At 73.5% G+C, this 112,534-nt stretch carries 99 protein-coding genes and 6 tRNA genes; 37 read left to right on the top strand and 68 right to left on the bottom strand.

Annotated features, from left to right (window positions below; all coding sequences use genetic code 11):
- Positions 1-42 precede the first annotated feature (42 nt).
- Positions 43-114 (bottom strand) — tRNA-Val (locus AB0O07_RS25255).
- 299 nt (positions 115-413) lie between these two features.
- On the opposite strand from AB0O07_RS25255, the gene AB0O07_RS25250 reads away from it, so the two are divergent.
- Together AB0O07_RS25250 and AB0O07_RS25245 are read left to right on the top strand one after the other, a co-directional pair.
- Complete coding sequence (locus AB0O07_RS25250) at positions 414-827, top strand: SsgA family sporulation/cell division regulator (RefSeq protein WP_003959770.1); 414 nt, start codon at positions 414-416, stop codon at positions 825-827.
- Between the two features lie 223 nt (positions 828-1,050).
- Positions 1,051-1,620 (top strand): CGNR zinc finger domain-containing protein, encoded by a 570-nt coding sequence (locus AB0O07_RS25245; protein ID WP_365637039.1) that lies wholly within the window; start codon positions 1,051-1,053, stop codon positions 1,618-1,620.
- Positions 1,621-1,623: 3 nt separating this feature from the next.
- Here the strand turns inward: AB0O07_RS25245 and AB0O07_RS25240 are convergent, their stop codons facing one another.
- The gene (locus tag AB0O07_RS25240; protein ID WP_329821645.1) at positions 1,624-1,776 is read right to left on the bottom strand and encodes a hypothetical protein; all 153 of its coding nucleotides are present in this window, start codon (positions 1,774-1,776) and stop codon (positions 1,624-1,626) included.
- 181 nt (positions 1,777-1,957) lie between these two features.
- Positions 1,958-2,401 (bottom strand): hypothetical protein, encoded by a 444-nt coding sequence (locus tag AB0O07_RS25235; protein WP_365637037.1) that lies wholly within the window; start codon positions 2,399-2,401, stop codon positions 1,958-1,960.
- 149 nt (positions 2,402-2,550) lie between these two features.
- On the opposite strand from AB0O07_RS25235, the gene AB0O07_RS25230 reads away from it, so the two are divergent.
- Positions 2,551-3,072, top strand: coding sequence for a DsbA family protein (locus AB0O07_RS25230; RefSeq protein WP_365637035.1), 522 nt, complete (start codon positions 2,551-2,553; stop codon positions 3,070-3,072).
- A gap of 50 nt (positions 3,073-3,122) precedes the next feature.
- On the opposite strand, the gene AB0O07_RS25225 is transcribed toward AB0O07_RS25230, so the two are convergent.
- Positions 3,123-3,980, bottom strand: coding sequence for a GNAT family N-acetyltransferase (locus tag AB0O07_RS25225; protein WP_365637033.1), 858 nt, complete (start codon positions 3,978-3,980; stop codon positions 3,123-3,125).
- A gap of 206 nt (positions 3,981-4,186) precedes the next feature.
- Between AB0O07_RS25225 and AB0O07_RS25220 the strand changes: the two genes are divergently transcribed.
- The 5 genes from AB0O07_RS25220 (at position 4,187) to AB0O07_RS25200 (ending at position 4,637) form a co-directional block, all read left to right on the top strand.
- Positions 4,187-4,259 (top strand) — tRNA-Gly (locus AB0O07_RS25220).
- Between the two features lie 35 nt (positions 4,260-4,294).
- A tRNA-Cys gene (locus tag AB0O07_RS25215) sits at positions 4,295-4,368 on the top strand.
- Between the two features lies 1 nt (position 4,369).
- Positions 4,370-4,441: transfer RNA gene (locus AB0O07_RS25210), tRNA-Val, on the top strand.
- 27 nt (positions 4,442-4,468) lie between these two features.
- Positions 4,469-4,540 (top strand) — tRNA-Val (locus tag AB0O07_RS25205).
- A 25-nt stretch (positions 4,541-4,565) separates the two neighbouring features.
- A tRNA-Val gene (locus AB0O07_RS25200) sits at positions 4,566-4,637 on the top strand.
- A 225-nt stretch (positions 4,638-4,862) separates the two neighbouring features.
- On the opposite strand, the gene AB0O07_RS25195 is transcribed toward AB0O07_RS25200, so the two are convergent.
- The gene (locus AB0O07_RS25195; RefSeq protein ID WP_365637032.1) at positions 4,863-5,069 is read right to left on the bottom strand and encodes a hypothetical protein; all 207 of its coding nucleotides are present in this window, start codon (positions 5,067-5,069) and stop codon (positions 4,863-4,865) included.
- Between the two features lie 539 nt (positions 5,070-5,608).
- Between AB0O07_RS25195 and AB0O07_RS25190 the strand changes: the two genes are divergently transcribed.
- Complete coding sequence (locus AB0O07_RS25190) at positions 5,609-6,862, top strand: serine/threonine-protein kinase (RefSeq protein ID WP_365637313.1); 1,254 nt, start codon at positions 5,609-5,611, stop codon at positions 6,860-6,862.
- 22 nt (positions 6,863-6,884) lie between these two features.
- Here AB0O07_RS25190 and AB0O07_RS25185 read toward each other — a convergent pair whose 3' ends face one another.
- From AB0O07_RS25185 to AB0O07_RS25150, 8 genes are all read right to left on the bottom strand, one after another.
- A complete protein-coding gene (locus tag AB0O07_RS25185) occupies positions 6,885-7,703 on the bottom strand; it encodes an RNA methyltransferase (RefSeq protein WP_365637030.1) in 819 nt (272 codons plus the stop codon).
- Positions 7,704-7,797: 94 nt separating this feature from the next.
- Positions 7,798-9,027: a uroporphyrinogen-III C-methyltransferase gene (gene cobA / locus AB0O07_RS25180; protein ID WP_365637027.1), complete on the bottom strand. Its 1,230-nt coding sequence runs from the start codon at positions 9,025-9,027 to the stop codon at positions 7,798-7,800.
- Between the two features lie 455 nt (positions 9,028-9,482).
- Positions 9,483-13,433 (bottom strand): nicotinate-nucleotide--dimethylbenzimidazole phosphoribosyltransferase, encoded by a 3,951-nt coding sequence (cobT, locus tag AB0O07_RS25175; protein WP_365637025.1) that lies wholly within the window; start codon positions 13,431-13,433, stop codon positions 9,483-9,485.
- A 348-nt stretch (positions 13,434-13,781) separates the two neighbouring features.
- Positions 13,782-15,002 (bottom strand): precorrin-6y C5,15-methyltransferase (decarboxylating) subunit CbiE, encoded by a 1,221-nt coding sequence (cbiE, locus tag AB0O07_RS25170; RefSeq protein ID WP_365637023.1) that lies wholly within the window; start codon positions 15,000-15,002, stop codon positions 13,782-13,784.
- Positions 15,003-15,180: 178 nt separating this feature from the next.
- Entirely contained in the window at positions 15,181-15,819 is a 639-nt protein-coding gene (locus tag AB0O07_RS25165; RefSeq protein WP_365637020.1) for a GNAT family N-acetyltransferase, read from the bottom strand.
- A 158-nt stretch (positions 15,820-15,977) separates the two neighbouring features.
- Complete coding sequence (locus AB0O07_RS25160; protein WP_365637018.1) at positions 15,978-16,841, bottom strand: MetQ/NlpA family ABC transporter substrate-binding protein; 864 nt, start codon at positions 16,839-16,841, stop codon at positions 15,978-15,980.
- 118 nt (positions 16,842-16,959) lie between these two features.
- Positions 16,960-17,631 carry a methionine ABC transporter permease gene (locus AB0O07_RS25155; protein WP_365637014.1) on the bottom strand — a complete coding sequence of 224 codons (672 nt, stop codon included), beginning with the start codon at positions 17,629-17,631 and terminating at the stop codon, positions 16,960-16,962.
- A complete protein-coding gene (locus tag AB0O07_RS25150) occupies positions 17,628-18,755 on the bottom strand; it encodes an ATP-binding cassette domain-containing protein (RefSeq protein ID WP_365637012.1) in 1,128 nt (375 codons plus the stop codon). Before AB0O07_RS25150 ends, AB0O07_RS25155 begins: the two co-directional genes overlap by 4 nt.
- A gap of 632 nt (positions 18,756-19,387) precedes the next feature.
- Here AB0O07_RS25150 and AB0O07_RS25145 point away from each other — a divergent pair.
- Both AB0O07_RS25145 and AB0O07_RS25140 read left to right on the top strand, forming a co-directional pair.
- Entirely contained in the window at positions 19,388-19,747 is a 360-nt protein-coding gene (locus tag AB0O07_RS25145; protein ID WP_365637010.1) for a hypothetical protein, read from the top strand.
- Positions 19,748-19,752: 5 nt separating this feature from the next.
- Positions 19,753-20,211, top strand: coding sequence for a hypothetical protein (locus AB0O07_RS25140; RefSeq protein WP_365637008.1), 459 nt, complete (start codon positions 19,753-19,755; stop codon positions 20,209-20,211).
- A 105-nt stretch (positions 20,212-20,316) separates the two neighbouring features.
- Here AB0O07_RS25140 and AB0O07_RS25135 read toward each other — a convergent pair whose 3' ends face one another.
- The 3 genes from AB0O07_RS25135 to AB0O07_RS25125 all read right to left on the bottom strand — a co-directional run bounded on the left by AB0O07_RS25135 (position 20,317) and on the right by AB0O07_RS25125 (position 22,677).
- A complete protein-coding gene (locus AB0O07_RS25135; protein ID WP_365637006.1) occupies positions 20,317-20,820 on the bottom strand; it encodes a GNAT family N-acetyltransferase in 504 nt (167 codons plus the stop codon).
- Between the two features lie 36 nt (positions 20,821-20,856).
- Entirely contained in the window at positions 20,857-21,435 is a 579-nt protein-coding gene (locus tag AB0O07_RS25130; RefSeq protein ID WP_365637003.1) for a sigma-70 family RNA polymerase sigma factor, read from the bottom strand.
- Between the two features lie 75 nt (positions 21,436-21,510).
- Positions 21,511-22,677: a glycerophosphodiester phosphodiesterase gene (locus AB0O07_RS25125; RefSeq protein ID WP_365637001.1), complete on the bottom strand. Its 1,167-nt coding sequence runs from the start codon at positions 22,675-22,677 to the stop codon at positions 21,511-21,513.
- 295 nt (positions 22,678-22,972) lie between these two features.
- Here AB0O07_RS25125 and AB0O07_RS25120 point away from each other — a divergent pair, with 295 nt between their 5' ends.
- Positions 22,973-23,602: a lysophospholipid acyltransferase family protein gene (locus AB0O07_RS25120; RefSeq protein ID WP_365637310.1), complete on the top strand. Its 630-nt coding sequence runs from the start codon at positions 22,973-22,975 to the stop codon at positions 23,600-23,602.
- 52 nt (positions 23,603-23,654) lie between these two features.
- On the opposite strand, the gene AB0O07_RS25115 is transcribed toward AB0O07_RS25120, so the two are convergent.
- A complete protein-coding gene (locus AB0O07_RS25115; protein ID WP_365636999.1) occupies positions 23,655-25,214 on the bottom strand; it encodes an MFS transporter in 1,560 nt (519 codons plus the stop codon).
- On the bottom strand, positions 25,211-25,759 hold the full coding sequence (locus AB0O07_RS25110; RefSeq protein WP_365636997.1) for a helix-turn-helix domain-containing protein: 549 nt from the start codon (positions 25,757-25,759) through the stop codon (positions 25,211-25,213). The genes AB0O07_RS25115 and AB0O07_RS25110 overlap by 4 nt, the downstream gene beginning before the upstream one ends.
- Positions 25,760-25,962: 203 nt before the next feature.
- On the opposite strand from AB0O07_RS25110, the gene AB0O07_RS25105 reads away from it, so the two are divergent.
- The gene (locus AB0O07_RS25105) at positions 25,963-26,481 is read left to right on the top strand and encodes a hypothetical protein (protein WP_365636995.1); all 519 of its coding nucleotides are present in this window, start codon (positions 25,963-25,965) and stop codon (positions 26,479-26,481) included.
- Positions 26,482-26,517: 36 nt separating this feature from the next.
- On the opposite strand, the gene argH is transcribed toward AB0O07_RS25105, so the two are convergent.
- Both argH and AB0O07_RS25095 read right to left on the bottom strand, forming a co-directional pair.
- A complete protein-coding gene (gene argH / locus AB0O07_RS25100; RefSeq protein ID WP_365636992.1) occupies positions 26,518-27,945 on the bottom strand; it encodes an argininosuccinate lyase in 1,428 nt (475 codons plus the stop codon).
- 121 nt (positions 27,946-28,066) lie between these two features.
- Positions 28,067-29,260 carry an argininosuccinate synthase gene (locus AB0O07_RS25095; protein ID WP_365636990.1) on the bottom strand — a complete coding sequence of 398 codons (1,194 nt, stop codon included), beginning with the start codon at positions 29,258-29,260 and terminating at the stop codon, positions 28,067-28,069.
- 241 nt (positions 29,261-29,501) lie between these two features.
- Here AB0O07_RS25095 and AB0O07_RS25090 point away from each other — a divergent pair, with 241 nt between their 5' ends.
- The 5 genes from AB0O07_RS25090 to AB0O07_RS25070 all read left to right on the top strand — a co-directional run bounded on the left by AB0O07_RS25090 (position 29,502) and on the right by AB0O07_RS25070 (position 34,597).
- The gene (locus AB0O07_RS25090) at positions 29,502-30,413 is read left to right on the top strand and encodes a hypothetical protein (protein WP_365636988.1); all 912 of its coding nucleotides are present in this window, start codon (positions 29,502-29,504) and stop codon (positions 30,411-30,413) included.
- Positions 30,414-30,633: 220 nt separating this feature from the next.
- Positions 30,634-31,416: a L,D-transpeptidase family protein gene (locus AB0O07_RS25085; RefSeq protein WP_365636987.1), complete on the top strand. Its 783-nt coding sequence runs from the start codon at positions 30,634-30,636 to the stop codon at positions 31,414-31,416.
- A gap of 138 nt (positions 31,417-31,554) precedes the next feature.
- Positions 31,555-32,922, top strand: a complete 1,368-nt coding sequence (locus AB0O07_RS25080) for a ferredoxin reductase family protein (protein ID WP_365637307.1) — start codon at positions 31,555-31,557, stop codon at positions 32,920-32,922.
- Positions 32,923-32,930: 8 nt separating this feature from the next.
- The gene (locus tag AB0O07_RS25075; protein WP_365636985.1) at positions 32,931-33,824 is read left to right on the top strand and encodes an FMN-binding protein; all 894 of its coding nucleotides are present in this window, start codon (positions 32,931-32,933) and stop codon (positions 33,822-33,824) included.
- Complete coding sequence (locus AB0O07_RS25070; protein WP_365636983.1) at positions 33,824-34,597, top strand: FAD:protein FMN transferase; 774 nt, start codon at positions 33,824-33,826, stop codon at positions 34,595-34,597. The genes AB0O07_RS25075 and AB0O07_RS25070 overlap by 1 nt, the downstream gene beginning before the upstream one ends.
- A gap of 99 nt (positions 34,598-34,696) precedes the next feature.
- Here the strand turns inward: AB0O07_RS25070 and AB0O07_RS25065 are convergent, their stop codons facing one another.
- Genes AB0O07_RS25065 through argC form a run of 5 tightly spaced genes read right to left on the bottom strand, consistent with a single transcriptional unit; the run spans position 34,697 to position 39,585 of the window.
- Positions 34,697-35,233 carry an arginine repressor gene (locus AB0O07_RS25065; protein ID WP_365636981.1) on the bottom strand — a complete coding sequence of 179 codons (537 nt, stop codon included), beginning with the start codon at positions 35,231-35,233 and terminating at the stop codon, positions 34,697-34,699.
- 17 nt (positions 35,234-35,250) lie between these two features.
- A complete protein-coding gene (locus AB0O07_RS25060) occupies positions 35,251-36,444 on the bottom strand; it encodes an acetylornithine transaminase (RefSeq protein ID WP_365636978.1) in 1,194 nt (397 codons plus the stop codon).
- The gene (gene argB, locus AB0O07_RS25055) at positions 36,441-37,409 is read right to left on the bottom strand and encodes an acetylglutamate kinase (protein WP_365636976.1); all 969 of its coding nucleotides are present in this window, start codon (positions 37,407-37,409) and stop codon (positions 36,441-36,443) included. The genes AB0O07_RS25060 and argB overlap by 4 nt, the downstream gene beginning before the upstream one ends.
- Positions 37,406-38,560 carry a bifunctional glutamate N-acetyltransferase/amino-acid acetyltransferase ArgJ gene (argJ, locus tag AB0O07_RS25050; protein ID WP_365636974.1) on the bottom strand — a complete coding sequence of 385 codons (1,155 nt, stop codon included), beginning with the start codon at positions 38,558-38,560 and terminating at the stop codon, positions 37,406-37,408. Before argJ ends, argB begins: the two co-directional genes overlap by 4 nt.
- Positions 38,557-39,585: an N-acetyl-gamma-glutamyl-phosphate reductase gene (argC, locus tag AB0O07_RS25045; protein ID WP_365636972.1), complete on the bottom strand. Its 1,029-nt coding sequence runs from the start codon at positions 39,583-39,585 to the stop codon at positions 38,557-38,559. Before argC ends, argJ begins: the two co-directional genes overlap by 4 nt.
- Before the next feature lie 204 nt (positions 39,586-39,789).
- Between argC and AB0O07_RS25040 the strand changes: the two genes are divergently transcribed.
- Together AB0O07_RS25040 and AB0O07_RS25035 are read left to right on the top strand one after the other, a co-directional pair.
- Entirely contained in the window at positions 39,790-42,009 is a 2,220-nt protein-coding gene (locus tag AB0O07_RS25040; protein WP_365636970.1) for an NADP-dependent isocitrate dehydrogenase, read from the top strand.
- Positions 42,010-42,198: 189 nt separating this feature from the next.
- Entirely contained in the window at positions 42,199-42,390 is a 192-nt protein-coding gene (locus AB0O07_RS25035) for a DUF1059 domain-containing protein (protein ID WP_365636968.1), read from the top strand.
- Positions 42,391-42,457: 67 nt separating this feature from the next.
- Here AB0O07_RS25035 and AB0O07_RS25030 read toward each other — a convergent pair whose 3' ends face one another.
- Positions 42,458-43,234, bottom strand: a complete 777-nt coding sequence (locus AB0O07_RS25030) for a VOC family protein (protein ID WP_365636967.1) — start codon at positions 43,232-43,234, stop codon at positions 42,458-42,460.
- A 262-nt stretch (positions 43,235-43,496) separates the two neighbouring features.
- Here AB0O07_RS25030 and recQ point away from each other — a divergent pair, with 262 nt between their 5' ends.
- The gene (gene recQ / locus AB0O07_RS25025; RefSeq protein ID WP_365636965.1) at positions 43,497-45,542 is read left to right on the top strand and encodes a DNA helicase RecQ; all 2,046 of its coding nucleotides are present in this window, start codon (positions 43,497-43,499) and stop codon (positions 45,540-45,542) included.
- A gap of 49 nt (positions 45,543-45,591) precedes the next feature.
- On the opposite strand, the gene AB0O07_RS25020 is transcribed toward recQ, so the two are convergent.
- Both AB0O07_RS25020 and AB0O07_RS25015 read right to left on the bottom strand, forming a co-directional pair.
- Complete coding sequence (locus tag AB0O07_RS25020) at positions 45,592-46,167, bottom strand: histidine phosphatase family protein (protein WP_365636963.1); 576 nt, start codon at positions 46,165-46,167, stop codon at positions 45,592-45,594.
- 130 nt (positions 46,168-46,297) lie between these two features.
- Positions 46,298-47,755, bottom strand: coding sequence for a PLP-dependent aminotransferase family protein (locus tag AB0O07_RS25015; protein WP_365636961.1), 1,458 nt, complete (start codon positions 47,753-47,755; stop codon positions 46,298-46,300).
- Here AB0O07_RS25015 and AB0O07_RS25010 point away from each other — a divergent pair.
- Positions 47,754-48,755 (top strand): EamA family transporter, encoded by a 1,002-nt coding sequence (locus AB0O07_RS25010; RefSeq protein ID WP_365636958.1) that lies wholly within the window; start codon positions 47,754-47,756, stop codon positions 48,753-48,755. The genes AB0O07_RS25015 and AB0O07_RS25010 overlap by 2 nt on opposite strands.
- Before the next feature lie 193 nt (positions 48,756-48,948).
- Here AB0O07_RS25010 and AB0O07_RS25005 read toward each other — a convergent pair whose 3' ends face one another.
- On the bottom strand, positions 48,949-50,487 hold the full coding sequence (locus AB0O07_RS25005; protein WP_365636955.1) for a family 10 glycosylhydrolase: 1,539 nt from the start codon (positions 50,485-50,487) through the stop codon (positions 48,949-48,951).
- A 204-nt stretch (positions 50,488-50,691) separates the two neighbouring features.
- On the opposite strand from AB0O07_RS25005, the gene AB0O07_RS25000 reads away from it, so the two are divergent.
- The gene (locus tag AB0O07_RS25000) at positions 50,692-51,552 is read left to right on the top strand and encodes a 3-hydroxybutyryl-CoA dehydrogenase (protein ID WP_365637304.1); all 861 of its coding nucleotides are present in this window, start codon (positions 50,692-50,694) and stop codon (positions 51,550-51,552) included.
- 138 nt (positions 51,553-51,690) lie between these two features.
- On the opposite strand, the gene AB0O07_RS24995 is transcribed toward AB0O07_RS25000, so the two are convergent.
- Positions 51,691-52,377: a PASTA domain-containing protein gene (locus tag AB0O07_RS24995; RefSeq protein ID WP_365636953.1), complete on the bottom strand. Its 687-nt coding sequence runs from the start codon at positions 52,375-52,377 to the stop codon at positions 51,691-51,693.
- A gap of 90 nt (positions 52,378-52,467) precedes the next feature.
- Here AB0O07_RS24995 and AB0O07_RS24990 point away from each other — a divergent pair, with 90 nt between their 5' ends.
- Both AB0O07_RS24990 and AB0O07_RS24985 read left to right on the top strand, forming a co-directional pair.
- The gene (locus AB0O07_RS24990; RefSeq protein ID WP_365636950.1) at positions 52,468-52,848 is read left to right on the top strand and encodes an HIT domain-containing protein; all 381 of its coding nucleotides are present in this window, start codon (positions 52,468-52,470) and stop codon (positions 52,846-52,848) included.
- 230 nt (positions 52,849-53,078) lie between these two features.
- The gene (locus AB0O07_RS24985) at positions 53,079-53,336 is read left to right on the top strand and encodes a hypothetical protein (protein WP_365636948.1); all 258 of its coding nucleotides are present in this window, start codon (positions 53,079-53,081) and stop codon (positions 53,334-53,336) included.
- Here the strand turns inward: AB0O07_RS24985 and AB0O07_RS24980 are convergent.
- The 24 genes from AB0O07_RS24980 to infC all read right to left on the bottom strand — a co-directional run bounded on the left by AB0O07_RS24980 (position 53,333) and on the right by infC (position 81,378).
- Entirely contained in the window at positions 53,333-55,084 is a 1,752-nt protein-coding gene (locus tag AB0O07_RS24980; RefSeq protein WP_365636947.1) for a CoA-transferase, read from the bottom strand. The genes AB0O07_RS24985 and AB0O07_RS24980 overlap by 4 nt on opposite strands.
- Positions 55,085-55,160: 76 nt before the next feature.
- Positions 55,161-55,994, bottom strand: coding sequence for an SDR family NAD(P)-dependent oxidoreductase (locus tag AB0O07_RS24975; RefSeq protein WP_365636944.1), 834 nt, complete (start codon positions 55,992-55,994; stop codon positions 55,161-55,163).
- Positions 55,991-56,848, bottom strand: coding sequence for an enoyl-CoA hydratase/isomerase family protein (locus AB0O07_RS24970; protein ID WP_365636942.1), 858 nt, complete (start codon positions 56,846-56,848; stop codon positions 55,991-55,993). Before AB0O07_RS24970 ends, AB0O07_RS24975 begins: the two co-directional genes overlap by 4 nt.
- Positions 56,845-58,212: an MFS transporter gene (locus AB0O07_RS24965; protein WP_365636940.1), complete on the bottom strand. Its 1,368-nt coding sequence runs from the start codon at positions 58,210-58,212 to the stop codon at positions 56,845-56,847. Before AB0O07_RS24965 ends, AB0O07_RS24970 begins: the two co-directional genes overlap by 4 nt.
- A 280-nt stretch (positions 58,213-58,492) precedes the next feature.
- Positions 58,493-59,626 (bottom strand): LacI family DNA-binding transcriptional regulator, encoded by a 1,134-nt coding sequence (locus AB0O07_RS24960; protein ID WP_365636938.1) that lies wholly within the window; start codon positions 59,624-59,626, stop codon positions 58,493-58,495.
- A gap of 174 nt (positions 59,627-59,800) precedes the next feature.
- Positions 59,801-60,619, bottom strand: a complete 819-nt coding sequence (locus AB0O07_RS24955; protein ID WP_365636936.1) for a response regulator transcription factor — start codon at positions 60,617-60,619, stop codon at positions 59,801-59,803.
- A 110-nt stretch (positions 60,620-60,729) separates the two neighbouring features.
- Positions 60,730-61,266 carry a MarR family transcriptional regulator gene (locus AB0O07_RS24950; RefSeq protein WP_365636933.1) on the bottom strand — a complete coding sequence of 179 codons (537 nt, stop codon included), beginning with the start codon at positions 61,264-61,266 and terminating at the stop codon, positions 60,730-60,732.
- Positions 61,267-61,481: 215 nt separating this feature from the next.
- Complete coding sequence (locus tag AB0O07_RS24945; RefSeq protein WP_365636932.1) at positions 61,482-62,183, bottom strand: TetR family transcriptional regulator; 702 nt, start codon at positions 62,181-62,183, stop codon at positions 61,482-61,484.
- Positions 62,184-62,191: 8 nt separating this feature from the next.
- Positions 62,192-63,415 carry a cytochrome P450 gene (locus AB0O07_RS24940; protein WP_365636929.1) on the bottom strand — a complete coding sequence of 408 codons (1,224 nt, stop codon included), beginning with the start codon at positions 63,413-63,415 and terminating at the stop codon, positions 62,192-62,194.
- Between the two features lie 133 nt (positions 63,416-63,548).
- Positions 63,549-64,790, bottom strand: a complete 1,242-nt coding sequence (locus tag AB0O07_RS24935; RefSeq protein ID WP_365636927.1) for a cytochrome P450 — start codon at positions 64,788-64,790, stop codon at positions 63,549-63,551.
- Between the two features lie 169 nt (positions 64,791-64,959).
- The gene (locus AB0O07_RS24930; RefSeq protein WP_365636925.1) at positions 64,960-66,450 is read right to left on the bottom strand and encodes an MFS transporter; all 1,491 of its coding nucleotides are present in this window, start codon (positions 66,448-66,450) and stop codon (positions 64,960-64,962) included.
- Positions 66,451-66,627: 177 nt separating this feature from the next.
- Complete coding sequence (locus AB0O07_RS24925; protein ID WP_365636922.1) at positions 66,628-67,800, bottom strand: FAD-dependent oxidoreductase; 1,173 nt, start codon at positions 67,798-67,800, stop codon at positions 66,628-66,630.
- Positions 67,797-67,994, bottom strand: coding sequence for a ferredoxin (locus tag AB0O07_RS24920; protein ID WP_365636919.1), 198 nt, complete (start codon positions 67,992-67,994; stop codon positions 67,797-67,799). Before AB0O07_RS24920 ends, AB0O07_RS24925 begins: the two co-directional genes overlap by 4 nt.
- A gap of 128 nt (positions 67,995-68,122) precedes the next feature.
- Positions 68,123-69,349 (bottom strand): cytochrome P450, encoded by a 1,227-nt coding sequence (locus tag AB0O07_RS24915; RefSeq protein ID WP_365637301.1) that lies wholly within the window; start codon positions 69,347-69,349, stop codon positions 68,123-68,125.
- Positions 69,350-69,581: 232 nt separating this feature from the next.
- Positions 69,582-70,112, bottom strand: a complete 531-nt coding sequence (locus AB0O07_RS24910; protein ID WP_365636916.1) for an NUDIX hydrolase — start codon at positions 70,110-70,112, stop codon at positions 69,582-69,584.
- Positions 70,113-70,198: 86 nt separating this feature from the next.
- Positions 70,199-71,539 (bottom strand): transcriptional regulator, encoded by a 1,341-nt coding sequence (locus tag AB0O07_RS24905; protein ID WP_365636913.1) that lies wholly within the window; start codon positions 71,537-71,539, stop codon positions 70,199-70,201.
- Positions 71,540-71,967: 428 nt separating this feature from the next.
- Positions 71,968-73,401, bottom strand: a complete 1,434-nt coding sequence (locus tag AB0O07_RS24900) for a PP2C family protein-serine/threonine phosphatase (RefSeq protein WP_365636910.1) — start codon at positions 73,399-73,401, stop codon at positions 71,968-71,970.
- Between the two features lie 215 nt (positions 73,402-73,616).
- Positions 73,617-76,145 carry a phenylalanine--tRNA ligase subunit beta gene (gene pheT / locus AB0O07_RS24895; protein ID WP_365636907.1) on the bottom strand — a complete coding sequence of 843 codons (2,529 nt, stop codon included), beginning with the start codon at positions 76,143-76,145 and terminating at the stop codon, positions 73,617-73,619.
- Positions 76,145-77,272: a phenylalanine--tRNA ligase subunit alpha gene (pheS, locus tag AB0O07_RS24890; protein ID WP_365636905.1), complete on the bottom strand. Its 1,128-nt coding sequence runs from the start codon at positions 77,270-77,272 to the stop codon at positions 76,145-76,147. Before pheS ends, pheT begins: the two co-directional genes overlap by 1 nt.
- Before the next feature lie 181 nt (positions 77,273-77,453).
- A complete protein-coding gene (locus AB0O07_RS24885) occupies positions 77,454-78,593 on the bottom strand; it encodes an ATP-binding protein (protein ID WP_365636902.1) in 1,140 nt (379 codons plus the stop codon).
- Between the two features lie 164 nt (positions 78,594-78,757).
- Positions 78,758-79,597 (bottom strand): RNA methyltransferase, encoded by an 840-nt coding sequence (locus AB0O07_RS24880; RefSeq protein ID WP_365636899.1) that lies wholly within the window; start codon positions 79,595-79,597, stop codon positions 78,758-78,760.
- 318 nt (positions 79,598-79,915) lie between these two features.
- Positions 79,916-80,302 carry a 50S ribosomal protein L20 gene (gene rplT / locus AB0O07_RS24875; protein WP_114626556.1) on the bottom strand — a complete coding sequence of 129 codons (387 nt, stop codon included), beginning with the start codon at positions 80,300-80,302 and terminating at the stop codon, positions 79,916-79,918.
- Between the two features lie 102 nt (positions 80,303-80,404).
- Positions 80,405-80,599, bottom strand: coding sequence for a 50S ribosomal protein L35 (gene rpmI, locus AB0O07_RS24870; protein ID WP_003947156.1), 195 nt, complete (start codon positions 80,597-80,599; stop codon positions 80,405-80,407).
- Between the two features lie 128 nt (positions 80,600-80,727).
- Positions 80,728-81,378, bottom strand: coding sequence for a translation initiation factor IF-3 (gene infC, locus AB0O07_RS24865; protein WP_365636896.1), 651 nt, complete (start codon positions 81,376-81,378; stop codon positions 80,728-80,730).
- Positions 81,379-81,843: 465 nt separating this feature from the next.
- Here infC and AB0O07_RS24860 point away from each other — a divergent pair, with 465 nt between their 5' ends.
- Entirely contained in the window at positions 81,844-82,161 is a 318-nt protein-coding gene (locus AB0O07_RS24860; protein WP_365637299.1) for a DUF1844 domain-containing protein, read from the top strand.
- Positions 82,162-82,212: 51 nt separating this feature from the next.
- On the opposite strand, the gene AB0O07_RS24855 is transcribed toward AB0O07_RS24860, so the two are convergent.
- A complete protein-coding gene (locus AB0O07_RS24855; protein WP_365636893.1) occupies positions 82,213-82,950 on the bottom strand; it encodes an SseB family protein in 738 nt (245 codons plus the stop codon).
- Positions 82,951-83,018: 68 nt separating this feature from the next.
- Here AB0O07_RS24855 and AB0O07_RS24850 point away from each other — a divergent pair, with 68 nt between their 5' ends.
- Positions 83,019-83,705: a serine hydrolase gene (locus AB0O07_RS24850; protein WP_365636890.1), complete on the top strand. Its 687-nt coding sequence runs from the start codon at positions 83,019-83,021 to the stop codon at positions 83,703-83,705.
- A gap of 219 nt (positions 83,706-83,924) precedes the next feature.
- The gene (gene helR, locus AB0O07_RS24845) at positions 83,925-86,141 is read left to right on the top strand and encodes an RNA polymerase recycling motor ATPase HelR (protein WP_365636887.1); all 2,217 of its coding nucleotides are present in this window, start codon (positions 83,925-83,927) and stop codon (positions 86,139-86,141) included.
- Positions 86,142-86,192: 51 nt separating this feature from the next.
- Here helR and mycP read toward each other — a convergent pair whose 3' ends face one another.
- Both mycP and AB0O07_RS24835 read right to left on the bottom strand, forming a co-directional pair.
- Positions 86,193-87,599 carry a type VII secretion-associated serine protease mycosin gene (mycP, locus tag AB0O07_RS24840; protein ID WP_365636885.1) on the bottom strand — a complete coding sequence of 469 codons (1,407 nt, stop codon included), beginning with the start codon at positions 87,597-87,599 and terminating at the stop codon, positions 86,193-86,195.
- 59 nt (positions 87,600-87,658) lie between these two features.
- A complete protein-coding gene (locus tag AB0O07_RS24835; RefSeq protein ID WP_365636882.1) occupies positions 87,659-89,734 on the bottom strand; it encodes a hypothetical protein in 2,076 nt (691 codons plus the stop codon).
- A 249-nt stretch (positions 89,735-89,983) separates the two neighbouring features.
- Between AB0O07_RS24835 and AB0O07_RS24830 the strand changes: the two genes are divergently transcribed.
- Complete coding sequence (locus tag AB0O07_RS24830) at positions 89,984-91,198, top strand: amino acid deaminase/aldolase (protein ID WP_365636879.1); 1,215 nt, start codon at positions 89,984-89,986, stop codon at positions 91,196-91,198.
- Positions 91,199-91,243: 45 nt separating this feature from the next.
- Here the strand turns inward: AB0O07_RS24830 and AB0O07_RS24825 are convergent, their stop codons facing one another.
- The 3 genes from AB0O07_RS24825 to AB0O07_RS24815 all read right to left on the bottom strand — a co-directional run bounded on the left by AB0O07_RS24825 (position 91,244) and on the right by AB0O07_RS24815 (position 94,940).
- On the bottom strand, positions 91,244-92,056 hold the full coding sequence (locus AB0O07_RS24825; RefSeq protein WP_365636877.1) for a 3-oxoacyl-ACP reductase: 813 nt from the start codon (positions 92,054-92,056) through the stop codon (positions 91,244-91,246).
- A gap of 5 nt (positions 92,057-92,061) precedes the next feature.
- The gene (locus tag AB0O07_RS24820) at positions 92,062-93,417 is read right to left on the bottom strand and encodes an aldehyde dehydrogenase family protein (protein WP_365637297.1); all 1,356 of its coding nucleotides are present in this window, start codon (positions 93,415-93,417) and stop codon (positions 92,062-92,064) included.
- A gap of 158 nt (positions 93,418-93,575) precedes the next feature.
- Positions 93,576-94,940, bottom strand: coding sequence for a glutamine synthetase family protein (locus AB0O07_RS24815; protein ID WP_365636874.1), 1,365 nt, complete (start codon positions 94,938-94,940; stop codon positions 93,576-93,578).
- Between the two features lie 85 nt (positions 94,941-95,025).
- On the opposite strand from AB0O07_RS24815, the gene AB0O07_RS24810 reads away from it, so the two are divergent.
- From AB0O07_RS24810 to AB0O07_RS24800, 3 genes are all read left to right on the top strand, one after another.
- On the top strand, positions 95,026-95,784 hold the full coding sequence (locus AB0O07_RS24810) for an FCD domain-containing protein (protein ID WP_365636871.1): 759 nt from the start codon (positions 95,026-95,028) through the stop codon (positions 95,782-95,784).
- Between the two features lie 253 nt (positions 95,785-96,037).
- Entirely contained in the window at positions 96,038-97,432 is a 1,395-nt protein-coding gene (gene eat / locus AB0O07_RS24805; RefSeq protein WP_365637295.1) for an ethanolamine permease, read from the top strand.
- A 112-nt stretch (positions 97,433-97,544) separates the two neighbouring features.
- Positions 97,545-98,267, top strand: coding sequence for a gamma-glutamyl-gamma-aminobutyrate hydrolase family protein (locus tag AB0O07_RS24800; protein WP_365636868.1), 723 nt, complete (start codon positions 97,545-97,547; stop codon positions 98,265-98,267).
- Positions 98,268-98,296: 29 nt separating this feature from the next.
- Here the strand turns inward: AB0O07_RS24800 and AB0O07_RS24795 are convergent, their stop codons facing one another.
- Positions 98,297-99,205 carry a LysR family transcriptional regulator gene (locus AB0O07_RS24795; protein ID WP_365636865.1) on the bottom strand — a complete coding sequence of 303 codons (909 nt, stop codon included), beginning with the start codon at positions 99,203-99,205 and terminating at the stop codon, positions 98,297-98,299.
- 208 nt (positions 99,206-99,413) lie between these two features.
- Here AB0O07_RS24795 and AB0O07_RS24790 point away from each other — a divergent pair, with 208 nt between their 5' ends.
- Positions 99,414-100,589 carry a TDT family transporter gene (locus AB0O07_RS24790; protein ID WP_365636862.1) on the top strand — a complete coding sequence of 392 codons (1,176 nt, stop codon included), beginning with the start codon at positions 99,414-99,416 and terminating at the stop codon, positions 100,587-100,589.
- Here AB0O07_RS24790 and AB0O07_RS24785 read toward each other — a convergent pair.
- The 4 genes from AB0O07_RS24785 to AB0O07_RS24770 all read right to left on the bottom strand — a co-directional run bounded on the left by AB0O07_RS24785 (position 100,528) and on the right by AB0O07_RS24770 (position 105,794).
- The gene (locus tag AB0O07_RS24785) at positions 100,528-101,244 is read right to left on the bottom strand and encodes a helical backbone metal receptor (protein WP_365637293.1); all 717 of its coding nucleotides are present in this window, start codon (positions 101,242-101,244) and stop codon (positions 100,528-100,530) included. The genes AB0O07_RS24790 and AB0O07_RS24785 overlap by 62 nt on opposite strands.
- Before the next feature lie 19 nt (positions 101,245-101,263).
- Positions 101,264-101,812 (bottom strand): helix-turn-helix domain-containing protein, encoded by a 549-nt coding sequence (locus AB0O07_RS24780; protein ID WP_365636859.1) that lies wholly within the window; start codon positions 101,810-101,812, stop codon positions 101,264-101,266.
- A gap of 165 nt (positions 101,813-101,977) precedes the next feature.
- Entirely contained in the window at positions 101,978-104,629 is a 2,652-nt protein-coding gene (locus tag AB0O07_RS24775; protein WP_365636857.1) for an ABC transporter permease/substrate binding protein, read from the bottom strand.
- On the bottom strand, positions 104,622-105,794 hold the full coding sequence (locus AB0O07_RS24770; protein WP_365636854.1) for a glycine betaine/L-proline ABC transporter ATP-binding protein: 1,173 nt from the start codon (positions 105,792-105,794) through the stop codon (positions 104,622-104,624). The genes AB0O07_RS24775 and AB0O07_RS24770 overlap by 8 nt, the downstream gene beginning before the upstream one ends.
- Before the next feature lie 282 nt (positions 105,795-106,076).
- Here AB0O07_RS24770 and AB0O07_RS24765 point away from each other — a divergent pair, with 282 nt between their 5' ends.
- Both AB0O07_RS24765 and AB0O07_RS24760 read left to right on the top strand, forming a co-directional pair.
- On the top strand, positions 106,077-106,982 hold the full coding sequence (locus tag AB0O07_RS24765) for a 5'-3' exonuclease (protein ID WP_365637290.1): 906 nt from the start codon (positions 106,077-106,079) through the stop codon (positions 106,980-106,982).
- 52 nt (positions 106,983-107,034) lie between these two features.
- A complete protein-coding gene (locus AB0O07_RS24760; RefSeq protein ID WP_365636851.1) occupies positions 107,035-107,883 on the top strand; it encodes a siderophore-interacting protein in 849 nt (282 codons plus the stop codon).
- Positions 107,884-107,954: 71 nt separating this feature from the next.
- Here the strand turns inward: AB0O07_RS24760 and AB0O07_RS24755 are convergent, their stop codons facing one another.
- From AB0O07_RS24755 to AB0O07_RS24745, 3 genes are all read right to left on the bottom strand, one after another.
- Positions 107,955-108,734, bottom strand: a complete 780-nt coding sequence (locus tag AB0O07_RS24755; RefSeq protein WP_365636849.1) for an ABC transporter permease — start codon at positions 108,732-108,734, stop codon at positions 107,955-107,957.
- On the bottom strand, positions 108,731-109,759 hold the full coding sequence (locus tag AB0O07_RS24750) for an ATP-binding cassette domain-containing protein (RefSeq protein ID WP_365636847.1): 1,029 nt from the start codon (positions 109,757-109,759) through the stop codon (positions 108,731-108,733). The genes AB0O07_RS24755 and AB0O07_RS24750 overlap by 4 nt, the downstream gene beginning before the upstream one ends.
- Positions 109,760-110,075: 316 nt before the next feature.
- Entirely contained in the window at positions 110,076-110,774 is a 699-nt protein-coding gene (locus AB0O07_RS24745; RefSeq protein ID WP_365636844.1) for a PadR family transcriptional regulator, read from the bottom strand.
- A 271-nt stretch (positions 110,775-111,045) separates the two neighbouring features.
- Between AB0O07_RS24745 and AB0O07_RS24740 the strand changes: the two genes are divergently transcribed.
- Positions 111,046-111,630: a sigma-70 family RNA polymerase sigma factor gene (locus tag AB0O07_RS24740; RefSeq protein WP_365636843.1), complete on the top strand. Its 585-nt coding sequence runs from the start codon at positions 111,046-111,048 to the stop codon at positions 111,628-111,630.
- A complete protein-coding gene (locus AB0O07_RS24735) occupies positions 111,627-112,388 on the top strand; it encodes an anti-sigma factor (protein WP_365636841.1) in 762 nt (253 codons plus the stop codon). The genes AB0O07_RS24740 and AB0O07_RS24735 overlap by 4 nt, the downstream gene beginning before the upstream one ends.
- The last annotated feature ends 146 nt before the right edge of the window (positions 112,389-112,534 follow it).

The following is a 112,534-nucleotide window of genomic DNA, read 5'->3' as shown; positions in this document are numbered from 1 at the left end:
GGTCCCGACGGCGTTTCCGGCGTCGGGACCTCGGTTCCGGGGTGGGCGATACTGGGTTCGAACCAGTGACCTCTTCGGTGTGAACGAAGCGCTCTCCCACTGAGCTAATCGCCCGGGTGCAGGGAGTACGTTACCCCATGTCAGGGCCGCCCCCCGACGCGTCGTCGGCCGGGCGTCACCCGCGCGCCTCCCGCCGGCCCGCTCCGTGACGCTCCGCGGTCGTGGATCCGTACGTACCGGAATCGCCCGGTTCACCGGATTGGCGGTATGACTCGAAGTAGCACACCGCCGTACGAGCTACCCGAAGGATCACAAAACAGACAGAGGGGTTTACAACGGCACCGTAGGTGGCATGTCGATTTCGCCGACGTGCGAATCCCCGAGCGCACACTGAGCGAAAGGCCCTGGCGCTTATGAACACCACGGTCAGCTGCGAGCTGCACCTGCGCCTCGTTGTATCGAGCGAGTCCTCACTGCCTGTACCCGCGGGCCTGCGGTATGACACGGCCGATCCCTATGCCGTGCATGCCACCTTCCACACCGGAGCCGAGGAGACGGTCGAGTGGGTGTTCGCCCGCGACCTTCTCGCCGAGGGGCTGCACCGGCCCACCGGCACCGGCGACGTCCGCGTCTGGCCGTCCCGCAGCCACGGTCAGGGCGTCGTCTGCATCGCGCTCAGCTCCCCGGAGGGCGAAGCCCTCCTGGAAGCCCCGGCGCGGGCCCTGGAGTCGTTCCTCAAGCGGACCGACGCCGCGGTGCCGCCCGGCACCGAGCACCGCCACTTCGACCTCGACACGGAGCTTTCCCACATCCTGGCCGAGAGCTGAGCCAGGGCACGGGCCGCCCGCCGCCGTCCCACTCGGGGAGACGGCGCCGGGCGGACAACCGCACAAGGGCAGGGAGACCGGCGCCGGCGCCGCGGACCACCGCGGCGGCGGCGCCGGTCCCGTACGCGCCGGGCCCCGCGTCGGCGCCGTCCGGGGCCCGGACCGTCTAAAGTCGTCCGGGTTCGGCGGGCACGAGCCCGCGCGGCAGGCCAGGGAGCGGACCGTGCTGATTCCACACGACACCCGGATCGCCCTCGACACCGTCGTCGATCTGGTGAACACCGCGCCGGAGGCCGACACGGGCGAGGACGCGGCGGACGGGCTCGCGGACGTCGAGGCGCTCTACGACTTCGCCCGGCGCCACCGGGTCAGCGGCGTCGGCGCGCTGGGCGAGCGCGACCTGCGGGCCGTACGGGAGGTGCGGACCCGCTTCACGGAGGTGTTCGCGACGCCGGACGCCCGGACGGCCGCCGCGCTGATCAACCAGCTCGTGGCCGCCGCGGGGACGACGCCGCAGCTCACCGACCACGACGGCTACGACTGGCACGTGCACTACTTCGCGCCCGGCGCCTCCGTCGCCGACCATCTCGCCGCCGACTGCGGCATGGCGCTGGCCTTCATGGTCGTCGCGGGCGAGCACGACCGGCTGCGCCGCTGCGAGGCGCCGGACTGCCGGCGCGCCTTCGTCGACCTCTCGCGCAACCGGTCCCGGCGCTACTGCGACAGCCGTACGTGCGGAAACCGGCTCCATGTGGCCGCGTACCGGGCACGCCGCAAGGAAGCGGCCGGCTGAGCCTCACAGCAGGAACAGATCGTGCACCGCCGCCATCAGCAGCAGCGCGCCGATCACCGTCAGGAAGATCATCAGCGGTGGTTGGGAGAGCGCGAACAGACAGCCGCGCGGTTCTTCGGTGGGGGCGGGGTTCTCTCCCCGTGAGCTATCGAGCATCTCGGGGTGATCATGACGCACCGTGAACCCGGCCGATGACCAATACGCTTGATCGGCCCGGGAGTTCATCATATTCCGTGGAAAAAAGCCCGGAATGACCACGGGATCCGCGCGCACCTGTCATGCTGCCGGGCTCACCGTACGGAGTCGGAGCGTGAGCGCTCCGTGCTCCCCGCCGGGGTCAGATGCCGTGCTTCTTGAGGATCGCCTCGATGTCGCTGAAGTCCTCGCCCGCGCCGGCCTGCGGCGTGGACCTGGCCGGGGCCGGGGTCCTGGCGCCTGCGCCCAGGGAGGGCGCGGAGGCGGCCGGCTCGACCGCCTGGCCCCGGCCCGCGCGCTCGGCCGCCCTGCGCTCCTTGCGCGTACCCCCGGTACGCCGCTCCACCATGCGGGTCGTCAGGAAGAGCAGCCACGCGAGGCCGAGCACGCCGAAGCCCACCCAGGCGACCGGGCTGAAGGCCGTGCTCGCGGCCCACTTCACGGCGCCCACCATGACCAGGCCGACCGGCACCAGCGCGTACGCGGCGATCCGCGTCGCCGCGAGGAACCGCTTGCGGTACGCCGTGATCATGGCGACGCCCAGCCCCGCCGCTGACACCGCGGAGCAAATGGTCTCGGCAATCATCGGGGTCCTCCAGGCATAGCGCGTCAACGGCCGAAAACGTCTCCTCTCCATCCTGCACCGTGGCCCCTGCCCCGGGCCACGGTGCGGGGCCCCCGGGGGCGGATCTGGGGGAGATCTCAGGGACGGACTCCTCCTGGAAGACTGGCCCCATGAACGACTCCACCGACCCGCGCCCCGTCGTCCTCGACCTCTGGTGCGAACTCCAGTGCCCCGACTGCCACCGTGCCCTCGCGGACGTCCACGCGCTGCGCGCCCGCTACGGCGACCGGCTGGAGGTACGGCTGCGCCACTTCCCGCTGGAGAAGCACCGGCACGCGTACGCCGCCGCCCAGGCCGCCGAGGAGGCCTGGGCGCAGGGCGACGCCTGGGCCTATGTGGAGGCGGTGCTGGCCGGGACCGCGGAGCTGACGGAGCGGGGCGAGCGGTTCCTGCTCCAGGTGGCGCGCGAACAGGGCCTGGACGCCGAGGAGTTCGACACCGCCCTGATCGACGGCCGCCATCTGCTGACGGTCGACGCCGACCAGGCCGAGGGCAAGGCGATCGGGGTGACGGGGACGCCCACGTATGTCATCGGCGGGGAGCGGCTGGACGGCGGCCGGAGCCAGGAGGGGCTGCGCGGGCGCATCGAGGCGATCGCCGACCGGCTGCTGGCCGGCCACTCCCCCGCCTGAGCCCCGGGTGCGGCGCCGGGCGGGGCCCCAGGTGGGGCCCCGGGCGGGGGTCAGAGCAGCGGGCGGACGTAGTTGCGCTGGGTGACGCGGTAGCCGACCGCGTCGTAGAGCCGGACCGCCGGGGTGTTGTCGGCGAAGACGTGCAGGCCGAGCAGGGTGTGGCCGTCCCGGTCCGCGATCTGCTCGGCCAGCGTCATCAGGGCGCGGCCGTGGCCCCGGCCGCGCGCCTCCTCGACGACCGCCACGTCGTACACGTAGGCGCCGGGCCTGCCGGGGGTCACCTCGCGGGGCGCCACCCAGACATGGCCGACGACGGTGCCCTCGTGGAGGACGACGGCGAAGGTGGTCCCCGGGGTGGCGAGCCCCTGGGGCAGGTTCTCGCGGTGGCTCTGCTCCATCTTGGCCCGGGCCTGGTCGGCCGGGACGCCCCGGTCGGTCCAGGTCCGTACATACGCGAGGATGTCGTGCGCGCGCCACTCCTCGAACTCGGCCCCGGTCATGGGGCGGCTGACGCGGCCCCCGGGGAGTTCGGCGTATCCCCCGGACTCCGTCCGCTCCGGGGCGACGTCCTTCGCCATGTTGAGGCTGCGTTCGGTGTACCCCAGGCTCTCCATCAGATGGCGGGCGGCCTCCGCCCCGTCCGGTACGAACACCTGTGAGCGGTCGCACCCCCAGCCGCGCAGCACCTCCTCGGCGGCGAGCACGGCGACGGTGGCCCTGCCCCTGCGGCGGTCGGGCTCGTCGATCCGCAGGGCGTCGACGATGCCCGCCCGGTGGTCGAAGCCGGGGTCGGTGGCGACCTCGACGGCGCCCACGGGGCGGCCGTTCACACAGATCTCGTAGGAGCGTGCCTTCGTGCCGTCGCCGGCCTGCTGAAGCGGTCCCGTGGGCCGCAGGGTGGTGGTCATCAGGGGAGTTCTACCCGGGGTCCGGCGGGCACGCCACCTCTTTCCGCGGGCGGCCGGGGCGTCCCGGCGGCGGGTTCGCGGCGCCCGGCCGAACGCGCGGCGAACGCACCGCGTCACGCTGCGGAAACGCGTTTTTGTACTGGCCCCGGAATCCGCTAGAGTTCAACACGTCGCCGGGCCGCACAGGAGGGCCCGGGAAACGGCACGCGGACGTAGCTCAGTTGGTAGAGCGCAACCTTGCCAAGGTTGAGGTCGCCAGTTCGAACCTGGTCGTCCGCTCGATGGTGGGGGTCTCCCGAGGCCCCCACACTCCTGGTGGAGTGGCCGAGAGGCGAGGCAACGGCCTGCAAAGCCGTCTACACGGGTTCAAATCCCGTCTCCACCTCCAAGGACGATTAGCTCAGCGGGAGAGCGCTTCCCTGACACGGAAGAGGTCACTGGTTCAATCCCAGTATCGTCCACTGGATCTGGTTCCCTCCGGATTCCCCGCGCGATTAGCTCAGCGGGAGAGCGCTTCCCTGACACGGAAGAGGTCACTGGTTCAATCCCAGTATCGCGCACGCAGTAGGCAGTACCCCGTCACTGGCGCGATTAGCTCAGCGGGAGAGCGCTTCCCTGACACGGAAGAGGTCACTGGTTCAATCCCAGTATCGCGCACGGGATCCATCCGAAGCCCCGGCCGTCTCGACGGCCGGGGCTTCGGCGTGTGCGTCACAGTGGTGCAGAGCACCGAAGGCCGCGGGAAGGGCCCCGGACATCGCGATGGCCGGTCGGCTCCCCAGCCGACCGGCCCACCGCTGCCGTCCGCCGCACCCCCGTCCCCACGGGGTTGTTGGCCGGATGTCCCCGACCCGGGCCGCTCTCCCGGGTCCGGGGCGCCGCTCAGCGCCCCAGCATCACGCCCACGGACGACGCCTGTGTGACCACTGCTTCCCAGCCGCCGAAGACGACGACCAGCAGGGCCGCCAGGGGAAGGACCATGGCCGTCGCCACCAGGGGGTGGCGGGTGCCGGAACGGCGCGGGGCGAACGCGTCGTACGCCTTGCGTCCCTGCGCGCGGAGCATCTCCCGCGCCGCCGTGTCCGCCATGGTCCTTCTCCTGTCACGAATGGACGGCGGCGAGTGTCCGACCTCGGGGGACGAGTTCCGCACCCGCCGCTCGATTCAAAGATTAGGGACATCTGGACGCCGGGTCGTCATGCCCGCGTACCGGCTTGCGGGCCTCCCGGAGGATGAGCCGGGGGCCTGCCGCGTACTCCCCTGGGTGGAGAGCCCCCGCCGGAAGGTGGGGTCTTCCCGGAGGGGACGGCTCCGGGGTGCCGGATCCGGGGCAGGTGGGAGGCGTGGACCGGGGTGCGGTGATCCACTTCTGGTGACATCTCTCACGTGCCGAACCCTCGACAGGACGACGCCGCCGTGCGTACATCCGTTCGCCCCAACACCCTTTCCGCGCACGACCTTTGGGATCTTCCCCGGCGGGCCGGAAGGGCCGCTTCCGGCACTGACCTTTCTTCAATTTTCCGGCTCCGCGCGGACAATCGGTCGGTGCGCGAGGGCGCGGCCTATGAGCGCCGCCGGGCCCGGGTACGTAAGCTGTGCCACGTCACACGGACGACCGGGCAGCGGGGATGGACATGGCGATGATGCGGCTCCGGCGCGAGGACCCGCGTGTCGTCGGTTCGTTCAGACTCCACCGGCGGCTCGGGGCGGGCGGGATGGGCGTCGTCTATCTCGGCTCCGACCGGCGCGGCCAGCGGGTGGCGCTGAAGGTGATCCGGCCCGATCTCGCGGAGGACCAGGAGTTCCGGTCGCGGTTCGCCCGTGAGGTCTCCGCGGCGCGGCGGATCCGGGGCGGCTGCACGGCCCGGCTGGTCGCCGCGGATCTGGACGCGGACCGTCCGTGGTTCGCCACCCAGTACGTACCGGGTCCTTCGCTGCACGACCGGGTCAACGAGGAGGGGCCGCTGCCGGCGGCCGAGGTGGCGTCGGTGGGCGCGGCGCTCTCGGAGGGGCTGGTCGCGGTCCACGAGGCCGGGGTGGTGCACCGGGATCTGAAGCCGTCGAACATCCTGCTCTCCCCGAAGGGCCCCCGCATCATCGACTTCGGGATCGCCTGGGCGACCGGCGCCTCCACCCTGACCCATGTCGGGACGGCGGTCGGCTCCCCCGGTTTCCTCGCGCCGGAGCAGGTGCGGGGCGCGGCGGTGACCCCGGCGACGGATGTCTTCTCGCTGGGCGCGACGCTGGCGTACGCGGCGACCGCCGACTCGCCGTTCGGCCATGGCAGCTCCGAGGTGATGCTGTACCGGGTGGTCCACGAGGAGGCGCAGCTCCACGGGGTGCCGGACGCGCTGGCGCCGCTGGTTCGGGCCTGTCTGGCGAAGGACCCGGAGGAGCGGCCCAGCACCCTCCAGCTCTCGATGCGGCTGAAGGAGATCGCCGCGCGGGAGGCGCAGGGGCTGATCGACAGCCGGCCGCCGGCCCACCGGCCGCGGGGCCATGAACCGGCGACGGACGGGCTGACGGAGCGGTACACGGAGCGCGAGGCGGTACGCGGCCGGCTCGGCACGGCCCCGGACGGCCCGGGTCCGCGTCCGGGCCCCGGCCGGACCGGGGGTGCCGGATCCGCCCGTACCGGCGGCGCTTCCGGCCGTACCGGCCCCTCCGGTCGTACGGGCTCCACCCGGCCGCCCCGGCCCCGGGACCCGTCGCGCGAGCCGTCCAGGGGGGCGTCCCGTACCGGGGGGCGTCCGGCGCCGGGGACCCGGACGAAGTCCCGGCTGCGCCCGGCGAATCCGCGGCTGCTGCGGCAGCGGCTGATCGTGTTCGTCGTCGTGACGCTGATCGTCGCGCTGGGGATCGCGGCGGCGCAGCAGCTCTGAGCGGCGCTCGGGTGGCGCGCGGTCAGTTCTCGGGGCGGCCCGTGGTGACCGCGTAGAAGGCGACCGCCGCCGCGGCGCCGACATTGAGCGAGTCCACACCGTGTGCCATCGGGATACGGACCCAGGTGTCGGCGGAGTCCAGCGCCCGCCGGGTGAGTCCGTCGCCCTCGGCGCCGAGCAGCAGCGCGACCCGCTCCATCCGGTGCGGGGCCGCGGCGTCCAGGGGGACGGCGCGCTCGTCCGGGGTGAGCGCGAGGACTCGGAACCCGGCGCTCCGTACCGTGTCCAGCGCGCGGGGCCAGCCGTCGAGGCGTGCGTACGGTACGGCGAACACGGCGCCCATCGACACCTTCACCGAGCGCCGGTAGAGCGGGTCGGCGCACTCCGGGGAGAGCAGGACGGCGTCCATGCCGAGCGCGGCGGCGCTGCGGAAGATCGCCCCGATGTTGGTGTGGTCGTTGACGGCCTCCATGACGGCGACGCGGCGGGCGGTGCGGAGCACGTCGGTGACGTCGGGGAGCGGCTTGCGGGCCATCGAGGCGAGGGCGCCCCGGTGCACGTGATAGCCGGTGACCCGCTCGGCCAGTTCGGGGCCGACGACGTAGACGGGGGCCCCGGCGCTGTCGATGACGTCGCGCAGGGGGTCGACCCACTTGGCGGAGAGCAGCAGGGAGCGCATGGCGTAGCCGGCCTGGCCGGCCCGGCGGATGACCTTCTCGCCCTCCGCGATGAAGAGCCCCTCGGCGGGCTCGCGGCGGCGGCGCAGCTCGACATCGGTGAGCCCGGTGTAGTCGTGCAGACGGGGGTCGTCGGGGTCGTCGACGGTGATGAGTTCGGCCACGGGTGGTACTGCCCTTGTCCTGGTCGGGGGTGGGGTGCGGGTCCGGGGTGCGGGGTGTGCGGGTCCGGGGTGCGCGCCGGGGAGGGTGGTCGGGTCAGCGGCCGTCGCCGAGGGCGACCACGTCGCCGATGACGATGACGGCGGGGGGCCGTACCTCCTCGGCGCGTACGACCTCCCCGACCGTGGCGAGGGTGGCGTCCACGCGCCGCTGGGCGGCGGTGGTGCCCTCCTGGACGAGGGCGACGGGGGTCTCCGGGGGCCTGCCGTGGGTGACGAGGGCCTGGGCGATGGCGCCGATCTTGTCGACGGCCATCAGCAGGACGAGCGTGCCGCGCAGCCGGGCGAGCGCGGCCCAGTCGACGAGGGAGCGTTCGTCGTCGGGTGCGACATGACCGCTGACCACGGTGAACTCGTGGGCGACACCGCGGTGGGTGACGGGGATCCCGGCGGCGCCCGGCACGCTGATGGAACTGGAGATGCCCGGGACGACGGTACACGGGATACCGGCGGCGGCGAGCGCGTGCGCCTCCTCCATGCCCCGGCCGAAGACGAACGGGTCGCCGCCCTTGAGGCGGACGACGGCCTTGCCCGCCTTGGCGTGTTCGATGAGGGCGGCGTTGATGGCCTCCTGGGCCATGAACCGGCCGTACGGGATCTTCGCGGCGTCGATCACCTCGACATGCGGGGGGAGTTCGGCCAGCAGGTCGCGCGGGCCGAGCCGGTCGGCGATGACGACATCCGCCTCGGCGAGGAGCCGGCGGCCCCGGACGGTGATCAGGTCGGGGTCGCCGGGGCCGCCGCCGACGAGGGCGACGCCGGGGGTGCGGGTACGGGTGCGGTGGTGCGGGGCGGCGAGGGTGCCTTCGCCGAGCCGTTCGACGATGGCGTCGCGTACGGCGGCGGAGCGGCGCGGGTCGCGCCCGGTGAGCACGGCGACGGTGACCCCCTCGCTCCGGCCGGTCGCGGGGGTCCAGGCGGTGGCCGCCTCGGCGTCGTCGCTCCGTACGCACCAGACGCGGGCGCGTTCGGCCTCGGCGGAGGCGGTGCGGTTGGCGTCGGGGTCGCTGGACGCGACGAGCGCGTACCAGGCGCCTTCGAGGTCGCCCTCCTGGTACGGGCGGCGCTCCCAGCGGATCTCGCCCGCGTCCGCCATGGCCTCGACGGAGGGCTTCGCCGCGGGCGATACCAGCACGATGTCGGCGCCCGCAGCGATGAGCGACGGCAGCCTGCGCTGCGCGACCTGGCCGCCCCCGACGACAACGACGCGCCGCCCGGAGAGACGGAGTCCGACGGGGTAGGCGGGGTGGTCGGCGTGCTGGGCCATGGGGACGGGGGCTCCTAGGGCGGCGGGACGGGAGAAGACGCTGATGGGGGTGGGGTTGGAGGTGCTGCTGGCAGGAGGCTCCAGCTTACGCGGCGGGGGGCTCGGGGCCCGGCGGGTGGGAGCGTAAGCGACGCCCGGAGCCCGGGGGCGCCCGGCAGGCGGGGGCGCCCGGCGCGGGGGTACGGAGGGTGCGGGGGGGGCGCTGTGGCGCCGGCTCAGCCCCTGGGTGGGAACGGCGTCGGGGACGGGGCGGAGTCGGGCTCCGGATGCCGGGGGCGGGACGTCCCGTGGGCGAGGGCGGAGGGCAGGCGGTGTCCGAGGGGGCGGGGCCTGGGTACGGGCGGACCCGGGTACGGGGTGGCTCTCCGGGGCGGGCCGCCCCGTACCCTCCGTACCCCCGTACCCGGCGGTGCGGGAAGGCGAGGGCCGGGGAGGGGGGAGGGGCGGGCCCGGGGCTACTTCTCTGTCACTCCCGCCGAGTCGAAGGTCGCCACCTCGTGCATGGCCCGGGCCGCGCTCTGGATGACCGGGAGGGCCAGGAGGGCGCCGGTGCCCTCGCCCAGGCGGAGGTCCAGGTCGACCAGGGGGCGCAGGCCCAGTTTGTTCAGGGCGGCCACGTGGCCCGGTTCCGCGCTGCGGTGGCCCGCGATGCAGGCGGCCAGGGCCTCCGGGGCGATCGCGCGGGCGACCAGGGCGGCGGCGCCCGCGCTGACTCCGTCCAGGATGACCGGCGTACGGAGCGAAGCGCCGCCCAGCAGGAAGCCGACCAGGGCCGCGTGTTCCAGGCCGCCCACCGCGGCGAGGACGCCGATGGGGTCGGCCGGGTCGGGCTGGTGGAGGTCGAGGGCGCGGCGGACCACGTCGACCTTGCGGGCGTGTGTCTCGTCGTTGATGCCGGTGCCCCTGCCGGTGATCTCGGCCGGGTCCTGGCCGGTGTAGACGCAGATCAGCGCGGCGGACACGGTGGTGTTGGCGATGCCCATCTCACCGGTGAGCAGCCCCTTGTTGCCCGCCGCCACCAGGTCGCGGGCCGTCTCGATGCCCACCTCGATCGCCGCGAGGACTTCCTCGCGGCTCAGCGCCGGGCCCGCGGTGAAGTCGGCCGTACCGGCGCGGACCTTGCGGGGCAGCAGTCCGGGGGTGGCGGGGAGGTCGGCCGCCACGCCCACGTCCACCACACAGACCTCCGCGCCCACCTGGGTCGCGAAGGCGTTGCAGACCGCCCCTCCGGCCAGGAAGTTGGCGACCATCTGGCCGGTCACCTCCTGGGGCCACGGGGTGACCCCCTGGGCGTGCACCCCGTGGTCGCCGGCGAAGACTGCCACGGCGGCCGGTTCCGGGATCGGGGGCGGGCAGAGCCGGGAGAGGCCGCTGAGCTGCGCCGAGATGATCTCCAGCACCCCGAGGGCACCGTTCGGCTTCGTCATCCGTTTCTGGCGCTCCCACGCCTCCCCGAGCGCCTTCGCGTCGAGCGGACGGATCCCGGCGATGGTCTCCGAGAGCAGGTCGTGCGGGTCCTCGCCGGGCAGCGCGCGGCGGCCGTACGTCTCCTCGTGGACCACCCATGACAGCGGGCGCCGCTTGGACCAGCCGGCCTGGAGCAGTTCCGGCTCGGCGGGGAACTCGTCGACGTACCCGACACACAGGTAGGCGACGACTTCGAGGTGTTCGGGCAGGCCGAGCGCCCGTACCATCTCGCGCTCGTCGAAGAAGCTGACCCAGCCGACGCCCAGCCCCTCGGCGCGGGCCGCGAGCCAGAGGTTCTCGACCGCGAGCGCGGAGGAGTACGGGGCCATCTGCGGCTGGGTGTGCCGGCCGAGGGTGTGCCGGCCGCCCCGGGTCGGGTCGGCGGTGACGACGATGTTGACCGGGGTGTCGAGGATGGCCTCGATCTTCAGTTCCTTGAACTGCTTGGCCCGGCCCTTGGGCAGCGACTTGGCGTAGGCGTCGCGCTGCCGCTCCGCCAGTTCGTGCATGGCGCGCCGGGTCTCGGCGGAGCGGATGACGACGAAGTCCCAGGGCTGCGAGTGGCCGACGCTGGGCGCGGTGTGCGCGGCCTCCAGAACGCGGAGGAGGACCTCGTTCGGGATGGGGTCGGCGCGGAAGCCGTTGCGGATGTCGCGGCGTTCGCGCATCACCCGGAGGACGGCGTCCCGCTCGGCGTCGTCGTAGCCGGAGGCGGCGGGGGGGAGTGGGGAGATCTCGGGGGCCTCGGGGGCTTCGGGGACCTCGGAGGTCTCGGGGGCTTCGATGGCTTCGGGGACTTCGGGGACTTCGGCAACCTCGGGGACTTCGGGGACCTCGGTGACTTCCTGGGGCTGAGGGACGCCTTGGGGGTCCTGGGCCTCGTGGAGTTCCTGGGGGTCCTCGTGGGTTTCCTGGGGGTCCTCGACGCGTGCCCGGGGTTGTTCGTCGCTGTCCTGAACTTGCTGGTCCTGCTGGTCCTGCTGGTGGAGGTCGGGGGCTGCCTCGGGGGCCGGCTCCGCGACCGCCGCCGCCATCGCGGGCTGCGGCTCGGCCTCGGGGACCGCCTCCTGCGGGGTCTCCTGGGCGGCGGGCTCGGGCTCGGGCGCCGGGTCCGCCACGGGGGCCGGGTCCGCCACGGGGGCCGGGGGCTCAGGGGTCGTCTCGGCGACCGGCTCGGGTTCGGGGGCAGGGGCCGGGGCCGGGAGTTCCTCGGCGGCCGGGGCGGGCTCGGGGGCAGGGGCCGGCTCAGTGGCGGGGGCCGACTCAGCGGCGGGGGCCTCCGCCACGGGTTCCGGTTCCGGTTCCGATACGGGTACGGGCGGGGCCACGGGCTCCGGCTCCGGCTCGGGTTCGAGGGCGACCGCGACCGGCTCGGCCACGGGCTCCGGTGCGGGCTCCGGTGCGGGCTCCGCCTGCGGGGCCGCCGGCTCCTCGGCCGCCGCCGCGACCGCCTCGGGCTCAGCGGCGGGCTGCTCGGGCTGCTGGACCTCCACGGGGGCCACCGGCTCCGGGGTCTCCGGGGCTTCCTGAGGCTCGGTCACCGCAACCGCTACCGGCTCCGGCTCCGGGACCGCTTCCGGTCCGGGGGGCGCTGCCGAGGGCTGCGGGGTCTCCTCCGCCACCGGTTCCGGGGTCGGTCCGGGGGTGGCGGGGGCCTCGGGGGCCACCGTCACGGGCTCCGGGACGGCCTCAGCGACCGCTTCCGCCACGGGCTCCGCCACCGCGACCGGCTCGGGGGCGGGGGCAGGCGCGGGGGCGGCGGGCTGCGCCGGCTCGGGGGCTACGGGCGGGGTCTGGGGGCGGGGGCGTACCCGTACCGCCTGCTTCGGGCGTCCCGCCGGGCCCCGGTCGGCCAGCGAGCGGACCACGCCGCCGGTCGGGTCGGGGAGCGGGGGACCCATGTGGAGCGGGCGGCGGGGCGGGGCCGAGGCGGTCGCGGTGGCCGGGGCGCGCGTGGCGGCCTGGGCGGGCGCGGGGCCCCGTACGCCGTTCGGCTCGACCGCGCCGGAGTCCCGGCCCCCGGTCTCGTGCGCGCCGGGCTGGTGCGGCACCTCCGGCACCTCCGGCGCCGGGGCGGGCTCCGTGCCGGGGGCCGCCGTTCCCGCCGTCTCGGCGGCGGGGACGGCGGTCTCCTGGACGGGCTGGACCGGCTGCTGGGCCGCCTCCGGTGCGGGCCGCTCCTCGGGCCCGGTCGGCGTGGCGGGAGCGGCGGGCGCGGGCGCCACGGGCTGCTCCGGCGCTTCCTGGGCCGCCTCCCCCGGGACGGCCGGCGCCGCCTCGGCCGGCACCTGGGCCACCTCCTGCGCCGCCACCTGGGCCTGCCCCTGCGGGGCCCCCGGGGCCGCGACGGGCGCCACGGCCACCGGGGCGGCAGCGGCCTCGGCGGCCGCCGGGATCTCGTACGGCTCGGGCGCCTGCGGCACGGCCTGGAGGTGGGGCACCGGCTCCGGCATCGGCGCCGGCTGTTCTATGGGGGGCGCCTGCTGGGGCACGGCGTGCGGGATCTGCTGGTGGACGGGGGGCTGCGGGGGCGCCGCGTACCCCTCCGGTACGGCGTACGCCTCGGGGGCGCCCGGGTACTGCTGGGCGGGGGCGGCGGCGTAGGCCCCGGAGGCCGGGTAGCTCTCGGGCGCTGCGGCGTAGGGGTCGGGCGCGGGGTACCCCTCGGGGACCCCGTACGCCTGCTGGGGGGCGGCGGCGTAGGCGTCGGAGACCGCGTACCCCTCCTGCGGCGCGTAGCCGGCGTGCGGGTCGGCGGGGACGACCTGGGGATCGCTCCACCCGCCCTGCGCGCTCGGCATCAGCAGTACTTCTTCCTCGGCGGCGGGCTGGGCGGGGTTCGGGTAGGCGTACGTGCCGGGGGCGGGGACGTTCGGCTGCTCCACCGTGCCCGCGCTCTCCGGCTGTCCCTCGACCGGGACCTGGCCGGTGTCCGTCATGCGTACCCCTCGCCCATGTGTTTCCGCTCCTTCGGCCCTGCGTCCGGGCGTCCGATCCGCGGCGGGTGTCCGGCGCCCGTCAGGAACAACGAGCGTGGGCGCCGCGCGGCACGAATCGGCCCGCGGCCTCCCCGTATGTCGCACGGCTCGGCGCGGGCTCGCACCACCGTGGCGAGGATCCGCCACGGCCTGCTGTGGACCGCGCCCCGTTGCGCGTCCCCCGGTTGTCGCTCTACCACATCAGGGCCCAAAACGGGCCCCTTTTCCGGACATTGACGAACGAAGCGACGAACGCCCGGCAGCGGTACAACGATCGGCCAGCCTACCTCGCGCCGGGTCCCGGCAGGGTCATGGACCGGGTTCCGGACGCCGTCCTGAGACGAGGAAGACAACGGCGCGGTCGCGCTCGGTCCAGGCCCCGGTGTCGAGTTCGACGGACTGGAGGAGGACGCACTCCACCTCATATCCCCCTGCCGCCAAGGCCGTTCCGACCGCCTCGGCCTCGTCGCGGGTGGCGGCGTGGGTGACGATGCGCTCGGGGCGGCGGTCGGCGCAGGCGGTGACGACATCGACACCGCCGCCCCCGATCCGTACGACATCCGGTTCCGGGAGCCGTTCCAGGACGTGCGGCGCGCGGCCCTGGACGACCTGGAGCTGGACGCCGGCCCGGCGGGCCGCGGCGGCCGTGCTGGCGCAGGCGCCGGGTTCGTCGTCCACGGCGATCACGGCGGCGCCGAACCGGGCCGCCTCGGCGGCGAGCGCGCCGCTGCCGGAGCCGATGTCCCAGATGAGGTCGCCGGTACGGGGGCCGATCCGGGCGAGCTGGGCGGCGCGCAGCCAGGTGGACTCGCCCTCGTCCAGGTTGATGCCGTACTCCTGGCCGGGGAGCGCCCAGCCCCGGTGCTCCGGCGGGTAGCCGGGGTCGCGGCCGGCGATCCAGCCGCCGGAGGGGGCCGGAGCGGTGCCGACGCCGCCCATGACGATCACGAGGTTGGGGTCGCGCCAGACGTGGTCGGCGGCCTTGTCGGAGGTGAGGACGGAGACCTGTTCGCGCTCGGTGCCCAGTTCCTCGCAGATGACGAAGGTGCGGTGGACGCCGTCGAGGAGCAGGGCGAGTTCGGCGGGTCCGGCGCCCGGTGAGGTGAGGACGGCGACCTTGGTGTGGGCGCGGATGACATTGACGGCGCGGCGCAGCGTACGGCGGTGGGCGACGACGATCTGGGCGTCGTCCCAGGCCATGCCGGCCCGGGAGAAGGCGGCGGCCACGGCGGATACCGCGGGGACGACCTCGACCTCCAGGCCGTGCTGGGGGGCGCGCAGGGTGCGCACGACGCCGAAGAAGCCGGGGTCGCCGTCGGCGAGGACGACGGCGGTGCCGCGGTGGCCGACGATCCTGCGGGCCGCCAGGTCGATGGAGCCGAGCCGCACCCGCTCGGCGCCCGGGGGCACTTCGGGGAGGGCGAGGTGGTGTGCGGAGCCGGCCACCAGGGTGGCGGCCGAGAGCGCGGACCTGGCGGCGGCGGTGAGGGGCGAGCCGTCCCAGCCGATCACCGTGACGCGGTCGGCCATCGTCGTCAGTCTCCCGAAGGTTGTCGCGGGTGGGGTCGTACCGGGTGGTGCGGTGTACCGGAGTGGTGCGGTGTACCGGAGTGGTGCGGTGTACCGGAGTGGTGCGGGTGTATCACGGGGTGCGGGTGGCGCCGTACGAGGTGGTGGTGCGTGGGGGCGCGTACGCGGTACCGCGGGGTCAGCGCCAGTCGCGGAGGGAGGCGTGGCCGCCCGCGTCCGCCAGCGGGGCGGAGATGCCTTCCAGGTCCTCGGGGAGGAGGCTCCAGACGATGAGGTCGGTCCGGATGTCGGTCCAGCCGCCGTCCTCGGTCTGGGAGCGCGCTATCCAGGCGTTGCGCAGCACTCCTTCGCTGATGCAGCCGATCTTCTGGGCGACCTGCTGGGCCGCGGTGTTGTCGGCGGCGGTGCGCACCTCGATCCGTTCGAACCGCATGTCGCGGAAGAGCCACTGGGCGACGGCGAGCATGGCCTCGGTGGCGTATCCCTCGCCGCGCGCCCAGGAGGCGGTGACATACCCCGCCTCGGTGGCGCGCGCGGTCCAGTTGGTCTTGCGCAGCCGGATGACGCCGACGAGGCGCTGGGTCAGGAACTCGTGGACGGCGAAGGCGATGCCGCGTCCCGCCCGGCGCTCACCGGGCGCGATTCTGCGGACCCACACCTCGGCGTCCTTGGGGGTGTAGGGATGGGGCACGGAGGTCCAGGCCGTGACCATCTCGTCGTTCATCATGTCGATGTGCGCCGGGATGTCGGTGAGTTCGAAAGGGCGCAGCACCAACCGCTCCGTGGAGATGGAGACGTCCGGGAAGGTGGTAGTCATGCCAGCTCCATGCCTCAGTCCGTCGTAAAGGCACAGCATGCAACATCCGGAGGAGATGCGCATGGCCGGGGCGGCGGAGATGCGTGTGCCCCGCACACGTGTCGGTGTGTGCGGGGCGCGCGCGGGCAAGGAGGGGGCGGGGGCGGTGACTTGGCGGGTCAGCCGGCCGCGCCGAAGGAGGGGATGACCGAGCCGTCGTAGGTGTCGTCGATGTACTTCTTGACCTCGTCCGAGTTGAGGAGCTTCGCGAGCTTCACGACGCGGGGGTCCTTCTCGTTGCCGCGCTTGACGGCGAGGAAGTTGGCGTACGGGTTGCCTTCGGCCTTCTCCAGGGCGAGGGCGTCCTCGGCGGGCTTGAGCTTGGCCTCGATGGCGTAGTTGCCGTTGATGACGGCGGCGTCCACGTCGTTCAGGGCGCGGGGCAGGGTGGCGGCCTCCAGCTCCTTGAACTTCAGGCCCTTGGCGTCCTTGACGGCGGAGAGGTTGGCCTCGGAGCCCGCGCCGTCCTTGAGGGTGATCACACCGTTGTCGGCGAGCAGCTTGAGCGCGCGGCCCTCGTTGGTGGTGTCGTTGGGGATGGCGACGGTCTGGCCCGCCTTGAGATCCGTCAGCTTCTTGATCTTGCTGGAGTAGAGGCCGAGGGGCTCCAGCTCGACATTGACGACGGGCACGATGTCGGTGCCCTTCTTCTTGTTGAAGTCGTCGAGGTACGGCTTGTGCTGGAAGAAGTTGGCGTCGACCTCGCCGCTCTGGGTGGCGGTGTTGGGCAGGACGTAGTCCGTGAACTCCTTGACCTCCAGCTTGAGGCCGGCCTTCTCGGCGAGGTTCTTCTTGACGAAGTTCAGGATGTCGGCGTGCGGGGTCGGGGACGCGGCGACGACCAGCGGCTTCGAGGCGTCGGCCGAGGCACCGGCCGGGGAGGCGCCGGAGCCCGGGTCCGAGGAGGTGCCGCAGGCGCTGAGGCCGAGGGCGAGTGCCGTGGTGACGGCGGCGGTCGCGGTGAGCTTGAGGGTGGTACGCACGAAGAGTGCCTCTTTCGGGAGATGCGGGTGACGTCGGCCCGGACAAGGAGTGCGGGCGTTCTTGGGGTGCGGGGGGTCTCGGGGGGGCTCGGGGGGCAGGGGGTTCTGCGGGCGGGTGTCAGGTGGCGGTACGGCCTCGGCGGGCCAGCAGCCGTACGACGCCGTCGCCGAGCAGCTGGATGACGCTGACCAGTGCGATGAGCACCACGACCGTGGCGATCATGAAGCCGTTCTCGAAGCGCTGGAAGCCGTAGGTGACGGCCTTGGAGCCGAGGCCCTCACCGCCCACGGCGCCCGCCATCGCCGAGTAGCCGATGAGGACGATGAGGGTGGTGGTGACGGCGGAGACCAGGGAGGGCAGGGCCTGCGGGAGCAGGACCTTGCGGACGATGGTGGGGATCGAGCCGCCCATCGCCTCGACGGCCTCGACCAGCCCGTGGTCGACCTCGCGGATCGCCGTCTCGACCAGGCGCGCGAAGAAGGGGATGGCGCCGATCGCGAGCGGCACGATCATGGCGGTGGGGCCGATGAAGGTGCCGACGACCAGGGTGGTGAAGGGGATCAGCGCGATCAGCAGGATCATGAACGGCAGCGAGCGGCCGATGTTCACGATCACCCCGACGACCTTGTTGACCAGGGCGTTCCGGAGCAGTCCGCCCTTGTCGGTGAGGACCAGCAGAATGCCGAGCGGGAGTCCGCCGGCGACGGTGACGAGCGCGGACCAGAGCACCATGTAGAGGGTGTCGAGGGTCCCCTGGACCAGCAGCGGCTGCATCTCCGACCAGGTCACTTGGCATCTTCCTTCACCGGTGCGAGGGGCTTGGCCGGGGCTTCGGGGGCGGCCTCGGCGTCGGCCGGGGCCGTGGGTTCGGGAGCGGCCGGCTCCGGGGTCCCGGTCTCGTCCGGGTCGACCACCTCCGCCTGGAGGCCCTGCTCCCGCAGGAAGCCGACCGGGACGACGTTCTCCGCGTACGTGCCGGGGAGTTCGATCCGCATCCGGCCGATCTGGCGTCCGCCGACGGTGTCCATCGCGGCGCCCAGGATCGATATGTCGATGTTGTAGGTCCGGGCGAGCTGGGAGATCACCGGCTGGGTGGCCGCCTCGCCGTGGAAGGTGACGTCGACGACCGTACGGCCGGGGGCGGAGGCGGTGCCGCCCACCGGGAAGAGCTCCTGGGCGAGCTGGGAGCCGGGGGTGGCGAGGAGTTCGCCGACGGTGCCGGACTCGACGACGCGGCCCCGGCTCATCAGCGCCGCGGAGTCACAGATCGTCTTCACGACCTCCATCTCGTGGGTGATGAGCAGGACGGTGAGGCCGAGCTGCCGGTTGAGGTCGCGCAGGAGCTGGAGGATGGAGCGGGTGGTCTCCGGGTCGAGGGCGCTGGTCGCCTCGTCGGAGAGGAGCACCTTCGGGGAGCCCGCCAGCGCGCGGGCGATGCCGACGCGCTGCTTCTGGCCGCCGGAGAGCTGGGCGGGGTACGCCTTGGCCTTGTCGGCGAGGCCGACCAGGTCGAGCAGTTCCAGGGCGCGGCGGGAGCGTTCGGCGCCGCTGACGCCGAGGATCTCCAGCGGGAGTTCGATGTTGTCCTTGACGGTGCGCGAGGAGAGCAGGTTGAAGTGCTGGAAGACCATGCCGATCGAGCTGCGGGCGCGGCGCAGTTCCCGGCCGGCCCGGCGGCCCCGTCCGGCGAGCGCGGTGAGGTCCCGGCCGTCGACGGTGACCGTGCCGGCGGTGGGGCGTTCGAGGAGGTTGACGCAGCGGATCAGCGAGGACTTGCCGGCGCCGCTGCGGCCCACGACGCCGTAGACCTCGCCCTCGCGGACATGCAGGTCGACGCCGTCGAGCGCGGTGACCTCACGGTCGCGCGCGTGCGCGGACCGGTAGACCTTCGTCAGGCCCTTGGTGGTGATCACAGGGGTTTCCGTCACTGTCGAGTGCGCGGCGAAGGGGTACGCCGGGCACGGGGCATGGGTCGGTGCCGCGCGGGACGCCGGAGCGGTGGGTGACCGGGGTGCGGCGGGGTCACGGGGCGGGGTGGGCCCGGCCGGGCGCGGGCGCGCGGGGCGGGGCTGCTCGCTTCGGGGCGCGAGCGTGCGGGGCGGGGACCCTCAGCGGGAGCACATTCGACACAGACAACGAGCACCGGGCGTCATGTTCGCCTCGGTCGCGGGGGCGCGGTAGCTCGTCGTGGTCATGCGGCCAGTAAAACAGACATCAGAACGCCCTCCGGGCGAGTGTCCGAATAGCGGAACAAAACGTCGCACGATATGGACGCCCTGACGGAGGCCCCGCTTCCGTCCCGGCGCTCCCCCGAGCCTCCGAGCCGTCCCACGGCACCCTTCCTGACCTGCACCGATACAGCGTAGCGCGGGGGCGAGGACCGGTCCTGACCGGGTCCGGCCCGGGTGCCGGCACGGACCGCGGGCGCCGGGCGCTGTGGCCAACACCACGGTGGCAGGCGCGGCAGTACGGCACGGCGGTACGCACGGCGGGGCGGCCGGGGGCGGGCGAGGGGGGCCTTTCGCACCGTAATACCCTCAAGCCCATGCTTGTCGCCCTGACGGTCGCGGTCTCCGTGACCGCGCTCGTCCTCGCCGCCTGGTGCGGCCATGCCGCCTATCGCGACCAGCCCACCAAGGACTGGCACTTCATCGGCATGGCGGTGGTGTCGCTGCTGGCGCTGGCGCAGCTCGGGGTGGGGATCTTCCGGCTGGCGGGCGGCGACCGGCCCGCCGACTCCACGGTCATCTTCGTCTCGTATCTGCTGGGCGCCCTGCTCGCGGTGCCGGCGGCCGGGTTCCTGTCGCTGGGCGAGCGGACCCGGTGGGGTTCGGCGACGGTCGCCGCCGGAGCGGTCGTCCTGGCGGTGCTGGAAGTGCGGCTGCACGACATCTGGGGAGGCTGACCCGTATGAGTACCCGTACGAGCGCCGAGGCGTCGCGGACACCGGGGGCGCGTGGCCGGCTGGTCAAGGGGCCGGGGCTGCTGCTGCTCTGGCTGTACGGGGTGATGTCGGTGGGCGCGGTCTCGCGCTCGGCGTACCAGATCGCCACGGAGTTCGACCGCGCGCCGCTGGCCTACTCGCTCTCGGCCGTGGCGGCCGTCGTCTACGCGTTCATCACCTACGCCCTGGTGCGCGGCGGCGAGGCGGCCCGCCGGGTGGCGCTGGCGTGCTGTGCCGCCGAGTTCATCGGGGTGGTGACGGTGGGGACATGGACGCTGGTGGACCCGTCGGCCTTCCCGGACGCCACGGTCTGGTCCGACTACGGGATGGGGTATCTCTTCATCCCGGTCCTGCTGCCGGTCACGGGCATCGTCTGGCTGCGCGGGCGGGCATCGGCGGAGGCGGAATCCCCTGAGGCTCCCTAGGGGCCGTCGTCCGGCCCCGGCCGGTCCGTCGTCCGGCCCCGGCCGGCCTGTATCCGTACCGGCCGGTCCGTGTCCGTACCGGACCGTGAGGATTCCGCCCGCCCGTCAGGCGCTGGCCGCGTACGCGCGGTCGACGGCCGGCTTCTCCAGGGTGACGAGCCGCAGCTTCGGCCCCACCTGCTCCGTCGCCACCGGCGCGTACCCGCGGCTGCGGTAGAGCCGCAGGTTGCCCTCGCTGCGGTGGCCGGTGAAGAGCTGGAAGCGGCGCGCGGCCGGCTCCGCCGCGAAGTGCACCTCTATGGCGTCGAGCAGCCGCCCGCCGAGGCCGTGCCTGCGCAGCCTCGGATGGACGATGAGTTTGGCGATCCGGGCCGTGCCGTCCGCGTCCACGCTGCCCCGTACCGAGGCCACCACCTCGTCCCCGAGGCGCGCCACCAGGCCGTGCCCGGCGGCGAGTTCGGCCCGCAGTCCGTCGAGCGTCTGGGTCAGCGGCTCGATGGTGTAGTCACCGTAGAGTTCCGCCTCGTTCTGGTAACACAGGTACTGGAGTTTGAGGATCTGCTCCGCGTCCTGCGCACCCGCCGCTGAGATGGTCACGCTCATGCCCATGTGTGCATGCCTCCCGCTCACTTGGTCCGCCGATGTCTACCGCTCCTTTCCCCTTCGTTCAGGAGCCGCAACCTCCGCGGCGAGCATTCTGCGCAGACATCCCAGACATCTCGATCTCAACGGCCCCAGACTGCCCTGTGACATACCCAACTCCCCCGCCATCTCCCGGTAGGTGAGGTCCTTCGTGGAGAGCATCGCGGTCAGGACACCGGGGCAGCGTCCCGGGGTGCGGCCGACGGCCGCGCGGACCGCGCGCTCGCGGTCGGTGCGGAGCGCGATCCGCTCCGGGTCCGACTCGGCGTCGGCGGCGGGTTCATGGCGGTACGCCCGCTCCCTGGCGGCGGTGCGCCGGGCCCGCCGCGCCTCGGCCCGTACGGCGTCCCGCACCCGGCGCGCCGGGTCGCCGAGGGCGCCCGTGCCCGGGGGCCGCTCCAGCAGCCTTACCCACGCGCCCTGTTCGAGATCGCCCGCGTCGACCCCGGCCGCCGGGGCCTCCGCCGCCGCCTCGGCCCGTACCAGCGGGAGCAGGGTGCGGACGAGGCGGTGCGCCGGGCCGTCGGGAGCGTCCGGCGGAAGGGGTACGAGGAGGGGCCCGGAGGCTCGCGGTGGCGTCATGTCCCGCGTGACGTCCGGGCGCCCGGGGACGGTTGCCCCCCGGCCGGGCAGTCACCCGACCGGGGGATGCGGGGGTCAGCGGCTGACGAAGTCCGCCCGGGCGAGCAGGCCGGTGTCCGGGTTGTCGGTGAAGATGCCGTCGATGCCCTGTTCGAAGTAGGTCCGGAACGCGCCGAAGGCGTCGCCGTACGCGTTCGGGTCCGTACCGCGCCGGAAGTCGGCGGGCAGGAAGGCGTTCTCGTCGCGGAGCGTGTACGGGTGGAGGAGCAGGCCCCGGGCGTGCGCGTCCCGTACGAGGGTGGTGGGCGTGGTGAGCCTGCCCGTGGCGTCCTTCGGGATGATCAGGTCCAGCGTGGGGCCGATGCCCTGCGCGAAGGACGCGATCCACTTCAGCCCCTCGGGCGTGACCAGGTCGGCGACGGTCCTGGGGTCGCCGGTGGCGGTGAAGTCCCAGGGGCGGGAGGAGGCGGCGTCGAGCAGGACGATGCGCGGGGAGTCGACCAGCTTCGCCATCCGGCGCATGCTGCTCGGCTCGAAGGACTGGAGGAAGATCGCGGAGTCGGCGCGGTCCCTGCGGTAGGCGCGGAGCAGCTTGGCGAAGGGCTCCTCCAGGCCGAGGCCGATCCCCCGGAAGTAGGTGGGGTGCTTGGTCTCGGTGTAGAGCCAGACGGTGCGGCCGAGGCGGCGACCCTGCTCGTCGGCCCAGCGCAGCACCTCTTCGAAGGTGGGGACCGTCCAGCGGCCGTTGTAGAGGGTGTTGTGCTGCCGCACGCCCGGGATGCGCTCGACGGCGCGCAGCGTCTTCAGCTCGGCGAGCGTGAAGTCCTCGGTGAACCAGCCGGTGAGGCTCACCCCGTCGATGGTCTTGGTGGTCCGGCGGCTCGCGAACTCCGGGTGGTCCGCGACATCCGTGGTGGCGGTGATGTCGTTCTCGTGACGGCACACCAGATGCCCGTCCTTGGTGGGCACCAGGTCCTGCTCGATGACGTGCGCGCCGAGGTCCAGGGCGTGCTGGTACGAGCCGAGGGTGTGCTCGGGGCGGTAGCCGCTGGCGCCCCGGTGGCCGATGATCGTGGGCACGGGGAGGGCGCCGGGCCTGCCGTGGCCGGGGCCGCCCTGGCCGCCCGTGCCGCGCTCGGCCGCGTGGGCCGTGGCGGGCAGGGCGAGGGCCGCCGCCGAGCCGAGCACCGCCGCGCCCAGTACGCTCCGCCGTCCCGGCGTGTTGCGCGCACCCTGTGTCATGAAGGCTCCTTCGATCGGTTCGTACCGGTCCAACGCGGGCCCGAGCGTAGGCGGCTGTCCCCTCCGTACGGGAGACGATCACACGAACGTGCCGGAAACGCGGGTCAACAGTGCGTATCCACTCCGTGAACCGGATGTGCGCCGCCCCCGGGCCGCGAGTACGGTACTCAACTGCGTGGATTTGCTCGGCCGTCCAACAAACGCTCCACAGCTCCACCGTCCGAAGAACCGCACCACTGACACGGAGGACCCGTTGTCCCGCTTCGCCCTCATCAAGGCAGTGCTCGGGCCGGTCATGCGCCTGATGTTCCGTACGCGGGTGGAGGGCGCCGAGCACATCCCGGGGAGCGGCCCCGTCATCCTCGCCGGGAACCACCTCACCTTCATCGACTCGATGGTCCTGCCGCTCGTCTGCGACCGTCAGGTCTTCTTCATCGGCAAGGACGAGTACGTCACGGGCAAGGGGCTCAAGGGCCGGCTGATGGCCTGGTTCTTCACCGGCGTCGGCATGATCCCGGTCGACCGGGACGGCGGCCGGGGCGGGGTCGCCGCGCTGATGACCGGGCGCGGGGTGCTGGAGCGCGGCCAGGTCTTCGGCATCTACCCGGAGGGCACCCGCTCCCCCGACGGCCGGCTCTACCGGGGGCGTACGGGGATCGCGCGGCTGACGCTGATGACGGGCGCGCCGGTGGTCCCGTTCGCGATGATCGGCACGGACAAGCTCCAGCCGAAGGGGACGGGCATGCCGCGCTTCGGCAAGGTGACGGTGCGTTTCGGCAAGCCGATGGAGTTCTCCCGGTACGAGGGGATGGACCGGGACCGCTATGTGCTGCGCGCGGTGACGGACTCGGTGATGACCGAGGTGATGGAGTTGTCGGGGCAGGAGTACGTGGACGTCTACGCCACCAAGGCGAAGGCGGCGTAGGCCCGGCCGTCTTCCGCGCGGACCTGCCGCCGGCCCGGTCCGCGCGGACCGGTCACGCCGGAGGTTCCGGCCGGGGCTCCGCGCCCTCCGCCAGCCGCTGACCCTTGAGCAGGAACCAGGCGGCCACCGCCGTCGCCAGCAGGACCGCCGCGCCCACCCCCGACGCGAGCCGCAGGCCCTCGACAAAGCTGTCCCTGGCCGCCGCGAGCAGCTCCGCCGCGGCCTGGGGCGGGAGGGTGGCGGCGGCGTCCACCGCGCCGCCCAGCGACTGGTGGGCCTCGGCGGCGGTGGCGGCGGCGACGCCCGGCGGGGTGGGGAAGTCGCGGTAGACCCCGGTGACGACGGAGCCGAGCAGGGCGATACCGAGCGCGGCGCCCAGTTCGTACGCCGTCTCCGAAACCGCGGAGGCGGCGCCCGCCTGCTCCTTGGGGACGCTGGAGAGGATCACGTCCGCCGTGACGGTGAACGAGAAGCCCGCTCCGGCCCCGACGAGCAGCAGCACCGCCCCCAGCAGCGGATAGCCGGTGGAGTGGCTCAGCCCGGTCATCACCGCGAGCGGTACGCCGATCGCCGCGAGCCCCCCGGAGACCACGGCCCGTACGGAGAACCGGCGCGCGGCCCGCCCCGCGAGCAGTCCGGTGGTCACCGCCCCGACGGCGGCGGGCAGTTCGGCGAGACCGGCCTCCAGCGGGCCGCGCCCCTGCACCAGTTGGAGGAACTGGGAGAGGAAGAAGACCAGCCCGGACAGACCGAGGATGGTCAGCAGATCGGCGAGTACGGCGCCGGAGAAGCCCCGGTGGCGGAAGAGCCGCACATCCAGCAGCGGTGCGGGCAGGGTGAGCTGGCGGCGCCAGAACCAGCAGAGCGCCGCCACCCCGGCCACCGCGGTCACGGCGACCTCCGCGCCCGCCCCGTGCGCGGCGGCCTCCTTGACCGCGTACACGACGCCGACGATGCCGATGAGCGAGAGCGCCACGCTGAGCAGGTCCCAGGGGCCCGGGGCCGGGTCCTTGGACTCGGGGAGGGTGCGCAGGCCGACGAGGACGAGCACCGCCATCACCGGCAGGTTGATCAGGAACACCGATCCCCACCAGAAGTGCTCCAGCAGGAAGCCTCCGACGACCGGTCCCACCGCCGCGCCCGCCGAGGCCATCGCGCCCCAGATGCCGATGGCGAGGCTGCGTTCGCGGGGGTCGTGGAAGAGATGGCGGATCAGGGCGAGCGTGGCGGGCATCAGGGTGGCGCCGGCGGCGCCGAGCAGCGCCCGCGCCACGATCATCATCTCGGGGCTGGTCGCGTAGGCGTTGAGCACGGAGATGCCGCCGAACGCGACCGCGCCCGTCAGCAGCAGCTTCTTGCGGCCGATGCGGTCGCCGAGGCTGCCCATCGAGACCAGCAGGCCCGCGATGACGAAGGAGTAGATGTCGCCGATCCAGAGCAACTGGGTGCTGGAGGGCTTGAGGTCCTCGCTGAGGAAGGGGGTGGCGAGGCCGAGGACGGTGGCGTCCACGGCGACCAGCAGCACCGCCAGGACGAGCACGGCGAGCGCGATCCACCGCTCCGGCCTGGGCTGGGGCTCGCTGCCCGTCGCGGCCGGGTGGGTGCTCGTCATGTGTCCACGCTCCGCCGTGCCCCGCCGAGCAGCAACTCGGCGATCATGTAAGGGAAGTCCCGGGCGGCGACCCGGCCGTCCTGGATCGCCCAGGCCCCGGCGCCGATGAGTCCGTACAGCGCCTCGGTCAGCCAGGCCGGGCTGAGGTCGATCCGGAAGGTGCCCTCCCGCTGGCCGCGCCGGAAGAGGGCGGAGATCCGGGCGTCGATCCGGTCCCAGCCCTTGTCGACCTCGCCCTCGAAGAGCTGGTTCTCGGTGATGAGGAAGGCGAGGAGCCCGGCGGCGGGCTCGACCCGTACGAGGAGCCGGCGCACCGCCTCGTCGGCGGGGCCCTCGTCGAGCCCGGCCTCGTCGAGCGCGGCCTCCAGCTCACGCAGGCCCAGCGCCTCCAGCGCCCTGATCAGCGCGTCCCGCCCGGCGAAGTGGCGGTGGAGGGTGGCGCGGCCGATCCCGGCGGCGCGGGCGACCTCGTCCATCGTGGCGGTCGCTTTGCGGGTGAGCAGGGCGGCGGCGGTGCGCAGCACCTGGTCACGGTCCATGGTCATGAGGCAACCATAACCAGAATGAGACAGCAATGCCTCATTCGATACGATGATCTACCAGCCGGAGAGCTGGACGGGGATCCGGACGGGGATCCAGGCAGAGAGGGGCGCCGGTCCGGACGCCGGTGCATATTTCGCCGCCGGGATGGACAGGCACGTACCCGGGACCGCGTATCGGGACCACGCGCCGGGAAGGGGCCGGGCCGATGGGAGACCGGAGACCGCTGCTGCTGATCGACGTCGACGGCCCGCTCAACCCGTACGGGGCCCTGGGCGACCCCCGGCCCCCGTACGGCTACACGGCCCATGTGATGCGCCCCGCCGCCTGGACCGGCCCCCGGCCGCTGACCGTGCTGCTCGACCCGGCGCACGGCGCGGAGCTGCGGGCCCTCGCCGGCCGGTACGAGCTGGTCTGGGCGACCACCTGGGAGGCGGACGCCAACATCTGGATCGGTCCGGTGCTGGGCCTGCCCGAGCTGCCGTACATCCGCTGGCCCGAGCGGCGCGGGCAGGCGGCCCCCGGGATCTTCTGGAAGACGCCGTACGTGGTGGAGTACGCGGCCGGGCGGCCGTTCGCCTGGGTCGACGACGAGGTCACCCCGTACGACCGGGAGTGGGTGGAGCGGGAACACGGCGCCGCCGCCCTGCTCCGGTACGTCGACCCCGGCACCGGGCTGACCCGGCCGGACTTCGAGGCGCTCGCGGAGTGGGCGGCGGCGCGGTAGGGCGTTCCGCACGCGTTCGGCGCGGACGGCGGGCGGCTACTTCTTCGCGGTGGCCCAGGCGTGCTGGATCACCAGGTCCGCCTTGACCTCGGCGAGCTGGGTGGCGACGGCGGAGGGCGCCGTACCGCCGCGTCCGCTGCGGGAGGCGAGCGAGCCGGCCACATTGAGGACCGAGCGGACGTCCGGGGTGAGGTGCTCGGAGATCTTGGCGAACTGCTCGTCGGTCAGCTCGTCCAGCTCGACGCCGAGCGACTCGCACTCCTTGACGCACTCCCCCGCGACCTCGTGCGCCACCCGGAACGGCACGCCCTGGCGGACCAGCCACTCGGCGATGTCCGTGGCGAGCGAGAACCCGGCCGGGGCCAGCTCCTCCATCCGCGTCCGGTTGACGGTCAGCGTGGCCATCATGCCGGTGAAGGCGGGGAGCAGGACCTCCAGTTGGTCGCAGGAGTCGAAGACCGGCTCCTTGTCCTCCTGGAGATCGCGGTTGTACGCGAGCGGGAGCGCCTTCAATGTGGCGAGCAGCCCGGTCAGATTGCCGATCAGCCGCCCGGACTTGCCGCGCGCCAGCTCAGCGATGTCCGGGTTCTTCTTCTGCGGCATGATCGACGAGCCGGTGGAGAACGCGTCGTGGAGGGTGACGAAGGAGAACTCCTTCGTGTTCCAGAGGATGATCTCCTCGGCGATCCGGGAGAGGTTGACGCCGGTCATCGCGGTGATGAAGGCGAACTCGGCCACGAAGTCCCGGGCGGCGGTGCCGTCGATCGAGTTGCCCGCCGAGCCGCGCTCGAAGCCGAGGTCGGCGGCGACCGCCTCGGGGTCGAGGCCGAGCGAGGAACCGGCGAGCGCGCCGGAGCCGTACGGGGAGACCGCCGTGCGCTTGTCCCACTGGCGGAGCCGCTCGGCGTCCCGGGAGAGGCTCTGGACATGGGCGAGCACATGGTGGGCGAAGAGGACGGGCTGGGCGTGCTGGAGGTGGGTACGGCCGGGCATGGCGACGTCCGGGTGCGCCTCGGCGAGCCCGACCAGCGCGTCCTGGAGGTCGGCGATCAGCCCGCCGATGATCCGGGCGTGGTCCCGCAGGTACATCCGGAAGAGCGTGGCGACCTGGTCGTTGCGGGAGCGGCCGGCCCGCAGCTTGCCGCCGAGGTCGGGGCCGAGCCGCTCCAGGAGGCCGCGCTCCAGGGCGGTGTGGACGTCCTCGTCGGCGACGGTGCCGGTGAACGAGCCGTCGGCGACATCCGCCTCCAGCTGGTCGAGCCCGGCGATCATGCGGGTGAGTTCGTCGGCGGTGAGCAGCCGCGCCTTGTGCAGGACGCGGGCGTGGGCGCGGGAGCCGGCGATGTCGTACGGCGCGAGCCGCCAGTCGAAGTGCACCGACGCGGACAGGGCGGCCAGCGCGTCCGAGGGGCCGTCGGCGAAGCGTCCGCCCCAGAGCCGGACGTCACCCTTGTTGCTGCTCACTGCGGAACTCCTTGGAGGGTTCGTGAAGCGTTCGTGAAGCGGGAAGAAGCGGGAACGAGCACGGCCGCGCCCCGCCGTGGAGGAGACGGGAACGCGGCCGTCGTACGGATAACGAGGCAGATCAGGCGAGGTCGCGGCGGGCGGCGATCTTGGAGGAAAGACCGAAGATCTCGATGAAGCCCTGGGCCTTGGACTGGTCGAAGGTGTCGCCCGAGTCGTAGGTGGCGAGGTTGAAGTCGTACAGCGACTCGTCGGACTTCCGGCCGGTGACGACGGCGCGGCCGCCGTGCAGGGTCATCCGGATGTCGCCGGTGACGTGCTGGTTGGCCTCGTCGATGAAGCCGTCCAGGGCGCGCTTGAGCGGGGAGAACCAGAGGCCGTCGTAGACGATCTCGCCCCAGCGCTGCTCGACCTGCCGCTTGTAGCGGGCCAGCTCGCGCTCGACCGTGACGTTCTCCAGCTCCTGGTGCGCGGTGATCAGCGCGATGGCGCCGGGGGCCTCGTAGATCTCCCGGGACTTGATGCCGACGAGCCGGTCCTCGACCATGTCGATCCGGCCGATGCCCTGGGCGCCGGCCCGCTCGTTGAGCTGCTGGATGGCCTGGAGGACGGTGACGGGCTTGCCGTCGATGGCGACCGGGACGCCCGCCTTGAAGGAGATGACCACCTCGTCGGCCTCGCGCGGGGTGGCCGGGTTGGAGGTGTACTCGTAGACGTCCTCGATCGGGGCGTTCCAGATGTCCTCCAGGAAGCCCGTCTCGACGGCGCGCCCGAAGACGTTCTGGTCGATGGAGTACGGGGACTTCTTGGTGGTCGCGATCGGGAGGTTCTTCGCCTCGCAGAAGGCGATCGCCTTGTCCCGGGTCATCGCGTAGTCACGGACCGGGGCGATGCACTTCAGGTCGGGGCCGAGCGCGGTGATCCCGGCCTCGAACCGCACCTGGTCGTTGCCCTTGCCGGTGCAGCCGTGGGCGACCGTGCCGGCGCCGTGCTTCTTGGCCGCGGCGACGAGGTGCTTGACGATGGTGGGCCGGGAGAGGGCGGAGACCAGCGGGTAGCGGTCCATGTACAGGGCGTTGGCCTTGATCGCCGGGAGGCAGTACTCCTCGGCGAACTCGTTCCTGGCGTCGGCGACCTCCGCCTCGACCGCACCGCAGGCGAGCGCGCGCTTGCGGATGACGTCCAGGTCCTCGCCACCCTGGCCGACGTCCACGGCGACGGCGATGACCTCGGCGCCCGTCTCCTCGGCGATCCAGCCGATGGCGACGGAGGTGTCCAGGCCGCCCGAGTAGGCGAGTACGACGCGCTCGGTCACGGGTTTCTCCTTACGGTGCATTCACTGATGGGCATAAGTATGCATCCCTCCGTATGTTTCGTCAATCTCGATGAGAGGCGTGAGGAAGCCCGATGAAATCGGAGTGACGGTTGAACGGTGGACGGCATCGCCCCGTACACCTCTCCGAACGCAGGCGCCGCGTTGCAGCACTCCAGGTCGAGCCGTCCGGCCCCCACCGGGCGGCCCTCCGCCGCATTTTTTATCCGAGTGAGGTTTCCGCATGTCCAGGGCTCTTCCGAAGTACAACAAGCGCCGCGTCCTGATCGCCGGCGGCGCCGCCGCTGTGGTGCTGTCCGGTGCCGTGATCGTCGGCAACGCCATGGCCGGAGAGGGCGACAGCGCCGCGCCGACGGCTTCGCCCGGCACGATCAGCTGCCCGGATGTCGCGGGTTCGCTGCCCGCGGTGCCGGCCTCCGCGCAGGCCGAGATCGACCGTAACCTCGCGCTCCTGAACACCCAGATCTCCGAGGCCAACCAGCGGCTGGTGGACACGGTCGGCCAGGGCGGCCCGAACTTCGTCCAGAACGCCATCCTCGGCCCGCTGACGGACAAGCGCGTCGCCACCATCAACCGCATGGCCACCGCCATCGGCCGCACCGCCGAGAAGCCGGTGGGTCTGGACGCGCTCGCCGCGTGCACCCTGAACGCGGGCGGCGGGAACGCGGGGGCGGGGAACGCCGGGAACGCCGGAGGCGGCGAGAACGCCGGGGACGCCGGGAACGGCGCCGGGAACGCGGGCAACGCCGGAGACGCCGGGAACGCCGGGGACACGGGCGCGGGGAACGAGGGCAACGCCGGGAACGCCGGTGCGGGCAACGCGGGGAACGGGAACACGGGCGCCGCCGGTACGGTCAACTGCCCGGATGTCGCGGGTTCGCTGCCCGCCGTCCCGGCCTCCGCACAGGCCGAGATCGACCGTAACCTCGCCCTCCTCAACACCCAGATCTCCGAGGCCAACCAGCGCATCGTCGACACCGTCGGCCAGGGCGGCCCCAACTTCGTCCAGAACGCCATCCTCGGCCCCCTCAAGGACAAGCGCGTCGCCACCATCAACCGCATGGCCACCGCCATCGGCCGCACCGCCGAGAAGCCGGCCGGCCTCGACGCGCTCGCCGAGTGCACCCTGAACTGACCTGTACGTAAGGCCCGTACGTAAGGCCCGTCCGACCCGACGCGTCGGACCGTACGGACGACCGGGACGCCGCCGTGGCCGCCGCGCCACGACGGCGTTCCGCCGTACCCGGACCCGGTGCGGCTCCGCGAGGGCCCGGCGGCTGAATACGCCCCGCGTTCGGCCCAGCGCCGCCCTTCCCGGGAGGCCCGGGCGCGGGGAGCCCCGTACGGTCCTGGCCATGCCCCGTACCCGCCGTACCGCCCGTACCGCCCGTGCCCTCGCCGCGTCCGCCGCCGCCGCCGTCCTGCTCGCCCTCACCACCGGGCCGGCCTCCGCCCGTACCACCGCCACCACCGACGCCACCGCCGACGCCCCGCTGCCCGAGCGGATGGCGGACACCGGGGGCGGCAGCCAGCTCCTCACCGCCGAGGCGCCCGGCACCGGGTCGACCACCGGGCGGCTCACCTGGTGGGACCGGCGCGGCGGGCGCTGGGTGGCCGCCGGGTCCGCCCCGGCGCGCTTCGGCGCGGGCGGGCTCACCGACGGCGCCACCCGCGTCCAGGGCACCTCCACCACCCCGACCGGCGTGTACGGCCTGCGGTACGCGTTCGGCACCGCACCGGCGCCGGAGGGGACCCGGTACGGCTACCGCCCGGTCACCGAGGAGTCCTGGTGGTGCCAGGACAACGGGTCGAGCCGGTACAACCGCTGGGTGGAGCCGCTCCCCGCGGACTGCCGGCCCACCGAGGCGGAGCGGCTGGCGGAATACCCGACGCAGTACTCCCTCGCCCTCGTCATCGGCTACAACTACGACCGCCCGGTACGCGGCCGGGGCGCCGGGATCTTCCTCCATGTCGACGGGGCCGGCGCGACGGCCGGGTGTGTCTCGGTCCCCGCCGAGGCGATGCGCGCCGTGCTGGAGTGGGCGGAACCGGCCCGCGCCCCGCATATCGCGATCGGCACGGCGGACGGGCCGACGGCGCTGACCGCCGTCACCCGCCGGTCAGCCGTGAACCGGTGAGCCGCTGAGCCGGTGAGCCGCCCCGTCCCCCGCCCCTGAGCCACAGCTCGCTCTCATCTTTCGCCGCCGTTGAACCCGCCGTCGCTCCCATCCGTATCGGCAGGCACGGAGGAGAGTTGAGGTGTCAGTTCCGTGGCGATGATGCAGAACGGGCGGGCCGCCAGACGGCAGACCATGCGCGCCATCAGCCCCCAGCGGTCGGGCGCGCTGCCGCTGCTGGTGGCGGGGTGGGCGGGCGCGGCGGCCGTCATGACGCTGTGGTGGCTGAACACGCCGGTCGTCCACATGGCCATGGCCGAGTGGCTGATCGGCGGCGGCCGGCTCACCGGGCTGCTGGGCGGCTATCTGATCGCGATCGTGGTGCTGCTGATGGCGCGGGTGCCCGCGCTGGAGCGGCGGGTCGGCTCGGACCGGGTGACGCGCTGGCACGCGGTGTGCGGCCGGTACGCGGTGAGCCTGGTGATCGTCCATGTGGTGCTGACGGTCTGGGGGTACGCGGTCCAGGCGAACTCCCCGATCGTGGCGCAGACCATCAGCGTGGTCACGGAGTTCCCCCGGATGATCGAGGCGACGGTGGGGACGGTGCTGCTGGTCCTGGTCGGCGGGGTGTCGGCCGGGATGGTGCGGCGCAGGATGCGGTACGAGACCTGGTACTACCTGCATCTCCTCACCTACGCCGGGGTCTATCTGACCTTCTGGCACCAGCTCGCCACCGGCGCCGAGTTCGTCGGCGACGCCACCGCGCGGACCGTCTGGTACGTGCTGTACGCGACGGCCGGGGCGCTGCTCCTCTGGTACCGGGTGCTGACCCCGGTCCGGCTCAACCTGTGGCACCGGATGCGCGTCGACTCGACGGTGTACGAGGCGCCGGGGGTGGTCTCCGTGCTGATCACGGGGCGCCGGCTGCACCGGATCGGGGCGCAGCCGGGCCAGTTCTTCCGCTGGCGGTTCCTCACCGACGGGCTGCGGTGGAGCTCCAACCCGTACTCGCTGTCCGCGCCGCCGAGGCCGGATCTGCTCCGTATCACCGTGAAGGCGAACGGGGAGCACAGCGAGGCGCTGGCCCGGCTCGAACCCGGCACCCGGATCTGGGCGGAGGGCCCGTACGGGGCGCTGACGGCGGGGCGGCGGAGCAAGGAGAAGGTGCTGATGATCGCGGGCGGCGCCGGGATCACCCCGATGCGGGCGCTCTTCGAGACGCTGCCGGGCGAGCCGGGCGATCTGACGCTGCTGTACCGGGCGAGCAAGACCGAGGACCTGGCGCTCTGGAGCGAGCTGCGGCAGATCGCATCGGCGCGCGGGGCGCGGCTGCTGTACGCGGTGAACGGCCCCGACGGGGTGCGGCCCGAGATCACTCCGCAGCGGCTGCGCGAGCTGCTGCCGGACATCGATGACCACGACGTCTACATGTGCGGGCCCGCGGGGCTCGCCCGTCAATCGTACGAAGCCCTGCGCGAGGCGGGCGTGCCCGCCCGGCGCATCCATCACGAGTCCTTCGAAATGTGAGGCAGCCGGTGAAGAGGAAGCATCCGCTCCGGCGGATCATGATCGGTGTCGCCGCGACCGCGTCGGGGATCGTCCTGCTGCTCGCGCTGAAGCAGCCGGGCGGCTCCGCGGTGGTCGGGGCGGCGGGGCCGCCCGGCTCCGCGCCCGGTGCGGCGGCGGGGGCGGAGGGCGGCGCGGGCGGGCAGACGCTCCTCGGGGACGCCGTGGACACCCAGTACGGCCCGGTGCAGGTCCGGCTGACCATGGCCGACGGGAAGATCGCGCGGGCGGAGGCGGTGCAGGCGCCGAACGCGGACGCCCGCTCCCAGTCGATCACCGCGGACGCGGTGCCGAAGCTGAACCAGGCGGCGGTGACGGCGCAGAGCGCGCAGATCGACGCGGTCTCGGGCGCCAGCTACACCAGCAAGGGGTACCAGGAATCGCTCCAGAGCGCCCTGGACAAGGCGGGCGACGGCGGCGGTGGCGGCACGGTCGAGGCGGGCGGCCCGGCGACGGGCGGCGACGCGGGCGCGGGCGCCGACGGCGGTACGGGGGCGGAGGCGGGGGCCGACGGCGGGGCGGGCTCCGGCGACGGTACCGGTACGGGCACGGGGTCCGGCGAGGCGCCGCCCGCCGGCTCCGGCGGGCCGACGACGGTGCTCGGCAGCACGGTCGACACCCAGTACGGCCCGGTCCAGGTGCGGATCACCGTCGCGGACGGCAAGGTCACCAAGTCCGAGGCGGTCCGGGCGCCGGACGGGGACGCCCGCTCCCAGTCGGTGACGGCCAACGCCGTGCCGCAGCTCGACCAGGCGGCGGTGACGGCGCAGAGCGCGCGGATCGACGCGGTCTCGGGCGCCAGCTACACCAGCAAGGGGTACCAGGAATCGCTCCAGAGCGCGCTCGACAAGGCGGGCCTGTGATGGCCCGGGAGACGGCGCGGCTGCGCCATGTCGAGGAGTCGATGGGCACGGTCTTCTCGTTCGACATCCGGGGGGTGCGGGACCGGCCCCGGGTACGGGCGGGGCTCCAGGCCGCGGTGGCCTCGCTGCACCGGGCCGACGAGATCTTCTCGACGTACCGCGAGGACAGCCAGATATCCCGGCTGAACCGGGGGGAGCTGACGCTCTCCGACTGCATCACGGAGGTCGTGGAGGTCCTCGACCTCTGTGCGGAGGCCGAGCGGGAGAGCGCGGGGTGGTTCACGGCGCGGTACGCGGGCGGGGTCGACCCGACGGGTCTGGTGAAGGGGTGGGCGGTGGAGCGCGCGGCCCGGATGATCGCCTCCTCCGGGGCCTCCTCGGTCTGCCTCAACGGCGGCGGCGACATCCAACTGCTGGGCGGGCCCTGGCGGGTGGGGATCGCGGACCCGCTCCGCCCCGGCGAGCTGGCCACGGTGGTGGAGACCGGGACGGGGCTGGGGGTGGCCACCTCGGGCCCGGCGGAGCGCGGCTGCCATGTGCTGGACCCGCACACGGGGAAGGCCCCGGCGGACGGCATGGCCTCGGTGACGGTGGTCTGCCAGGAGGGCATCACGGTGGCGGACACCCGGGCGACGGCGGCGTACGCGATGGGTGAACCGGCCCGGGAGTGGCTGGAGTCGCTGCCCGGCACGGAGGGCTTCGCGGTCACACCGTACGGGGAGACCTGGGCGACCAGCGGCTTCCACCGCCATGTCGCCGCGGTGGCCGCCTGAACGGGCGGCGCGGGTGACGGCGTACGGGCGGCTCCGGGTGAACCGGGGCCGCCCGTACGGCGGTTGAGCGGCAACCGCAGCACCCACCGGCGCCGCCCCTCAGCGGTCGTTCTGGGCCAGCTTCAGAAGGTGGTCCGCGAGAGCCTGGCCGCCCGCCGGGTCGCGGCTGATCAGCATCAGGGTGTCGTCCCCGGCGATCGTGCCCAGGATGGCGCTCAGTTCGGCCTGGTCGATGGCGGAGGCGAGGAACTGCGCGGCGCCGGGCGGGGTGCGCAGGACGACGAGGTTGGCGGAGGCCTCGGCGGAGATCAGGAGTTCCCCGGCGAGGCGGCGCATCCGCTCCTCCTTCGCGGACTCCCCCAGCGGGGCGTGCGGGGTGCGGAAGCCGCCCTCGCTGGGGACCGCGTAGATCAACTCGCCGTTGGTGTTGCGGATTTTGACGGCGCCCAGTTCGTCCAGGTCGCGGGAGAGCGTCGCCTGGGTGACGCTCAGCCCGTCGTCCGCGAGCACTCTGGCCAACTGGCTCTGGGAGCGCACCGGCCGCCGGTTGAGGATGTCGACGATCCGGCGGTGGCGGGCGGTTCTGGTCTGCGGTACGGACGGCCCGCCGTACTCCGCTTCCCGGGCGTCGGTCATCGTCGTCGTCTCATTTCTCAGGGCTTTCCGTCTCCGTGCGCGGTGTCGAGGATGCCGGGCAGGGCCTCCAGGAGCGCGTCCACCTCGCCGTCGCCGATGATCAGAGGGGGCATCAGCCGTACGACGTCGGGGGCGGCCGCGTTGACCAGGAAGCCGGCGTCCTGGGCCGCCCGGCGCACCGCCGGTGCGTACGGCCCGGTGAGCACGATACCCAGGAGCAGTCCGGCGCCGCGGACATGGGAGACGAGCGGGTGGCCCAGGCCCTCGACACCGTCGCGGAGTTTCTCGCCGAGCCGCTTGACCTCGTCGAGCCGGCCGTCGGCGGCGAGGGTGTCGAAGACGGCGAGCCCGGCGGCGCAGGCGACCGGGTTGCCGCCGAAGGTGGTGCCGTGGTGGCCGGGGGCGAGCAGTTCGGCGGCGGGCCCGAAGGTGACGGTGGCGGCGAGCGGCAGGCCGCCGCCGATCCCCTTGGCGAGGGTGACGACATCGGGTTCGACGCCCTGGTGGGCCTGGTGCTCGAACCAGGTGCCGGTCCGGCCGACGCCCGTCTGCACCTCGTCGAGGACGAGGAGGGTGCCGGTGGCGCGGGTGATCTCCCGGGCGGCCTCCAGATACCCCTTGGGCGGCACGACCACGCCGTTCTCGCCCTGGATGGGCTCGATGACGACGAGGGCCGTCTCCTCGGTGACGGCGGCGCGCAGGGCCTCGGTGTCGCCGTACGGCACATGGGTGACATCGCCGGGCAGCGGCAGGAAGGGGGTCTGCTTGGCGGGCTGTCCGGTGAGGGCGAGGGAGCCCATGGTCCGGCCGTGGAAGGCGCCGGTGGCGGCGACCATGCGGGAACGGCCGGTCAGCCGGCCGATCTTGAACGCGGCCTCGTTGGCCTCGGCGCCGGAGTTGCAGAAGAAGACCCGTCCGGGCCGGCCGAAGAGCTGGATCAGCCGTTCGGCGAGGACCACGGGGGGCTCGGCGACGTACAGGTTGGAGACATGGCCGAGGACCCCGATCTGCCGGGAGACCGCGTCCACGATCGCCGGGTGGGCGTGGCCGAGGGCGTTCACGGCGATGCCGCCGACGAAGTCGGTGTACGCGGTGCCGTCGGCGTCCCAGACGCGCGTGCCCTCGCCGCGGACCAGGGAGAGTCCGGGGGTGCCGTAGTTGTCGGACATGACGCCCTGCCAGCGCCGGGTCAGCTCCTGGTTGCCGCTCACTGTGCCGCCCTTCCCGCGGTGCGCGTCGTGTGGTGGTCGATGGGGCGGCCCGTGCGGTGGGCCGTGTGGTGGGGGTCGGGGGCGTCGGGCACGACCATCGTGCCGATGCCCTCGTCGGTGAAGATCTCCAGCAGGATCGCGTGCGGGACCCGGCCGTCGAGGACGCGGGCCGTGGTGACGCCGTTGCGCACGGCGTACAGGCACCCTTCCATCTTGGGCACCATGCCGCTGGACAGCTCCGGCAGCAGCGTCTCCAGCTGGGTGGCGGTGAGCCGGCTGATCACGTCGTCGCTGTGGGGCCAGTCCTCGTACAGGCCCTCGACGTCGGTGAGGACCACCAGGGTCTCGGCGCCGAGCGCGGCGGCCAGCGCGGCGGCGGCGGTGTCGGCGTTGACGTTGTAGACGTGGCCGTCGTCGGCGCCGCGCGCTATCGAGGAGATGACCGGGATCCGGCCGTCGGCCAGCAGCGCCTCGACGGCGCCGGTGTCTATGGCGGTGATCTCCCCGACCCGGCCGATGTCGACCGGTTCGCCGTCGATCACCGGGCGGTGTTTGACGGCGGAGATGGTGTGGGCGTCCTCGCCGGTCATCCCGATGGCGAGCGGGCCGTGCTCGTTGAGCAGGCCGACCAGTTCGCGCTGGACCTGTCCGGCGAGGACCATCCGTACGACGTCCATCGCCTCGGGCGTGGTGACGCGGAGCCCGGCCTTGAACTCGCTGGTCAGGCCGTGGCGTTCGAGTTCGGCGCTGATCTGGGGGCCGCCGCCGTGCACGACGACGGGGCGGAGTCCGGACTGCCGGAGGAAGACGACGTCCTGGGCGAAGGCGGCCTTCAGTTCGTCGTCCACCATGGCGTTGCCGCCGAACTTGATGACGACGGTCTTGTCGTTGTGGCGGCGGAGCCAGGGCAGCGCCTCGATGAGGGTGCGGGCCTTGGGGAGGGCGGTGTGCTTGCGGGCGTTCATGAGCTGTACGCGCTGTTCTCGTGGACGTACTCGGCGGTCAGGTCGTTGGTCCAGATGACGGCGGACTCCGTGCCGGCGGAGAGGTCGGCGGTGATCCGGATCTCCCGGTAACGCATGTCGACCCGGTCGCGGTCCTCGCCGAAGGAGCCGTTCTTGCAGACCCAGATGTCGTTGATGGCGACGTTCAGCCGGTCGGGCTCGAAGGCGGCGGAGGTGGTGCCGATGGCCGAGAGGACCCGGCCCCAGTTGGGGTCCTCGCCGTGCAGGGCGCACTTGAGGAGGTTGTTGCGGGCGATGGAGCGGCCCACCTCGACGGCGTCGTCCTCGGTCGCGGCGTTGATCACCTCGATCCGTACGTCCTTGGAGGCGCCCTCGGCGTCGCCGACGAGCTGGCGGGCGAGATCGGCGCAGACCTGCCGGACGGCCTCGGCGAACTCCTCGTACCCCGGGGTCACGCCGGAGGCGCCGGAGGCGAGCAGCAGCGCGGTGTCGTTGGTGGACATGCAGCCGTCGGAGTCGACCCGGTCGAAGGTGGTACGGGTGGCGGCGCGCAGCGCGGTGTCGAGCGCGGGTGTCTCGATGTCGGCGTCGGTGGTGAGGACGACGAGCAGGGTGGCGAGGCCGGGGGCGAGCATGCCGGAGCCCTTGGCCATGCCGCCGACGGTCCATCCCTCGCCGCCGGCGACGGCCGTCTTGTGGACGGTGTCGGTGGTCTTGATGGCGATGGCGGCCTTCTCGCCGCCGTGCGCGGAGAGGGCGGCGGCGGCCGTTTCGAGGCCCGGGAGGAGCTTGTCCATGGGGAGGGTCACCCCGATGAGGCCGGTGGAGGCGACGGCGATCTCCCCGGCGCTGTGGCCCGTGAGGAGCTCGGCGGCGCGCTCGGCGGTGGCGTGGGTGTCCTGGAAGCCCTGGGGGCCGGTGCAGGCGTTGGCGCCGCCGGAGTTGAGGACGACGGCGGAGACGGTGCCGCCCTTGAGGACCTGCTCGGACCAGAGGACGGGGGCGGCCTTGACGCGGTTGGCGGTGAAGACGCCGGCGGCGGCGTGGCGCGGACCGTTGTTGACGACGAGGGCGAGGTCGGGGCCGCCGTTCTCCTTGATTCCGGCGGCGATGCCCGCCGCCGTGAATCCCTGCGGTGCGGTGACGCTCAAGGTGCCACTCCGATCGTGGTCAGTCCGGTGGACTCGGGGAGTCCGAGGGCGATGTTCATGCTCTGCACCGCGCCGCCCGCGGTGCCCTTGGTGAGGTTGTCGATGGCGCTGACGGCGATGACCCGCTCGGCGGCCGGGTCGTAGGCGACCTGGAGCTGGGTGGCGTTGGAGCCGTACACGGCGGCGGTGGCGGGCCAGCGGCCCTCGGGAAGGAGGTGGACGAAGGGCTCGTCGGCGTAGGCCTTCTCGTACGCGGCGCGGACGTCCTGGGCGGTGGTGCCGGAGGCGGCCTTGGCGGAGCAGGTGGCGAGGATGCCGCGCGGCATGGGGGCGAGGGTGGGGGTGAAGGAGACGGTGACCCGCCGGCCGGCGGCGGCGCTGAGGTTCTGGATCATCTCGGGGGTGTGCCGGTGGCCGCCGCCGACGCCGTACGGGGTCATGGAGCCCATGACCTCGGAGCCGAGCAGATGCGGCTTGGCGGACTTGCCGGCGCCCGAGGTGCCGGAGGCCGCGGTGATCACGGCCTCGGGCTCGACGAGTCCGGCGGCGTAGGCGGGGAAGAGCGCGAGCGAGACGGCGGTGGGGTAGCAGCCGGGCACGGCGACCCGCTTGGCGCCCTCCAGGGCGGCGCGGGCGCCGGGCAGCTCGGGGAGGCCGTACGGCCAGGTCCCGGCGTGCGGGGAGCCGTAGAACCGCTCCCAGTCGGCGGCGTCCTTCAGCCGGAAGTCGGCGCCCATGTCGATGACGAGGACCTCGTCGCCGAGCTGCTCGGCGACGGCCGCGGACTGTCCGTGGGGCAGTGCGAGGAAGACGACCTCGTGGCCGGCGAGCGCCTCGGCGGTGGTCGGCGCGAGGACCCGGTCGGCGAGCGGCGGGAGGTGCGGCTGGAGCCCGCCGAGCGGCTGTCCCGCGTTGGAGTTGCCGGTGAGCGCTCCGATCTCGATCCCGGGGTGGGCGAGGAGCAGCCGGAGCACTTCCCCGCCCGCGTATCCGCTCGCCCCTGCCACCGCTGCTCGTACGGCCATCGCACACTCCTCCTCTGTGATGGCATGACTATACGTAACTATGCACTTTTATGCAACGACACCTCGGGGTGGCGCCGGGCGGGCCGGACCCCTGTCCATAGGTGGGGTTCCACGAGATATCTTGATGTCGAGCAATCTTGCAGACGTAACAGAGCAACCTTGCAGATCGTGCAGACGTAGTTGCAGACGTGGAGCGGAGCACCGGTGACTGACTCGACCATCATCTATACGCACACCGACGAGGCCCCGGCCCTGGCGACGTATTCGTTCCTGCCCGTGGTGGAGGCGTACGCCGCCACCGCCGGTGTCGCGGTGGAGACCCGCGACATCTCGCTCGCGGGCCGGATCATCGCGGGCTTCCCCGAGTGGCTGGGGGAAGGGCAGCGGATCGAGGACGCGCTCGCCGAGCTGGGCTCGCTGGCGAAGACCCCTGAGGCCAACATCATCAAGCTGCCGAACATCTCGGCGTCGATCCCCCAGCTCAAGGCCGCCATCGCGGAGCTGCGGGAGCAGGGGTACGCGCTGCCCGACTACCCGGACGACCCCAAGAGCGACCAGGAGAAGGACGTCCGGGCCCGGTACGACAAGGTCAAGGGCAGCGCCGTCAACCCGGTGCTCCGCGAGGGCAACTCCGACCGGCGCGCCCCCGCCTCCGTCAAGAACTACGCCAAGGCGCACCCGCACCGTATGGGCGCCTGGACGGCCGAGTCGAAGACGAACGTGGCGACCATGGGCGCCGACGACTTCCGCTCCACCGAGAAGTCCGTGACCGTCGCCGAGGCCGGTTCGCTCCGGATCGAGCTGGCGGGCGAGGACGGCACCACCACCGTGCTCCGTGCGTCCGTACCGGTCCTCGCGGGCGAGGTCGTGGACGCCTCCGTGCTGCGGGTCGCGGCGCTGCGCACCTTCGTGGCGGCGCAGATCGCCCGCGCCAAGGCCGAGGGTGTGCTCTTCTCCGTCCACCTGAAGGCCACGATGATGAAGGTCTCCGACCCGATCGTCTTCGGCCATGTCGTACGGGCCTTCTTCCCGAAGACCTTCGCCGCGTACGGTGACACGCTCGCCGCGGCCGGACTGAGCCCCAACGACGGCCTCGGCGCCATCCTCAACGGCCTGGCGGCGCTGCCGGACGGCGAGGCGATCGCCGCTTCCTTCACCGCCGAGCTCGCCGAGGGCCCGGCGCTGGCGATGGTCGACTCGGACCGGGGCATCACCAACCTGCACGTGCCGAGCGATGTCATCGTGGACGCCTCGATGCCCGCCATGATCCGGACCTCCGGCCACATGTGGGGCCCGGACGGCGCCGAGGCCGACACCCTCGCCGTCCTCCCGGACAGCAGCTACGCCGGGGTCTACCAGGTCGTCATCGACGACTGCCGGGCCAACGGCGCCTTCGACCCGTCGACCATGGGCTCGGTGCCCAACGTCGGTCTGATGGCGCAGAAGGCCGAGGAGTACGGCAGCCACGACAAGACCTTCGAGATCGCCGCCCCCGGTACGGTACGGGTGGTGGACGAGGCCGGTGTGGCCGTGCTGGAGCAGCCGGTGGCCGCCGGTGACATCTTCCGCATGTGCCAGACCAAGGACCTGCCGATCCAGGACTGGGTCAAGCTCGCGGTCGGCCGCGCCCGCGCCACCGGGAACCCGGCCGTGTTCTGGCTGGACGAGGCGCGCGCGCACGACGCCCGGCTGATCGAGAAGGTCAAGGCGTACCTGCCGGAGCACGACACCGACGGGCTGACCGTCGAGATCCTCTCGCCGGTCGAGGCGACCGCGTTCTCGCTGGAGCGCATCCGGCGTGGCGAGGACACCATCTCCGTCACCGGCAATGTGCTCCGCGACTACCTGACCGACCTCTTCCCCATCCTGGAGCTGGGCACCAGCGCCAAGATGCTCTCGGTGGTGCCGCTGATGAACGGCGGCGGCCTCTTCGAGACCGGGGCCGGCGGCTCGGCGCCCAAGCACGTCCAGCAGCTCGTCAAGGAGAACTACCTGCGCTGGGACAGCCTGGGCGAGTTCCTGGCGCTGGCGGTCAGCTTCGAGCACCTCGCGCAGACCACGGGCAACCCGCGTGCCCAGGTCCTCGCGGACACCCTCGACCGCGCGACCGGCACCTTCCTCAACGAGGACAAGTCGCCCAGCCGGAAGCTCGGCGGCCTCGACAACCGGGGCAGCCACTTCTACCTGTCCCTCTACTGGGCCCAGGAGCTGGCCAAGCAGACCGACGACGCGCAGCTCGCCGAGGCGTTCGGGGCGCTCGCCAAGACGCTGACCGAGCAGGAGTCCGCCATCGTGGACGAGCTGGCGGCGGTCCAGGGCACGCCCGCGGAGATCGGCGGCTACTACCACCCGGACCCGGAGAAGGCCGCGGCGGTCATGCGCCCGTCGAAGACCTTCAACCAGGCGATCGCCACGCTCGGCTGACGGGCGTGGCGTACGGCCGGGCCCCTGGGACCGGCCGTACGGCACGGCTGTGGCCAGGACCGGCGGGCCCGCCGGTCCTGGCCACACCACGGAGAGGACCACCACCTCGGCGGCCGGGACGCCGCCCGGCCGCCGTGCGGGATGCGGGTCCCGCACGACGGCCGGAGACTGGAGGTGAGGAGGTGCGTCATGCGCAAGGTTGCCGACTGCCGGGATTTCCCGAGCGAGACCCAGTGCTCGCTCGCCATCTCCGGTGAGGAGGACGAGGTGGTCCGCGCCGCCAGCGAGCACGCCGTCTCCGTGCACGGCCACGAGGACAGCCCCGAGCTGCGGCGGCAGATCCGGTCGGCGCTGAAGGACGAGGTCCCCCAGCACGCCTGACCGGACCGGCCGACACCCCGTCCGCGGACATTCCCGATCACGGACATCCCCGATCCGGGGCCCGAGGTCAGCTCGTCGGAGCGGCCGAGGGCCTCGCGCCGATGTGGAAGACCGTGCCGAACGGGTCGGTGAGCTCCGCCAGCCGGACATACCGGGTGTCCTCGGGCGTGGTCGCCCTGCCGCCCGCCGCCACCGCGCGCTCCGCCGTCCGGTCCGCGTCGGCGACCTCGAAGAGGGTCCCCCAGGCGGCCTCGGCCGCCTCCGGGTCGCCCTGGATGCCGCCGATCTCATGGCCGTCCGGGCGGCGCAGGAAGGTGAAGTCCTCGCTGCCGGGCAGATCCGGGTTGGTGTCCAGGGTGAAGCCGAAGACCTTGGCGTAGAACTCCCGCGCGGAAGCGGGGTCCGGGGTGGTCAGATCGTTCCGTACGAGGGTGTCCGGCTCGTTGACGCGCTCGCAGCCGGGGAGCGTACGGGCCTGCCAGAGCCCGAAGGGCGCGCCGCCCGGGTCGGCGAGGACGGCGGCCCGGCCCTGGTCGCCCTTGTCGGCGGCCGGTGCCAGGACGGTGGCGCCGGCGTCCGTGGCGGTACGGAGGGTGGCGTCGCAGTCGTCGGTGGCGAAGTAGACGTGCCAGCGGGGCGTCCCGGTGGCCTGGCCCTGGAGCGGGCGGAGCCCCGCGACGCGGCAGCCGCGCACCAGGGCCTGGACATAGCCGCCGGGTCCTGCCGGGGTGAACTCCCAGCCGAAGACGGCTCCGTAGAACTCCATGGCCCGCTCGACGTCCGGGACGTTCAGGTCGATCCAGGTGGGGGTACCGGTGGGCTGGCCGGTGGTGATCAGGGGCATGGTCGGCTCCTCGTGCTGCTCTGTCGTGCCTGTCGCATCGCTGCCTTCGTGATCGACGGTAGGGCGGCTCCAGGTCAGTCCGTGTCCTAGTCGCGGAGCCCTTCGTCGGTCCCTCGCCGGTCCCTTGTCCGTCCCTCGGCTGCCCCTCGTCGGTCCCTCGCCGGCCCTCCGCCGATCTCTCGTCGACCGTGCGCCGGCACCCCGTCGCCCTCGTTGTCCACAGGGGCCGACCCTCGTCGCCGGTGGCTCATAGAATCGCCCAATGAGCGCTTCCGAGCCCGAGCCCGTCTTCGACACCGACCTCGTCCCCGACCCCGACCCCGGCTTCGAGCCTGCCTTCGAGCCCGTCTTCGAGTCCGACCTGGATCCCGGTTTCGACACCGACCTGGACGCCCTCTTCGGTGCCGACGGGGATCCCGGCTCCGGTCCCGGGGCCGGTGCCGTCCCGGCGGCGCGCTCCGGGGGACGCTCCGGGGCGCGGATCGAGCCGGGCACGGAGCCGCTGGAGGTGCTGCGGCGGGTCTTCGGTTACGACGCGTTCCGGGGGAGCCAGCAGGAGATCATCGAGCAGGTGGTGTCCGGCGGCGACGCGCTGGTCCTGATGCCGACGGGCGGCGGCAAGTCGCTCTGCTACCAGATCCCGGCCCTGGTCAGAAAGGGCGTCGGGGTCGTCATCTCCCCGCTGATCGCGCTCATGCAGGACCAGGTCGACGCGTTGCGGGCGCTGGGTGTGCGGGCCGGGTTCCTCAACTCGACGCAGGATCTGGACGAACGGCGCCTGGTGGAGGCCGAGTTCCTCGCCGGTGAGCTGGATCTGCTCTATCTCGCGCCGGAGCGGCTGCGGGTGGAGGCGACCGTACGGCTGCTGGAGCGCGGCACGGTCTCGCTCTTCGCCATCGACGAGGCGCACTGCGTGGCCCAGTGGGGCCACGACTTCCGCCCGGACTATCTGGCGCTCTCCTCGCTCCACGAGCGCTGGCCCGACGTGCCCAGGATCGCGCTGACCGCGACGGCCACCGAGGCCACCCACACGGAGATCGCCACCCGGCTGAAGCTCCAGGACGCCCGGCACTTCGTCGCCAGCTTCGACCGGCCCAACATCCAGTACCGGATCGCCCCGAAGAACGACCCCAAGCGCCAGCTCCTCCAGTTGCTCCGCGCCGAGCACGCGGGCGACGCGGGGATCGTCTACTGCCTGTCCCGGGCGTCGGTGGAGAAGACCGCCGAGTTCCTGGTGAAGAACGGGGTGGCGGCGCTGCCGTACCACGCGGGGCTGGACGCCCGGGTGCGCGCCGAGCACCAGTCGCGGTTCCTCCGGGAGGAGGGTCTGGTGATGGTCGCGACGATCGCGTTCGGCATGGGCATCGACAAGCCGGACGTGCGCTTCGTCGCCCATCTCGACCTGCCGAAGTCCGTCGAGGGGTACTACCAGGAGACCGGGCGCGCCGGCCGCGACGGACTGCCGTCGACGGCGTGGCTGGCGTACGGGCTCCAGGACGTGGTCCAGCAGCGGAAGATGATCGACACCTCGGAGGGCGACGAGGCGCACCGGCGGCGTCTCGGCGCCCATGTGGACGCGATGCTGGCGCTCTGCGAGACGGTCGAGTGCCGCCGGGTCCAGCTCCTCGCGTACTTCGGGCAGAAGTCGACCGCGTGCGGCAACTGCGATACGTGTCTGACGCCCGCCGAGTCCTGGGACGGCACGGTCCCGGCGCAGAAGCTGCTGTCGACGGTGGTCCGGCTCAAGCGGGAGCGCAACCAGAAGTTCGGCGCCGGGCAGGTCACCGACATCCTGCTGGGCAAGAAGACCGCCAAGGTGATCCAGTTCGACCATGACGCGCTGAGCGTCTTCGGGATCGGTACGGAGCTGCGCGAGGCCGAATGGCGCGGCGTGGTGCGGCAGTTGCTGGCGCAGGGGCTGATCGCCGTGGAGGGCGACTACGGGACGCTGGTGCTGACGGAGGAGAGCGGCGAGGTGCTGGGGGGCCGGCGCACGGTGCTGCTGCGCCGCGAGCCGGAGAAGGCGGCGAAGCCGGCCCGTGCCGAGCGGGCGGCGAAGCGGGGCGCGCCGCCGGTGGACCTGCCGGCCGAGGCCGCTCCGCTCTTCGAGGCGCTGCGCGCCTGGCGGGCGGCGTCGGCGAAGGAGCAGGGGGTGCCCGCGTATGTCATCTTCCACGACGCGACGCTGCGCGCGATCGCGGCCCTGGCGCCGACGACGACGGCCGAGCTCGCCACGGTGACCGGGGTCGGCGAGAACAAGCTGGCGAAGTACGGGGAGCAGATCCTGGAGACGCTGGCGGGGGTGTGAGCGGGGGCCGGGTTTGAGGGGAAGGGGGAGCGAGGCGGCAGGCGGGCGCTCAGGCGCCGGTGTCGAGGCGTAGGTTCCAGCGGCCCGGGGTGCCGGTGAGGGTGACCGTGGAGAGCGGGCGGACGTCGACGTACCAGTACGTACGGGGCGGTGCCTGGAGCGCGTACACCAGCGCCGCCCGGACCACGGCCGGTTCGGCCACCGCGACGATCGCGGCGACCCCGTCGGCCGGGCGGGTGTCCAGCCAGCCGCCTATCCGCGAGATGAAGGTGAAGAGCGGCTCGCCGCCGTGCGGGGCGCCGCGCGGATCGGCGAGCCAGGCGTCCACCCCGGCCGGTTCGCGGGCCATCACCTCGGCGAGGGTGTAGCCGCGCCAGCGCCCCATGTCACAGTCGCGCAGGGCGGGTTGGACCAGCGGCGCGAAGCCGAGGGCGTCGCCGGTGGCGCGGCTGCGCGGGGTGGGCGAGCAGTAGCGGAGGTCGGCGGTGGCGAGCGGGATGAGGGTGTGGGCGACGCGCTGCATCTCGTGCCAGCCGGTCCGGTCGAGGGGGCGGTCGTCGTCGAAGCGCTCGTCGTACTGGTCCGTGCTGCGCGCCGCGGCGACCATGGTGACCCGAACACTCATGGGCGTGATCGTGGAGCGGAAAGCGGTGCCGGTCAAGGGGTCGCCGCCACCGGGGACCGACCGGCGAAGCGGCGGGAACGCGGTGGGAACGCGACGGCGGCGCGATCGGGAAGCCGGTGGTCCCGGCCGGTCACCCGCCCGTCACACCGCCGTCATCCGGCAGGGCGGTACGGAGCCGGCGTACCCCCTCGACGATCTCCGCGGGCCCGGCGGGCGCCCCGAAGCTCAGCCGCAGATGCGGGGCGGGCGGCTCCGCCCCGAAGTACGGGCGGCCCGGGGCGACCGCGACGCCCGCGCGGAGCGCCCCGGCGACCACCGCGGACTCGTCGGTGCCGTCCGGGAGGCGGAGCCAGAGGTGCTGGCCGCCGGCCGGGATGTGCGCGGGTTCCAGCACGGGCGGCGCGGCCCGGAGCGCCCCGGTGACGATGTCCCTGCGGTTCTTCAACTCGGCGGCCACCATACGGAGTTGACGGGGCCAGGCGGCGGAGCCGACCAGTTCGAGAGTGGCTTCCTGGAGCGGGCGCGGCACGAAGAAGTTGTCCACGACCTGGATGGCGCGCAGCCGCTCAAGGACCGGCCCCCGGGCCGCCAGCGCGCCGACCCGCAGGCTCGGCGAGGTCACCTTGGTGAGGGAGCAGACATGGACGACGACGCCGTCCGGGTCGTGGGCGGCGAGCGGGGGCGCCGGCGGGCCCGCGTCCGTATGGACCAGACGGCGCGCGAAGTCGTCCTCGACGACGAACGCCCCGGCCGCGCGGGCGATCCGTACCACCTCGGCGCGGCGCTCCGCGCTGAGCACGGCACCGGTCGGGTTCTGGAAGAGCGGCTGGCAGACGAAGACCCGGGCGCCGCTGGCCCGGAAGGCGTCGGCCAGCAGCTCGGTCCGTACCCCGTCCGGGTCGACCGGTACCGGGACGGGGCGGAGCCCGGCGGCGCGGGCGATCGCCAGCATCCCGGGGTAGGTGGGCGATTCGACGAGGACGGGCGCGCCGGGCGGGGCGAGCGCGCGGAGCGCGGTGGTGAGGGCGCTCTGGCCGCCCGCGGTGACCAGGATCTCGGCGGCCGTCGTGGTGGGCGAGACGGCGCGGGCGAACCACTCGCGCAGTTCGGGCAGTCCGTCGACGGGCGGCCGGGTCCAGGCGCCGGGGCGGCGTCCGGCCCGGGCCAGGGCGGCGGCCATCGCGGCCTCGGGCTGGAGCGTGGGGTGGAGATAGCCGCCGTTCAGCTCGATGACGCCGGGCGGCGGGGCGGCGAGGGTGATGAGCACCCCGGAGGCGTCGACGGCGCGCGGCACCCCGGCGCCACCGCCCAGGGGGTCGTCGGCGCTGAGGGCGACCTCCTGCCAGGAGGTGTCCCCGGCCCGCGCGGTGACGGCCGGCTCGGGGGCCCGGTAGGCCCCGGCGCCGGGGCGGGTGACGACCAGGCCCTCGGCGGCGAGCCGGGCGAGGGCCCGGGAGACGGTGACCGGCGAGACCCGGTAGCGCTCGACCAGCTCCCTGCTGGACGGCAGCTTTCCGCCGGGTGAGTAGCGCTTCACCTCCTGACGCAGTGATGTGGCCAGCTCCAGGACGCTGTTACGCTCATGCATGAGGACAGAGAATAGCGCTACTCCCCCGACCGGGATAGCGGTGGGCGGTGCCGCCGCCCCGCGCACCGCCCCCGGAACCCCCGCCGGAAACCCCGCCGAGACCCCCGCACCCCCCGCACTCCCCGTCCCCGGCGCCCCACGGAGCGACCGGGGCACGCTCCTCGCCGTGCTGGGCGTCGTCGCCTTCTCGCTCACCCTCCCGTCCACCGTGTGGGGCCTGGAGAGCTTCGGCCCCTGGTCGCTGGTGACCGTCCGGACCGTGCTCGCCGCACTGCTCTCCGGCGGCTGTCTGCTGGCGCTCCGCGTGCCGTTCCCGGACCGCCGGCAGTGGCTGGGGCTCGCCGTGGTCGCCCTCGGGGTGGTGGTGGGGTTCCCGCTGCTGACCACCCTCGCGCTGGAGACCTCCAGCACCGCGCACGCGGCCGTGGTGATCGGGCTGCTGCCGCTCACCACCGCCGGCTACGCCTCGCTCCGTACCGGCCACCGGCCCTCCCGTACCTTCTGGGCGGCGGCGCTCGCCGGGGCCGCCGTGGTGGTCGGCTTCACCGTCCAGCAGAGCGGCGGCGCGCTCTCCCTCGCCGACCTCTATCTCTTCGGCGCGCTGCTGCTCTGCGCGGCGGGGTACGGGGAGGGCGGCCGGCTGGCCCGGGAGATGCCGGGGTGGCAGGTGACGGGGTGGGCCCTGATCGGCTGTCTGCCACTGGCCCTGGCGGGCTCGGCGGTGGCGCTCTCCTTCGAGCCGGTGCGGCTGACGGCGCACGGGGTGCTCGGGATCGGCTGGGTGGTGGTCGGCTCGACCTTCTTCGGGCTGTACGTCTGGTACCGGGGCATGGCGTCGATCGGGATCGCCCGGGCCAGCCAGCTCCAGCTCGCGCAGCCGATGCTGACCCTGCTCTGGTCGGTGCTGCTCCTCGGCGAACACGTCACCCCCGCCGCCCCGCTGGCGGCCGGGGCGGTGCTCGTCTGCATCGCGGTGACCCAGCGCGCGGGCCGCCGGTGAGCCGGCCGCCGGTGCGAGGCGTGCGGCGGGCCGGGCGGCGCCGGGGCCGCGCGTCCGGACCGTACGCCCGGAGCCGTACGACCGGACCCGCCGCCGGACCAGTACGACCGGACCAGTACGTCCGGACCCGCCGCCGGACCGTACGGCCGGACCCCTACGGCCGGACCCGCCGCCTCCAGCGCGGTGCCCGGCCTCAGCGCGGCCGGGCCGAGCGCCTGCCGTAGTGGTCGGTGACGACCCGGCTCATCGCGCCGATCGGGTCGGCGGCGACCTCCTTCGCGGAGAAGTAGCAGTGACCGCGCACCCCCGGGTACTTCTTCGCCAGCGTCAGATGGCGGGAGAGCTCGGCGGGGTCCTGCCACGCGGCGGGCTGGGCCGGGTCGCCCGCCTTGTACAGGGCCTCGCCGATGTAGAGGTCGACGCCCGTGCCCCGTACCGTCGCGTCCCACCAGCGGAGCAGTTCGGCGTAGTCGGCGGCGGCGAAGCCGATGTTCCAGTAGAGCTGAGGTGCGATGTAGTCGATCCACCCCTTACGGACCCAGCCCCGGGTGTCGGCGTGCAGGTCGTCGTAGGTCTGCACACCGGCCCGGGTGTCGGAGCCGAGCGGGTCGGTGGCGGCGTTGCGCCAGACCCCGAAGGGGCTGATGCCGAACCGCACGCTCTTCCGGATCTTCTTGATCCGCTCGGAGGTCTCGCGCACCAGCCGGTCGGTGTTGTCGCGCCGCCAGGCCGCCCGGTCCGGGAAGTCCGCCCCGTACCGCCGGTACGCCGCCTCGTCCGCGAACTCCTCGCCCGCGACCGGGTACGGGTAGAAGTAGTCGTCCCAATGGACGGCGTCGATGTCGTACCGTTCGACCGCGTCCAGCATCGCGTCCTGGACGAACCTCCGTACCTCGGGCAGGCCGGGGTTGTAGTAGAGCTTCCCGCCGTACGGCAGCACCCAGTCGGGGTGGATCCGGGCCGGGTGGTGCGGGCTCAGCCGGCCGGGGTCGGTGTGGGTGGCGACGCGGTACGGGTTGAACCAGGCGTGGAGTTCGAGCCCGCGCGCATGGGCCTCCCGTACCGCCGTGCCCAGCGGGTCCCATCCCGGGTCCTTGCCCTGAGTCCCGGTCAGATACTGCGACCAGGGCTCGTACGGCGAGGGCCAGAGCGCGTCGGCGGTGGGCCTGACCTGGAAGACGACCGCGTTGAGCCGCCGCTCGGCCGCGGTGTCGAGGTGCTGGAGCAGTTCGGTGCGCTGGGCGCTCGCGGAGAGTCCGGGCTGCGACGGCCAGTCGCGGTTGGTGACGGTCGCCAGCCACATCCCGCGCAGCGCGGGGCGCGCGGCGCGCGGCGCGCCCTGCCCCGGTACGGTCGCGGCGGTGGCCAGGGCGGCGTCCCCGGCGGTCAGCAGCGTGGCCGCCACCCCGGCGGCGGCGGCCACGAAGCCCCGCCGCCCGACCCCGGCGGGTCCCGCCGGGCCTGCGGGCGCCGGGCCTGCGGGCGCCGGGCCTGCGGGCGCCGGGCCTGCGGGCGCCGAGCCTGTCGGCGCCGAACCGACGGACGCCGGGCCGATGGGCGCCGAACCGACAGGCGCCGGGTCACCGGCCTCCCGGCCGACGGCCTCCCCGCCGCCGCTCCCGGGGCCGCCGCTCCCGGGGCCGCCGGGCGCCGTACCACCGCGCCCCTGGTCCGCCGCGCCGGCGTCCCGCGCCGGCTCGCCCGCGCCGTACCCCGGTTCCTCGTACCGCATCCGCAGCCCCTCACCCTGTCGCGTGTACCGCACTGTCGGTGGACCGCCGCCGCGGGGGCGCGCGGTCCTGTCATCCGCCGAGCATGCCGCCCCGGGCCGCCGCGCGCATCCGACACGGGAGTAACGTCCTCCCGGAGCAGGCTCCGGAGAGAGCCGGGGCCTGCCGGAAACCGACCGGCAGAGAGGCACGATGTGACCGACACCCTGACCGATATCGCCCGCGTCGGAGTGGTGGGCTGCGGCCAGATGGGCTCAGGCATCGCCGAGGTCGCCGCGCGCAGCGGCCTGGAGGTCATGGTCGCCGAGACCACCGGCGAGGCGCTGGAGATCGGCCGGACCCAACTCCAGAACTCGCTGGCGAAGGCCGCGGAGCGCGGCAAGATCAGCGAGGCGGAGCGGGACGCGGCGCTCGGCAGGCTCAGCTTCACCACGGACCTCGGGGAGTTCGCCGACCGCGATCTCGTCATCGAGGCCGTCGTCGAGAACGAGCAGGTCAAGACGGAGATCTTCCAGGTGCTCGACCAGGTGGTGACCCGGCAGGACGCCATCCTGGCCTCCAACACCTCCTCCATCCCGCTGATCAAACTGGCGGTCGCGACCTCCCGCCCCGACCAGGTGATCGGGATCCACTTCTTCAACCCGGCGCCCGTCCAGCGGCTGGTCGAGCTGATCCCCGCGCTGACCACCTCGGAGGAGACGGTCCGGCGCGCCGAGGAACTCGTCCAGGGCGTCCTGGGCAAGCACGCGATCCGCGCGCAGGACCGCTCGGGGTTCGTGGTGAACGCGCTCCTCATTCCGTATCTGCTCTCCGCGATCAGGATGTTCGAGAACGGCATCGCCGGCCGCGAGGACATCGACAGCGGAATGGAACTGGGCTGCGCCCACCCGATGGGCCCCCTCAAGCTCGCCGACCTGATCGGCCTGGACACCGTCGCCTCGGTCGCGGACTCGATGTACGCGGAGTACAAGGAGCCTCTGTACGCGGCGTCCCCGCTGCTCCAGCGGATGGTGGACGCGGGGCGGCTGGGCCGGAAGTCGGGCGCCGGCTTCTACTCGTACACCTGACCCGCCCGGCCGTACCGCTGACCCGCCCGGCCGTACGTCTGCCCCGCCCGTCCGTACACCTGACCCGCCCGGCCGCCGGGAGTTGCCATCCCGGGCCGGGCGGGCCTGTTGTGGCAGATCAGGACCTGCCACAACAGGTCACGGGCAGTTCTCCCCGTACTTGACAGCGGTCAGGAGGACCGGCTGCCCCCGGAGGGACACGCCGGGCGCCGGATCCTGCGTGCACACCCGCCAGTTGCTCTCCAGCAGCACCATCCGGCCGCCGTCCGCGTCCGTCACCCGGAGCGAGGTGCTCGGATCGAGGGCCGCGCGAGCCGCCTTGACCGACGCGCCGTTCAGGTCCGGCATCTTCCCGCCGGTGACCTTCGGCTCTTTCTCGTCGGCGGCCGGGCACTCCTCCGCCACCTTGACCGTGCCGAAGTCGAGCGTCGTGCCGACGGGAACGGCCGTGCCCGCCTTCACGTTCTGGCCGCACACCTTCCAGTGCCGGTCGAACGCCTGAAGGCGCGCCCGCCCGCTGCTGTCATGGGACTTCAGATGGTGGAAGCCCTTGGCCCGCGCGGCGTCCTGCGCGGACTGGAGCCCCATGCCGACGAAGTCGGGGACGACGACGGGCTCCGCCGTCCCGCTCCCCGTGGAGCCGGTCACAGCGCCGGCCGTCCCCCCGGCCGCCCCTCCGGTCGTCCCTCCGGCCGCCCCTCCGGTCGCCTCCGTGGACGGCGCCTCGACGGCCGGGCCACGGCTGTCGGTGCCGTCCGGCTGACAGCCGGCGAGCGCGCAGGCAGCGGCGCAGGCGAGCGCGGCGATTCCGATACGGGTCCTCATAGCTCCCCCCGGGTGATTGGTGCGTGATGCCCGTAAAGGGCAATGTAAGGGGAAAGCCGTGCCGTGGAGACCAGGACGGCACAATTGGGCATGCCCGACACCACATCGGTCCGCCCGCCGCCGCTTCCCGAACCCGAGCCGTGCGTCTTCTGCGAGATCGTCGGCGGCCGCGCGCCCGCCGACATCCTCCACTCGTGGGACGACGCGCTCGCGATCGTCCCGCTGAACCCGGTCACCGAAGGTCACCTGCTCGTGATCCCGAGGACCCACGTCACCGACTTCGGACACGACCCCCAGGTGAGCTCCGCCGTCATGCGCCGCGCCGCGCGACTCGCGGCCACCCGGTGGTGCAACGTCATCACCTCGCGGGGAAGGGTGGCGACGCAGACCGTGTTCCACCTCCACGTCCACATCGTCCCGAGACGCGCGGGCGACGGTCTCGCACTGCCCTGGTCGGACCGAGCCGTATGACCACACTCACCCCGTGGTCGGCCGGACCCCGGACCCGCCCGTGACCTGTGCCGGGGGCTTTTCGCGCGCCTCATTCACACGGAGTGTGCGCGGGGTGCGCGCATATGCGTGGCGCACACCCTGCTGCGCGCCGTTCGGGGGGAGTTGACTCGATTCCGCTTAGCCGTCGAACCGGCGGTAACCAAGCGAACGCACCGTCGACCCACTCTTCCCGAACAGGAGCGGACATCGTGACCACCGACTCTGACCATTCTGTGGTCGGCCACGAGCGCGCGGAGTTACGCCGCACGCTCGACGTCGGTCTTGCCAAGACCGACGGCAGGATGGCACTGCTGGCCCACCGCAACGACGAGACGGACAAGGACGTCGCCGAGCTGGCCGCCCGGGTGGCGGCCCTGGAGCACTCCCGATGGCCCCTGCCAACGGTCGCCACGCTCTGCTCGCTCGGCGCGCTCGTCGTGACGGTCTGGCAGAGCACGGGGCGTTAGCGCCCCTCCCGCACCAACTCCCCGGACCCCGGTCGGCCGGGGCGGTCACGCGGGGCGCCTCTCCCGCGTACGGCATCGACGCCCACGCCCACGCCCCCGGCCGACGGGTCGTCCGCGCCCGCGCCGTCCCGGCGCCACTCCACGCCCAGCGGGGCGTCGGTGAAGAGGGCGGCGGCCATCTCGGGCAGCGGCTCCGCGACCTCCACCGGGCCCGGCATCAGGTCGAGCACATCGGCCCGTGCGTCGGTCCCGGGGGCGACCTCCACCAGCACCAGTCCGCGCTCCCCCAGCGCGAAGACGGCGCGCTCGGTGACGTACAGGACGCGCTGGCCTCGCAGCCGGGCCTGCCGGGCGCTGAAGGTGACCTGCTCGACCTCGTCGACGAACTTGCGGTGCGTGCCCTCCTGTTCGATGGTGAGCCGCCCGTCGCCGGGGACCGAGCGGGCCCCGCCCGCCGTGAAGGTGCCGCAGAACACCACCGTCGAGGCGTTCTGCGAGATGTTGACGAAGCCGCCGGTGCCGACGACGCGCCGGCCGAACTTCGAGACGTTGACATTGCCGTCCCGGTCGACCTGGGCGAAGCCGAGGAAGGCGATGTCGAGGCCGCCGCCGTCGTAGAAGTCGAACTGGTACGGCTGGTCGAGCACCGCCGTCGGGTTGGTGGCCACCCCGAAGATCACCCCGCGCGCCGGTACGCCCCCGACGATGCCTTGCTCGATGGTGAGCGTGAACCGGTCCGACCAGCCCTCCTCGGCGGCGACCGAGGCGACCCCGTCGGCGATCCCGACCCCGAGGTTGACCACATCGCCGTCGCGGATCTCGGCGACCGCCCGCCGGGCGACCACCTTCCGCTGGTCCAGCGGGAAGGGCTCCAAGTGGCTCAGCGCCTGCTTGAACTGGCCGGAGAAGGCCGGGTTGTAGTCGTGGGTGACCACCTGCCGCTGCTCGGGGTGGACGACCACGACATCGACGCAGATGCCCGGCACGGCGACCGAGCGCGGCGGCAGCGAGCCCGCCTCGGCGACCCGCTTGACCTGCGCGACGACCAGTCCGCCGGAGTTCCGGGTGGCCTGCGCCACGGAGAGCGTCTCCAGGGTGGCGCCCTCCTCGTCGAGCGACAGATTGCCGTTCTCGTCGGCCACGCTCCCCCGGATCAGACAGACGTCGAGGCCGAACGCCGGGTAGAACAGCCACTCCCGGCCCGCCAGGGTGACCACCTCGACCAGTTCCTCGGTGGTGATGTCGTTGAGCCGGCCGCCCTCGACCCGGGGGTCGCAGAAGGTGCCGAGGCCGACATGGGTGACCAGGCCGGGCCTGCCGCCCGCGATCTCCCGGAAGAGCTGGCTCATCACGCCCTGCGGCAGGTTGTACGCCTCGAACCGGTTCTCCGTCACCATCCGGCTCATCCGGGGCGCCATGCCCCAGTTCCCGGCGATGACCCGGCGGGCCAGACCGGGCAGGGCGAGGTGGTCCATGCCGCCGCCCTCGCGGTCGCCGATCCCGGTGGTGTGGACGAGGGTGAGGCCGCCGGGTCCCGTACCGCGCTCGTACGCCTCACCGAGCGTCCTGAGCAGCAGGTCGGGTTCGAGGAGCCCGCCGCCGGAGCCGCCGATGGCGACGGTGTCGCCGGGGCGGATGAGTCCGACGGCCTCGTGGGCGGGGAGGAACCGCGGCCCGCCGCGCATCCGGCGCGGGGCACGGGGCGGGGTACGGGGCGGGTGGTGGTCCTGGCGGGAGGGCAGCGTCATGGGGGGGTCCTTCGGGGGTCGTGGCCGCTCTCGTCCTTCTGGAACGGGAGAGGGGGGTACGGGGGCGGGGCGCGGGTCAGGCCATCACGCCGCCCCCGTTGAGATGGAGGGTCTGGCCGTGGACGAACGAGGCGGCGTCACCGGCGAGATAGACGACGGCCGGCGCGATCTCGTGCGCCTCCCCCATCCGCCCGGCCACCAGCCCCTCGGTGCGCGCCCGGGTGAGCGCGTCGTCGAAGGAGGCCGCCGTCATCGGGGTGGTGACGGGTCCCGGCGCGATGGCGTTGACCCGGACGGCGGGGCCGACCTCGCGTGCCATCGCCCGGGTGAGGCCGAGGACCCCGGCCTTGGCCGCGCAGTAGGCGGCGAAGTCCTCGGCGCCCTTGAAGGCCAGTTGGGAGGAGACGTTGACGATCACGCCGTGCCCGCGCCGGACCATGCCGGGCAGTACCTGGCGCGAGACGATGAAGACGCCGTCCAGGTCGACGGCGAGGGTGCGCCGCCACGCGGCGAGGCTCAGCTCGGTGAGCCGGCCCGGCGCCATCAGGCCCGCGTTGTTCACCAGGATGTCGAGCGGACCGAGGGCGTCCTCGGCGGCGGCGGTGAACGACGCGGCGGCGTCCCAGTCGGTGATGTCGCCCTCGACGGTCACCGCCCGGCCGCCGTCCGCCCGTACCCGCTCCGCCACCGCCTCGGCCTCGGCCTCCTGCCCGAGGTGGTGGACGGCGACCGCGGCGCCCGCCGCCGCGAGCGCCCGGACCATCTCCCGGCCCAGGCCGCCCGCGCCGCCGGTGACCAGCGCGCTCCGCCCGCTCAGATCGAAGGGGGAGCGGGGCGGACGAGAGGAGCGGGACGGACGGGAGGAGCGGGGCGGACGGGCGGACCGCGCGGTGCCGTGCGACGGGCTCATGACGCCTCCTCCGCCGTGCCGGTACGGGCGGCCCGGCGCGCGCGCCGCCGTTCGACGAACTCCTGTTTGCGGGTACGGGACGATGCGAGCCCCGCGGTGTAGGCGGCGAGCACGGCCTCCAGGGAGGACTCCGAGCGCAGCTCGCGGAGGACCCGCTTGGCCAGGGCGAGGGCCCGGGGCTCCGCCGCCAGCAGCCGGTCGACGGCGGCCCCGACGGCGGCGTCCACTTCCCCCGCCGGGTGCGCCGAGGTCACCACGAGGAGGGAGGCGGCCCGGGCGCCGTCCACCAGTTCGCCGGAGAGCAGCAGATGGCGGGCGACGCCGAGCCCGGCGATATCGGCGAGGCGCGCGGTCCCGCCCCAGGAGGGCAGGTTGCCCAGGCCCAGTTCGGGGAGGCCGAGCAGGGCGTCGGCGGCGGCGATCCGCAGGTCGCAGGCGAGGGCGAGTTCGAGGCCGCCGCCGAGCGCGCACCCCTCCACCACGGCGACGGTGGGGACGGGCAGGTCGGCGAGGGCGTCGAAGGTCTCCTGGCCGAGCCGGGCGAGCGCCTCGGCCTCCTCCGGGGCGGGCGCCGCCCAGTCGGCGATATCGGCCCCGGCGCTGAACACGCCCCGCTCGCCCCGGACCACGACGGCGCGCAGCCCGGGGTGGGCGGCCAGCCGCTCGACGGCCGTACGGAGCTCTTCGAGCATGGCCCGGTCGAGCGCGTTCCGCTTGGCGGTGCGGCAGAGGAGCACGGAGGCGACCCCGGCACCGCTGATCTCGGTCCTGACGTGCTCGGTCCTGACGTGCTCGGTCCTGACGTGCTCGGTTCTCGTGCTCTCGGTTCTCGCGTTCTCGGTCCCGACGTTCACCGGGCGTCCTCCGGGTCGAGCAGGTCGCGGCCCCGGGTCTCGGGGGTCACGAAGGTGGTGAGGAAGGAGATCAGCGCGAACACCGCCGAGTAGGCCCCGATGGACCACCAGGCCCAGTCGGTAGCGGAGAGCAGGAGGGCGCCCAGGAGCGGGGCGAAGCCGCCCGCGAGCACCGCGGAGATCTCCCGGGACATGGCGACCCCGGTGAGCCGGTGCGGGGCGCCGAAGAGCTCCGGCAGCAGGGCGCAGTGCGGTCCGGTGACGGCCTGGACGGCGACCCCGAAGCCGAAGCCGACCACGGCGAGCACCAGCCAGGAGTGGCCCAGGCTGATCAGGTAGAACGCCGGGAGGGCGAAGACGAGTTGGACGGCGCAGCCGATGCGGTACATGAGGACGCGGCCGATCCGGTCACCGGCGCGGCCGAAGAGGACGACGGTGAGCGCGGCGACGGCGGCGCCCACGGCGACGGCCTGGCTGCCCAGCGCGGCGTGGCCCTCGTACACCTTCTCCCCGGCGATGAAGGCGATCACGAGAGTCAGATACACCGACGAGTTGCCGTTCTCGGCCATCCGCAGCCCGATGGCGCGCAGCACGTTCGGGCGCGACGCGCGGAGCACCCTGCGCACGGGGTTCCCGGCCAGTTCGCTCCGGGACTCCATGGCCTGGAAGGCGGGGCTCTCGTGCATCCTCAGCCGGATGACGAGGGCCACCACGATGAGGAGGGCGCTGGCGAGGAACGGCAGCCGCCAGAGCCAGTCGAGCAGCAGCTCCTGGTCGGTCGCGCCGAGCACGGCGAAGACCCCGGCGCCGAGAAGGGTGCCGGCCTGGATGCCGACATACGGCATGGCCGCGTAGTAGCCGCGCCGGGCGGGCGGCGCGAACTCGGAGACGAGGGTGATGGCGCTCGCCTGTTCCGCCCCGGCGCCGAGGCCCTGGAGGACCCGGAGGAGGACCAGCAGGGCGGGGGCGGCGGCACCGATCGCGTCGTATGTGGGGAGGCACCCCACCAGGAAACTGGCGAGGCCCATCAGGGCGACGGTCGACATGAGGACGGCCTTGCGGCCGTACCGGTCGCCGATCGCGCCGAAGACGATGCCGCCGAGCGGCCGGGCGCAGAACCCGACGGCGTAGGTGCCCAGCGCGCCGAGGAGCGCGGCGGTGTCGCTGCCGAGGCCGGAGAAGAAGAGCGGACCGAAGATGAGCGCCGAGGCGAGGCCGTAGATGTAGAAGTCGTAGTACTCCAGCGCGGATCCGACACCGGCGGCGGCGATCGCCCTGCGCAGTTGCCGGGGTTCGACCACGGAGCCCCGGGGTCTGGCGGATCCCGGCTGCGCCGTGACGCCGGCGGGGGTGGAGGAAGTCATGAGGAAGCCGTTCCGTCGTAGGTACGGGGGTTACGGAGGTGGGGGGTTACGGAGGTACGGGGTTACGGAGGTAGGGAGGCGACGGGGGTACGGGAGTTACGGCGTGCGGGGGCACAGGGGTACGGGCGTACGGGCATACGGAGTAAGGGAGTTACGGGGTACGGGGACGGAGGTCACCGGGAGATGGGCGCACTCGGCCGGCCCGCTGGGGTGGCGCGGGCGGTACCGGGCGGTGTGGGTGACGCCGAGGCAGGTGGAGGGGCGGTCCGGCGGGGCGGGGTCAGCCGCCGGCTGTCCGTGGTGCGACGGCCGTTCGTGGTGCGACGGCCGTCCGTGGTCCGCCGGTCGTCCGTCCGACGGTCGTCGTGGTCAGGGAGGGGAAGCAGCCGCAGGAGGAGCGGCGCACGATGGCCGCGGGGACGACGATGCGTTCGGGCGGCGGGGGAGGTCCGGCGGTGCCCGGGCGGCGGGCGTCGATACGGTCGACGAGGCGCCCGGCGGCCAGGGTGCCGATCCGGCGGCTGTGGCCGTCGACCGTGGTGAGGCCGACATTGGGCACCTGGCCGACCCAGATGTTGTCGAAGCCGATGACCGCGAGGTCCCGGGGGACGTCGAGGCCGAGGGTGGCGGCGGCGGTCAGCACGCCGAGCGCGATGGTGTCGGTGGCGGCGAGCACGGCGGTGGGCCGGTCCCGCCCGGAGAGGAGTGCTGCGGCGGGTCCCGCCGCCTCGGTCATCTCGCTGCTGGCGAGGGCGAGGACGGCGCCCCGCTCGCCGTACGCGCCCCGGAAACCCTCCGCGCGGTGGCGGAACGCCGCGATGTCCAGCGGGCCCGTCACCAGGGTGGCGGCGGTGTGCCCGTGGTCGCGGAGGTGGTGGGCGGCGAGATAGCCGCCCTGGCGGTTGTCGACCACCACCGTGTCCGCGATCAGCTCGCCCTGGAGTTCGCGGCTGGCGACCACGACCTGGATGCCGGCGGCGACCAGCCGGGCGACCTCGCGGTCGCGGAGGGTGGCCGAGGTCACCACCACCCCTTCCACCCGCTGTTTGATCATCGCTCCGACGACATCGGCCTCCCGCTGGGGGCTCTGTCCCGAGCTGCCGAGCAGCATCGTGTACCCGGCGGGTTCGACGACCTCCTCCACGCCCGCGACAAGTTCCGGATAGAAGGGATTGGTGATACTGGCGACCATCACTCCGACGGTATTGCTGCGCCGTCTGGAGAGGCTCTGCGCGCATGCGCTCGGCTGATAGTCGAGATACTCGATGGCGGCCCTGATTTTCTCGCGGGTGACGGGCGAGACGTAGTAGACGCCGTCACTGAGGTACTTGGAGACCGTGGATTTCGCGACGCCGGCGCGCGCCGCCACCTCGGCGATCGTCGCGCGTCCCGTCGTCGGAAACCGGTTTACCATGCGTTGCAGTCTGTGCGTCCGCATTCGGCCGGTCAATGCGTTTCCTAAAGTTTCCGGCGCGTTTCAGGAAACGCCGGGAACCGCCCCCGAGGCCCCGCTCCCGTCACGCCCCGGTCATCCTGACCGCCCGCTCGTCCTGACTGCTCGCTCGTCCTGACCGCCCGGGTGTCCCGCTCACACCCCGAGCCAGTAGCCGAAGCCCTTGCGGGTGTGGATCAGGGGCGGGTCCTCCTGGTCGACCTTGCGGCGGAGGCGGGAGACCAGCTTCTCGATCGCGTTGCCCGCGCGGTCCTCGCCCCAGACATGGCGGCAGATCTGCTCCTTGGAGAGCACATGCTCGGAGTTGAGCAGGAGGTGGCGGAGCAGCCGGTACTCGGCGGGGGTCAGGTCGAGGGTGCGTCCGCCCCGGTGGGCGCGGCAGGTGAGGTCGTCGATGACGAGGTCGCCGTAGCGCGGGGCGGTGAGCCGGCCGTTCCGCTGGTGGCGGGCGCGGAGCAGGAGGTTCGCGCGGGCCAGCACCTCGGCGACCCGGAGGGGCTTGACCACGTAGTCGGCGGTGCCGGGGCCGAGCCCCGGGGCGAGGGTGTCGAGGGATTCGCAGCCGGTGAGGAAGAGCAGGGGCGGCCGGTCGGCGACGGGGACCCGGGGGTAGCCGCCGTAGTGGCCGAGGCCGGCCGCGGGCATGTCGAGGACGACCAGATCGGCGGGGGTCTCCCCGAGCCGGATCGCGGCCTCGGCGCGGGAGCCCGCGGTGGCGATGTGGTAGCCGGCCAGCTCCATGGTGGTGGAGAGGAGTTCGACGGTGGCCGGGTCGTCGCCGACGATCAGGACGCGCCGCCCGTCGCCGGAGGGCGGCGCCGGTTTCTCGCGCCGTTCGCCGGTGGCCCCGTGGAGCCGTTCACCGGTGGAGCCGTGGAGCCGTTCGCCGGTGGCTCCGTGGCGCTGCTCGCCGGTGGCCCCGTGCCTGGCTTTCTCGCTGATGTTCCCGTACATGGAAAGACCGTTCGTAGAGGGCCGGAGCTCCGCCGCCGGGGTTTCCGCCGTCGGGGGTCCCGTACGGCCCGGCGCGCGGGGGTCGGGGGCGCGGACGGCCGGCCGGCGGTTCAGACCGGGTCCGGGGGGCGGGGGCCGTCCTGGTCCTCCCCCGCGCCGGCCAGGAAGTCGCCGACCATGCGCCGGAAGAGGGTGGCGAGCTGGTGGAGCTCCTCGGGGGACCACTCCCCCAGGGCCGTCTGCATCCCCCGGCGGCTGGTCTCCCGCACCCGGTCGACGGCGTCCCGGCCCGCCGGGGTGAGCCGGATCCGCTGGGCGCGGCGGTCGTCGGGGTCGGGGACCCGGGTGACATGGCCGGACTTCTGGAGCTGCTGCACCTGCCGGGTGATGTGCGAGGCCTCCACACCGAGCCGCCCGGCCAGCTCGCCGGGGCGGAGCCCGTCGGAGTCGGCGACCGCCCGCAGCAGCGCGACCGCCGCACGCTCCAGCGGGACCCCGGCCATCGCCATCAGCCGCTCGTGCTGACGGACCCGGTTGGTGAGGTACGAGATCTCGGTGAGCGCCCGCTCGATGGTGATGATGTCGGCCGGGACGGGGCCGGGGGCGGGGGCGGCATCGCGGGGCGAGGTGGCGAGCGGTCTGGACATGCTCACCACGGTAGCACTACTTGCTTGACTCAAGTAAGTCGAATTTCGGTCGTACGGTGCCCTCGGCCGTACGTCGCTCCCGGCCGTCCGGTGCCCTCGGCCGTACGGCGCTCCCGGTCATACGGCGCTCTCGCTCGTACGGTGCCGGAGGCCCCGCGCGGTACCGACAGCGTCAGTACGGCGCGGGGCCTCCGGGGTTCACTCGTGGGCGCGGGTCAGCTCCGCGTGGTGGGGGCCAGCCAGAGCCCCACCAACGCGTCGACCAGGCCGATCGCCGTGCGGTGCCAGGTGTCCCTGACGGTGCCGGCGCCCTCGGCCAGGGCGAGTTCCCGCTCGGCGCAGGTGTGCAGGATGAGATGGCGCGCCATCATCCCGCGCTCCACATGCGCCTCCGGCGACAGCTCGGGCAGGGCCCGGTCGAAGCCGGCCACGATCCGCTGGAGCGCCGGTGAGGCGAGCGAGTCCTCGATCATGGTCGCGCGGAGCGCCGGATCGGTCATCACCTGGGCGCAGAACCGGGCGTACCACGTCGGGTTGCCCAGCTCCTCCAGGTGGTCCGTGAGCGGGTGCACCAGACAGGAGACCCAGGCGCGGACATCGGTGGAGTCGCCCGCCTCGGCGAGCCGCCGCTCCCGCGCCCGCTCGACCTGGACGGAGTGCTTCCGCGCGATGGCCCGCACCAGATCGGTCTTGGTGCCGACGTGGTAGCCGACCGCAGCGTTGTTCCCCTGCCCGGCCGCCTCGCTGACCTGGCGGTTGGAGACCGCGTACACCCCGCGCTCGGCGAAGAGCCGCTCCGCCGTGGTCAGGATCAACTCCCGCGTCGCGACGGCCTGGCCGCCCCGCGCCGCTGCTCCGGTCCGCGCGGCGGCTCCGGTCCGCCCCGGAGGCCCGGTCCGTACGCTCCCGCCCGCCATACCCGCACTCACCATCCGGTTACCGGGACTTCCCGCAATCCACCGACCACCAGTCCCTCAAGCGGCCGCAGCTCCTCGGCGTCGACAGCGAGCCGCAGGCCGGGCAGCCGGCGCAGCAGTACGTCGAGCACGGCCTGGAGTTCGGTACGGGCCAGCGCCTGCCCGAGGCAGGAGTGCGCCCCGGTGCCGAACGCCAGATGGGTGTTGGGCGTACGGTCGAGGACCATCTCCCCGGCGTTCGCGAACGCCTGCTCGTCCCGGTTGGCCGAGGCCATGCTGCACATCACGGTGGTGCCGCGGGCCAGGAAGCCCCCGTCGATCTCGCTGTCCTCCCCAATGTAGCGCGGCAGACCGAGACCGGAGTTGGCGTCGAACCGCAGCACCTCCTCGACGGTGCTGCGCACCAGCGAGCGGTCCGCGAGCAGCGCCTCCCAGCGGCTCCGCTCGGAGAGGAGCATCGCCGCCATCTTGCCGATCATGTTGGCGGTCGTCTCGTGCCCGGCGATCAGCAGCCCGAGACCGGTGGCGACCAGCTCCCGGTCGGACATCCGGTAGCCGTCGGGGGCGGTGGCCGTGATCAGCTCCGAGAGCAGGTCGTCCCCCGGCTCCTGGCGCTTGGCCGCCACATGGACGCCCATGTACGCGCCGAACTCGGCCTGCGCGGTGTCGACCTCCTCCTCGGTGTAGAGGGTGAGGTTGAGCACCGCGTCGGACCAGTGGGAGAACCGGTCCCGGTCGGTGTCGGGGACCCCGAGCAGATCGCAGATCACCCAGACCGGCAGCGGGAAGCCGAGAGCGGCCTTCAGGTCGGCGGTCCCGCCGCTCGCCACCATGGCGTCGATGAGCCGGTCGGCCATCTCCTCGATCCCGGGGCGCAGCGCGGCCATGCGTTTGGCGGTGAACCACTTGCTGATCATCCGGCGCCACCGCTGGTGCTCCTCGCCGCCCTGCGGGAGCACGGTCGACATCTCGTTGTTGAAGAGGCCGCCCGATTCGGTGTCGGAGAGCCGGGCCGCGTCGTCCGCGTCGAGCCGCCGGGTGAAGCGCGGGTCGGAGAGCACCTGCTTGACGTCCTCGTACCGGGTCACCAGCGCCGCTTCGTCGCCGCTGGGCAGCTTCACCCGCGCGACCGGGCAGCCGGCCCGGAGCCGGGCCCACTCGGCCGGCGGCTCCAGCGCCGACGGGGCGGTCATCGGGAAGGGGAGAACCTGCTCGGCGTTGTCCTGGCTCATCGTGTCTCCTCGGGTCCTGGCCGTTGGGGGGTGGGAGGGGGAAGCGCTCGGATACGGGTACGGAGAGGCGTACGGGGTCGGAGAGGGGTACGGGGTCGGGGCGGCCGGGGTAAGGGGCCCGGCTGCTCGGCGCTCACCAGGTGACGGGCAGCTCGTACACGCCGTAGACGGAGCCGTCGTGCTTGAAGGGGATGTCCTTCAGCTCGGCGGCGAGCCGCAGCCCGGGGATACGCCGGTAGAGGGTGCTGTACGCGACCTTGAGCTCCAGCCGGGCCAGGGTCTGGCCGAGGCACTGGTGGACGCCGAAGCCGAAGGCCACATGGCGGCGGGCGTCGCGCTCGATGTCGAGGCGGTCCGGGTCGGCGAAGACCTCGGGGTCCCGGTTGGCGATGTCGTTGGGCACGATGATGCCCTCGCCGGCGCGGATGGTCCCGCCCGCGATCTCGATGTCCTCCAGCGCCACCCGGCGGCGCCCGCTGTGGGTGATGTTGAGGTAGCGCAGCAGCTCGTCGACGGCCGAGGCGACCAGCGCCGGGTCCTCGGTGTCGCGCAGCAGGGCGAACTGGTCGGGGTGTTCCAGCAGGGCGAGGGTGCCGAGGGCGATCATGTTGGCGGTGGTCTCGTGCCCGGCGATCAGCAGGAGGACGCCCATCTGGGCGACCTCGCCGTGGGTCAGCTCACCGGAGCGCACCCGCTCGACCAGCCCGGAGAGGAGGTCGTCGCCGGGGTGGGCGAGCTTCTCGTCGACCAGCTTCGCCAGATATCCGGCGAGCTCGGCGGTGGCGGCGGAGCGGTTCTCGGGGGTCTCGTCCCGGTTGATCAGGATCTTGCTCTGGGTCTGGAAGAAGTCGTGGTCGCTGTAGGGCACCCCGAGCAGTTCGCAGATGACCAGGGAGGGCAGCGGCAGGGCGAACGCCTGGACCAGGTCGACCGGGCCGCCCCCGGCGAGCATGGTGTCGATCAGGTCGTCGGTGATCTTCTGGATGGCGGGCCGCATGGCCTCGACCCGCTTGAAGGCGAACGGCGCGGTCACCATGCGGCGGAGCCGGCCGTGCTCGGGGTCGTCCATCAGGATGAAGCTGATGGAGCCGCTGTTGGGGCCGATCGGCGCGGAGCTGGGGTAGCCGGGCTTGTGGACGTCGGCGCTGACCCGGGGGTCGCCGAGGATGGTGCGCTGGTCGGCGTGGCGGGTGACCACCCACGGCGTGGTGCCGTCCCAGAGGCGCACCCTGCCGAGCGGGCCCTCCTTCTGGAGCTCCTTCAGGGCGGGCGGCGGGTCGAAGGGGCACTTCGCCGCGCGGGGCATCGGGAACTCCGCCAGGGTGGCGTCGTCCCCGTCGGTTCCGGTGGTCGTGGTCGGTCCGGACACGGTCATGTCCATCCCCATCTCTCTCGGATTTCTCGGATTTCTCGGATCTCTGGGATCTCTGGGATCTCTGGGATTTCGGTCGGGCGGTTGGTCCGGTGCACGTGCGGCCGGGCCCGGCCGCCCCGGCCGGCCCGGGTCTCCCCGGCCGGGCCCGGCCGCACGTGGTGCGCTCCGGTCAGCCCCGGTCGGCCTGGAGCAGCGCCTCGCCGGAGGCGGCGGGGGCCGCCGTCGCACCCTGTCCCGTCACGGCCGCCGGGCGGTGGCGCGGCAGGAAGGCGCAGAGGGCGAAGGAGAGCAGGGCGGCGCCGGCGCCGATGGCCATGACCACCCGGAAGCCGCTCTGGGAAGGCAGCGTGGCGGGGCCGAACTCGATGGTCATCTGGGCGAGGACGACCCCGGCGACGGCGCTGGCGAAGGAGGTGCCGATGGAGCGCATCAGGGTGTTGAGGCTGTTGGCGGCGGCCGTCTCGGAGGCCGGGACCGCGCCCATGATCAGGGCGGGCATCGCGCCGTACGCGAAGCCGACACCGGCGCCGATGACACAGGACGCGATCATGATCTGCCAGACCTCGGCCATCAGCACGATGCTGAGGCCGTATCCGGCGGCGACGATGAGCGCGCCGGTCATCAGGGTGACCTTCGGGCCCTTGGCGCGGGAGAGGGCGGCGGAGAACGGGGCCATCGCCATCATCACCAGCCCCTGCGGCGCCAGGATCAACCCCATGACCAGCATCGACTTGCCCAGGCCGTATCCGTTGGCCTCGGGGAGCTGGAGGAGTTGCGGCAGCACCAGGGACATGGCGAACATCGAGAAGCCGAGCGCGATCGAGGCGAGGTTGGTGAAGAGCACCTGACGGCGGGCGGTGGTGCGGAGGTCCACCAGGGGTTCGGCGGTGCGGAGTTCGAAGCCGCCCCAGCCCACCAGGACCACCACGGCGACCGCGAAGAGCCCGAGCACCGTGGGGCTGGTCCATCCCCAGTCGCCGCCCTTGGAGACGGCCAGCAGCAGGGAGACCAGACCGACCGCGAGACCCGCGGCGCCGACCAGGTCGAAGCGCCCGCCGGTGCGGACCTTCGACTCGGGGACGACGAACGTGACCACCAGGACGGCGACGGCGCCCAGGGCGGCCGAGATCCAGAAGAGCACGTGCCAGTCGAAGTTGTCGGCGACGAACGCGGCGGAGGGCAGCCCCAGCGCGCCGCCGACCCCGAGCGAGGCGCTCATCAGCGCGGTCGCGCCGGCGAGGCGTTCGGCGGGCAGGACATCGCGCATGACGCTGATGCCGAGCGGGACGACGGCGGCCGAGAGCCCCTGGAGGACCCGTCCTGCGAGCATCGGCACCAGGGAGCCGCTGAGCGCGCAGACCACCGAGCCGGTCACCAGCAGGCAGAGGCTGATCAGCAGGATCCGGCGCTTGCCGTACATGTCCCCGAGCCGCCCGGCGACCGGGGTGGCCACGGCGGCGGCGAGCAGGGTGGCGGTGACGGCCCAGATGGCGTTCGACGGTGTGGCGTTCAGGAACTTCGGCAGCTCCGGGACGATCGGGATCACCAGGGTCTGCATCAGCGAGACGGTGATCCCGGCGAAGGCCAGGACCGCCACCACGGCGTTCGACCGCGGCGGGGCGGATCCCCCCGGAACGGGTCGGGCAAGAGTGTCGGACATGGACGTGCCTCCGTGAGAACCATCGATTGCCGGATGTACTTGACTTAGGCAACCATATTTCAAGTGACTGACTTAAACAACTCGGCCCGGCCGTCCCCCGCACCGGCCGCGCCCCGGCCGTCGCCGGTCGCCGAACGCGGGCCGCCGCCGGATCCCCGGCCCCGGCCCGCCCCCCGCTCAGACGGCCGCGGAGACCGTCTCGTCCCAGGTGGAGCCGGTCGCGACGGCCTGCCGCCACTGCCGGATCGCCCGGGGCGGCATCCCGACAGCGAGCACCCCGGTCACCCGCTCCCCGGCGCGGTACGCGGCGACGAACTTCCGCTCCGTCAGCTCCCCGTCCACCACGGCGACTCCGTCGTGGCCGCGCAGATGGCCGTACGCCTGGATCCGCATGTCGTACTGGTCCGACCAGAAGTAGGGCACCGGCGCGAACGGCTTGGCCGCCTCCGGGCGGAGCAGGTTACGGGCGGCCGCCATCCCCTGCTCGGCCGCGTGCGTCCGGTGCTCGATCCGCATCTCCGCACCGAAGAGCGGGTTCTCCCAGCGGGCCACGTCGCCCGCCGCGTACACCCCCGGCGCCGCCGCGCAGTACGCGTCGCACACCAGGCCGTCGCGTACGGTCAGCCCGCTCTCCGCCAGCCACTCGGTGTTGGGGTGCGAACCGACGGCGACCAGGACATCGTCCGCCCCGACCAGCTCTCCGTCGGCGAGCCGCACCCCGTCCCCGGTCACCTCGGCCACCGCGACCCCGGTCCGCAGGTCCACCCCGTGCTCCCGGTGCGCCTGCGAGAGCACCCGCCCGACCTCCTCGCCGACGGCATGCGCCAGCGGTACGGGGGCGGGCTCGATCAGCGTCACCCGTACGCCCAGCGCGGAGGCCACCGCCGCCGCCTCGGCGCCGAGGAACCCGGCGCCCACCACGGCGAGACGCCCCCCGGGGCGGAGCCGGAGCCGGAGCGCCAGGGCGTCGTCCACGGTGCGGAGCACATGCTGCTCCCCCGCGCCGGGCAGCCGGCGCGGCCGTACCCCGGTGGCCACGATCAGACCGTCGTACGGCAGCTCCGTGCCGTCCGCGAGGGTCACCGTCCGCGCCCCGGTGTCGAGCCCGGTCGCCGCCGCGCCCAGCCGGAGATCGAGGCCGAGGGCGTCGAGATCGGCCTTGGGGCGGAGCGGCAGCCGCTCGGGGCTCCACTCGCCGGAGAGGATCTGCTTGGAGAGCGGGGGCCGGTCGTACGGGGCGTGGGGTTCGTCGCCCACCAGGGTGAGCGTCCCCTCGTACCCCTCCCTGCGCAGGGTCTCGGCGGCGGCGAGGCCGGCCGCCGACGCGCCCACGATCAGGATCCGCCTCACCGCTCCACCAGCCGGATCGCGGCGGCCGGGCAGATCGCCACGGCTTCCCGCACCCCGTCGAGGAGTTCCTCACCGGGGGTCTCCTCCAGGATGACGGCGACGCCGTCCTCGTCCCGCTGGTCGAAGACCTCGGGGGAGGCCATCACACACTGCCCGGCGGCAACGCACTTCGGCTCGTCCAGTTCCACACGCATGGGTTTCTCCACTCCGTTTCCGGCCGCGGTCACTTTCGTGCGCGGCGCTTCGTGCACTTCACTTCGTCCCCGCGCCGGGGGCGCCGCAACCGGGTCCCGCCGTCCGGGCCGGACCCCGCGCGGCGAGGTCACCAGGCGACCGGCAGGCTGTGCACGCCGTAGGTCGTCCCGGTGTGGTCGAACTCCAGGCCGGCGGGGTCGGCCGCCAGCCGCAGGGTGGGGATCCGGCGGTAGAGGGTGCCGTAGACCACCTGGAGCTCCAGCCGGGCCAGGTTCTGCCCCAGGCACTGGTGCGGCCCGTACCCGAACGCCTGGTGCTGCCGGGCCGGCCGGGTCACGTCGAGCCGCTCCCCCTCGGGGAAGACCTCGGGGTCCCAGTTCGCCGCGTGCAGATCGAAGATCATCCCGTCGCCGGCCGCGATGACGGCCCCGCCGATCTCGATCTCCTCCTTGGCCACCCGGCGCACCCCGGTCTGCACGATCGACAGATACCGCAGCACCTCGTCGACGGCGCCCGCGATCACCTTCGGGTCCTCGGTCTCCCGTACCAGCGCGAGCTGGTCGGGGTGCTGGAGCAGGGCCAGGGTGCCCAGGCTGATCATGGTGGCGGTGGTCTCATGACCGGCGATCAGCATCGCCACGCCCATATGGACGGCCTCGCTCCGGGACATCTCGCCGGCCGTGACCCGCCCGGCCAGCTCGGAGAGGACATCGTCGCCGGGGGTGACCGTCTTCTCGCCGATCAGCTCGTCCAGATAGGCCGCGAGCGCGCCGCTCGCCTGCCGGGCCTCCTCCGGCGGCGCGGTGCCGTCCAGGACGATGCCGCTGCTCTTCTGGAAGAAGTCGTGGTCCTTGTACGGGACGCCGAGGAGCCGCGCGATCACCAGCGACGGCACCGGCAGCGCGAACGCCGTCAGCAGGTCCGTCGGGTTGGGGCCGTCCAGCATGTCGTCGATCAGACCGTCCACGATCTTCTGGACGGGCGCGCGCATCGTCTCGATCCGCTTGACGAGGAAGGGACCGTTGACGGTGCGCCGCAGCCGGGTGTGGACCGGCGCGTCGGTGTTGGTGATCAGACGCGGGGTGACCGGCGCGATCTCGGCGCGGTGGGCGTTCACATAGGGGAAGCCCGGGTCGAGGTCGTCGTCGCTGACCCTTGGGTCGGTCAGCAGCGCCCGCTGGTCGGCATGGCGGGTGATCAGCCAGGGCGTGGCGCCGTTCCAGATCCGTACCCGGGTCAGCGGCGCCTCGGCGCGCAGCGCGCGCACCCCGGGCGGCGGGGCGAGCGGGCAGGTGAGGTCGCGCTCCATGGGGTACGCGGGCGGCGCCTCGGGCTGCCCGCCCGTGCCGCCCATGGGGCAGCCCTGTGTCTCGGTCACGGTGTCTCCTCGTGTGCTGTGGGGGGTCCGGAGGACTCTGACCACGCACAGGGAAGCGGAGCCGGCTGACGCCTTCCGGCCGGATTCCTGACATCTTCCGGACGTGACATGGATCACTCGCGGCGCCACGGACCGTGACCGGCGGAGGACACCCGGCAGCGGCCCCGGGGCGCACCCCGGGGCCGCCTCTCCGAGCCGGACGGGTGAGTCAGCCCAGCCTGAGGTGGTGGAGCATGAGCAGCCCTGCCGTCATGTTCGCGGCGGGGATCTCACCCCGGGCGATCATGCCGGGCACCAGTTTGAGCGGTACCCACTCCCGGCGCGAGGACTCGAAGTCGTCCTCCGGGTGCCCGATGTATGTCGCGTCCTCCGCCCAGTAGAGGTGGTGGCGCGCGTCGGTGAGCCCGTTGGACGGCTCGACGGTGAGGAGGTGCTTGAGCGGCCCCGGCCGCCAGCCGGTCTCCTCCTCCATCTCGCGGGCCGCCGCGGCCTCGATGTCCTCGCCGTCCTCGACGACACCCGCGGCCAGCTCCCAGCCCCAGCTGTCGGTGATGAAGCGGTGCCTCCAGATCATCAGCACCTCGTCGTCGGAGTTGACCGCGGTCGCGACGGCGACCGGGCGGAGCCGGATGAGGAAGTGGTCCAGGTGCCGGCCGTCAGGGAGTTTGACGTCGGCGAGATTGACGCTGAACCAGCGGTTCTCGTACACGGTTTGCTCGGCTAGTTTCGTCCACTGCACGTTTCTGCCACCTTCCGACAAGTTGATGGCAATATCGCAGCAGCGACGTGCCCCCCGGGGAAAGCACGGGGGGCTCATCAGGGGGCTCACAGAGGAACGCGCAGCGCCCCCGCGATCAGTTCGGCGGTGTCCACGGCCTCCGCGGAACCGCTGGCCATGAGCTGTTCCCGTACCTCGCGCAGACGGTCGCGCAGCCGCTGGGACTCCATGCCCCGGGCCCGCTCGGCCATCTCCGCCGCTGTTCTGGCCGCCCGGTCGGCCTCGCCCTGCCGCAGTTCGATATGACTGAGCATCGCGAGCCGGTGGACCCGGCCCCGGTCATGCGCCGGGGTGTCCACGGCCGCCGTCGCGTGCACCCGCGCGGCCGCCAGCTCGCCGAGGCTGAGCAGAGCCTCCGCCACCTGTACGTTGACGAGGCCCGGCTGTACGTACCCCGTCTCGTCCGGTTCATGTCCCGGACGGATGCGTTCCGCCTCGGTCTCCGCCCGCCGGATGCAGGCGAGCGCCGCCCCGGCATCACCCAGATGAGCGTACGACTTGGCCTGCATCGCATAGAGATCGGCGGCGAGCGCGGGGGTGATCTGACGCCCGGCGGTCCGCAGCGCCGCCTCCGCGAAGGCCACCGCCTGCCGGTACTCCCCCATGTACAGCGACTGGTTGACGAGGAGCACGATCACATACGCGCCGAACCCCCGGTCCCCGCTGGCCTTGGCGAGCCGCAGCGCCTGGTGGAAGTAGCGCTGCGCCAGACCGTGCGCGTCGGAGTCGTACGCGCAGATGCCGGCCACCGCGACCAGCCCGCCGGTGGCCCGGTGGAGTTCGCGCCCCAGCGCGTCGCTGTACGCGCCGCGCAGCAGCGGCGCCGTCTCGGCGTTGAGGAAGCGGACGATCCGGGCCCGGGTCGCCACCCCGCCCGCCCGCCGGTACATCAACTCGTAGTGCGCGCGCGCCGATCGCAGCAGCTCGATATCGGCGGGGCCGACCTTGGTGGCGCCCGCCCGGGAGACATCGGCGTCCTCCGGCGGGTTCTCCCACTCCCAGACGGGCATCACGGCGGGCGTGCCGGTGACGGCGGGGGCCTCCACTATGTGCGGCCGCTGCTGTTCGTCGCTGCGCCAGAGCGCGGCGGCGCGCTCCACGAAGCCGGAGAGCGGGGTGGAGTGGGGCACCGGCGACTCCCCCGCCACGCCGAACCCGATGTCGTCGAGGGTGAGCGGCCTGCGCAGCCGGTCGCCGAGGACCGCGCAGATCAGGTCGGGCACCTGGCCACGTGGCCGCTGTCCTTTCAGCCACCGGGATACGGCGGTGTGTTCGTACCGCAGTGCGAGGCCCCTGGCGCGGCCCGCCTGGTTGACTCGGGCGGCGAGCCCGGCATGGGAGATGCCGGCCTCGTCGAGCAGGGAATCGAGCAGAGTGTTGGGCTGCATGTGCCCCCTCCGGAAAAACTCGGCCAATTCAGCTTAGGGGAACGGGAAACGCACGGGGTGTGAACGGAACACGGTAATTCGCCCCGCACACCCCCTGCCGCCCGGCGGCCGGGGCGGGTTGACTGGGTCTCCTCGCAAGTGCCGCGGCCGGCAGGGTCCGCCCGGAAGGAGCGTCGTCCGAGCGTGCGTGCCGGACGGCGCACGACGGGGCGGACACCGCCGGAAGGGGCACTGGGCGGCGGGGCCGCCGACTCCCCCTCGTAAGTGCGGCGGCCCGCAACCGCGTTGTCCGCTCCGCCGACCTGCCCGGCACTCCACGGCGGAGCGGACGACGCGGCACCGCCCCGGGTGACGGCTCCGGCGGCACGGCGAGCGTGCGTGCCCGGCGGCGCTCTCCGGGCACGGCCCAGGTCCTGCCGGTCAAGGCCCTAGGGCCGCGAAGGAGCGGCGGGCCGGCGCGGGGCCGGCCGGCCGGGTTGGACCGGGACGCGGGCACACGCCTCCTCGTCCGCGTCCCGGCCGTCCGCGGGTCCGTCCCGTACGGCGCCGGGTACGGCACCGCGTACGGCGTCCGGCAGCGTGCAGCGGCCCGGCGGCGGCCGGCCGGCCGGGCCACCGCTCCCGCTGTCGCCCGCCTGACCGGCGGGCACGGCTCTCCGCGCCGCCGCCGGGCACTCCACGCCGTCCACCCGGTCGTTCCGTACCACCAGCAGCGCCATGTCGTCGGTGATCCGGCCGTCGGTGTGCGCCAGCAGCGCCGCGTGCACCTGGGCCACCAGCGCGGCGGGAGAGAGGGCGCCGCCGGTGGCCGCCGCCGTCAGCGCCGCTTCGAGGCCGAAGAAGCGCCCGTGGCGGTCCCGGGCGTCCTCCGCGCCGTCGGTGTGCAGGAAGAGCGCCTCGCCCGGCCGGAGCCGTCCGCACCGGTACGGGGTCAGCTCGGCCGGCAGCGGTACGGCGCCCAGCGGCGGCAGCGGGTCGCCGCAGGGCAGCGGTTCGGCGCCGGAGCCGAGCCGGTAGGGGCCCGGATGGCCGCAGTTGAGGGCGTGGACCTCGGCGTCGGGGCCGATCTCCAGCAGCAGGACGGTGACGAACTCCTCGGCCAGGTCCCCGTCGTCGGCGACCGGCTCGGGCCGGGCGGCCCGGCAGACCTCGGCTATCCCCGCCGCGCTCACCGCCGCCCGTCCGCCGGGACCCGGCGGCCCGCCCGGCGGCGGCCCGCCCGGTGCACCGCCCGGCGGCGCGGGCGCCCCGTCCGCGAGCATCGCCACCCGCAGCGCCGCCGCGCACTCCGGATCGGGGTCCCGCCGGGCCCGTTCCCGGAGATGGCGCTGGTGGGCCCGGTCGAGCCGGCGCAGCACCCCGTCGAGTCCGCTCTCGTCGTGCGCGGCCTCCCGGAAGCTGCCGAGGACCGCGGCCACCGTGCCGATCGCGGGCAGCCCGTGGCCCCGTACATCCCCGATGACCACCCGCACCCCGTGCGTGGTCGCCATCACCTCGTAGAGGTCGCCGCCCACCTCGGCGCCCCGGGACGCGGAGAGCTGGCGGGCGTGGAGCGCCAGCCCGTCGAGCCGGGCGGGCAGCGGGCGCAGCAGCACCTCCTGCGCTGCCCGCGCCACGGCGCGCACCTGGAGGATCTCGCGCGCCGCGCGGCGCCGTACCCGCATGACCAGATAGGCCATCAGCAGCACGAAGGCCACACAGGTCACCACGCGGGGCAGGAGTGTGTAGCGCTCCGAGGGCGGGCGGGTCAGCTCCCAGGTGATCACCAGCGCGAGCAGCCCGCCGGGGACCGCGCACTCCATGAACCCCCAGGAGGTGATCTCCTCCCCGTTCGTCTGCCTGTCTGCCCTGGTCCGATTCATTCCGTCGGCCCCCCTCGGCCGTCCGGCCGCTAAACCGTTGGGCGTACGTCGGCCGTGACGGCCGGATCGATTCTGTCGATCACCGGCCGCCGATGGCGCGACGCGCCGGGGGTTCTCACTCGAATGAGTGAGGGGCGCGTCCGGTGGTCCGGACGCGCCCCTCAGGACTCGCCATTCTCTCGAACGAACAGCCGAAGGCCGTTCGTGACAGGAGGTCAGGCTCCCCGCAGCACCGCCCCGGTCCGCTCGGCGGCGAGCGCGACCGCCGCGTCCCTGGCCGCCGTGGCCTCCTCGACCGTCAGGGTGCGGTCGGGGGCGCGGAAGCGCAGCGCGTACGCGAGGGACTTGTGCCCCGCGCCGACCTGCTCTCCGGCGTAGACGTCGAAGAGCCGCAGCGACTCCAGGAGTCCGCCCGCGCCCTCGGCGAGCGCCCGCTCCACATCACCGGCGGGCACCTCGTCGGCGACGACGAGCGCCACGTCCTGGGTGGCCACCGGGAAGGTGGAGATACGGGGTGCCCGGAGCGCCCCGGCGCCCGCCCGCTCCAGCAGGTCGAGGTCGAGCTCCATGGCGCTGGTCCGCTCGGGCAGCCCGAGCGCCTTGAGGACCCGGGGGTGCAGCTCCCCGGCGTGTCCGGCCAGGGTCTCCGTACCGTCCACGGTCACGGAGAGCGCGGCGCACCGGCCGGGGTGCCACGGCTCGTACCGCGCGGCCCGTACGGAGAGCTCCGCACCGGCCTCGCGGGCGACGGTACGGGCCGCCTCGACGGCGTCCGCCCAGGTGGCCGGGGTGCCCTTGCCCCACCAGCCGGCCTGCTCGCGCGCCCCGGAGAGGACGACGGCGACCCGGCGCGGCTGGCGCGGCAGCGCGGCGTCGAGGGCGGCGAGCTGCTCGTCGGCCGGGCGCCGGTCGACGGGGAGGCGGCCGGGGACGGTCTCCTCGCCGGTGGGCAGGAAGACCAGCCCGGTCTCGAAGAGCGCCAGGTCGTGGCTGCCCCGGCCGTCGTTGCGGCGCAGCGCGGCGAGCAGCCCCGGCAGCAGCGTGGTGCGGAGCGCGGGCTCCTCGTCGGAGAGCGGGTTGACGAGGGTGACCGTACGGCGCCGGTCGTCACCGTCGGCGAGACCGAACGCGTCGAGCACCGCCTCACCGGTGAACGGGTAGGTCAGCGCCTCGACATAACCGGCCCCGGCGAGTGCGCGGCCGACCCTGCGGTGCAGCCGCTGCCGCTCGGTGAGCCCCCGGCCCGAGGGCGGGGTCGGCAGGGTGGAGGGCAGGTTCTCGTACCCCTCCAGGCGGATGACCTCCTCGGCGAGGTCGTTGGGGGCGGCGAGGTCGGGGCGCCAGGACGGGACGGTGACCTGGAGCCGGTCCTGTCCGGTGACATCGCAGCCGATCTCCTGGAGCCGCCGTACGACGGTCTCCCGCCCGTACGCGACGCCCGCGACCCGGTCGGGGTGGTCGGCCGGCATGGTGACGGCGGCCGGCGGGGTGGGCGCGATCACCTCGGTGACCCCGGCCTCGGCGGAGCCGCCGGCGAGGAGGACCAGCAGGTCGACGGTGCGCTGCGCGGCGGCGGCGGTGGCCTGCGGGTCGACGCCGCGCTCGAAGCGCTTGGACGCCTCGGAGGGGAGCTTGTGGCGGCGTGCGGTGCGGGCGATGGTGATCGCGTCGAAGTGCGCCGCCTCGACGACGACCTCGGTGGTGCCGTGCACGGCGCCGGTCTCGGCGTCGGTGACGGTGTCGGCGATCTCGGTGTGCGCGCCGCCCATGACGCCCGCGAGGCCGATGGGTCCCCGGTCGTCGGTGATGACCAGGTCCTGGGGGTCCAGGACGCGGTGCACCCCGTCGAGCGTGGTGATCTTCTCGCCGGGGGTGGCGCGGCGGACCCCGATGGGGCCTTCGAGCCGGTTCCGGTCGTAGGCGTGGAGCGGCTGGCCCAGCTCCAGCATCACGTAGTTGGTGATGTCGACGGCGAGCGAGATCGGCCGCATGCCGGCCTTCTGGAGGCGGCGGCGGAGCCAGATCGGCGAGCGTGCCTCGGGGTCGAGCCCGGTCACCGTACGGGCGGTGAAGCGGTCGCAGCCGGCCGGGTCGGCGATCTTCACCGGGTGGCCGTACGCGTTGGGCGCGGGCACGTCGAGGAGCGCCGGGTCGCGGAGCGGCAGCCCGTAGGCGATGGCGGTCTCCCGGGCGACGCCGCGCAGCGAGAGGCAGTAGCCCCGGTCGGGGGTGACGGCGATGTCCAGGACCTCGTCCACCAGCTCCAGGAGCTCGATGGCGTCGGTGCCGGGCTCGTACTCGGGCGGCAGCACGATGATGCCGCCGCTGCCGTCGTCGCCCATGCCCAGTTCGTCGCCGGAGCAGATCATGCCGTGCGAGACCTTGCCGTAGGTCTTGCGGGCGGCGATGGCGAAGTCGCCGGGGAGGACGGCGCCGGGCAGCACGACGACGACCTTGTCGCCGACGGCGAAGTTACGGGCGCCGCAGACGATCTCCTGCGGTTCGCCGGTGCCGTTGGCGTCGCCGACGTCGACAGTGCAGAAGCGGATGGGCTTCTTGAACCCCTCCAGCTCCTCGATGGTGAGGACCTTGCCGACGACGAGGGGGCCCTTGAGGCCGGCGCCGAGCTGCTCGACGGTCTCGACCTCCAGACCGGCGGAGACGAGCCTGGCCTGGACGTCCCGGCCGGTCTCGGTCGCCGGCAGGTCGACGTACTCGCGCAGCCAGGAAAGCGGGACGCGCATCAGATCTCCATCCCGAACGGCCGGGTGAACCGGATGTCACCCTCGACCATGTCTCGCATGTCTTCGACGTTGTGGCGGAACATCAGCATCCGTTCGATGCCGAAGCCGAAGGCGAATCCGCTGTACTTCCCGGGGTCGACGCCGCAGGCGGTGAGCACCTTGGGGTTGACCATGCCGCAGCCGCCCAGCTCGATCCACCCCTCGCTGCCGCAGGTGCGGCAGGGCCGGTCGGGGTTGCCGACGGAGGCGCCCCGGCAGACGTAGCAGACCATGTCCATCTCGGCGGACGGCTCGGTGAACGGGAAGAAGTTCGGGCGGAGCCGGGTCTTCATGTCCGGGCCGAAGAGCGCCTGGACCATGTGGTCCAGGGTGCCCTTGAGGTCGGCCATGGTGAGGCCCTCGTCCACGGCGAGCAGCTCGATCTGGTGGAAGACCGGGGTGTGCGTGGCGTCCAGCTCGTCGGTGCGGTAGACCCGCCCGGGGCAGACGATGTAGACGGGCGGCTCGCGGTCGATGAGGGCGCGGGCCTGGACCGGCGAGGTGTGGGTGCGCAGGACGACGCCGGACTCGTCGCCGGAGGTACCGGCCGGGCCCTGTACGAAGAAGGTGTCCTGCATCTGCCGCGCCGGGTGGTCGGGCACGAAGTTGAGGGCGTCGAAGTTGAACCACTCGGCCTCGGCCTCGGGCCCTTCGGCGACCTCGTACCCCATGGCGACGAAGACGTCGGCGACCCGCTCCATGAAGGTGGTGAGCGGGTGGCGGGCGCCGGCCGGGGTGCGGTCGTACGGCAGTGTGACGTCCACCGCCTCCTCGACCAGCACCCGGGCGTCGCGCTCGGCCTCCAGCTCGCTCTGGCGGGCGGCGAGGGCGCGGCCGACGGCTGCGCGGGCCTGGCCGACCCGCTTGCCCGCCTCGGCCTTGGCCTGCGGGGGCAGCGCGCCGATCTCCCGGTTGGCGAGGGAGAGCGGGGAGGCGGAGCCGGTGTGCGCGGTCTTCGCGTGGGCGAGCGCTTCGAGGTCACCGGCGGCGGCGAAGGCGGCGAGCGCCTCGTCCCTGATGCGCTCGACATGCTCGGGTTTCACTGCCTCGACCTCGACCGGGTCGTACGACTTGTTGGGTGCGGACATCTCTTCCCGTACTTCCGATTGGCTTGGCGAAACGACCCCGCTCGAACCTGCTCGATTCTGCTCGAACACCGAGGGCGTGAAGGTGCCAAAGGCCGAGTCTAAGGGGTCGTACGGAGGGGGGACCGCCCGTGGGCGGCTCCGGCGGCTCCCCGGACGCGGTGGCCGGGGCCTCAGGAGGGCGTCAGGAGAGGTAGGCCGGAGCGCCGACGGGCAGGATAAAGCGGAACCGCGCGCCGCCGCCGGGGCCCCGGCCGACGGTGATCGTGCCGCCGTGCGCCTCGACGATGCCCTTGACGATATAGAGGCCCAGTCCGGTGCCGCCGCGCTTGGAGCCCCGCCAGAAGCGGGTGAAGACGCGCTGCATCGACTCCTCCGGGATGCCGGGCCCTTCGTCGCACACGGTGACGGCCGTTCCTCTCTCGCTCTCCGCCCCGTGGTCGATCACCGCGGGCGCCACCTCAATGGTGACGGTTCCCTCGCCGTGGCGCACCGCGTTTTCCAGCAGGTTGCCGAGGACCTGGTCGATCTTGTCCGGGTCGGCCCAGAGATCGGGCAGCGGCTGTTCGATCCGGACCAGGAAGCGGTCCGGGGAGAGTCCGGATGCGGTGTGCGACTGGACGTGCCGGCCGACGGCCGCGCCGATGTCGACGGGCTGGCGGCGCACCTCAAGACGGCCGGAGTCGATCCGGGAGATGTCGAGGAGTTCCGCGATCAGCCGGGTGACCCGGTTGGCGTCGGCGTCGACGGTCTCCAGCATCAGCCGTTTCTGGTCGTCGGTGAACCGCTCCCACTTGGCGAGCAGCGTCGCCGTGAACCCCTTGACGGAGGTCAGCGGGGAGCGCAGCTCATGGGCGACGGTGGCGATCAGTTCGGCGTGGCTGAGTTCGGTACGGCGCCGGGCCTCGGTGCCCCGGACGCAGATCACCAGTCTGCGGACCGGCCCGGTGGGGCGGTCGCGTACGTACCGTACGGAGACCAGGACCTCCCGGCCGCCGGGGAGCAGCAGGTTCCGCTCGGGCTGCCCGGTGCGGGTGGCGAGTCCCCCGTACGGGTCGGTCAGGGTCCACCAGCGGCGGCCCTTGAGGTCCTCCAGCGGCAGGGCTCGCTCCAGCGGGGCGCCGAGGGCGGCGGTGCGGTCGGTGGCGGTGATCCGGGCGGCGGCGGCGTTGAAGCAGACCACACGGCCGGTCTCGTCGGCGACGATCAGCCCGTCGGGGAGGTCGTCGGGGTCGATCCCGGGCAGCGGCGGGCCGTGGGCGGGCCCGTGTACGGCCTCCGCCTCCCGTGGTTCTCCCGCTTCCCCCGGTGCTTCGGCGGGCACGCCGCCCGGGCCTCCGGCACCGCTGCCGCGTCCGGCCGGTAAGGCTCCCTGGATCCCGGCCGGTCGGCTCGCCCCGACGGTCATCCCCGCACCCCACCTCTTCCGTCTAGTGGGCCCCCCTGAGCAGGCAACAGTACTAGCCGACTGTGACCGGACGGACCCCCTCAGCGCATACCGCGGTCGCGCTGGGCGCGCGCTGAGGCATAGAGACATACGGCCGCGGCGGTCGCGAGGTTCAAGCTCTCGGCCTTTCCGTGGATCGGGACCCGCACCACGGCGTCGGCGAGGGCCCGGGTCTCCTCCGGCAGGCCCCAGGCCTCGTTGCCGAAGATCCAGGCGGTGGGCCCGGCCATGGTGCCCGCGTCCAGTTCGTCGTCGAGGTCGTCGCGGCCCGCTCCGTCGGCGGCGAGGACCCGGACCCCGGCGTCGTGGAGGCCGTGTACCGCCTGCTCCACGGGGACGCCGACGACGACCGGGAGGTGGAAGAGCGACCCGGCGGAGGCGCGCACGGACTTGGGGTTGTAGAGGTCGACGGAGGCGTCGGTGAGGACCACGGCGTCGGCGCCCGCCGCGTCGGCGCAGCGGAGCACCGTCCCGGCGTTCCCGGGGTCGCGGACATGGGCCAGCACGGCGACCAGCCGGGGGCCGGCCGCGAGGACGTCGGCGAACGGGGTGTCCAGGAAGCGGCAGACGCCGAGCAGCCCCTGCGGGGTGACGGTCTGGGAGACGTCGGCGAGCACGGTGTCGGCCGCGAGGTGGACCCGGGCGCCGGTGGCGCGGGCCGCGGCGACGATGTCGGCGTACCGTTCGGCGGCCTCGGCGGTGGTGAAGAGTTCGAGGAGCGTGGGCTCCCCGTCGGTCCCCCGGTGCGCGACGGCCTCGCGCACGGCCTGCGGCCCCTCGGCGATGAACCGGCGCTCCTTGCCCCGGAAGGCCCGCTTGGCGAGTCTGCGCGCGGCCGTGACCCGGGGGGAACGCGGGGAGATCAGCTCGGGGGTGGACATGGGCGGGCGGCTCGCTTCCGGTCGGGCGGGTGCGGGTACGGCGGCGGAGGAGATGAGGGCGGCGCGGGTGAGGGCGGCGACGGGGTCACGGTGCCCGCCACCGGCCCGGGGCGGAACCGCCGGGCGGGAGCGGGCGGCGGAGGCGGGCTCCCCCGCGGTACGCGGAGGGGCCGGCGGTGCGTGCGTACGGCGGTGTACGGTCCCGGGAACGCACCGGACCCGCAGGCGGATACGCCTGCGGGTCCGGCGGGAAGGGGCGCGGACGCGGGGAGCCTGCCGGCTCCCGGAACGCGGAGAGCCTCAGCGGCTGCTCTCCGCTCAGGCCGCGGCCTTCGGGGCGTTGACGTCGCTGGGAAGCGCCTTCTGGGCGACCTCGACGAGCGCGGCGAACGCGTTGGCGTCGTTGACGGCCAGCTCCGCGAGGATCTTGCGGTCCACCTCGACGTTGGCGGCCTTCAGACCCTGGATGAAGCGGTTGTAGGTGATGCCGTTGGCGCGGGCAGCGGCGTTGATCCGCTGGATCCAGAGCTGACGGAAGTCGCCCTTGCGCTTCTTGCGGTCGTTGTAGTTGTAGACGAGGGAGTGGGTGACCTGCTCCTTCGCCTTGCGGTACAGGCGCGAACGCTGGCCGCGGTAACCGCTGGCCGCTTCGAGGATCGCCCGGCGCTTCTTGTGTGCGTTGACTGCCCGCTTGACGCGTGCCACGTGTTGACTCCTTGTAGCGGGGCCGTGGGGGGACTCACACGGCCCGGAAACGAATAGGTCCCGGTCCTGCTGCCGCGCCCCCGGTCACCGGGGGCACCGGCCTCACTTGCCGAGAAGCTTCTTGATCTTCTTGGCGTCGCCCGGGGCCATCTCGGCGTTGCCGGTGAGGCGACGCGTCAGCCTTGACGACTTGTGCTCAAGCAGGTGGCGCTTGCCGGCCCGCTCGCGCAGCACCTTGCCGGAGCCGGTGATCTTGAAGCGCTTGCTGGCACCGCTGTGCGACTTGTTCTTCGGCATGGCGCCGTTCTCTCCTCGTCAGTGGCGCTCCCAGCCGGTCCGGGTTCTCGACCGGCGCGCGGGAGCGTCAGATCTCTGTGTGTGGTTCCGCGCGGAACCAGGGGCCGTCTGGATGACGCCCCCACGGGTCACGCGTCGGAAGAAGCCTCGACAGGAGTCTCGGCCGATGCCTCGGCCGCCTGACCCTGACGGCCGGCCTTGCGGGCGGCCTGCGCCTCGCGAGCCTCGGCCATGGCCTCGGTCTTCTTCTTGTGCGGGCCGAGAACCATGATCATGTTCCGGCCGTCCTGCTTCGGGTTCGACTCGATGAAGCCGAGTTCCTCGACGTCGGAGGCGAGCCGCTGGAGCAGCCGGAACCCCAGCTCGGGGCGGGACTGCTCACGACCGCGGAACATGATCGTGATCTTGACCTTGTCACCCTGCTTGAGGAACCGGACGACGTGACCCTTCTTGGTGTCATAGTCGTGCGGGTCGATCTTCGGCCGGAGCTTCATCTCCTTGATGACCGTGTGCGCCTGGTTCTTCCGCGCCTCACGGGCCTTCATGGCCGACTCGTACTTGAACTTCCCGTAGTCCATGAGCTTGCACACGGGCGGACGGGCGTTCGCCGCGACCTCGACCAGGTCCAGGTCGTACTCCTGTGCAAGCTCCAGGGCCTTGGCGAGCGGGACGATGCCCACCTGCTCACCACTGGGACCGACGAGTCGCACTTCGGGAACGCGAATCCGGTCGTTGATGCGGGGCTCGGCGCTGATGGATCCTCCTCGGTAGCACCACACGACTGTCTGGCAGACAGCCGCGCAACGTCTGTTGTCTACAGACCAACCGCGGCGGCACAGCAAAAATGCCCCGGACGGCACACAGGCAGGGCTCCTCGAATACCGGAACACCGCCGCGTCACTGCCACGGGGCGCATCGGGTGGCTCCATCGTCCGTACGGAACGATGGGCACCACCTGACCGGTGACCCGCCGCCCCTCAGGGGCAGCCAGGTGGGAGAGCGGAGCCTCCACTTGTGGGCCGGGCACACAGGTGTCCGGCCGGTCGTTACACAAGGTTAGCACCACCGGGACCCATCTGCTAACCCGTGGGACGGGACCGGCTCCCCCGGACGGATGTACGGGCACGGGGCCTATCGTGTGGGGCATGAGCGACGCGACCCCTTCCCACCCCGCCCCGGACACCCCGGCGGCCCCCGACACCGCGGCGACCCCGGAGGCCCCGGAGACCCCCGGGTACGACGCCATGGCCCGCGACATCGCGGAGGTGCCCGCCGTCGAGGTGATCGTCACGGTCGCGGTGAACCTGATGAGCGCGGCGGCGGTGAAGCTCGGCCTGACCGACGAGGGCGAGGAGCACAAGGACCTGGACGAGGCCCGGAAGCTGGTGCACGCGCTGGCCGGGCTGATGGACGCGAGCGCGACGGAGATCAGCTCGTTCCACGCCGCGCCGCTCCGCGACGGGCTGAAGTCGCTCCAGCTCGCCTTCCGCGAGGCCTCGGTGATCCCGGACGAGCCGGGCCAGGGTCCGGGCGAGAAGTACACGGGCCCGGTCTACGGCTGACCGGGGCGGCGGTCCCGGGCCGTACCGGTCCCGCCGTACCCCCGATCCTCGCTACATCTGATCCCGTACGTACAGGGGCTCGCCCGGTGGGGTGGCCTCGGCCGGCAGCACCGCCAGGTCGAGTCCGCGCACCAGGCGGGCCCTCAGCACATCGTCGTCGGCGAGCGCCCGCGCCACCCGGCGGGCCGCCCCGGCCGGCTCCGCCGCCGGGTCCAGCACGAGGGCGAGGGTGCCGTCCGCGCTCCCCGGGCCGAGGTGGGCCCGTACCACCGCGGGCTCCCCGGCGACGGCGGCCCGTACGGCCGCGGTGACCGCGGGGTCCTCCAGCGGCCCGGTCCCGGTGCGCCCCTCGGCGAGGGCGACCAGGGCGGACCCGGTGAGCTGGTACGGGACCGGGCCCGCGAGGTCCAGGACGAGGGTGTCGGCCCGCTCGTGCGCGAGGGCCTGGAGCGCCTGGCCCAGCGGTACGGCGACGGGCCGCGCCCCGGGGTCCCAGCGGGCGAGCGCGGCGGTGGAGGTGAAGGCGGGCAGGGCGCGCCGGTCGCCGGCCTGGAGCGTCGGCACGGCCATGTCACTGGTCTTCTCGCGCTTCCTCCCGTCGGGGCCAACCTCCGCCTCCCCCAGCACCGCGACCACCGGCACCAGCAGCCGGGCGGTGCGCAGCGCGGCGAGGACCGGGCCGTGGGCCGCGCGGTCCTCGGCCCAGGCGGCGAGGGCCGCCGTCAGCGCGGGATCGGCGGTGCCGTCGTCGTCGGAGAAACCGGGGTCCGGGATGTTCTTGAGCGCCACGGGAGGAGCCTAGTAGGGCCGCTCCGGCGCCGTTCCCCGGGCCCGGTCCGGGGGCGTACGGTCCTCGGATGGAGCTTTCGGTCGCGGTGTGCGAGGTGGCGAGCGGGCGCGAGGCGGCGTACGGCCCGGACCGTACGTATGTCACCGCCAGCGTGGTGAAGGTGGCGATCCTCGCCGCCCTGCTGCTGCGGGTGCGGGACGCGGGCGGCTGGCTGGACCCGGAGCATGAGCGGCTCGCCGGGCTGATGATCGAACGCAGCGACAACGAGGCCGCGACGGAGCTGCGGGAGGCGGCCGGGGGCGTGGCGGCGCTGGACGCGGCGCACGCGCGGCTCGGGATGACCGCGACGACGGCCGCCCCGGAATGGGGGCTGACCACGACGACGGCGGGCGATCAACTGACCCTACTCAAGGCGGTCTTCGCCCCGGGGTACGGGGCGGCGGGGGGCGGTGAGCCGGTGCTGGACGCCCGGTCGCGTACGTATGTGGCGGGGCTGATGGGGCGGGTGGTGCCGGGGCAGGACTGGGGGGTGTCGGCGGCGGACCCGGGCCGGGCGGGCGGCGCGGGCGGCGGGCTGAAGAACGGCTGGATGCCCCGGACGGAGGGCGGCCTGTGGGTGGTCCACTCCGTGGGGCGGGTGGCCGGCTGTCTGGTGGCGGTGCTCTCCGACGGCCATGCCACGAAGGAGGAGGGCATCGCCCGGGTCGAGGAAGCCGCGGTCGCGGCGGTACGCCGGATCGGGGAAGCGGCCTGAGAGGTGGTGGGAGAGCGGTCGAGGAGGCTCACCCACTCCTCGCCACTCTTAACGTATAGCGCACCGGGGGGCTTGCGGCAAGGCCCCCCTCGTCCCGCAGAATCTCCAACTCCAGCCAGCTACCTGCGGATATGGGAGATTCACGACGTGCGTACGTCTTTGCCGGCCCACGGACCGGCCGATGGACCGCCCGATGGACCGGCCGACGGGTGGAGCGGTGTGTTCGAGCTGCCGGGGCGGCTCGCCGCCAAGGCGGATCCGGAGCTGATCGCGGCGGACGAGGCCCACTTCGCCGCGGTCGCGGAGAGCCTGGCGCGGACGGTCGCCGAGGTGTCGGAGCGGCTGGACGCCGCGCTGCGGGCGCCCGGCGGGGCCGGCCGGGCGGCGATGGACCGGGACGCCGAGGTGCACCGGCTGACCGCCCGGCTCCGTACCCTGCGCCGGTTCGGGCTCGATCTCTGTCTCGGCCGTATCGTCGGCGCGGAGGGCGCCGAGCCGCTCTACATCGGGCGGCTCGGCCTCACCGACGCGACGGGCCGGCGGCTGCTGGTGGACTGGCGCACCCCGGCGGCGGCGCCGTTCTTCGCGGCGACCCACGCCCGGCCGATGGGACTGGTCAGCCGGCGCAGATACCGCTGGAGCGGGGGCCGGGTCGGCGACTACTGGGACGAGGTCTTCGCCGCCGACCGGCTCGACGGGCATGCCGCGCTGGACGACCAGTCCGCGTTCATCGCCTCGCTCGGCGCCTCCCGGTCGCCCCGGATGCGGGATGTGCTCGCCACCCTCCAGGCCGACCAGGACGCCATCGTGCGGGCCGGGTCCCGGGGCGCGCTGGTGGTGGACGGCGGCCCCGGCACCGGCAAGACCGTGGTCGCCCTGCACCGTGCCGCGTATCTCCTCCACTCCGAACCCCGGCTCGGGCAGCGCGGCGGCGGGGTGCTCTTCGTCGGCCCGCACCAGCCGTATCTGGCCTATGTCGAGGACGTGCTGCCCAGCCTCGGCGAGGAGGGCGTGGCCACCTGCACGGTGCGGGACCTGGTCGCGGAGGGGGCCGGGGCGGGGGCCGAGAGCGATCCGGAGGCGGCGCGGCTGAAGGCGTCGGCGCGCATGGTGGACGCGGTCGGGACGGCCGTACGGTTCTACGAGGAGCCGCCCGCCGAGGGGAGGTCCGTCGCGGTGCCGGACGGCGAGGTGTGGCTGAGCGCCGAGGAGTGGGCGCTGGCCTTCGAGACGGCGGGCCCCGGCGTCCCGCACAACGAGGCGCGCGAGCGGATCCTGACGGAGCTGATCGCGATCCTGTGGGAGAAGTACGAGCGGGAGGGGTCCGGGCGGACCGGGTACGCGGGGGACGAGGGGGCCGCCGAGGACGGATACGGCGCCGGGGTGCCGGCCGAGGTGACGGAGGAGCGGTTCGCGCGGGCGGTGCGGCGCGACGCGGGGCTGACCGGGGCGCTGAACGGGGCGTGGCCGCTGCTGGAGGCGGCCGATCTGGTCGGCGACCTCTGGTCGGTCCCGGCGTATCTGCGGCTCTGCGCGCCCTGGCTCGCCCCCGAAGACGTACGGCGGCTCCAGCGCCGCTCTCCTCAGGCGTGGACGGTCTCGGACCTGCCGCTGCTGGACGCGGCGCGGCTGCGGCTCGGCGACCCGGAGGCGGTGCGGACCGCCCGCCGGAGGGAGGCCGCCGAGGCCGCGCAGCGGGCCAGGATGGCCGAGGTCATCGATGACGTCCTGGCGGCGGACGACGACGGGGAGGGCGCGGTGACGATGCTGGTGGGGCGGGATCTGCGGGAGAGCCTGGTGGACGGGGCCGCGCTGCCGGCGGCCGGACGGGACCGGCTGGCGGGCCCGTTCGGCCATGTCGTGGTGGACGAGGCGCAGGAGCTGACCGACGCGGAGTGGCGGATGCTGCTGGCGCGCTGTCCGTCCCGGAGCTTCACCGTGGTCGGGGACCGCGCGCAGGCCCGGCACGGCTTCGCGGAGCCGTGGCGGGAGCGGCTGGCCCGGGTCGGTTTCGACCGGATCGCCCTGGCGTCCCTGACCGTCAACTACCGGACCCCCGAAGAGGTGATGGCGGTGGCGGGGCCGGCCGTCCGGGCGGCGCTCCCGGGCGCCAATGTGCCCCTTTCCGTGCGGTCCACGGGGATCCCGGTCCGGTACGGCGCGGTCGCCGAGCTGGACGCGGTCCTGGAGGAGTGGCTGGCGGCGCATGCCGAGGGGACGGCGTGTGTGATCGCCGCCGAGGGGTTCCGGTTCCGCCCGGGGCCGCGGGTGCGGTCGCTGACGCCGGAGCTGTCGAAGGGGCTGGAGTTCGACCTGGTGGTGCTGGTCGGTCCGGAGGGGTTCGGGACGGGGGTGGCGGGGGCGGTGGACCGCTATGTGGCGATGACCCGGGCGACGCAGCGGCTGGTCGTCCTGACCGGTGCCCCCGGGGCGTGACCGGCTCCGGGGCATCCCGGGGCCCCGCTCCGGGCGCCCTCGGGGCGGGGGCTACAGCGAGCGCCACCGGGCGAAGGAGATACGGCGCCCGGAGCCGCGCCAGAGCAGGACCGCGCCCGCCAGCAGCAGCGCACCGGTGACCCCGGCGGCGGGCGCCAGCCAGACGGCGGGCTCCCGGTCGTCGCTCGCCACCGCGGGGCCCTCCCCGAAGTACCGCTTCCCGAATCCGGCGGAGCGGTTCTGGAGGTCCTGACCCGCGAGCTTCGCCGCCCCTTCGAGCGCGGCGGCCGGGTCGATGAAGCCGTACCCCCGGGCGTCGTCCCGGCCGCCCTCCGGGGCGTCCCTGGCGGTGTCCGCGACGAGCTTCTTGATCTGGGCGGGGGTGAGTTCGGGGTGGGCGGAGCGGATGAGGGCGACGGCGCCGGAGACGAAGGCGGCGGCGGCGCTGGTGCCCCACCCCTCGTAGTACCGGCGGTCGGGGTCGGCTATGACGACATCGACGCCGGGGGCGCTGACCGTGGCGTACCAGCGGCGGGTGGAGAACGCGGCGTGGGTGCCGTACCGGTCGACGGCGGTCACCGCGATCACCCCCGGGTAGGCGGCGGGGTACGAGATGTGGTCGCCCTTCTCGCCGCCGTTGCCCGCCGAGGCGACCACGACGGCGCCCTTGGCGAGGGCGTACTGGACGGCGGCGTCCTCGGCCGGTTCGGGGTGGGCGGACTCGCTGTCGTCGCCGAGGGAGAGGTTGATGACGTCGGCGCCCTGGTCGGCGGCCCAGCGGATGCCCTGGGCGAGCGCGCCGCCCTTGGCTGCCCTGGCCTTCGCGCGGGCCGGGTCGCTCCCTTCGAGGATGACCCGGACGGGGAGGATCTTCGCCTCGGGCGCGATCCCGAGGACGCCGTCGGCCCGGTCGGGCCCGTGGCCGTGCCCGGCGATGATCCCGGCCATGGCGGTCCCGTGCCGGGCCCAGGCCCGGTCCCCCTTCCGCGCCCCGAACCCGATCAGGTCCTTCCCCGGCAGCACCTGCCCGGCGAGATCCGGGTGCGTACCGTCCACGCCGGTGTCCAGCACCGCGACGGTGATCCCGGTCCCCTGGGCCTTCCGCCACGCCTGCTCGGTGTGCATGGCGTCGAGCGCCCACTGCTGCGCCCGGATGGCGTCGGCCTGGGCCGGGGTGGCGGGCAGGAGGAGAAAGGACGCTGCGGTGAGAACGGCGGCGATCCGGTACCGGCGCCGGGGCCGGCCGGGCTTGAGCTCCACGCGCCGGGCACGCGCCGCTCCGGCCGCCGCGCTGCCGGGCGCCGGCGGCGGGGTCCCCACCGACCGGACCGGCCCCGACCGTGTCCGTACGAACCGGGTCCGTACGAGCCGGGTCGGCTCGGGCCGTCCGGCCCCGTCGGCGGGCGCGGATGTTCCGGTCTCCGCCGACGGAGTCGGCCCCGCGGTCTTCGGCGTCATGGGCTCCGGGTCCTCCGGGTCTCTGGGGTCCACCGGCGGCCGTCCGTGGAGCGTGGGGATCAACGGGGGGCCGCCGTGCCGGTGCTGACTGCCTTGCGCAGCCCCCGTTCTATACGGTCCGCGATGCCTTTCGCCTCATGTCCGAGACCGGCCTGTGCGGCCGGGGTCGTGGCGCCGCCGGCGATCGCCTGGTCGGCGGGCTGCGGGGAGCTGACGGGGCGTCCGTCGGCGAAGCCGGTGACGGCGTACACGACGACGGGCACCTCGGTGAGGACGTTCACCGTCCAGCTCGCGCGCTGGCCGTCGCCGAACGTCGCCGCTGCCGTGTCCTCGACCGGGAACGCGTGGGGCATCATGTCGGCGCGTTCCGTGAGGTCGTTGGCGCGGAAGCGGGTGCGCAGCGCCGCCATCGCGGTCTCGTCGCCCTGGGTGAAGACCAGGCCGACCGTGGTGACGCTGCTGGCGGTCGCGTCGGTGTACGTGGCGCGGACGACCCGGGTGCAGCCGAGCGGGCGCAGCACCCCGTCGAGCACCGGGCCGAGCGCTTCGGCGCAGCTCGTGTCGGGGGCGACCCCGGTCCGGGTCCACTGGCGGTCCGCGCCGCCGGGCCCGGCGGCCTCGCCCTTGAGGGTGCGCGGGAAGAGCGTGTCGACGGGGACGCTGTGCCAGAGGCTCCGCGCGACGGTGTAGTCGTCCCGGTCGGCGGGTTCCGCGGCCGAGTCGCCGGTCAGCCAGCTCCCGGTGACGGCGCCGCCGATGAGGCCGAGGCCGAGGACCACGCAGGCGAGCGCGACGGCGGCGCGCCCGGGGCGCCGGACGGGGACGGGGCGGAGCCGCGCGGTGGACTCCGAGGCCGTCTCGGCGGCCCCCGAGTCCCACGGGAAGACGCCCGGCGCGGCCGGTCCCGTACGGGTCTCCGGGGGGCGCGCGGGCAGCGGCGGGAAGCGCGGCGGCACGGTGGGGGCGGGGGGCGCCCCCGGGGGCGGGGCGTACGCGGCGTAGGAGGTGCGCGACCCCGCGATCAGATACGGCGTGGGGAACGGGCTGTTGGTGGCACCGGGGCGCGGTACGGGCGTGGTGTCCTCGACGCCCGTCCCCCCTCCGGGGGCGGCGGGACGTCCGGCGGTACGCCCACGGGCCCGGTCACCGATGCCGTGCCCGATCCCGGCCCGGCCCTCCCCCGCGGAACCGCCCGCGGGCGCGCCGTGCACCGGCGGGGTCCGCGGAACGGGCGGCGCCCCGGAAGGCGGAGACGGCGGGAGCGGGGGAAGCGTGGTGATCCGGTCCTCGGCCCGGGGCGGCTTGCTGGAGTCGGGGAGCGCGGGGAGGACGCTCGCGGCGGGAGCCTCGGGCGAGGCGCTCTCGGGGCGGGGGCGCGAACTGTCCGTACGCGCAGGGGCATCGGAGCCCGCGACGACGGAGCCGGTGACCGGCGGGGCGCCCTCGCCGCCGGGGCGCGCGGAGCCCGTGCCCGTACGGGCGTCGGACCCGGCGCCGACGGGAGCGACGGCGGGCGGGGTGTCCGTGCCGCCGGGGCGCGAACTCCCCGTCCCCGTACGGGCATCGGCGCCCGCGACGGCGGAACCGACAGGTGAGGAAACCGGCGGGGTGTCCGTGCCGCCGGGGCGCGAACTCTCCGTCCCCGTACGGGCATCGGCGCCCGCGACGGTGGAACCGGTGGGCGGGGCGGGGGGAAGTGTGGGGGTGGGGCCGGTGGTTCTCCCGCCGCTGGGTGCGGTGTCGTCGGGCCGGTCCCGGTCGTCGGCCGCCGCCGAGACGGGGCCGGGGGGCCGAGCGGGTGTCCCCGGCGGGGCGGACGGGAGGAGCGGGACCGCGGGGGCGGGGCGGAAGGGGGCCGGGGCGGGGCCCCGGTCGAACGGGGCGGCGCCCGTGGGGCGGGGGCTGTAGGGGACGAGACGGCCGCCCGCGGTGAACCGTACGTCGCCGAACGGCAGGACCGGCGAGGGGGCGCCGCTCACCCGGGGCTGCGCGGGTCCGGCGGGCGTGGCCGGCTCCGTACGGGCCGGCTCGCCCTGCGGCGGCGTGCCCTGGTCGGGGCCGGCCGGCTGGGCCGGGACACGGGGCGGTGCGGCGGGCCGGGGCGGGAGGGGAGCCCGTGGCGTCTCCGTGCTCATGCGACCCCCTGTGACACCCATGCGGCCATGCGTACCTGCTCCACCCCACGCCGCTTCCCGGCCGTACGACACAGGCTCGTTCGACGCGGCGTGAGCGTCACTCTACGGGCTGCGGAGCACCCCGCGGGAACCCCCGGGGGAACCCCGGGAGGAACCCCCGCGAAGCCCCGGGCGATCTGCCCAGAACATCCCCCTACCCTTCGGTAATCCGGGCTGGCCCCGGGGAATCCGGTCTGGCAAGCTCGCTCCATGACGCCGTCGCCACGCCCCCTCGCCACCGACCGGGCCCGGTACGACCGGGCCACCGCCCATCTCGACGCGCCGCTCGCGCTGGTCGATCTCGACGCCTTCGACGCCAACGCCGACGACCTCGTCCGGCGGGCCGGCGGCAAGCCGGTCCGGGTGGCGAGCAAGTCGGTGCGCTGCCGGGCCCTGCTCGAACGGGTGCTGGGCAGGCCGGGGTTCGCGGGGGTCATGTCGTTCACGCTGGCGGAGTCGGTGTGGCTGGCCCGCGCGGGGTTCGAGGACATCCTCCTCGCCTACCCGTCGGCCGACCGCGCGGGGTACGCGGAGCTCGCCGCCGATCCCAAACTCGCCGCCGCCGTCACGGTCATGGTCGACGACCCGGCGCAGCTCGATCTGATCGACGCGGCCCGCGAAGGTGGCCGGGAGGAGCTCAAAGTCTGTCTGGAACTGGACACTTCCCTCCGTCTCCTCGGCGGCCGGGTACGGTTCGGCGCGCTCCGCTCCCCGCTGAGCGAACCGGCCCAACTGGCCGAGCTGGCACGGTCGGTGGCGCGCCGCCCCGGGTTCAGGCTGACCGGGATCATGGCGTACGAGGGGCATGTGGCCGGGGTCGGCGACGCCCTGGCGGGGCGGCCCGCGCGGTCGCTGGCGATCCGGCTGATGCAGGCCGCCGCCCGGCGGGACCTGGTCGAGCGGCGGGCGGCCGCGGTGCGCGCCGTCCGGGCGGTCGCGCCCGACCTGGAGTTCGTCAACGGCGGCGGTACGGGGAGTGTGCAGCAGACGGCCGCCGAGGACGCGGTGACGGAGATCGCCGCGGGCTCGGGGCTCTATGTGCCGCGGCTCTTCGACAACTACACGTCGTTCCGGGGGCGTCCGGCGGCGCTCTTCGCCCAGCCCGTGGTGCGCAGGCCGGGCGTGGGCGTGGTGACGGTGCTCGGCGGCGGCTACCCCGCGTCGGGGGCGGCGGGCGCCGACCGGCTGCCCGTGCCGTATCTGCCGGAGGGGCTGCGGTACGACCCGCAGGAGGGGCCCGGGGAGGTGCAGACCCCGCTGCTGGGTCCGGCCGCCGACGATCTGCTCATCGGGGACAAGGTGTGGTTCCGGCACGCCAAGGCCGGGGAGCTGTGCGAGCGGTTCGACACCCTGCGGCTGGTCGAGGGCGACCAGGTGGTGGCGTCGGTGCCCACCTACCGGGGCGAGGGGCGCACCTTCCTCTGAGCCCCGAGCGCTGGGTCCCGAGGAAGGTGCGGCCCGCCGTACCGGCTAGAGCGGGGTGACGTACGCGCCCGAGATGCCGCCGTCGACCAGGAAGTCGGTGGCGTTCACGAAGGACGCGTCGTCGCTGGCGAGGAAGGCGACGGCCGCCGCGATCTCGGTCGCCTCGGCGAACCGGCCCAGCGGGATGTGCACCAGGCGGCGCGCGGCGCGCTCCGGGTCCTTCGCGAACAGCTCCTGGAGCAGCGGGGTGTTGACCGGCCCCGGGCAGAGCGCGTTGACCCGGATGCCCTCGCGGGCGAACTGCACGCCCAGCTCGCGGGACATGGCGAGGACGCCGCCCTTGGAGGCGGTGTACGAGATCTGCGAGGTGGCCGCGCCCATCCGGGCCACGAAGGAGGCGGTGTTGATGATGGAGCCGCGCCCCTGGGCCCGCATGTAGGGGAGGGCGGCCTTGCAGCAGAGGTAGACGGAGGTGAGGTTGACCTCCTGGACCCGCTGCCACGCCTCGATGCCGGTGGTGAGGATCGAGTCGTCGTCGGGGGGCGAGATGCCCGCGTTGTTGAAGGCGATGTCGACGCTGCCGTAGGTGTCGTGGGCTGCCTTGAAGAGCGCCTCGACCTCCTCCGCTTCGGTGACGTCGACCCGTACGAAGAGCCCGCCGACCGCCTCGGCGGCGGCCTTCCCGGCCGTCTCGTCGATGTCGCCGCAGACGACCCGCGCGCCCTCGGAGGCGAGCCGGCGCGCGGTGGCGAGCCCGATGCCGCTGCCGGCCCCGGTGATGACGGCGGTACGGCCGACGAGGCGGCGGCAGACGGCCTCGGAGGGCTCGGGGGTCCCGGGTGTGGTGGATGCGGTCATGGTGGTCAGACCTCCGTGCTCAGGAAGACGTTCTTGGTCTCGGTGAAGGCGGTGAGGGCGTCGGGGCCCAGCTCGCGGCCGATACCGGACTGTTTGTAACCCCCGAAGGGCGTCCCGTACCGGACGGCGCTGTGCGAGTTGACGGAGAGGTTGCCGGCGGCGACGGCGCGCGAGACCCGCAGGGCGCGGCCCACGTCCCGGGTCCAGAGGGATCCGGCGAGCCCGTACTCGGTGGCGTTGGCGAGCCGTACGGCGTCCTCCTCGTCCTCGAAGGGGAGGACGACGGCGACCGGGCCGAAGACCTCCTCGGTGGCGATCGCCGAGTCGGGGGCGGCGTCGGTGAGGACGGTCGGCGGGAACCAGAAGCCGGGGCCGTCCGGGGCGCTCCCCCGGATGGCGGGGGCGTGCCCCTGGTGGTCCCGTACGTACGCCCGGACCCGCTCCCGCTGGGTGTGCGAGATCAACGGGCCCATCTGGGTCTTCTCGTCCGAGGGGTCGCCGACCACGACGGACGCGATCGCGGGGGCGAGGAGGTCGAGGAAGCGGTCGTGGACCTCGCGCTGGACGAGGATGCGGGTACGGGCGCAGCAGTCCTGGCCCGCGTTGTCGAGGAAGGACATCGGGGCAGTGGCGGCGGCCCGTTCGAGGTCGGCGTCGGCGAAGACGATATTGGGGCTCTTGCCGCCGAGTTCCAGGGTGACGCGCTTCATCAGGGCGCCGCTCCTGGCGAGGATGGAGCGGCCGACCCGGGAGGAGCCGGTGAAGACGATCTTGGCGACGCCGGGGTGTTCGACCAGCGCGTTCCCCGCGACCGGGCCCGCGCCGGGCAGGACCTGGAAGAGGTGCTCGGGAAGCCCCGCCTCCAGCGCCAGTTCGGCGAGCCGGAGGGCGGTGAGCGGGGTGGTCTCGGCGGGTTTGAGGAGGACGGCGTTGCCGGCGGCGAGCGCGGGGGCGGTGCCCCAGGCGGCGATCGGCATGGGGAAGTTCCAGGGGGCGATCACGCCGACGACGCCGAGGGGTTCCAGCAGGGTGATGTCGAGGCCGCCGGCGACCGGGATCTGCCGGCCGGTCAGCCGCTCCACTCCCCCGGCGCTGTACTCCAGGAGGTCGCGGACGTTCCCCGCCTCCCAGCGGGCGTTGCCGAGGGTGTGGCCCGCCTCGCGGACCTCCAGCCGGGCGAGTTCCTCGGCGTGGTCGTCCACGGCGGCGGCGAAGCGGCGGAGCAGCCGGGCGCGGTCGGCGGGGGCGGCGGCGGCCCAGCCGCGCTGGGCGGCGGCGGCGCGCCGTACCGCCCTGTCGACCTCCTCGACGGTGGTGGCGGGGATCTCGGCGAAGACCTCCCCGGTGGCGGGGTCGAGGATCTGGTGGGCGGTCGCGGGGGGCTCCGGTACGCCGGGGTCCGGTACGGCGCCTTCCCGTACGGCGGGTTCCTGCACGTCGTTGCTCACAGGCGGTTCTTCCTCAGGAGTCGTTCCGGTTCACGGGTGGTGCTTCCGTACGGTCGCTCGGTGGTGGCTCCTCACAGCCGTTCGAAGGAGCGGCGCAGCTCCCAGTCGGTGACGGCGGCGTTGAAGGCGGCCACCTCGACCCTTGCCATGTTGGCGTAGTGGGCCACCACCTCCTCGCCGAAGGCGGCGTGGGCGAGGGGGCTGTTCTCCCAGAGGTCGGCGGCCTCGGCGAGGGTGGTGGGGACCTGGGGGTGGCCGGCCGTGTAGGCGTTGCCGGTGCACGCCTCGGGGAGTTCGAGCTCGTTCTCGATGCCGTGGATACCGGCCGCGACGAGTCCGGCGACGGCGAGGTACGGGTTGACGTCACCGCCGGGCAGCCGGTTCTCGAAGCGCAGGGAGCGGCCGTGGCCGACCACCCGCAGCGAGCAGGTGCGGTTGTCGTACCCCCAGGCGACGGCGGTGGGCGCGAAGGAGCCGGGCTGGAAGCGTTTGTACGCGTTGACGGTGGGCGCGTACAGCAGCGAGAACTCGCGGAGCGCGGCGAGCTGTCCGGCCAGGAAGTGGCGCATCAGCGGGGACATGCCCCCTGGGCCGTCCCCGGCCAGGGGGTTGGTGGAGTGCTCGTCCTGGAGCGAGAGATGGATGTGGCAGGAGTTGCCCTCGCGCTCGTTGAACTTGGCCATGAACGTCAGCGAGACGCCCTCCTGGGAGGCGATCTCCTTGGCGCCGGTCTTGTAGACGGCGTGCTGGTCGCAGGTGGTCAGGGCCTCGTCGTACTTGAAGGCGATCTCGTGCTGGCCGGGGTTGCACTCGCCCTTGGCGGACTCGACGGTGAGCCCGGCGCCGGCCATCTCGTTGCGGATCCGGCGGAGCAGCGGCTCGACGCGTCCGGTGCCGAGGACGGAGTAGTCGACGTTGTACTGGTTGACGGGGGTCAGCCCCCGGTAGTCGCGGTCCCAGGCCTCCTCGTAGGTGTCCCGGAAGACGATGAACTCCAGCTCCGTGCCGACATGGGCGGTGTAGCCGTGGCCGGCCAGCCGGTCGAGCTGGCGGCGGAGGATCTGGCGGGGCGCGGCGACGACGGGCGAGCCGTCGTGCCAGGCGAGGTCGGCGACGAGCATCGCCGTGCCCTCGTGCCACGGGACGCGGCGCAGGGTGGCGAGGTCGGGGCGCATGGCGAAGTCGCCGTAGCCGCGCTCCCAGGAGGACATCGCGTAGCCGTCGACGGTGTTCATCTCGGTGTCGACGGCGAGCAGGTAGTCGCAGCCCTCCGTGCCGTGTTCCAGGACCTCGTCGAGGAAGAACGGCGCGGCGAACCGCTTGCCCTGGAGCCTGCCCTGCATATCGGGGAAGGCGAGGACGACGGTGTCGATCTCACCGCTCGCGACGAGGACCCTCAGTTCCTCGACGGAGAGCGGGGGTGTGCGGTCTGCCACGGGATTGCTCCTCCTTCGGTCAGCCGTCAGCCGGAAGCCTTAAGGTATTCCTGAGGACCTTTGGTTGGGAAGGGGCGACGGCGACGTGGCGGAGACGAACGGCCCGACGGACCCGGGGGATCCGCCGGGCGATCCGCTCACCTCGGTGCTGCGGCCCGTGCGGGCCGGCAACGGTTTCGAGGAGGCGCTGGAGCAGATCCTCCAGGTGGTACGGCTGGGGCTGGTGGCGGGGGGCGAGCGGCTGCCCGCCGAGCGGGAGCTGGCCGAGCGGCTGGGGATCAGCCGGGTCACCCTGCGCGAGGTGCTCAAGGTGCTCCAGGACCAGGGGCTGCTGGAGAGCCGGCGCGGCCGGTACGGCGGGACGTTCGTACGGCAGCGCCCTGACGTGGACGCGCGGGGCGCCGAGGAGGCGCTGCGCAGCCGGATCGCGGCGGTCGACATGGAGGACGTGCTCCGCTTCCGCGAGGTGCTGGAGAGCGGCGCGGCGGGGCTCTGCGCGGCGCACGGTCTGACCGGGGAGCAGGCGGCGCGGCTCCGCGCGGCGCTGGCCGCGACCCACGAGGCGCCGCTGCCGGAGTACCGCAGGCTGGACACGCTGCTCCATCTCACGCTGGCCGAGCTCTCCGGGTCGCCGACGCTGGCGGCGCAGTACGCGGCGGTCCGGGCCGGCGTGAACGACCTGCTGGACTGCATCCCGCTGCTGGTAAGGAACCTGGAGCACTCGCAACGTCAGCACACCGCGCTGGTCGGGGCGGTGCTCGACGGGGACGCGGAGCGGGCCAGGGAGATCGCGCGCGAGCACTGCGGCGGCACGGCGGCGCTGCTCCGCGGCTTCCTGGCGTGAGCGCCCCGCCCCTGAGCGCCCCACCCCTGAGCACCCTGTCCGTGAGCGCCCTGGGCGCCCGGCGGTCCCGGCGCCCCCAGTGATCCGTAACAGCCGTTTAACGCAGAGGTCTTGCGTGCGGCGATCGTGAGGGTAATGGTATGGCCCCACACCATTACCGTGAGGCAGGAGCCGATCATGTCCGAATCCACGGACTCGCGCACCCCACCGGCCGCCGGGGCGGACGCCACCGCCGCCCCGGCAGGGCGATTACCTGAAACGGCGCGCCCTGCGGCAGGGCAGCGCGGGGTGGCTGCTGCTCACCGGTCTCGGCGTCGCGTATGTCGTCTCCGGGGACTTCTCGGGGTGGAACATCGGCCTCTCCCAGGGCGGCTTCGGCGGGCTGGCCATCGCCACCCTGCTGATGGGCGTGATGTACGCCTGTCTGGTCTTCTCGCTCGCGGAGCTCTCCGCCATCCTGCCCACGGCGGGCGGCGGTTACGGCTTCGCCCGGCGCGCGCTCGGCACCTGGGGCGGCTTTCTCACCGGTACGGCCATTCTCATCGAGTACATCCTCGCGCCGGCCGCGATCTCCATCTTCATCGGCGAATATGTCGAGTCCCTCCGTCTCTTCGGTCTGACGGCCGGCTGGCCGGTCTCGCTGGCCTGCTTCGTGATCTTCATCGGGATCCATCTCTTCGGCGTCGGCGAGGCGCTCCGCTTCAGCCTCGTGGTGACCGGGATCGCGGTGGCGGCGCTGCTGATCTTCGCGGTCGGCGCCTTCACCGAGTTCGACGCGGGCCGCCTCGACGACATCCCCGCCGACCCGGACGCCTTCGGCTCCGGCTCCTGGCTGCCCTTCGGCGTGCTCGGCATCTGGGCGGCCTTCCCGTTCGGCATGTGGTTCTTCCTGGGGGTCGAGGGCGTGCCGCTCGCGGCCGAGGAGGCCAAGGACCCGGTGCGCTCGATGCCCAGGGCGCTCTCGATCTCCATGGGGGTGCTGGTGCTCCTCGCCCTCCTCACCTTCTTCGCCGCCACCGGCGCCCGGGGCGCCGCGGCCATCCAGGAGGCGGGGAACCCGCTGGTGGTCGCGTTGGAGGGGGACGGCGGGCCCACCCCGCTCAGCCGGTTCGTCAACTACGCCGGTCTCGCCGGACTCGTCGCCTCCTTCTTCTCCCTCATCTACGCCGGGTCCCGGCAGCTCTTCGCGCTCTCCCGGGCCGGCTATCTCCCCCGGTTCCTCTCCCTCACCAGCCGCCGCAAAGCCCCCTATCTGGGTCTGCTGATCCCCGGCGCGATCGGTTTCGGGCTCGCGGCGGCCACCGGGGACGGCGGCCGGATGCTCAATGTGGCGGTCTTCGGCGCCACCATCTCGTACGCGCTGATGGCCCTCTCGCATCTGGTGCTGCGCCGCAGGGAGCCGGAGCTGCCGCGCCCGTACCGGACCCCGGGCGGGATGGTGACCTCGGGCGTCGCCTTCGTACTCGCGCTCTCCGCGCTGGTGGCCACGTTCCTGGTGGACCAGGACGCGGCGGTCATCGCGCTGGGGGTCTACGGCGTCGCGCTCGCCTACTTCACCTTCTACAGTCGGCACCGGCTGGTCGCGGCGGCCCCCGAGGAGGAGTTCGCGGCCCTCGCCGCCGCCGAAGCCGAACTCGAACGCGGCTGAGACCAGGCCCGTACCCGTACCCGAACGGCCCGCGCCGTCGGCCACGTACCCCCCGCACACGGACCACCCGTATGTGAACCACCCGCACACGAACCACCCGCACGGAGGCACAGTGAAGCCCCTCATCGGCATCAGCACCTATCTGGAGGAATCCGCCGCCTGGGGGGCGTGGCAACTGCCCGCGGCGCTGGTGCCCGCCGGATACCCCCGTCTCGTCCAGCGCTCCGGCGGTACGGCGGTGCTGCTGCCGCCCGACGACCCGGCGGCCGCGGCCTCCGTGGTGGCCCGGCTCGACGGGGTGGTGATCGCGGGCGGCGCGGACGTACAGCCCGCCCGGTACGGCGCCGAGCCCGGCCCCAGGACCGGGCCGCCCGCGCTGGAGCGGGACGCCTGGGAGCTGGCCCTGATCAAGGCGGCGCTCACCCTGGGCACCCCGCTGCTGGGGATCTGCCGGGGCATGCAGCTCCTCAACGTGGCGCTGGGCGGCACCCTGATCCAGCACCTCGACGGGCACGACTCCGGGGTCACCGGCGTCTTCGGCGCGCACCCGGTGAAGCCGGTGCCGTGCACCCGGTACGGCGACCTGGTGCCGGAGGAGTTCTCCGTACCGACCCACCACCACCAGGCGGTGGACCGGCTCGGCACCGGGCTGACCGTCTCCGCGTACGCGGCGGACGGCACCGTCGAGGCCGTCGAACTGCCGGACCCGCACGCGGTGCTGGGCGTGCAGTGGCACCCCGAGATGGCCGAGGACACCCGGGTGATGTCCTGGCTGACCGGAGCGGCCCGGGAACGTAGGCGGGGCACGGGAGACGCGGTCGCGGCGGCCTCATAGCTCCCGGCGGCTCGTAGCTCCCGGTGGCCTCAGCCGGGGCCCGTTCCGGCCGGGGTGGCGCCTCTGGTCAGGGCGAGCAGGTCGCGGGCGGGGCCGGCCGGGCGGGTTCCGGCCGGCCAGACCGCGCGGAGGTCGCGCCGGAGCCGTACGCCCGCCACCGCCACCCGCACCAGCCGGCCGGCGGCCAACTCCTCCCCCACCGCGAGTTCGCTCAGCACACAGGGCCCTTCCCCGCTGACGGCGGCGGCCTTCAGCGCGGTGGTGGAGGCCAGCTCCAGCAACGGCCTGGCCGGGCCGCCGTACGCGCGCAGCCCGGCGTCCAGCACCTGGCGGGTGCCGGATCCCTGCTCCCGCAGGATCAGCGGGGTGGCGGCCAGCTCGGCCGGGTCCAGCGGGGTGCGGCGGCGGGCCCAGGGGTGGCCGGGCGCGGTGACCACCAGCAGCCGGTCATGGCCGATGACCGCCGAGTCGAGACCGCCCGGGGTGGCCGCGCCCTCCACGAAGCCGAGGTCCGCCGCATGGCTCAGCAGCCGCTCGGCCACCGCGACGGAGTTGCCCGCGTGGAGCGAGACGGCGGTCTCGGGGCGCGCCCTGCGCAGGGCGATCAGCCAGCGGGGCAGCAGATACTCGGCGATCGTCATACTGGCGGCGACCCGCAGCCGGGAGTCCCTGCGCCCGCGGAGCGCCTGCGCCCCCGCGTCGAACGCCTCGGCCGCCTCCACGATCCGCCGGGCCCAGTCGGTGACCAGGGTGCCCGCGTCGGTCAGCCGGGAGCCGCGCGGCGAGCGGTCCACCAGGGCCACCCCGAGCTGCCGCTCCATCGCCCGGATCCGGCCGCTGGCGGCGGGCTGGCTGATGCCGGTCTCCCGGGCGGCCCGCCCGAGGCTGCCGAGCCGGGCGACGGCGAGCAGCAGCTCCAGCGCGCCGAGGTCGGGCACCCGGCGCGAGAGCGCGGGGTACGGCGGCTCCCCGGCCGCCGCAGAGCCTGTCGCGGGGCCAGGCGGGGAGTCAGGCGCGGGGCCAGGCGCAGTGTCAGCCGCGGGGCCTCGGGTCGGGTCTGTCGCCGGTCCGGTCATAGGTTCAGCTTATGACCCCATAGCGAGAGCGGGTCTGGTGCCGCCCCCGCCCCGGCGGGACGCTGGGCGCATGGCCCTTCTCACCCGCACCGCCGGCCCCGTTCCCGGCCGCCCCGGCGTACGCGATACGCACCGCCCGCCCGCGCCACGCCTGCGCCATCTGGGGCCCAACTGGTACGCGACGGTGATGGGCACCGCGATCGTGGCCTCGGCCGGGGCCGCCCTCCCGCTGGACGCCGCCGCCCTGCCGGGGGCGCGGGCGGTGTGGGTGGCGCTCTGGGCGCTCTCCGCGCTCGCGCTCGCCACCGTGCTCGCCGCCCGCGCCGGGCACTGGCTGCGCCACCGCGACCGGGCCCGCGCCGATCTCCTCGACCCGGCCGTGGCGCCGTTCCACGGCTGTCTGGCGATGGCGCTGCTGGCCGTGGGGTCCGCGACGCTCACCGTGGGGCGGGCGGTGCTGGGCGAGCGGGCGGCGCTCGCCGTGGACGCGGTGCTCTTCGGCGCGGGGACGGTGACCGGGCTGCTGGTGGCGGTGGGGATCCCGTACCTGATGGTGGTGGGGCACCGGACGGAGCTCGCGGACGCCTCCCCGGTGTGGCTGCTGCCGGCCGTCACCCCGATGGTCTCGGCGGCGGTGGGCCCCGCGCTGGTGCCGTACCTCCCGGCGGGGCAGGGGCGCGCGGCGCTGCTGCTGGGGTGCTACGCGCTCTTCGGGCTGAGCCTGCTGGCCACGCTGGTCCTGCTGCCGCTGGTCCTCGCCCGGCTGCTGGCGTACGGTCCGCTGCCGCTCGCGCTGACCCCGGTGCTCTTCCTGGTCCTCGGCCCGCTGGGGCAGTCGACCACCGCGGTGGCCCGGATCGCCGAGGCGGCGCCGGGGGCGGTGGGCGGCCCGTACCCGGCGGCGCTGGCGGGTTTCGCGGTGGTGTACGGGGTGCCGGTGATGGGGTTCGCGCTGCTGTGGCTGGCCCTGGCGGGGGCGCTGGTGGTACGGGCGGTACGGCGCGGGATGCGGTTCACGATGACGTGGTGGGCTTTCACCTTCCCGGTGGGGACCTGTGTGACGGGGGCGGCGGAGCTGGCCCGGCACACCGGAGTGACGGCGCTCACCTGGCTCTCCGCGGGGCTCTTCGCGCTGCTCGCCACCGCCTGGGCGGTCGCCGGGTGGGGCACGGTGCGCGGGGTGCTCAGCGGAGCGCTGCCCGCAGCACCCCGGGCGCCCGTACCAGCGAAGGCCCGTACCAGGTGAGATGGCGCCCGTCGACAAGGGCGGCGGGCAGGCCGGGGAAGGCCTCGGGGCCGTCGTCGGCGGTGAAGCGGTACGGCTCGTCGGGCAGCACCAGCAGTTCGGCGCCGGCCTCCCGCAGCTCGGCGAGGGGGATCCGCGGATACCGCTCGGGATGGCCGCCGTAGACGTTCTCCACCCCGAGCCGGGCGAGCAGGTCCCCCGCGAAGGTGTCCCGGCCGAGCACCATCCACGGGCGGCGCCAGACGGGCACGAGGGCCCGGCGGCGCGGTCCGGGCGGCGGCAGCTCCACCCAGGCGTGGCGGGCCTCGTCCAGCCACCGGGGCCGGGCCACCCCGCACCCGTCGACCAGGACCCGCGCCAGCTCCGTGAAGGCCTGCTCCAGCGTCCGCACCTCGGTGACCAGCACCGTCAGCCCGGTCGCGCGCAGGGCGTCGAGGTCCTGGGCACGGTTCTCCTCCTCGTTGGCGACGACGAGGTCGGGACGGAGCGCGGCGACGGCCGCGACATCGGGGTTCTTGGTGCCGCCGATCCGCGCCACGCCGAGTCCGGCGGGGTGGACGCACCAGTCGGTGGCGCCGACCAGCAGTCCGGGCGCGCCGACGGCGACGGCCTCGGTCAGCGAGGGCACCAGCGAGACCACCCGGGGCCCGGACACCGTGGACACGGCCGCCCCGTCAGCGCCGGTCGAAGGTCACGTCGACCTCCTCGGCGACGGCGACGACCAGGATCCGGGTGCCGGGCTCGGTGGCGCGCCACCGGTGCCGTACACCACCGGTGAGATACAGCGTGTCGCCGCGCTCCAGCCGGTAGGCGCGCCCCTCGGCCTCCACCTCGGCGGCGCCGTCCGCGATGTACATCACCTCGTCGTTACGGTGCGTGTACTCCCGGCCGGTGTCCTGTTCGCCGGTGAACTCCTTGGCGTTGAGCTGGTGCCCGCCGCGCGCCACGCGCCGTACGCCGGGTACGGGGGCGTCCGGGGCGCGTACGACATCGACCGTACGGGCGGAGTCCGCCGCCGCGCGGAGCTGGGCCGGAGTCGTCTCCAGGGCGTCGGCGACCCGGTCGAGTGAGCGCGTGGAGGGCCGGGCCCGTTCGTTCTCGATCTGGCTGAGGAAAGGCACCGAGAGCCCGCTGCGGGCCGCGACCGCGGCCAGGGTCAGGCCGAGAGACCTGCGCCTCCTGCGGACGGCGGCGCCCACCCTGAGCGCTTCCTTGTCGTCCATGTCTGGCTCCCTCCCGGCCGGATCGTCATCTTCTCAGAGTTGACGGCCCTACAAGAGCTGTCCTCCATGATGCGCGCGGCAGAGACGGAACGGAAACGCCGGAAGGGTGGATATCGCCCGGTGCGACACCCACCCTTCCGGGTCAGCCCTGGTGATGACTTCCGGCTACACCGGGGCCATCTTGTCCGCGATGCCCGGATTCCGGTCCATCCAGGTCTTCACGGCTTCCTCTTCGTGGCCGGTGCCGGCCTTCTGGATCTCGTTCTCCAGTCCGGCGAGCTGTTCCTCGCTCAGCGTGAAGTCCTTGAACCACTTGGTGAGCTGGGGATAGTTCCCGGGGAAGCTCTTGTGCGCGACGGTGGTGAGCCGGTCGCCCTCGCCGAACGCCTGGTCGGGGTCCTTGAGCTTGGTCAGGTCGTACTCCTTGTACGCCCAGTGCGGGGACCAGAGGGTGACGGCGATGGGCTCCTTCTTGGCGTACGCGCGCTTCAGCTCGGCGAGCATGGCGGGGGTGGAGCCGTCGACGGCCTTGTACTCGCCGTCGAGGCCGTACCCGGGCAGGACGGTCTCCTTGAGGACGTTCATCTCCTCGGCGCCGGGCTCGATCCCGACGATCCGGCCCTTGAACTCGTCGCCCCGGCCCTTGAGGTCCGCGAGGGAGTCGACGCCCTTGACGTACGAGGGGACGGCGATCTCCCGGGTGGTGGGGCCGTACCAGGAGCCGAGCTGGGTCAGGTCGTTTTTGTACTTGTCCCAGTACCGCTTCTGCGCGTTGGGCAGCCAGCCGTCGAACTGCACGTCGATCTGGCCGCGCGACATCGCCTCGTACATGGGGCCGAGTTCGAACTGCTTGAGGTTGACGGTGTAGCCGCGCTCCTCCAGGACCGCCTTCCACAGGTACGTGGCGGCGATGTCCTCCTCCCAGGGGAACCAGGCGATGTTGACGGGGCGCGCGGCCTCGCCCTGGCCCGCCCCGCTCTTGGCGCCGGTCCGTGTGGCGGAGGTGTCCGTCTTTCCGTCGACGGGGGTCCACTTGTCGGCGGCGCCCGGGTTCTCCTTCAGCCAGGCGCGGACGGCCTCCTGCTCCTGTCCCTTGCCGGCCGCCTGGATCTTGCCCTCCAGGCTGGTGAGCTGCTTGTCGGTCATCTTGAAGTTCTTGAGCCAGGCGCCGACCTGCGGGTTGTCCTCGGAGAACCCCTTGCGGGTCAGGGTGTGCACGCCGTCGCTCTCCGCGCCGAACGCCTTCTTCGGGTCGGCGAGCTTGGTCAGGTCGTACGAGTCGTACGCCCAGTGCGGCGACCAGAGGACGACCGCGATGGGCTCCTTCTTGGCGTACGCGCGCTTCAGCTCGGCGAGCATCCCGGAGGTGGAGCCGTCGACCAGGGTGTACTCCTGGTCGAGGCCGTACGCCTTGAGGACCTTCGACTTGAGCAGGCCCATCTCGCCCGCGCTGGGCTCGATGCCGATGATGCGGCCCTTGAAGGTCGAGGCCTTGCCCTTGAGGTCGGCCAGCGAGTCGACGCCCTTCACGTACGAGGGCACCGAGATCTCCAGGGAGGTCTTGTCGTACCAGGCGCCCATGTCCTCCAGGTCGTTCCGGTACTTCTCCCAGTAGGAGGCGTGGGTGACGGGGAGCCAGGAGTCGGTCTGGATGTCGATCTGGCCCGCGGCCTGTCCGGTGTAGAGCGAGCCCGCCTCGTACTGCCGGGCGTCGACCTCGAAGCCGCGCCGCTCCAGCAGCTCCTTCCAGAGGAAGGTGGAGGCGATGCCCTCGTCCCAGGGGATGTACCCCATGGAGATCTTCTTGCCCTGGCCGACATTGCCCGCGTCGTCCGTGGTGGACGAGGAGGAGGAGCCGAAGAGGCCGAGGCCGCCGGCGGCGAGCGCGAGGGCGAGGACGCCCGCGAGCGCGACGACGGGCTGCGGACGGTGCTGCCAGATCTTCAGACCGCCGCTCATCTCCTTGGCCTTGGCCAGGATGCGCCGGCCGACCGGGGAGACCTGGAGGCTGAGCGCGCCGGTGATCCGGTCGAGGTAGACGGCGAGGATGACGACGGAGAGGCCCGCCTCGAAGCCGAGGCCGACGTCGATGTTGCCGAGCGCGCGGTAGACGGCGCCGCCGAGGCCGCCGCCGCCGACCATGCCGGCGATGACCACCATGGAGAGGCCCAGCATGATGACCTGGTTGATGCCGGCCATGATGGTCTGGAGGGCCAGCGGGAGCTGGACCCGCAGCAGGGTGTTGCGCGGTGTGGTGCCGAACGCCTCGGCGGCCTCGACGAGTTCGCCGTCGACCTGCCGGATGCCCAGCTCGGTCATGCGGACGCCCGGCGGCAGCGCGAAGATGATCGTGGCGATGATGCCGGGCACCGCGCCGATGCCGAAGAAGACGACGCCGGGGATGAGGTAGACCATGGCGGGCATGGTCTGCATCAGGTCGAGGACCGGCCGGATCACCGAGCTGACCGTCTTGGAGCGCGCCGCCCAGATGCCCAGCGGGAGCGCGACGGCGAGCACGATGATGGTCGCGACGAGCACCAGCGAGAGCGTCTCCATCGCCTCGCTCCACAGCTCCATCGAGTCGATGAGCGCGAAGCCGACGAAGGCGAGGACACCGGCGCTGAGGCTCCGCAGCCACCAGGCGAGCACGGCGAGGATCCCGGCGAGGAGCAGCGGCTCCGGCGCGCCGAGTACGGCGTTGATGGCGTCGTACAGGTGGGAGACGACCCAGCCGATCGCGTCGAACAGCCAGGCGAAGTGGTTCTGGAGGAAGTCGACGGCTCCGTCGACCCAGTCACCGAGGGGCAGTCTAGGCACTGGCGACCGCCTTGTCGGTGCCCTCGGAGTCCGTGCCTTCGGAGTCCGTACGGTCGCCCGTGCCCCGGCCGGCGGCGGCCGGTCCCGGGGCGTCGACCGGGGTCATCGGCTCGCCGAGGACGGCGAGCAGCCGTGCGCGGGGGACGACGCCGACGAGGCTGCCCTCGTCGTCGACGACGGCGACGGCCACTCCACTGGTCGAGCAGGGGGTGAAGAGCTCGATGATCGGGGTGGACTCGGGGACGGTGGCGGGCGCGGCGTCGAGGACGTCCTGCGCGGTACGGAGCTCCTTGCCGCCGTCGACGGTGCCGAAGGCGGTCTCCGGGTCGGCCATGATGGCGCCGGCGGTGAGCACCCGGGAGCGGTCGACGTCCTGGGTGAAGGAGGCGACGTACTCGTTGGCGGGGGTGACGAGGATGTCCTCGGCGGTGCCGAGCTGGACGATCTCCCCGTCGCGCATGACCGCGATCCGGTCGCCGAGGCGCATGGCCTCGTTGAGGTCGTGGGTGATGAACACGATGGTTTTCTTGAGCCGTTTCTGGAGTTCGAGGAGCTGGTCCTGCATGTCGCGGCGGATCAGCGGGTCGAGCGCGCTGAAGGACTCGTCCATGAGGAGCAGATCGGCGTCGGTGGCGAGCGCGCGGGCGAGCCCCACGCGCTGCTGCATGCCGCCGGAGAGCTCGTCGGGCCAGGACTTCTCCCAGCCGCCCAGGCCCGTGAGCTCCAGCGCCTCGGCGGCGCGCTTCTCCCGCTCGGCGCGGGGGACGCCCTGGACTTCGAGGCCGTATCCGGCGTTCTCCAGGACGCTGCGGTGCGGGAAGAGCGCGAAGTGCTGGAAGACCATGCTGATCTTGGTGGAGCGGACCTGGCGCAGTTCGGCGGGGGCCAGGGCGGTCAGGTCCTGTCCGTCGAAGAGGACCCGGCCGGAAGTGGGCTCCAGGAGTCCGTTCAACATGCGCAGCAGTGTCGACTTGCCGGATCCCGACAACCCCATGACCACGAATATCTGGCCCGGCTCGACCGAGAACGACGCGTCGATCACCGCGGCGGTCGTGCCGTCGGCACGGAGCTCGTCGCGGTCCGTACCGTCCTGGAGCCTGGTCACCGCTTCGTCCGGTCGTCTGCCGAACACCTTGTACAGGCGATCGGCTTGCAGCCTGGTCACATACACCTCACGGGTTGAACGGAAAAACGGCCCGTCACCCCCGCGGGCGGGCCGTGGAGCGAGCGGATTCGGTCCGCTCACCGGGGACGACGCGTGAGAATCGGCCCTGGCTGGCTCCGTCGGCGCGCCTGCCCGACCTTACAGAAGGCAAACAATTAAGTGACCTACATCACACCATCGGATGGCCGGATCGGCGCACCCGGAGCACCCCTCCCGGCCATGCGGGGGTGACCGGCGGCTGTCAGTGGGATGGGGCATCCTCAGGGGGTGACCCGACGCCTGATGCTCCTCGACACCGCCTCTCTCTACTTCCGCGCCTACTTCGGGGTCCCCGAGTCGGTACGGGCCCCGGACGGCACCCCGGTCAACGCGGTGCGGGGGCTGCTCGACTTCATCGCCCGGCTGGTCCAGGACCACCGCCCGGACGCCCTGGTGGCGTGCATGGACGCGGACTGGCGGCCCGCCTGGCGGGTGGAGCTGATCCCCTCGTACAAGGCGCACCGGGTGGCCGAGGAGCGCCCGGAGGGCCCCGACCAGGAGGAGACCCCGGACACCCTGGCCCCGCAGGTCCCGGTGATCGAGGCGGTCCTCGACGCGCTGGGCATCGCCCGGATCGGGGTCGCGGGGTACGAGGCGGACGATGTGATCGGCACCCTCGCCGGGCGCGCGGAGGGCCCGGTGGACATCGTCACGGGCGACCGGGACCTCTTCCAGCTCGTCGACGACGCCCGGGGCGTCCGGGTGCTGTACCCGGTCAAGGGGGTCGGCACGCTCCAGATCGTGGACGAGGCGGCGCTCCGGGAGAAGTACGGGGTGGACGGCGCGGGCTATCTCGACCTGGCGCTGCTCCGCGGCGACCCGAGCGACGGGCTGCCCGGGGTGCCCGGGATCGGCGAGAAGACCGCCGCCAAGCTGCTGGACGCCTACGGGGACCTCGCCGGGATCATGGCGGCCGTGGACGATCCCTCCTCCAGGCTCACCCCCTCGCAGCGGAAGCGGCTGGACGGGGCGCGGGGGTACGTGGCGGTGGCGCCCACCGTGGTCCGGGTCGCCGGGGATGTCCCGCTGCCGGAATTCGACCCCGCCCTGCCGCGGGGGCCGCGCGATCCGGCCATGGTCGACGCGCTCTCCACCCGCTGGGGTCTCGGCGGGGCGCTGGGACGTCTGCTCGCCACTCTTCCCCGGTGAGTGTTAGCTTACTTAGGCAAACCTAAGCAGCAGGGAGCCGAGGGAGACCGCCGTGGCAGAACGACCGGCCCGCACCGCACCGAAAGCCCACGAGGGAGAGGTTCTGCGCACCGAGTGGATCACCCCGCACATGGTCCGGGTGGTGATCGGCGGCGAGGGTCTGGCCGGGATCCGGGCGGGGGAGTTCACGGACCACTATGTGAAGGTCCTCTTCACCCCGGAGGGCGTCAGCTACCCGGAGCCCTTCGACGTCGAGCGGATCCGCGCCGAGTTCCCCCGGGACCAGTGGCCCGCGAACCGTACGTACACGGTGCGCTCCTGGGACCCGGGCACCCGGGAGCTCGCCATCGACTTCGTGGTCCATGGCGACGAGGGCCTGGCCGGTCCCTGGGCGGCGCGGGTGAAGCCCGGCGAGACGGTACGGCTGCTGGGCCCCGGCGGGGGGTACGCGCCGGACCCGGCCGCCGACTGGCACCTCCTGGCCGGTGACGAGAGCGCGCTGCCCGCGATCGCCGCCTCGCTGGAGCGGGCGCCCGAGGGCGCCGTGGTCCATGCGTTCGTGGAGATCCCGGGCCCCGAGGAGGAGCAGAAGATCGCCACGCCGGACGGCGTCGAGATCACCTGGCTCCACCGCGGCTCCCGTCCGGTGGGCGAGGCGCTGCTCGCCGCCGTACGCGGCCTGGAGTTCCCGCCCGGGGACGTGCTGGCCTTCGTGCACGGCGAGGCGGGCGTCGTGAAGGAGCTCCGCCGCCACCTCCGGCTGGAGCGGAACGTCCCGCGCGAGCGGCTCTCCATCTCCGGGTACTGGCGCCTCGGCCAGAACGACGAGGCCTGGCGCGCCGTCAAGCGCGAGTGGAACGAACGGGTGGAGCGGGAGCAGGAGGAGCGCCCGGCCGCCTGACCGCCCGCCGCTCCCCCGCCCCGCTCCCCCGCCCCCGCTGCCGCCTTCTGGCTTCCGGCTTCCGGCTTCCGTCAGACCGACTTCTGGTACGCGCGGAACGTACGGGTCGAGAGCCAGACCGCGGCGAGGGCGAGGAGCAGCAGCGCCCCGCCCCGGGTCAGCACGGCGCTCCAGTCGGGGTCGGCGGAGAGCGCGGAACGCCCGGCGATCATGGCCCAGTTGACCGGGTTGAAGTCGGCGATCCGGGCCATCCAGGACGGCATCTGGGCCGGGGCCATGAACGCCGAGGAGAGGAACGTCAGCGGCAGCAGCAGGAAGGTGTTGATGCCGATGATCGACTCCCGCTCGCGCACCAGCATGCCCAGGGCGTTGGAGAGCGCCCCGAAGACCGTGCCCAGCAGGATCGAAGCGACCACCAGGATCAGCAGCCCGCCGGCGCCGCCCGGGTAGCCGGCCCCGCCGAGCAGCCCCAGCAGCAGGATGATCACGGACTGGACCGCCGTACTGATGCCGTTCTGCACGACGTTGGCGTTCATCAGGGCGCTCCGGCTGACCGGGGTGGTCAGGAAGCGGTTGAGCGTGCCGCGCTCGATCTCCTCCAGGGTGCCCATCCCGGCCCACATGCTGGAGCCGAGCGCGCTCATCACGACGATGCCGGGGATGAGGTAGTCGAGGTACGAGGTGGTGCCGAAGCCGCCCAGTTCGACGACCTTCTTGAAGAGGTTGCCGAAGAGGAAGAGCCAGATCACCGGCTGGATCAGGGAGATCAGCAGAAAGACCGGCTGGCGTACGAGCGCCACCAGGTGACGCTGGGTCAGGTACCAGGTCTGGGTGAGGGCTCCGCCGTTCACCGGGCACCTCCGGCGGCGGCCAGGACGGGGGCGTCGGTGGACGCGGCGGCCTCGGCCTCGGCGAACCGGCGTCCCGCGTACCGCAGATAGACGTCGTCCAGCGAGGGCCGGGCCACCGTGGCGGCGGTCACGGCGGCGCCGGCCCGCTCCAGCGCGCCGAGCAGCACGGGGACCGCGGCGGCGCCGTCGTCGGCGCGGACACTGACCCGGCGCCCGTCGACCGCGATGTCGTGCACCCCGGGGAGCGCGGCGAGGGCCGCGGTGAGCACCGTACGGTCGCCGCCTTCCCGCAGTTCGAGGTGGACGGCGTCGCCCCGGAGTTCGCCCTTGAGCGCGTCGGGGGTGCCCTCGACCACCACCCGGCCCCGGTCGACGATCGCGATCCGCTCGGCGAGCCGGTCGGCCTCCTCCAGGTAGTGGGTGGTGAGCAGGATGGTCAGCCCCTCGTCCCCGGCGAGCCGCCCGATCTCCTCCCACATCGCGGTACGGGCCTCGGGGTCGAGCCCGGTGGTCGGCTCGTCCAGGAAGAGCACCTCGGGCCGGTGGACCAGCCCGAGCGCCACGTCGAGCCGGCGCAGCATGCCGCCCGAGTACCCCTTGACCGGCCGCCGGGCCGCGTCCGTCAGGGCGAACCGCTCCAGCAGGGCGTCGGCCCTGTGCTGGAGTCCGGCGCCGCTCAGTCCGTACAGCCGGCCCTGGAGGATGAGGTTCTCGCGGCCGGTGGCGGCCGGGTCGGCGCCTGATTTCTGGGCCACGACCCCGATCGCGCGCCGGACCCGGTCGGGGTGGCGGAGCACATCGTGTCCGGCGACGGTGGCGGTGCCGCTGTCGGGGCGGGCGAGGGTGGTGAGGATCTTGACGGTGGTGGACTTGCCGGCGCCGTTGGGGCCGAGCAGGCCGAGGACCGTGCCGGCCTCGACGGTGAGGCCCATCCCGTTGAGGGCGGTGACCCCGCCGGGATAGGTCTTGATCAGATCGTGTGCCCGCACGGCGGGCGCGCCGCTGCGGGGAACACCGGTACTCATGACAGAGCTCTCCTGTGGTGATCGTGGTGATCGTGGGTGATCAGGCCTTCCGGAGATGCCGGGAGGCCTCGGGTGTCTCGGGGCCGGGGGTCTCGGACGTACGGAGAGCTGACGTCGGTGATGACGTACAGGGTTGACGTACGCGGAGGTCCCGGGCCATGCCGAGCCGATCCACGCGTGGAGCGCCGGGCTATCCTGGGGTGTGCCGCACCTCGATCGCCCGGTCGCCTGCGCGGCGGTCCGGTCCGGGGTTCGAGACCCTGGCGGGAGCTGCTGCAACAGCGACCGCCGGGGTCGTTCTCGCTTCTCGTAGCGCTCAGGTCCTCCGGGGGCGTCCCCCCTCCGGCAGGGCGGCCCCGACGGCGGGGTCGATGGCCACCCGCTCCCCGTCGAGGCGCTGCCACTCCGCCGGGACCTCGCCGGTCTGCCGCAGGGCGCGCCATTCACCGACGCCGGAGAGCGTGCCCTCCGCGATCTCCTGGCGCAGCCCGCGTACCCACCGGACCTCGGCGTCCATCATGTGGAGGTGGTACTCCATCTCCACCACGAAGAGCCGGGGCAGTTGCTCGTACAACTGGGCCAGCGCCCCGCGCATCCCGGCGGCTTGCAGGACGAGCGTCGCCACCCGCTCCTCCAGCAGCGTGACCACCTCGTCGGGCGGGAGGACGGCGATCAGCGAGAGCGCGGTCTCGAAGAGCGGGAACTCCCGGGCGGGGACGGCGACCAGGTCGGCCAGCCACTCCAGCATCTCCTCGTGCCCGGCCGGGGTCAGCCCGTACAGCGTGCGCTCGGGCCGGTTGCCCTGCCGCTGCACCTCGGCCACCTCCAGGAAGCCGTGCTTCTGGAGGTTCTGGACGACGGTGTAGAGGGAGCCGTAGTTGATCTTGACGCTGTGTTCCTTGCCCCGCTGACGGAGCGTCTGGGCGATCTCGTACGGATGCATCGGGCGCTCCGAGAGCAGCGCCATCACCGCGAGCGCCAGCGGATTGCCGAGCTTGCGCCGTCGCGTCGTCATGACCACCACCCCCGTTCGGCCGGTCACGCGTCCCCGCGCGGCCCGGCATACGCATCAACGCATACGAATACTCGTCGCCGAACATATCGCGAGTTCCCTTCGCCGGTCAAGACGCTCGCGACATATCTCGATTCTCTCCCCTGCTCCCCGGACGGGCGGCGGCGCGGGCGGTGAAAGGATGGCAGCTCCCTGCCCTGCGCCGGGACCAATCCGACGCGATCACGGCTCCGAATCCCTGCTGGAGTCTGCTCGCACCGTGGAGGAAAGCCGCGTGAAAGAAGCCGTGCACATCGGCGGGCCCGCTGCGGCGGGGCCCGATCTACAGGAATTGCTGGGCCTGGTGGCCAGGGGCGACCAGGATGCGTTCTCCCGGGTGTACGACCAGGTCTGCGGCCCCGTGCTGGGCCTGGTCCGCAGCGTGCTGCGCGATCCGGCGCAGTCGGAGGAGGTGGCCCAGGAGGTCCTGCTGGAGGTCTGGCGCACCGCCACCCGGTTCCGGCCGTCCCGGGGCAGCGCGATGACCTGGGTGCTGACCCTCGCGCACCGGCGGGCGGTGGACCGGGTCCGCTCGGCCCAGGCGTCCACCGACCGGGAGCACCGGGCCGCGCTGCTCGACCGCACCCCCGCCTTCGACGAGGTGACCGAACAGGTGGAGGCGAGTCTCGAACGTGAGCAGGTCCGCCGCTGTCTGCGGACGCTCACCGAACTCCAGCGCCAGTCCGTCACCCTCGCGTACTACCAGGGCCTGGCCTACCGGGAGGTCGCCGAGTTGCTCTCGGTCCCCCTGGGGACGGTCAAGACCCGGCTGCGCGACGGACTCATCCGGCTCCGCGACTGCCTGGGGGTGAACGCGTGACCACCGCCGACCTGCACACACTGACCGGCGCCTACGCGCTGCACGCCCTGGCCCCGGAGGAGCGCGCCGCGTTCGAACGCCACCTGGAGGCGTGTGCCGCCTGTACCCAGGAGGTACGGGAACTCGCCGCCACGGCCGCCCGGCTGGGGCAGGCGGTAGCCGTGGTCCCGCCGCCAGCGCTCAAAGAGCAGGTGCTGCGCCGGATCGCGGCCGAGCGCCAGGAGCCGCCACGGGTGACCCCCCATCAGACCCGGCCCGGCGGGGCGGCGGGCCGGCGCGGCCGGCTGCTCTCCCGGTTCGCGCTCGCCGCCTGTCTGGCCGCCGCCGCGAGCCTCGGCGGGGTCGCCGTCTGGCAGAACCAGGTGGCCCAGGACGCCCGCCAGGAGGCCCAGGACGCGCAGCGCCGGGCCGAGGAGCTGGCCGCCGTGCTCTCCGCCCCGGACGCCCGGGTCACCACCGGCCGGCTGACGAACGGCGCGACCGGCGGCGTCATCGTCTCCCGCGCCAAGGACCGGGCGGCGTTCGTCGCCTCCGGCCTGCCGCGGGCCCCCGCCGGCAAGGTGTACGAACTCTGGTACGACGACAACGGGACGATGCGCGCCGCGGGCCTGCTGGACTCCACGACCGGCACCGCCTCCGTCCTGATGGAGGGCCCCCTCGCCGACGCGTCCGGCATGGGCATCACCGTGGAACCGGCGGGCGGCTCCGCCCAGCCCACCTCCACGCCCCTGGCGCTGATGGAGTTCACCACCGCCTGAGGAAGGCGCCGGCCACAACGGGCGGTGGGGGGGGGGCCCCCCGCCCGGGCCCGCCGGCCGCCCCCCCGCAAGGACGGGGGGCCCCCCCCAACCCCGGGGGGCCCCGGCCGCGCCCCCGCCGCCCGGTCGATGGCGACGGCGCCGAG

The organism is Streptomyces sp. NPDC093085 (assembly GCF_040683935.1).
GTDB lineage: Bacteria > Actinomycetota > Actinomycetes > Streptomycetales > Streptomycetaceae > Streptomyces.
This window is presented reverse-complemented; position numbering and strand designations above follow the sequence as displayed.

What these genes read in the sequence shown, in the direction of transcription:
- AB0O07_RS25250 (WP_003959770.1), top strand. Translation starts at nt 414, where the DNA reads ATGAACACCACGGTCAGCTGCGAGCTGCACCTGCGCCTCGTTGTATCG.
- AB0O07_RS25240 (WP_329821645.1), bottom strand. Translation starts at nt 1,776, where the DNA reads ATGCTCGATAGCTCACGGGGAGAGAACCCCGCCCCCACCGAAGAACCG.
- AB0O07_RS25235 (WP_365637037.1), bottom strand. Translation starts at nt 2,401, where the DNA reads ATGATTGCCGAGACCATTTGCTCCGCGGTGTCAGCGGCGGGGCTGGGC.
- AB0O07_RS25230 (WP_365637035.1), top strand. Translation starts at nt 2,551, where the DNA reads ATGAACGACTCCACCGACCCGCGCCCCGTCGTCCTCGACCTCTGGTGC.
- AB0O07_RS25225 (WP_365637033.1), bottom strand. Translation starts at nt 3,980, where the DNA reads ATGACCACCACCCTGCGGCCCACGGGACCGCTTCAGCAGGCCGGCGAC.
- AB0O07_RS25195 (WP_365637032.1), bottom strand. Translation starts at nt 5,069, where the DNA reads ATGGCGGACACGGCGGCGCGGGAGATGCTCCGCGCGCAGGGACGCAAG.
- AB0O07_RS25190 (WP_365637313.1), top strand. Translation starts at nt 5,609, where the DNA reads ATGGACATGGCGATGATGCGGCTCCGGCGCGAGGACCCGCGTGTCGTC.
- cobA (WP_365637027.1), bottom strand. Translation starts at nt 9,027, where the DNA reads ATGGCCCAGCACGCCGACCACCCCGCCTACCCCGTCGGACTCCGTCTC.
- cobT (WP_365637025.1), bottom strand. Translation starts at nt 13,433, where the DNA reads ATGACGGACACCGGCCAGGTCCCGGTCGAGGGACAGCCGGAGAGCGCG.
- cbiE (WP_365637023.1), bottom strand. Translation starts at nt 15,002, where the DNA reads ATGGCCGACCGCGTCACGGTGATCGGCTGGGACGGCTCGCCCCTCACC.
- AB0O07_RS25165 (WP_365637020.1), bottom strand. Translation starts at nt 15,819, where the DNA reads ATGACTACCACCTTCCCGGACGTCTCCATCTCCACGGAGCGGTTGGTG.
- AB0O07_RS25145 (WP_365637010.1), top strand. Translation starts at nt 19,388, where the DNA reads ATGCTTGTCGCCCTGACGGTCGCGGTCTCCGTGACCGCGCTCGTCCTC.
- AB0O07_RS25140 (WP_365637008.1), top strand. Translation starts at nt 19,753, where the DNA reads ATGAGTACCCGTACGAGCGCCGAGGCGTCGCGGACACCGGGGGCGCGT.
- AB0O07_RS25135 (WP_365637006.1), bottom strand. Translation starts at nt 20,820, where the DNA reads ATGGGCATGAGCGTGACCATCTCAGCGGCGGGTGCGCAGGACGCGGAG.
- AB0O07_RS25130 (WP_365637003.1), bottom strand. Translation starts at nt 21,435, where the DNA reads ATGACGCCACCGCGAGCCTCCGGGCCCCTCCTCGTACCCCTTCCGCCG.
- AB0O07_RS25125 (WP_365637001.1), bottom strand. Translation starts at nt 22,677, where the DNA reads ATGACACAGGGTGCGCGCAACACGCCGGGACGGCGGAGCGTACTGGGC.
- AB0O07_RS25120 (WP_365637310.1), top strand. Translation starts at nt 22,973, where the DNA reads ATGCGCCTGATGTTCCGTACGCGGGTGGAGGGCGCCGAGCACATCCCG.
- AB0O07_RS25115 (WP_365636999.1), bottom strand. Translation starts at nt 25,214, where the DNA reads ATGACGAGCACCCACCCGGCCGCGACGGGCAGCGAGCCCCAGCCCAGG.
- AB0O07_RS25110 (WP_365636997.1), bottom strand. Translation starts at nt 25,759, where the DNA reads ATGACCATGGACCGTGACCAGGTGCTGCGCACCGCCGCCGCCCTGCTC.
- AB0O07_RS25105 (WP_365636995.1), top strand. Translation starts at nt 25,963, where the DNA reads ATGGGAGACCGGAGACCGCTGCTGCTGATCGACGTCGACGGCCCGCTC.
- AB0O07_RS25090 (WP_365636988.1), top strand. Translation starts at nt 29,502, where the DNA reads ATGTCCAGGGCTCTTCCGAAGTACAACAAGCGCCGCGTCCTGATCGCC.
- AB0O07_RS25085 (WP_365636987.1), top strand. Translation starts at nt 30,634, where the DNA reads ATGCCCCGTACCCGCCGTACCGCCCGTACCGCCCGTGCCCTCGCCGCG.
- AB0O07_RS25080 (WP_365637307.1), top strand. Translation starts at nt 31,555, where the DNA reads ATGATGCAGAACGGGCGGGCCGCCAGACGGCAGACCATGCGCGCCATC.
- AB0O07_RS25070 (WP_365636983.1), top strand. Translation starts at nt 33,824, where the DNA reads ATGGCCCGGGAGACGGCGCGGCTGCGCCATGTCGAGGAGTCGATGGGC.
- AB0O07_RS25065 (WP_365636981.1), bottom strand. Translation starts at nt 35,233, where the DNA reads ATGACCGACGCCCGGGAAGCGGAGTACGGCGGGCCGTCCGTACCGCAG.
- argB (WP_365636976.1), bottom strand. Translation starts at nt 37,409, where the DNA reads ATGAACGCCCGCAAGCACACCGCCCTCCCCAAGGCCCGCACCCTCATC.
- argC (WP_365636972.1), bottom strand. Translation starts at nt 39,585, where the DNA reads ATGGCCGTACGAGCAGCGGTGGCAGGGGCGAGCGGATACGCGGGCGGG.
- AB0O07_RS25035 (WP_365636968.1), top strand. Translation starts at nt 42,199, where the DNA reads ATGCGCAAGGTTGCCGACTGCCGGGATTTCCCGAGCGAGACCCAGTGC.
- AB0O07_RS25030 (WP_365636967.1), bottom strand. Translation starts at nt 43,234, where the DNA reads ATGCCCCTGATCACCACCGGCCAGCCCACCGGTACCCCCACCTGGATC.
- recQ (WP_365636965.1), top strand. Translation starts at nt 43,497, where the DNA reads ATGAGCGCTTCCGAGCCCGAGCCCGTCTTCGACACCGACCTCGTCCCC.
- AB0O07_RS25020 (WP_365636963.1), bottom strand. Translation starts at nt 46,167, where the DNA reads ATGAGTGTTCGGGTCACCATGGTCGCCGCGGCGCGCAGCACGGACCAG.
- AB0O07_RS25010 (WP_365636958.1), top strand. Translation starts at nt 47,754, where the DNA reads ATGAGGACAGAGAATAGCGCTACTCCCCCGACCGGGATAGCGGTGGGC.
- AB0O07_RS25015 (WP_365636961.1), bottom strand. Translation starts at nt 47,755, where the DNA reads ATGCATGAGCGTAACAGCGTCCTGGAGCTGGCCACATCACTGCGTCAG.
- AB0O07_RS25005 (WP_365636955.1), bottom strand. Translation starts at nt 50,487, where the DNA reads ATGCGGTACGAGGAACCGGGGTACGGCGCGGGCGAGCCGGCGCGGGAC.
- AB0O07_RS24995 (WP_365636953.1), bottom strand. Translation starts at nt 52,377, where the DNA reads ATGAGGACCCGTATCGGAATCGCCGCGCTCGCCTGCGCCGCTGCCTGC.
- AB0O07_RS24990 (WP_365636950.1), top strand. Translation starts at nt 52,468, where the DNA reads ATGCCCGACACCACATCGGTCCGCCCGCCGCCGCTTCCCGAACCCGAG.
- AB0O07_RS24980 (WP_365636947.1), bottom strand. Translation starts at nt 55,084, where the DNA reads ATGACGCTGCCCTCCCGCCAGGACCACCACCCGCCCCGTACCCCGCCC.
- AB0O07_RS24975 (WP_365636944.1), bottom strand. Translation starts at nt 55,994, where the DNA reads ATGAGCCCGTCGCACGGCACCGCGCGGTCCGCCCGTCCGCCCCGCTCC.
- AB0O07_RS24965 (WP_365636940.1), bottom strand. Translation starts at nt 58,212, where the DNA reads ATGACTTCCTCCACCCCCGCCGGCGTCACGGCGCAGCCGGGATCCGCC.
- AB0O07_RS24960 (WP_365636938.1), bottom strand. Translation starts at nt 59,626, where the DNA reads ATGGTAAACCGGTTTCCGACGACGGGACGCGCGACGATCGCCGAGGTG.
- AB0O07_RS24955 (WP_365636936.1), bottom strand. Translation starts at nt 60,619, where the DNA reads ATGTACGGGAACATCAGCGAGAAAGCCAGGCACGGGGCCACCGGCGAG.
- AB0O07_RS24950 (WP_365636933.1), bottom strand. Translation starts at nt 61,266, where the DNA reads ATGTCCAGACCGCTCGCCACCTCGCCCCGCGATGCCGCCCCCGCCCCC.
- AB0O07_RS24945 (WP_365636932.1), bottom strand. Translation starts at nt 62,183, where the DNA reads ATGGCGGGCGGGAGCGTACGGACCGGGCCTCCGGGGCGGACCGGAGCC.
- AB0O07_RS24940 (WP_365636929.1), bottom strand. Translation starts at nt 63,415, where the DNA reads ATGAGCCAGGACAACGCCGAGCAGGTTCTCCCCTTCCCGATGACCGCC.
- AB0O07_RS24935 (WP_365636927.1), bottom strand. Translation starts at nt 64,790, where the DNA reads ATGACCGTGTCCGGACCGACCACGACCACCGGAACCGACGGGGACGAC.
- AB0O07_RS24930 (WP_365636925.1), bottom strand. Translation starts at nt 66,450, where the DNA reads ATGTCCGACACTCTTGCCCGACCCGTTCCGGGGGGATCCGCCCCGCCG.
- AB0O07_RS24920 (WP_365636919.1), bottom strand. Translation starts at nt 67,994, where the DNA reads ATGCGTGTGGAACTGGACGAGCCGAAGTGCGTTGCCGCCGGGCAGTGT.
- AB0O07_RS24915 (WP_365637301.1), bottom strand. Translation starts at nt 69,349, where the DNA reads ATGGGCGGCACGGGCGGGCAGCCCGAGGCGCCGCCCGCGTACCCCATG.
- AB0O07_RS24905 (WP_365636913.1), bottom strand. Translation starts at nt 71,539, where the DNA reads ATGCAGCCCAACACTCTGCTCGATTCCCTGCTCGACGAGGCCGGCATC.
- AB0O07_RS24900 (WP_365636910.1), bottom strand. Translation starts at nt 73,401, where the DNA reads ATGAATCGGACCAGGGCAGACAGGCAGACGAACGGGGAGGAGATCACC.
- pheT (WP_365636907.1), bottom strand. Translation starts at nt 76,145, where the DNA reads ATGCGCGTCCCGCTTTCCTGGCTGCGCGAGTACGTCGACCTGCCGGCG.
- pheS (WP_365636905.1), bottom strand. Translation starts at nt 77,272, where the DNA reads ATGTCCGCACCCAACAAGTCGTACGACCCGGTCGAGGTCGAGGCAGTG.
- AB0O07_RS24880 (WP_365636899.1), bottom strand. Translation starts at nt 79,597, where the DNA reads ATGTCCACCCCCGAGCTGATCTCCCCGCGTTCCCCCCGGGTCACGGCC.
- rpmI (WP_003947156.1), bottom strand. Translation starts at nt 80,599, where the DNA reads ATGCCGAAGAACAAGTCGCACAGCGGTGCCAGCAAGCGCTTCAAGATC.
- AB0O07_RS24860 (WP_365637299.1), top strand. Translation starts at nt 81,844, where the DNA reads ATGGCCCGCGACATCGCGGAGGTGCCCGCCGTCGAGGTGATCGTCACG.
- AB0O07_RS24850 (WP_365636890.1), top strand. Translation starts at nt 83,019, where the DNA reads ATGGAGCTTTCGGTCGCGGTGTGCGAGGTGGCGAGCGGGCGCGAGGCG.
- mycP (WP_365636885.1), bottom strand. Translation starts at nt 87,599, where the DNA reads ATGACGCCGAAGACCGCGGGGCCGACTCCGTCGGCGGAGACCGGAACA.
- AB0O07_RS24835 (WP_365636882.1), bottom strand. Translation starts at nt 89,734, where the DNA reads ATGAGCACGGAGACGCCACGGGCTCCCCTCCCGCCCCGGCCCGCCGCA.
- AB0O07_RS24830 (WP_365636879.1), top strand. Translation starts at nt 89,984, where the DNA reads ATGACGCCGTCGCCACGCCCCCTCGCCACCGACCGGGCCCGGTACGAC.
- AB0O07_RS24825 (WP_365636877.1), bottom strand. Translation starts at nt 92,056, where the DNA reads ATGACCGCATCCACCACACCCGGGACCCCCGAGCCCTCCGAGGCCGTC.
- AB0O07_RS24790 (WP_365636862.1), top strand. Translation starts at nt 99,414, where the DNA reads ATGGCCCTTCTCACCCGCACCGCCGGCCCCGTTCCCGGCCGCCCCGGC.
- AB0O07_RS24780 (WP_365636859.1), bottom strand. Translation starts at nt 101,812, where the DNA reads ATGGACGACAAGGAAGCGCTCAGGGTGGGCGCCGCCGTCCGCAGGAGG.
- AB0O07_RS24765 (WP_365637290.1), top strand. Translation starts at nt 106,077, where the DNA reads ATGCTCCTCGACACCGCCTCTCTCTACTTCCGCGCCTACTTCGGGGTC.
- AB0O07_RS24750 (WP_365636847.1), bottom strand. Translation starts at nt 109,759, where the DNA reads ATGAGTACCGGTGTTCCCCGCAGCGGCGCGCCCGCCGTGCGGGCACAC.
- AB0O07_RS24745 (WP_365636844.1), bottom strand. Translation starts at nt 110,774, where the DNA reads ATGACGACGCGACGGCGCAAGCTCGGCAATCCGCTGGCGCTCGCGGTG.